This window comes from Cetobacterium sp. 2A, from assembly GCF_014250685.1.
Lineage (GTDB): Bacteria > Fusobacteriota > Fusobacteriia > Fusobacteriales > Fusobacteriaceae > Cetobacterium.
Genome location: NZ_JACFAJ010000005.1, coordinates 56,412 through 171,754, shown reverse-complemented (window position 1 = coordinate 171,754; position 115,343 = coordinate 56,412). Strand labels below are relative to the sequence as shown.

109 protein-coding genes, 1 pseudogene and 1 riboswitch (2 of these 111 cut by a window edge) are annotated in these 115,343 nt (G+C 29.2%); of the genes and pseudogenes, 40 read left to right on the top strand and 70 right to left on the bottom strand.

The window, feature by feature from the left end; all coding sequences use genetic code 11:
* The 4 genes from H3N56_RS03675 to H3N56_RS03660 all read right to left on the bottom strand — a co-directional run.
* Positions 1 to 16, bottom strand: the 5' end (the start) of a protein-coding gene (locus H3N56_RS03675) for a DUF1846 domain-containing protein (RefSeq protein ID WP_185879958.1). It extends 1,493 nt beyond the left edge of the window; the window shows 16 of its 1,509 coding nt (coding positions 1-16); the start codon lies at positions 14 to 16; its stop codon lies off the left edge, out of view.
* Positions 17 to 96: 80 nt separating this feature from the next.
* Positions 97 to 2,796, bottom strand: coding sequence for an AAA family ATPase (locus H3N56_RS03670; RefSeq protein WP_185879957.1), 2,700 nt, complete (start codon positions 2,794 to 2,796; stop codon positions 97 to 99).
* Positions 2,797 to 3,966 (bottom strand): exonuclease subunit SbcD, encoded by a 1,170-nt coding sequence (locus tag H3N56_RS03665; RefSeq protein WP_185879956.1) that lies wholly within the window; start codon positions 3,964 to 3,966, stop codon positions 2,797 to 2,799.
* 91 nt (positions 3,967 to 4,057) lie between these two features.
* On the bottom strand, positions 4,058 to 4,345 hold the full coding sequence (locus H3N56_RS03660; protein ID WP_185879955.1) for a hypothetical protein: 288 nt from the start codon (positions 4,343 to 4,345) through the stop codon (positions 4,058 to 4,060).
* A 170-nt stretch (positions 4,346 to 4,515) separates the two neighbouring features.
* On the opposite strand from H3N56_RS03660, the gene pepT reads away from it, so the two are divergent.
* Together pepT and H3N56_RS03650 are read left to right on the top strand one after the other, a co-directional pair.
* Positions 4,516 to 5,739 (top strand): peptidase T, encoded by a 1,224-nt coding sequence (gene pepT, locus H3N56_RS03655; RefSeq protein WP_185879954.1) that lies wholly within the window; start codon positions 4,516 to 4,518, stop codon positions 5,737 to 5,739.
* Positions 5,740 to 5,819: 80 nt separating this feature from the next.
* Entirely contained in the window at positions 5,820 to 6,188 is a 369-nt protein-coding gene (locus H3N56_RS03650; protein WP_185879953.1) for a hypothetical protein, read from the top strand.
* Positions 6,189 to 6,211: 23 nt separating this feature from the next.
* On the opposite strand, the gene H3N56_RS03645 is transcribed toward H3N56_RS03650, so the two are convergent.
* Positions 6,212 to 7,549, bottom strand: a complete 1,338-nt coding sequence (locus H3N56_RS03645; protein ID WP_185879952.1) for a Na+/H+ antiporter NhaC family protein — start codon at positions 7,547 to 7,549, stop codon at positions 6,212 to 6,214.
* A 133-nt stretch (positions 7,550 to 7,682) separates the two neighbouring features.
* Between H3N56_RS03645 and H3N56_RS03640 the strand changes: the two genes are divergently transcribed.
* Positions 7,683 to 9,077: an amino acid permease gene (locus tag H3N56_RS03640; RefSeq protein WP_185879951.1), complete on the top strand. Its 1,395-nt coding sequence runs from the start codon at positions 7,683 to 7,685 to the stop codon at positions 9,075 to 9,077.
* Positions 9,078 to 9,210: 133 nt separating this feature from the next.
* Here the strand turns inward: H3N56_RS03640 and galT are convergent, their stop codons facing one another.
* Entirely contained in the window at positions 9,211 to 10,728 is a 1,518-nt protein-coding gene (galT, locus tag H3N56_RS03635; RefSeq protein WP_185879950.1) for a UDP-glucose--hexose-1-phosphate uridylyltransferase, read from the bottom strand.
* Between the two features lie 2 nt (positions 10,729 to 10,730).
* Positions 10,731 to 11,912 (bottom strand): galactokinase, encoded by a 1,182-nt coding sequence (locus H3N56_RS03630; RefSeq protein ID WP_221893427.1) that lies wholly within the window; start codon positions 11,910 to 11,912, stop codon positions 10,731 to 10,733.
* A gap of 183 nt (positions 11,913 to 12,095) precedes the next feature.
* Here H3N56_RS03630 and H3N56_RS03625 point away from each other — a divergent pair, with 183 nt between their 5' ends.
* The 5 genes from H3N56_RS03625 (at position 12,096) to H3N56_RS03605 (ending at position 17,290) form a co-directional block, all read left to right on the top strand.
* On the top strand, positions 12,096 to 13,283 hold the full coding sequence (locus H3N56_RS03625) for an ROK family transcriptional regulator (RefSeq protein WP_185879949.1): 1,188 nt from the start codon (positions 12,096 to 12,098) through the stop codon (positions 13,281 to 13,283).
* Positions 13,267 to 14,310, top strand: a complete 1,044-nt coding sequence (locus tag H3N56_RS03620; RefSeq protein ID WP_185879948.1) for an aldose epimerase family protein — start codon at positions 13,267 to 13,269, stop codon at positions 14,308 to 14,310. The genes H3N56_RS03625 and H3N56_RS03620 overlap by 17 nt, the downstream gene beginning before the upstream one ends.
* Before the next feature lie 76 nt (positions 14,311 to 14,386).
* Entirely contained in the window at positions 14,387 to 14,818 is a 432-nt protein-coding gene (locus H3N56_RS03615; RefSeq protein WP_185879947.1) for an MOSC domain-containing protein, read from the top strand.
* A 222-nt stretch (positions 14,819 to 15,040) separates the two neighbouring features.
* Positions 15,041 to 16,654, top strand: coding sequence for an AbgT family transporter (locus H3N56_RS03610; protein ID WP_185879946.1), 1,614 nt, complete (start codon positions 15,041 to 15,043; stop codon positions 16,652 to 16,654).
* Positions 16,655 to 16,750: 96 nt separating this feature from the next.
* Complete coding sequence (locus H3N56_RS03605; RefSeq protein ID WP_185879945.1) at positions 16,751 to 17,290, top strand: hypothetical protein; 540 nt, start codon at positions 16,751 to 16,753, stop codon at positions 17,288 to 17,290.
* Here the strand turns inward: H3N56_RS03605 and H3N56_RS03600 are convergent.
* Genes H3N56_RS03600 through H3N56_RS03565 form a run of 8 tightly spaced genes read right to left on the bottom strand, consistent with a single transcriptional unit; the run spans position 17,287 to position 24,649 of the window.
* Positions 17,287 to 18,480: an ABC transporter permease gene (locus tag H3N56_RS03600; protein ID WP_185879944.1), complete on the bottom strand. Its 1,194-nt coding sequence runs from the start codon at positions 18,478 to 18,480 to the stop codon at positions 17,287 to 17,289. The genes H3N56_RS03605 and H3N56_RS03600 overlap by 4 nt on opposite strands.
* 21 nt (positions 18,481 to 18,501) lie before the next feature.
* On the bottom strand, positions 18,502 to 19,839 hold the full coding sequence (locus tag H3N56_RS03595; protein WP_185879943.1) for a BatD family protein: 1,338 nt from the start codon (positions 19,837 to 19,839) through the stop codon (positions 18,502 to 18,504).
* 9 nt (positions 19,840 to 19,848) lie between these two features.
* Positions 19,849 to 20,328: a hypothetical protein gene (locus tag H3N56_RS03590; protein ID WP_185879942.1), complete on the bottom strand. Its 480-nt coding sequence runs from the start codon at positions 20,326 to 20,328 to the stop codon at positions 19,849 to 19,851.
* A complete protein-coding gene (locus H3N56_RS03585; RefSeq protein WP_185879941.1) occupies positions 20,321 to 21,280 on the bottom strand; it encodes a VWA domain-containing protein in 960 nt (319 codons plus the stop codon). Before H3N56_RS03585 ends, H3N56_RS03590 begins: the two co-directional genes overlap by 8 nt.
* Before the next feature lie 9 nt (positions 21,281 to 21,289).
* Positions 21,290 to 22,204: a VWA domain-containing protein gene (locus H3N56_RS03580; protein ID WP_185879940.1), complete on the bottom strand. Its 915-nt coding sequence runs from the start codon at positions 22,202 to 22,204 to the stop codon at positions 21,290 to 21,292.
* Positions 22,197 to 22,901, bottom strand: a complete 705-nt coding sequence (locus H3N56_RS03575) for a hypothetical protein (protein ID WP_185879939.1) — start codon at positions 22,899 to 22,901, stop codon at positions 22,197 to 22,199. The genes H3N56_RS03580 and H3N56_RS03575 overlap by 8 nt, the downstream gene beginning before the upstream one ends.
* A gap of 2 nt (positions 22,902 to 22,903) precedes the next feature.
* Positions 22,904 to 23,710 carry a DUF58 domain-containing protein gene (locus H3N56_RS03570; protein ID WP_185879938.1) on the bottom strand — a complete coding sequence of 269 codons (807 nt, stop codon included), beginning with the start codon at positions 23,708 to 23,710 and terminating at the stop codon, positions 22,904 to 22,906.
* A 9-nt stretch (positions 23,711 to 23,719) separates the two neighbouring features.
* Entirely contained in the window at positions 23,720 to 24,649 is a 930-nt protein-coding gene (locus H3N56_RS03565) for a MoxR family ATPase (RefSeq protein ID WP_185879937.1), read from the bottom strand.
* An 87-nt stretch (positions 24,650 to 24,736) separates the two neighbouring features.
* Between H3N56_RS03565 and H3N56_RS03560 the strand changes: the two genes are divergently transcribed.
* From H3N56_RS03560 to H3N56_RS03540, 5 genes are all read left to right on the top strand, one after another.
* A complete protein-coding gene (locus H3N56_RS03560) occupies positions 24,737 to 25,435 on the top strand; it encodes a sulfite reductase subunit beta (hemoprotein) (protein WP_185879936.1) in 699 nt (232 codons plus the stop codon).
* Positions 25,436 to 25,578: 143 nt separating this feature from the next.
* The gene (gene gltS / locus H3N56_RS03555; RefSeq protein WP_185879935.1) at positions 25,579 to 26,775 is read left to right on the top strand and encodes a sodium/glutamate symporter; all 1,197 of its coding nucleotides are present in this window, start codon (positions 25,579 to 25,581) and stop codon (positions 26,773 to 26,775) included.
* Between the two features lie 100 nt (positions 26,776 to 26,875).
* Positions 26,876 to 28,078, top strand: coding sequence for a sodium/glutamate symporter (gene gltS / locus H3N56_RS03550; protein WP_185879934.1), 1,203 nt, complete (start codon positions 26,876 to 26,878; stop codon positions 28,076 to 28,078).
* A gap of 66 nt (positions 28,079 to 28,144) precedes the next feature.
* Positions 28,145 to 29,053 (top strand): N-acetylmuramic acid 6-phosphate etherase, encoded by a 909-nt coding sequence (gene murQ / locus H3N56_RS03545; protein WP_185879933.1) that lies wholly within the window; start codon positions 28,145 to 28,147, stop codon positions 29,051 to 29,053.
* A 19-nt stretch (positions 29,054 to 29,072) separates the two neighbouring features.
* On the top strand, positions 29,073 to 29,903 hold the full coding sequence (locus H3N56_RS03540; RefSeq protein WP_185879932.1) for an NAD(P)H-hydrate dehydratase: 831 nt from the start codon (positions 29,073 to 29,075) through the stop codon (positions 29,901 to 29,903).
* On the opposite strand, the gene H3N56_RS03535 is transcribed toward H3N56_RS03540, so the two are convergent.
* Both H3N56_RS03535 and gadC read right to left on the bottom strand, forming a co-directional pair.
* Positions 29,878 to 31,206 carry an MATE family efflux transporter gene (locus H3N56_RS03535; protein ID WP_185879931.1) on the bottom strand — a complete coding sequence of 443 codons (1,329 nt, stop codon included), beginning with the start codon at positions 31,204 to 31,206 and terminating at the stop codon, positions 29,878 to 29,880. The two genes, H3N56_RS03540 and H3N56_RS03535, sit on opposite strands and share 26 nt — an antisense overlap.
* A 104-nt stretch (positions 31,207 to 31,310) precedes the next feature.
* The gene (gene gadC / locus H3N56_RS03530) at positions 31,311 to 32,912 is read right to left on the bottom strand and encodes a glutamate:gamma-aminobutyrate antiporter (protein WP_185879930.1); all 1,602 of its coding nucleotides are present in this window, start codon (positions 32,910 to 32,912) and stop codon (positions 31,311 to 31,313) included.
* A 181-nt stretch (positions 32,913 to 33,093) separates the two neighbouring features.
* Between gadC and glsA the strand changes: the two genes are divergently transcribed.
* Positions 33,094 to 34,011 carry a glutaminase A gene (gene glsA / locus H3N56_RS03525; RefSeq protein WP_185879929.1) on the top strand — a complete coding sequence of 306 codons (918 nt, stop codon included), beginning with the start codon at positions 33,094 to 33,096 and terminating at the stop codon, positions 34,009 to 34,011.
* A gap of 28 nt (positions 34,012 to 34,039) precedes the next feature.
* Here the strand turns inward: glsA and H3N56_RS03520 are convergent, their stop codons facing one another.
* The 9 genes and pseudogenes from H3N56_RS03520 to H3N56_RS03475 all read right to left on the bottom strand — a co-directional run bounded on the left by H3N56_RS03520 (position 34,040) and on the right by H3N56_RS03475 (position 43,184).
* Positions 34,040 to 35,395 (bottom strand): cell wall metabolism sensor histidine kinase WalK, encoded by a 1,356-nt coding sequence (locus H3N56_RS03520; protein WP_185879928.1) that lies wholly within the window; start codon positions 35,393 to 35,395, stop codon positions 34,040 to 34,042.
* Positions 35,385 to 36,041: a response regulator transcription factor gene (locus H3N56_RS03515; RefSeq protein WP_221893426.1), complete on the bottom strand. Its 657-nt coding sequence runs from the start codon at positions 36,039 to 36,041 to the stop codon at positions 35,385 to 35,387. The genes H3N56_RS03520 and H3N56_RS03515 overlap by 11 nt, the downstream gene beginning before the upstream one ends.
* A gap of 73 nt (positions 36,042 to 36,114) precedes the next feature.
* Complete coding sequence (locus H3N56_RS03510; RefSeq protein ID WP_185879927.1) at positions 36,115 to 36,492, bottom strand: hypothetical protein; 378 nt, start codon at positions 36,490 to 36,492, stop codon at positions 36,115 to 36,117.
* 87 nt (positions 36,493 to 36,579) lie between these two features.
* Positions 36,580 to 37,482, bottom strand: coding sequence for an ROK family protein (locus H3N56_RS03505; RefSeq protein WP_185879926.1), 903 nt, complete (start codon positions 37,480 to 37,482; stop codon positions 36,580 to 36,582).
* An 11-nt stretch (positions 37,483 to 37,493) separates the two neighbouring features.
* Positions 37,494 to 38,360, bottom strand: a complete 867-nt coding sequence (locus H3N56_RS03500; protein ID WP_185879925.1) for an N-acetylneuraminate lyase — start codon at positions 38,358 to 38,360, stop codon at positions 37,494 to 37,496.
* Positions 38,361 to 38,385: 25 nt separating this feature from the next.
* Positions 38,386 to 39,330, bottom strand: a complete 945-nt coding sequence (locus tag H3N56_RS03495; protein WP_185879924.1) for an acetylxylan esterase — start codon at positions 39,328 to 39,330, stop codon at positions 38,386 to 38,388.
* 10 nt (positions 39,331 to 39,340) lie between these two features.
* Positions 39,341 to 41,158, bottom strand: a pseudogene (locus H3N56_RS03490) (TRAP transporter large permease subunit).
* 9 nt (positions 41,159 to 41,167) lie between these two features.
* On the bottom strand, positions 41,168 to 42,154 hold the full coding sequence (locus H3N56_RS03480) for a sialic acid TRAP transporter substrate-binding protein SiaP (RefSeq protein ID WP_185879921.1): 987 nt from the start codon (positions 42,152 to 42,154) through the stop codon (positions 41,168 to 41,170).
* Positions 42,155 to 42,182: 28 nt separating this feature from the next.
* Positions 42,183 to 43,184: a LacI family DNA-binding transcriptional regulator gene (locus tag H3N56_RS03475; protein ID WP_185879920.1), complete on the bottom strand. Its 1,002-nt coding sequence runs from the start codon at positions 43,182 to 43,184 to the stop codon at positions 42,183 to 42,185.
* A 153-nt stretch (positions 43,185 to 43,337) separates the two neighbouring features.
* On the opposite strand from H3N56_RS03475, the gene H3N56_RS03470 reads away from it, so the two are divergent.
* On the top strand, positions 43,338 to 44,561 hold the full coding sequence (locus H3N56_RS03470) for a GNAT family N-acetyltransferase (protein WP_185879919.1): 1,224 nt from the start codon (positions 43,338 to 43,340) through the stop codon (positions 44,559 to 44,561).
* A 58-nt stretch (positions 44,562 to 44,619) separates the two neighbouring features.
* On the opposite strand, the gene H3N56_RS03465 is transcribed toward H3N56_RS03470, so the two are convergent.
* Positions 44,620 to 44,988, bottom strand: coding sequence for a hypothetical protein (locus tag H3N56_RS03465; RefSeq protein WP_185879918.1), 369 nt, complete (start codon positions 44,986 to 44,988; stop codon positions 44,620 to 44,622).
* Between the two features lie 166 nt (positions 44,989 to 45,154).
* On the opposite strand from H3N56_RS03465, the gene H3N56_RS03460 reads away from it, so the two are divergent.
* The 4 genes from H3N56_RS03460 (at position 45,155) to H3N56_RS03445 (ending at position 50,405) form a co-directional block, all read left to right on the top strand.
* Positions 45,155 to 46,507, top strand: a complete 1,353-nt coding sequence (locus H3N56_RS03460; protein WP_185879917.1) for a M20 family metallopeptidase — start codon at positions 45,155 to 45,157, stop codon at positions 46,505 to 46,507.
* A 17-nt stretch (positions 46,508 to 46,524) separates the two neighbouring features.
* On the top strand, positions 46,525 to 48,009 hold the full coding sequence (locus H3N56_RS03455; protein ID WP_185879916.1) for a YfcC family protein: 1,485 nt from the start codon (positions 46,525 to 46,527) through the stop codon (positions 48,007 to 48,009).
* Between the two features lie 95 nt (positions 48,010 to 48,104).
* The gene (locus H3N56_RS03450; protein WP_185879915.1) at positions 48,105 to 49,427 is read left to right on the top strand and encodes an MATE family efflux transporter; all 1,323 of its coding nucleotides are present in this window, start codon (positions 48,105 to 48,107) and stop codon (positions 49,425 to 49,427) included.
* Positions 49,428 to 49,460: 33 nt separating this feature from the next.
* Positions 49,461 to 50,405, top strand: coding sequence for an ABC transporter substrate-binding protein (locus H3N56_RS03445; RefSeq protein ID WP_185879914.1), 945 nt, complete (start codon positions 49,461 to 49,463; stop codon positions 50,403 to 50,405).
* 33 nt (positions 50,406 to 50,438) lie between these two features.
* Here the strand turns inward: H3N56_RS03445 and H3N56_RS03440 are convergent, their stop codons facing one another.
* From H3N56_RS03440 to H3N56_RS03405, 8 genes are all read right to left on the bottom strand, one after another.
* The gene (locus H3N56_RS03440) at positions 50,439 to 50,840 is read right to left on the bottom strand and encodes a hypothetical protein (RefSeq protein ID WP_185879913.1); all 402 of its coding nucleotides are present in this window, start codon (positions 50,838 to 50,840) and stop codon (positions 50,439 to 50,441) included.
* Positions 50,841 to 50,918: 78 nt separating this feature from the next.
* Positions 50,919 to 51,638 (bottom strand): hypothetical protein, encoded by a 720-nt coding sequence (locus H3N56_RS03435; protein ID WP_185879912.1) that lies wholly within the window; start codon positions 51,636 to 51,638, stop codon positions 50,919 to 50,921.
* Positions 51,638 to 52,804 carry a DUF4402 domain-containing protein gene (locus tag H3N56_RS03430; RefSeq protein WP_185879911.1) on the bottom strand — a complete coding sequence of 389 codons (1,167 nt, stop codon included), beginning with the start codon at positions 52,802 to 52,804 and terminating at the stop codon, positions 51,638 to 51,640. Before H3N56_RS03430 ends, H3N56_RS03435 begins: the two co-directional genes overlap by 1 nt.
* Positions 52,805 to 52,808: 4 nt before the next feature.
* Complete coding sequence (locus H3N56_RS03425; protein ID WP_185879910.1) at positions 52,809 to 53,237, bottom strand: hypothetical protein; 429 nt, start codon at positions 53,235 to 53,237, stop codon at positions 52,809 to 52,811.
* On the bottom strand, positions 53,237 to 53,749 hold the full coding sequence (locus H3N56_RS03420) for a hypothetical protein (protein WP_185879909.1): 513 nt from the start codon (positions 53,747 to 53,749) through the stop codon (positions 53,237 to 53,239). Before H3N56_RS03420 ends, H3N56_RS03425 begins: the two co-directional genes overlap by 1 nt.
* Entirely contained in the window at positions 53,733 to 56,333 is a 2,601-nt protein-coding gene (locus H3N56_RS03415; RefSeq protein WP_185879908.1) for a carboxypeptidase-like regulatory domain-containing protein, read from the bottom strand. The genes H3N56_RS03420 and H3N56_RS03415 overlap by 17 nt, the downstream gene beginning before the upstream one ends.
* A gap of 18 nt (positions 56,334 to 56,351) precedes the next feature.
* Positions 56,352 to 57,047, bottom strand: coding sequence for a hypothetical protein (locus H3N56_RS03410; protein ID WP_185879907.1), 696 nt, complete (start codon positions 57,045 to 57,047; stop codon positions 56,352 to 56,354).
* Between the two features lie 71 nt (positions 57,048 to 57,118).
* Entirely contained in the window at positions 57,119 to 57,649 is a 531-nt protein-coding gene (locus H3N56_RS03405; protein WP_185879906.1) for a hypothetical protein, read from the bottom strand.
* A 151-nt stretch (positions 57,650 to 57,800) separates the two neighbouring features.
* Between H3N56_RS03405 and H3N56_RS03400 the strand changes: the two genes are divergently transcribed.
* On the top strand, positions 57,801 to 59,192 hold the full coding sequence (locus H3N56_RS03400) for a helix-turn-helix domain-containing protein (RefSeq protein WP_185879905.1): 1,392 nt from the start codon (positions 57,801 to 57,803) through the stop codon (positions 59,190 to 59,192).
* Positions 59,193 to 59,249: 57 nt separating this feature from the next.
* On the opposite strand, the gene H3N56_RS03395 is transcribed toward H3N56_RS03400, so the two are convergent.
* From H3N56_RS03395 to H3N56_RS03320, 16 genes are all read right to left on the bottom strand, one after another.
* Positions 59,250 to 61,568, bottom strand: a complete 2,319-nt coding sequence (locus tag H3N56_RS03395; RefSeq protein WP_185879904.1) for a patatin-like phospholipase family protein — start codon at positions 61,566 to 61,568, stop codon at positions 59,250 to 59,252.
* Between the two features lie 21 nt (positions 61,569 to 61,589).
* Positions 61,590 to 62,339, bottom strand: coding sequence for a MipA/OmpV family protein (locus H3N56_RS03390; RefSeq protein ID WP_185879903.1), 750 nt, complete (start codon positions 62,337 to 62,339; stop codon positions 61,590 to 61,592).
* 48 nt (positions 62,340 to 62,387) lie between these two features.
* Complete coding sequence (locus H3N56_RS03385) at positions 62,388 to 64,862, bottom strand: hypothetical protein (protein ID WP_185879902.1); 2,475 nt, start codon at positions 64,860 to 64,862, stop codon at positions 62,388 to 62,390.
* A 9-nt stretch (positions 64,863 to 64,871) separates the two neighbouring features.
* Positions 64,872 to 65,765 carry a hypothetical protein gene (locus tag H3N56_RS03380; RefSeq protein WP_185879901.1) on the bottom strand — a complete coding sequence of 298 codons (894 nt, stop codon included), beginning with the start codon at positions 65,763 to 65,765 and terminating at the stop codon, positions 64,872 to 64,874.
* 11 nt (positions 65,766 to 65,776) lie between these two features.
* Entirely contained in the window at positions 65,777 to 66,265 is a 489-nt protein-coding gene (locus tag H3N56_RS03375) for a hypothetical protein (protein ID WP_185879900.1), read from the bottom strand.
* Positions 66,266 to 66,309: 44 nt separating this feature from the next.
* Positions 66,310 to 66,741, bottom strand: a complete 432-nt coding sequence (locus H3N56_RS03370) for a hypothetical protein (protein ID WP_185879899.1) — start codon at positions 66,739 to 66,741, stop codon at positions 66,310 to 66,312.
* 33 nt (positions 66,742 to 66,774) lie between these two features.
* Positions 66,775 to 67,257: a hypothetical protein gene (locus H3N56_RS03365; protein WP_185879898.1), complete on the bottom strand. Its 483-nt coding sequence runs from the start codon at positions 67,255 to 67,257 to the stop codon at positions 66,775 to 66,777.
* 27 nt (positions 67,258 to 67,284) lie between these two features.
* A complete protein-coding gene (locus H3N56_RS03360; protein WP_185879897.1) occupies positions 67,285 to 67,773 on the bottom strand; it encodes a hypothetical protein in 489 nt (162 codons plus the stop codon).
* A 21-nt stretch (positions 67,774 to 67,794) separates the two neighbouring features.
* Positions 67,795 to 68,265, bottom strand: coding sequence for a hypothetical protein (locus H3N56_RS03355; RefSeq protein WP_185879896.1), 471 nt, complete (start codon positions 68,263 to 68,265; stop codon positions 67,795 to 67,797).
* Between the two features lie 33 nt (positions 68,266 to 68,298).
* Positions 68,299 to 69,039, bottom strand: a complete 741-nt coding sequence (locus H3N56_RS03350) for a fimbria/pilus periplasmic chaperone (RefSeq protein WP_185879895.1) — start codon at positions 69,037 to 69,039, stop codon at positions 68,299 to 68,301.
* A gap of 65 nt (positions 69,040 to 69,104) precedes the next feature.
* Positions 69,105 to 69,180, bottom strand: a riboswitch (cyclic di-GMP riboswitch).
* 70 nt (positions 69,181 to 69,250) lie between these two features.
* On the bottom strand, positions 69,251 to 70,495 hold the full coding sequence (locus H3N56_RS03345) for a sensor domain-containing diguanylate cyclase (protein ID WP_185879894.1): 1,245 nt from the start codon (positions 70,493 to 70,495) through the stop codon (positions 69,251 to 69,253).
* A 12-nt stretch (positions 70,496 to 70,507) separates the two neighbouring features.
* A complete protein-coding gene (locus tag H3N56_RS03340; protein ID WP_185879893.1) occupies positions 70,508 to 72,586 on the bottom strand; it encodes a transporter substrate-binding domain-containing protein in 2,079 nt (692 codons plus the stop codon).
* Positions 72,587 to 72,589: 3 nt separating this feature from the next.
* Entirely contained in the window at positions 72,590 to 73,459 is an 870-nt protein-coding gene (locus H3N56_RS03335; RefSeq protein WP_185879892.1) for a ParB N-terminal domain-containing protein, read from the bottom strand.
* A 13-nt stretch (positions 73,460 to 73,472) separates the two neighbouring features.
* Complete coding sequence (locus H3N56_RS03330; protein ID WP_185879891.1) at positions 73,473 to 74,222, bottom strand: ParA family protein; 750 nt, start codon at positions 74,220 to 74,222, stop codon at positions 73,473 to 73,475.
* A 67-nt stretch (positions 74,223 to 74,289) separates the two neighbouring features.
* Positions 74,290 to 76,146: a replication initiator protein A gene (locus tag H3N56_RS03325; protein ID WP_185879890.1), complete on the bottom strand. Its 1,857-nt coding sequence runs from the start codon at positions 76,144 to 76,146 to the stop codon at positions 74,290 to 74,292.
* A gap of 388 nt (positions 76,147 to 76,534) precedes the next feature.
* A complete protein-coding gene (locus H3N56_RS03320) occupies positions 76,535 to 76,855 on the bottom strand; it encodes a YMGG-like glycine zipper-containing protein (RefSeq protein WP_185879889.1) in 321 nt (106 codons plus the stop codon).
* A gap of 207 nt (positions 76,856 to 77,062) precedes the next feature.
* On the opposite strand from H3N56_RS03320, the gene H3N56_RS03315 reads away from it, so the two are divergent.
* Complete coding sequence (locus tag H3N56_RS03315) at positions 77,063 to 77,710, top strand: glucosaminidase domain-containing protein (RefSeq protein ID WP_185879888.1); 648 nt, start codon at positions 77,063 to 77,065, stop codon at positions 77,708 to 77,710.
* A 77-nt stretch (positions 77,711 to 77,787) separates the two neighbouring features.
* The gene (locus H3N56_RS03310) at positions 77,788 to 78,513 is read left to right on the top strand and encodes a hypothetical protein (RefSeq protein WP_185879887.1); all 726 of its coding nucleotides are present in this window, start codon (positions 77,788 to 77,790) and stop codon (positions 78,511 to 78,513) included.
* Positions 78,514 to 78,537: 24 nt separating this feature from the next.
* Here the strand turns inward: H3N56_RS03310 and H3N56_RS03305 are convergent, their stop codons facing one another.
* The 10 genes from H3N56_RS03305 to H3N56_RS03260 all read right to left on the bottom strand — a co-directional run bounded on the left by H3N56_RS03305 (position 78,538) and on the right by H3N56_RS03260 (position 89,819).
* A complete protein-coding gene (locus H3N56_RS03305) occupies positions 78,538 to 79,782 on the bottom strand; it encodes a dicarboxylate/amino acid:cation symporter (protein ID WP_185879886.1) in 1,245 nt (414 codons plus the stop codon).
* Positions 79,770 to 80,765 (bottom strand): D-cysteine desulfhydrase family protein, encoded by a 996-nt coding sequence (locus tag H3N56_RS03300; RefSeq protein WP_185879885.1) that lies wholly within the window; start codon positions 80,763 to 80,765, stop codon positions 79,770 to 79,772. The genes H3N56_RS03305 and H3N56_RS03300 overlap by 13 nt, the downstream gene beginning before the upstream one ends.
* Before the next feature lie 18 nt (positions 80,766 to 80,783).
* A complete protein-coding gene (gene hydF, locus H3N56_RS03295; protein WP_185879884.1) occupies positions 80,784 to 81,971 on the bottom strand; it encodes a [FeFe] hydrogenase H-cluster maturation GTPase HydF in 1,188 nt (395 codons plus the stop codon).
* A 15-nt stretch (positions 81,972 to 81,986) separates the two neighbouring features.
* Complete coding sequence (gene hydG, locus H3N56_RS03290) at positions 81,987 to 83,378, bottom strand: [FeFe] hydrogenase H-cluster radical SAM maturase HydG (RefSeq protein WP_185879883.1); 1,392 nt, start codon at positions 83,376 to 83,378, stop codon at positions 81,987 to 81,989.
* Positions 83,363 to 84,409, bottom strand: a complete 1,047-nt coding sequence (gene hydE / locus H3N56_RS03285) for a [FeFe] hydrogenase H-cluster radical SAM maturase HydE (RefSeq protein WP_185879882.1) — start codon at positions 84,407 to 84,409, stop codon at positions 83,363 to 83,365. Before hydE ends, hydG begins: the two co-directional genes overlap by 16 nt.
* Before the next feature lie 42 nt (positions 84,410 to 84,451).
* Entirely contained in the window at positions 84,452 to 85,204 is a 753-nt protein-coding gene (locus tag H3N56_RS03280) for a TSUP family transporter (RefSeq protein ID WP_185879881.1), read from the bottom strand.
* A gap of 77 nt (positions 85,205 to 85,281) precedes the next feature.
* Complete coding sequence (locus H3N56_RS03275) at positions 85,282 to 86,199, bottom strand: GTP pyrophosphokinase family protein (RefSeq protein WP_185879880.1); 918 nt, start codon at positions 86,197 to 86,199, stop codon at positions 85,282 to 85,284.
* A 94-nt stretch (positions 86,200 to 86,293) separates the two neighbouring features.
* Complete coding sequence (locus H3N56_RS03270) at positions 86,294 to 88,147, bottom strand: fructose-specific PTS transporter subunit EIIC (protein WP_185879879.1); 1,854 nt, start codon at positions 88,145 to 88,147, stop codon at positions 86,294 to 86,296.
* Positions 88,144 to 89,073: a 1-phosphofructokinase gene (pfkB, locus tag H3N56_RS03265; protein WP_185879878.1), complete on the bottom strand. Its 930-nt coding sequence runs from the start codon at positions 89,071 to 89,073 to the stop codon at positions 88,144 to 88,146. The genes H3N56_RS03270 and pfkB overlap by 4 nt, the downstream gene beginning before the upstream one ends.
* The gene (locus tag H3N56_RS03260; RefSeq protein ID WP_185879877.1) at positions 89,070 to 89,819 is read right to left on the bottom strand and encodes a DeoR/GlpR family DNA-binding transcription regulator; all 750 of its coding nucleotides are present in this window, start codon (positions 89,817 to 89,819) and stop codon (positions 89,070 to 89,072) included. Before H3N56_RS03260 ends, pfkB begins: the two co-directional genes overlap by 4 nt.
* Before the next feature lie 150 nt (positions 89,820 to 89,969).
* Between H3N56_RS03260 and H3N56_RS03255 the strand changes: the two genes are divergently transcribed.
* From H3N56_RS03255 to minE, 5 genes are all read left to right on the top strand, one after another.
* The gene (locus H3N56_RS03255; RefSeq protein WP_185879876.1) at positions 89,970 to 90,773 is read left to right on the top strand and encodes a Cof-type HAD-IIB family hydrolase; all 804 of its coding nucleotides are present in this window, start codon (positions 89,970 to 89,972) and stop codon (positions 90,771 to 90,773) included.
* A 64-nt stretch (positions 90,774 to 90,837) separates the two neighbouring features.
* Positions 90,838 to 91,791, top strand: coding sequence for a dipeptidase (locus tag H3N56_RS03250; RefSeq protein WP_185879875.1), 954 nt, complete (start codon positions 90,838 to 90,840; stop codon positions 91,789 to 91,791).
* 72 nt (positions 91,792 to 91,863) lie between these two features.
* Positions 91,864 to 92,538: a septum site-determining protein MinC gene (locus H3N56_RS03245; RefSeq protein ID WP_185879874.1), complete on the top strand. Its 675-nt coding sequence runs from the start codon at positions 91,864 to 91,866 to the stop codon at positions 92,536 to 92,538.
* 21 nt (positions 92,539 to 92,559) lie between these two features.
* Positions 92,560 to 93,351 carry a septum site-determining protein MinD gene (gene minD / locus H3N56_RS03240; RefSeq protein ID WP_185879873.1) on the top strand — a complete coding sequence of 264 codons (792 nt, stop codon included), beginning with the start codon at positions 92,560 to 92,562 and terminating at the stop codon, positions 93,349 to 93,351.
* Between the two features lie 15 nt (positions 93,352 to 93,366).
* A complete protein-coding gene (gene minE, locus H3N56_RS03235; protein WP_185879872.1) occupies positions 93,367 to 93,624 on the top strand; it encodes a cell division topological specificity factor MinE in 258 nt (85 codons plus the stop codon).
* 40 nt (positions 93,625 to 93,664) lie between these two features.
* On the opposite strand, the gene H3N56_RS03230 is transcribed toward minE, so the two are convergent.
* Positions 93,665 to 94,588, bottom strand: a complete 924-nt coding sequence (locus tag H3N56_RS03230) for a GNAT family N-acetyltransferase (protein WP_185879871.1) — start codon at positions 94,586 to 94,588, stop codon at positions 93,665 to 93,667.
* Positions 94,589 to 94,732: 144 nt separating this feature from the next.
* Here H3N56_RS03230 and H3N56_RS03225 point away from each other — a divergent pair, with 144 nt between their 5' ends.
* Together H3N56_RS03225 and H3N56_RS03220 are read left to right on the top strand one after the other, a co-directional pair.
* Entirely contained in the window at positions 94,733 to 95,419 is a 687-nt protein-coding gene (locus H3N56_RS03225) for a polysaccharide deacetylase family protein (RefSeq protein ID WP_185879870.1), read from the top strand.
* A gap of 64 nt (positions 95,420 to 95,483) precedes the next feature.
* The gene (locus tag H3N56_RS03220; RefSeq protein ID WP_185879869.1) at positions 95,484 to 96,296 is read left to right on the top strand and encodes a purine-nucleoside phosphorylase; all 813 of its coding nucleotides are present in this window, start codon (positions 95,484 to 95,486) and stop codon (positions 96,294 to 96,296) included.
* On the opposite strand, the gene H3N56_RS03215 is transcribed toward H3N56_RS03220, so the two are convergent.
* Entirely contained in the window at positions 96,297 to 96,947 is a 651-nt protein-coding gene (locus tag H3N56_RS03215) for a diphthine--ammonia ligase (protein WP_185879868.1), read from the bottom strand. It lies immediately after the preceding gene.
* Positions 96,948 to 97,083: 136 nt separating this feature from the next.
* On the opposite strand from H3N56_RS03215, the gene H3N56_RS03210 reads away from it, so the two are divergent.
* The 4 genes from H3N56_RS03210 to H3N56_RS03195 all read left to right on the top strand — a co-directional run bounded on the left by H3N56_RS03210 (position 97,084) and on the right by H3N56_RS03195 (position 102,958).
* On the top strand, positions 97,084 to 99,672 hold the full coding sequence (locus tag H3N56_RS03210) for a cation-translocating P-type ATPase (protein ID WP_185879867.1): 2,589 nt from the start codon (positions 97,084 to 97,086) through the stop codon (positions 99,670 to 99,672).
* On the top strand, positions 99,662 to 100,465 hold the full coding sequence (locus H3N56_RS03205; protein ID WP_185879866.1) for a Cof-type HAD-IIB family hydrolase: 804 nt from the start codon (positions 99,662 to 99,664) through the stop codon (positions 100,463 to 100,465). The genes H3N56_RS03210 and H3N56_RS03205 overlap by 11 nt, the downstream gene beginning before the upstream one ends.
* Before the next feature lie 71 nt (positions 100,466 to 100,536).
* Entirely contained in the window at positions 100,537 to 101,928 is a 1,392-nt protein-coding gene (locus H3N56_RS03200) for an L-cystine transporter (RefSeq protein WP_185879865.1), read from the top strand.
* A 4-nt stretch (positions 101,929 to 101,932) separates the two neighbouring features.
* Positions 101,933 to 102,958, top strand: coding sequence for an AEC family transporter (locus H3N56_RS03195; protein WP_221893425.1), 1,026 nt, complete (start codon positions 101,933 to 101,935; stop codon positions 102,956 to 102,958).
* Positions 102,959 to 102,973: 15 nt separating this feature from the next.
* On the opposite strand, the gene H3N56_RS03190 is transcribed toward H3N56_RS03195, so the two are convergent.
* Together H3N56_RS03190 and H3N56_RS03185 are read right to left on the bottom strand one after the other, a co-directional pair.
* Entirely contained in the window at positions 102,974 to 104,332 is a 1,359-nt protein-coding gene (locus H3N56_RS03190) for an MATE family efflux transporter (protein ID WP_185879864.1), read from the bottom strand.
* A 91-nt stretch (positions 104,333 to 104,423) separates the two neighbouring features.
* Positions 104,424 to 105,596 carry an iron-containing alcohol dehydrogenase gene (locus H3N56_RS03185; protein ID WP_185879863.1) on the bottom strand — a complete coding sequence of 391 codons (1,173 nt, stop codon included), beginning with the start codon at positions 105,594 to 105,596 and terminating at the stop codon, positions 104,424 to 104,426.
* Between the two features lie 161 nt (positions 105,597 to 105,757).
* Here H3N56_RS03185 and H3N56_RS03180 point away from each other — a divergent pair, with 161 nt between their 5' ends.
* From H3N56_RS03180 to H3N56_RS03170, 3 genes are read left to right on the top strand one after another with little or no spacing between them, the layout of a single operon-like run.
* Positions 105,758 to 107,071 (top strand): thymidine phosphorylase, encoded by a 1,314-nt coding sequence (locus H3N56_RS03180; protein ID WP_185879862.1) that lies wholly within the window; start codon positions 105,758 to 105,760, stop codon positions 107,069 to 107,071.
* 27 nt (positions 107,072 to 107,098) lie between these two features.
* Entirely contained in the window at positions 107,099 to 107,764 is a 666-nt protein-coding gene (deoC, locus tag H3N56_RS03175) for a deoxyribose-phosphate aldolase (protein ID WP_185879861.1), read from the top strand.
* Positions 107,765 to 107,782: 18 nt separating this feature from the next.
* Positions 107,783 to 108,193, top strand: coding sequence for a hypothetical protein (locus tag H3N56_RS03170; RefSeq protein ID WP_185879860.1), 411 nt, complete (start codon positions 107,783 to 107,785; stop codon positions 108,191 to 108,193).
* Between the two features lie 42 nt (positions 108,194 to 108,235).
* On the opposite strand, the gene H3N56_RS03165 is transcribed toward H3N56_RS03170, so the two are convergent.
* Positions 108,236 to 109,576, bottom strand: coding sequence for a TldD/PmbA family protein (locus H3N56_RS03165; RefSeq protein WP_185879859.1), 1,341 nt, complete (start codon positions 109,574 to 109,576; stop codon positions 108,236 to 108,238).
* A 126-nt stretch (positions 109,577 to 109,702) separates the two neighbouring features.
* Between H3N56_RS03165 and H3N56_RS03160 the strand changes: the two genes are divergently transcribed.
* A complete protein-coding gene (locus H3N56_RS03160) occupies positions 109,703 to 111,082 on the top strand; it encodes a TldD/PmbA family protein (RefSeq protein WP_185879858.1) in 1,380 nt (459 codons plus the stop codon).
* A gap of 77 nt (positions 111,083 to 111,159) precedes the next feature.
* Positions 111,160 to 111,327 carry a hypothetical protein gene (locus tag H3N56_RS13340; protein WP_255492141.1) on the top strand — a complete coding sequence of 56 codons (168 nt, stop codon included), beginning with the start codon at positions 111,160 to 111,162 and terminating at the stop codon, positions 111,325 to 111,327.
* Here the strand turns inward: H3N56_RS13340 and H3N56_RS03150 are convergent.
* Both H3N56_RS03150 and H3N56_RS03145 read right to left on the bottom strand, forming a co-directional pair.
* A complete protein-coding gene (locus H3N56_RS03150) occupies positions 111,317 to 111,646 on the bottom strand; it encodes a type II toxin-antitoxin system RnlB family antitoxin (RefSeq protein ID WP_185879857.1) in 330 nt (109 codons plus the stop codon). The two genes, H3N56_RS13340 and H3N56_RS03150, sit on opposite strands and share 11 nt — an antisense overlap.
* 23 nt (positions 111,647 to 111,669) lie before the next feature.
* A complete protein-coding gene (locus H3N56_RS03145; RefSeq protein WP_185879856.1) occupies positions 111,670 to 112,758 on the bottom strand; it encodes a type II toxin-antitoxin system RnlA family toxin in 1,089 nt (362 codons plus the stop codon).
* Positions 112,759 to 113,061: 303 nt separating this feature from the next.
* On the opposite strand from H3N56_RS03145, the gene H3N56_RS03140 reads away from it, so the two are divergent.
* Together H3N56_RS03140 and H3N56_RS03135 are read left to right on the top strand one after the other, a co-directional pair.
* Positions 113,062 to 114,177, top strand: coding sequence for a hypothetical protein (locus H3N56_RS03140; protein WP_185879855.1), 1,116 nt, complete (start codon positions 113,062 to 113,064; stop codon positions 114,175 to 114,177).
* A gap of 10 nt (positions 114,178 to 114,187) precedes the next feature.
* Positions 114,188 to 114,481 (top strand): hypothetical protein, encoded by a 294-nt coding sequence (locus H3N56_RS03135; RefSeq protein WP_185879854.1) that lies wholly within the window; start codon positions 114,188 to 114,190, stop codon positions 114,479 to 114,481.
* A gap of 66 nt (positions 114,482 to 114,547) precedes the next feature.
* Here H3N56_RS03135 and H3N56_RS03130 read toward each other — a convergent pair whose 3' ends face one another.
* Both H3N56_RS03130 and H3N56_RS03125 read right to left on the bottom strand, forming a co-directional pair.
* Positions 114,548 to 114,994 carry a hypothetical protein gene (locus H3N56_RS03130; protein ID WP_185879853.1) on the bottom strand — a complete coding sequence of 149 codons (447 nt, stop codon included), beginning with the start codon at positions 114,992 to 114,994 and terminating at the stop codon, positions 114,548 to 114,550.
* A gap of 2 nt (positions 114,995 to 114,996) precedes the next feature.
* Positions 114,997 to 115,343: the 3' portion of a phage holin family protein gene (locus tag H3N56_RS03125; RefSeq protein WP_185879852.1), read on the bottom strand. Its footprint extends 91 nt past the window's final position; 347 of the gene's 438 nt are visible here — the last part of the coding sequence; its start codon lies beyond the right edge, outside the window; its stop codon occupies positions 114,997 to 114,999.

Sequence of the window (115,343 nt, the reverse complement as noted above, 5' to 3'; positions counted from 1 at the left end):
CAAATCCTATTTTCATGACTTACCCCTCTTTATTATTTTTAATCGATTTTTGACTCTATATCGTAACATAGGTTTATAAAAAAATCTACTATTTTTTTATTCCATTTTAATGATACTACCGCTTATACCAGATATAGGTGAGAGAACTTCTAGCTTTCTAGGAACTCTTGTTTTGAGTTCTTCAACATGAGAAATTATGCCAACTTTAATCTTTTCATGTTCTTTTATGTGTTCTAAAGATTCAATTACTTTATCTAAAAGCTTAGTATCCAATGTTCCAAATCCTTCGTCTAAAAAGAAAAATTCCAGTTGAGTTTTACCCTTGAGTTGAATTTGATTTGAGAGTGCAAGAGCAAGGGCAAGCGAAACTAAAAATGTCTCTCCACCAGATAAAGTCGCAGCTCTTCTTTCTATTCCACCATTAAAATTATCCACAATTAAAAAATCAGTATTCTCATCAACAACAAGTCCATATTTTCCCTTTGTTATATTATTTAATCTTTTAGAGGCCATAAACACAATATTTTTAAGTTTATTAAGAGATAAAAATTTAATAAATTTTTTCCCTTTAAATAATCCAGATAAGCTTTCGTATTCATAATCTTTTTTCATTATTTTATCAAGATCTTTTTGTAGTTCTTGAGCTATATTTTTTGATTTTTCAGCTTCAATAATTTCTCTGTTTTTTAGTAAAATTTCATTTTTTAAACTTTCTAAATCATTTTCATTTTCGTTTTTTTGAGAAACTAATAAAAGATACTCTTCCTCTGTTACTTCTTCGCCTGACAATTTTTCTTCTAATGATTTAATTTTCAAGTTATTTTCAGTTACTCTTTCTGAAAAATCTTTTAACCAGTTTCTTACTCTTTCTTCTTCTGTCAAGGAAATTGAACATTGTACAGATTGATCATGAGAGATACTGTCTATTAGTTTTTCATCTTTTTCAATGATTACTTGAATTGTTGCAAGATCTAAATTATTTTGATTAATAACCTCCTTTATTTCATCTTTTTTTTCTGATACTTTTTTTAAGTTTATCTCTTCCAAAGAAATCTTTTTTTCAAGTTCAATTTTTTCTTTCTCAAAGCTTAAAAGTTCCAAATATTTTAGTTCAAGTTCTTCAAAAGAAATGGAATTATATTCAGATGGTAATTCTTTTAAATTTGAATTTAAATTCTTAGATTTTTCTAGCAAATATTCGTGGTTTTTCTCTTCAATTTCCTTTTTTTCTAATAAAAATTTCATCTTTTCTTCACACTGAGAAAGCAATATTTTATATTCTGAAAGTTTATTTTGTAGTATATTCTTATTCTTGTTGTTATTATTTAAATTTGTTTTTTCAATCTCTATATTTTCATTTGTTTTATCTAACTCTAATTTAATTGATAGCAATTTTTCATCAAATTCTTTTGATATTTCTTCTGATGGTGAAGGGTGATGATTTGAACCACAAACGGGACAAGCCTCTCCTTCTTTTAAATTTTGTGCTAATTCTTTAGTTATTTTACTTTTGTACTCTGTATTTTCATAATTTAATTTTAAAATTGAACTTTTTTCTCTTAAATTTTGTAATTCTTTATCATCATTTTTTTCTAAAATTTCTAATTTTTCATTTATTTTAGATATTTCTTCTTGGGTTTCTATTATTTTTAATTCTCCAGTTTTAATTCTACTGATTGTATCTGTAGTAGTTCTAAAAGAAGTCTCAATCTCCTTTGAAATTTGATTGATTTCTTTTTTTAAAATTTTAGATTTATTTAAAAGTTCTCTTTTTTCAGGATTTACAGTTATTAAATCCTTTTGATTTTGAAGAGAGATTTTTCTTTCATTTATATTTTTATAATTTGTTTCAATTTCATTAAGAAAATTAGTATTTTTTTTTAAAGAAAAAAAGAAATTATGTTCTTTATTTTTCTTTAGGGCGAATTCATGAATGTTAGTAATAGTTTCAAAATCCGAAATCAGTTTTTCATAATTATATTTTATAGGCTCTTCTTCTTTTATCTTTTCTCTAAGCTTATTCTCGGTATTTTTTTCTTTGCATAACTCATATATCTTCTTTTTTTTCTCATATATTTCTTCAAATTCTTTATTTCTTTGTTGAATTAGCTCTTTTTTCTTTTCTAGATCTTCTAGTTCTTGTTTCCTTGTCTCCAATTCTTCCTCTGTTATATTTCCATTTGAAGTTAGTTGTGTTTTTATAATTAAAATTTCATTACTCAATTGATCTCTTACTTTTTTTATTTTATTTAAAAGAATTTCTCCATATATTTCCATATTAAAAATTTTTTCCAGCATATCGGCCTTTGAAGCCCCTTTAAGTTTTAAAAATTCACTAAATTTACCTTGTGGCAGAACGACAGTTCTTGTAAAGTCAGCCATTTCTAATCCAAGAATTGACTTTACAACTTCTGTTACAGAACTAGCTTTATCTTCTATAATATCTTTATTTTTAATAATCTTAGCTTTTTGAACTCCTAATTCATTTTGATTACGTTTTTTAGGCATTGTTCTTTCTATTCTATAGAAATCTTCCCCAATCATAAATTCAAAAGCAACATAAATCTTTTCAGAATTTATATTCAATAAATGAAATAATTTGTCATCTCTTGATTCTAATATCCTAACTACATCTCCATAAAGAGCTAAAGTCATTGCATCTAGTATTGTAGACTTTCCACTTCCTGTTTCTCCAAATATTCCAAATATTCCATGTTCTATAAGTCTTTGAAAATCTATAACTTGTTTTTCTTGAAAGCTTTGCAGTCCCTCTATTTCTAATTTTATGGGTCTCATTTATTCATCCTCCCCAACAAGCTCTAAAAATATATCCATAATTTCTAATGGAGGCTCTATCCCCTTTTCCTCAATATAAAATCTTTCAAATGCTTTAGAAATACTTTCAGAAGTATAATCTATTTCTAACCCCTCTTTGTCTGAGGTAAAATTTATTTGCGGTATTATCTCTACAACATTCTTATTTTTCAATATCTCATGCACCTCATGACTCTCTAGTGCTCTTTCACTATTTATTATAAGATATATCCACTCATCTTTCTCTTCTAGCTCTTTTGATTTATTTAAAGCTTCATCTATACTTTTAACTATATATTTTTTGATTGGTTTATAATTATCAATTTCAATTTCTTTTATAGTTGTTTTATCTTTTGAAATCTCTGCAGTTAAAACCTTTTTAGAATATTTATTTTCTGTAAGTCTATACTCTATTGGAGAGCCAGAATATGCAATATTTCTATCTTTGAATATCATTGATCTATGGATATGCCCAAGAGCAGTATAACTTGCTTGTGGCATGTCATCTAAAGAAACAGCTAAACTTCCACCAAGTTCAATACTCCTCTCATCTCCATCCCCTTTAGAACCATTCACATAGATATGAGTCATAACTACTGAAGGTAAATCTTTGGTATTCATTTTAAGCCCCTCTGTAATTATTTCTCCTATTCTTTTGCTGTAACTTATATTATTATCATTAAATTCTTCGTTTAAACTTTTTTCACTTGGATATGGAAGAGCATATAAAAAAATCTTTTCTCCTGAAATTTCTAATTCTATTGATCCTTCATTTGATTCTAAAATATAAAGATCTCCATATTTTCCAATGTTTTTTCTTTCGAAAGGTTTTTCAAAGACTATGATTCCAAACTTTTGTAGAATCTCTTGACTCGCTATTAGTTTTTCTGGATTGTCATGATTTCCAGGAATTATTATTATTCCTCTTTTTCCATTATTTGACAATCTTTCCATGCTTGTATAAAATAATTTCTCAGCTTCAACTGGAGGATTTGGAACATCATAAATATCTCCTGAAATCAAAATTAAATCAATTTCTTCTCCGTTTACTATTAAATTTAATGAGTCCAAAAATTTTATTTGTTCATCTATTCTACTGTTACCCTCTAATTTTTTTCCAAGATGCCAATCTGAAGTATGAAGTATTTTCACTTCTCATCTCTCCTTTGATTTTTATTACAATTATACACTATTTAAAATAAAAAAAAAAACAGGAGCTAAAAAGCCCCCGTTTTCCATAATATTATAATGCTTGTTTAACTTCTTCTTTAACTTTTTCAGCCGCATTATCTACAGCTTTATTTATGTCTTCCATAGTTCCTTTATTTTCAGCTGGTTTAGCTTCTTCAGTTGGAGCTGGAGTTTCAGCTGGTTTAGCTTCTTCAGTTGGAGCTGGAGTCTCAGCTGGTTTAGCAGGTGCCTCAGCTGCTGGTTTTGTTTCAACTGGTTTTGTTTCTTCTTTTTTTCCACTACATGCGAATAATGATAATGCCACCAATAACATTCCTACCATTTTAAATTTGTTTTTCATAATTAAACCCTCCTTAGCTTTAAAAAAAATTATATGTACTATTGTAAGGAAAAAAAGTGCGATTTCCTTCTATATTTTTAAAAAAATTTTTATTTTTTTTAAAAATGTTGATTCATACTATGTTTTGGTGTAATATTTATTTAATAAAAAAATTTATTCGGGGGGATTTTATGAGTTTTTTAATTGAGAAGTTTCTTGAGTATGTAAAAGTCGATACAACATCAAATGCTAACAGCGCTTCATGTCCAAGTACTGAAATCCAATTTGATTTAGCAAATATTATTGTTAAAGATTTAGAATTATTAGGGTTAAAAGATATATCTTTAGATGAGAATGGGTATATCATGGCTACTCTTCCTAGTAACTGTAATGAAAATATTCCAACAATTGGTTTTATAGCACATATAGATACAGCCCCTTCATTTAATGGGACTTCTGTAAATCCAAGAATCATTGAAAATTATTCTGGAGAAGATATTGTTTTAAATTCTAAAGATAATATAATCATGTCTCTTAAGGATTTTCCAGAACTTTCTAGCTATGCAGGACAAAATCTTATTGTAACTGATGGGACAACACTTCTTGGTGCTGACGACAAAGCTGGTATTGTTGAAATTTTAACAGCTATTAAATATTTAAATGAACACCCAGAAATTAAGCACGGAACTATTAAAATCGGATTTACTCCAGATGAAGAGATTGGAAGAGGAGCAAACCATTTCGACGTAGAAAAATTTGGTGCTGAATTTGCTTATACAGTAGATGGTGGAGAATTAGGAGAATTAGAATATGAGAACTTCAATGCTGCCAGTGTAAAGGTAAAAATTACAGGAAGAAATATTCATCCTGGTTCATCTAAAAATAAAATGATTAACTCTATTTTAATTGGAATGGAATTAAACTCTTTACTTCCTGTTGATCAAAGACCTGAGTATACAGGGCATTACGAAGGTTTCTTCCTGTTGACAGATATCAAGGGAGATGTAGAACATACAGAGATGGAATATATAATCAGAGATCATTCTATGGAAAAATTTAATACTAAAAAAAATCTGATGACATCAAGTATTGAATTTTTAGAGAATAAGTACCCTGATGCTAGAATAAAAATAGAAATAAAAGATAGCTATTACAATATGAAAGAGAAAATTGAACCTGTTTATCATATTATTGAACTAGCTAAAAAATCAATGGAAGATGTAGGAGTTGTTCCAAAAATAAAACCTATTAGAGGTGGAACTGATGGTGCAAGACTTTCATTTAAAGGTCTTCCATGTCCAAATATTTTTACAGGTGGACACAATTTCCATGGGAAGTTTGAATATATTTCAGTTCAATCTATGGAAAAAGCTGTTCAAGTTATTGTGAAAATTATTCAAAACTTATCGAAATAATAAAGAGGATTTATATAGATATCTTCAAATACTATAGACATAGGTTATGATTCCTAAATAAAAAAAGGAAGTGATTAAAAGTGAAAAAAATAGTTATACTGCTGTCTCTATGTCTTTCTTTAACTGCTTTTGCTAGTAAAATGGAAAAACAATTAGAAAAAGAATTAGAATCTAAGTATGGAGCTTTAAATGATGGAAAAGTTACACTTCATATTCATGAGTATGATGTTGATTTAGAGCATAACAAAATTAAAGTTGAACTTGAGATTAAAGGAAAAGATGGACTAAAAACTTTTGATGAGATGGATAAAGCTAAATTTGACGAAGTAGCTGGAAATATTGCTAAATATGTTAAAGATCAAACTAAAAAAACTTTACCTGTAGAAGTTATAGTTAAAGTTGATGAAGATTTTGTGGAACATAAATATCCTTATAATAAAACTTTCTAAATTAAAAATAATCGAATTTCAAGTTATTCTTGAAATTCGATTATTTTATTTTTTGATTTAACCGCATATGTTACAAATGAAACCAATGGAATAAGATATAAATAAAAAGAATATCCAATATAAGAAAGTCCACTTAATCCCATCATAGTTGCAGGAATCATTCCAGCAATATTCCAAGGAATAAGCGCTGATACTACTATTCCAGTATTTTCTATATCTATAGCTAGTTCTTCTTTTGGAATTTCTTTTTTTTCATAAATTTTACCCATTATCTCATTTGTCATAACTACTGCAATAGATTGATTACATCCTAGAGCAGCTGTAACTAAACTAACAATCAACGTACTTAAAAAAATTTTTCCCCTGCTTTTAATACTCATGAGTACTTTATCAAAATTATTTAATATTTCTAATTTTTCTATTACCCCTGATAATGAGCAAGAAATAAAAACTATCAAACATGCCTTCCAAACTGAGATTAATCCTCCACCTTTTATAATTAAAGCTAAAGGAACGTCTCTATTTAAAGTAAATCCCAAAATTATAGACCTCATAAAATCTAGGAAACTATAATTTTGAATAAATTTTCCAATAATTATTGCCATTACAATACTAGCTAGCATAGAAATTTTTACGTTTATTTTAAATATTGCACAAATTAGAATTACCATAACAGGTAAAAAAACTAACGGAGTTATTGTAAAATTTTCTTGAATTTGTTGAATAAGGGGGTTTTCTTGTAGAATTACACTTTCTTTTTCAGCTAATAAATTATATAGAAAAGCCGTAAGTAAAAAGGGAATTGTCCCCGTCCTAAACATATTTTTTATGTTTGTATAAAGATTTGTTTCTGTTAAAGTAGCTATCAAATTAGCACTCGAAGAGACTGGAGAACATCTGTCACCAAAATAAACTCCTGAAAGAATAGCTCCTCCAGCTATATTAGGATCTACACCAATTCCTCTTCCAACTGCTATAATGGCTATTCCAATCGTTCCAGCTGTTCCTAAAGAACTTCCCAATAAAAATGAAGCTGCTGACGAAATAAAAAAAGCTAATACATAAAAATATGAGGGATTCATAAATTTTATTCCATAATAAACTATTCCTGGAATTGTTCCAGAATTTATCCAAAGAGACGATACTATTCCAACTAAAAAAAATATTTGAATAACTAAAAAAGATTTTTTACCTTTTAAATAAGCAATTTTAACAATTTCATCCAAAGAATTACCTTTTTTCATAGCTAATAATGAAGATATAATTAAAACTAAAGTAATTCCAATTCCAATATTAAACTCCCCATAATATGAGACTGCGAGTGCTATAAATACAACTAAAATTCCAAATAAATTTTTCATCCATCACCTCTTTAATATAATTCTTTTTACAAGTGTACTTCATAACTCCGAAATATAGAATAGGAATTTTTAAAAAAAAATTGTATAATAGTGGGCACATTTAAAATACTGTTTCAGAAGGAGATTCACATCAATGAACAAAAAAAAAATTAATCTTATTGGACTTATAATGATTATTTTTATAGGAGTTTTTGGTTTCGGTAATATCGCTAATAACTATAAAGTTATCGGTACACAATCTTCAACTATATTCATAGTAGGAGCAATTCTTTATTTTTTACCTATGGCACTTATTATGGCAGAGTTTGGTTCTTATGCGAAGGATAGAACGGGTGGAATATATGCTTGGATTGAAATTGGAATGGGTAAAAATTTCGCATATTTTGCTATTTGGTCATATTTTATTTCTAATATTTTTTATCTTCCAACTTTAGCTACTAGAGTTCCAACATATTTATCATTTTTCTTATATGGAGACTCTAGTATTTCTAACTACTGGATGGCATTTTTAGCAGCTATTACTTTATTGGTTGCTTTATTTATAGGAATTGTTTATGAATCTAAGCTTGAAAAATTATCTACTCCTGTTGGATATATCTCACTTGCAGTAGCAGCTATATTTCTAATTGGAGGAGCCTATCTATTCTTCATTGGAAGAGCTGAAACTGCCATAACACTTGATTCTTTTGTCGTAAAAATAAACGATCAAAATCAATTTGCATCTGTACTTAGTACTTTCGCTTGGGTTTTATTTGCATATGGTGGGTGTGAAATCTGTGGAACGTACGTTGATAAGATAGAACATCCTGAACGTAATTTTGTAAAGAGTGTTCTTGGTGCTGCTATCATAATTGGACTACTATATGTTTTTGGAATTTTATCTATTGCTGCCTATGGAACTCCTGATGAGTTTTCAAAAGTTTCTCTTGTTAACGCTGTCATAAGCGGATATAAATTTATGGGAGATAAGTTTGGATTTGGTTTATGGTTTGTTAGAATGATTGGATTTACGTATACGTTAATTACACTAGTGGCTCTTGTTCTTTGGTCTGTTGCACTATCTAGAGCTGTATTTAGTGAAGTTCCTCCAAAAACATTTCCTAATTGGTTAACTAAAAAAAATGAGAAAGGAATATTAAAAAATGCTTTAATTTTCCAAACTGTGCTATCATTTTTATTTATTGTAATTACAACTTTTGGTGGAAAATCAGCTGGAGATTTATATTATAAAATTTATGATATGTCTACAATGGCATTCCTTCTTCCATATTTAAGTTTAGGAATTGCTTATATAAATTTTAGAAAATCTGGAAAAATTGCAACATTCCAAGCTACTAAAAGTATGTTTGGAGCTTATGTTTTAGGTTCATTAGTGGCAACACTTGCAATTGTTTCTCTTATTTTTGCAGGTATAAATATATCACAGCCCCTGTCTAGTCAAATTGATACTATCATTCTTTATTATGGTGGTCTTCTTCTATTTTTATTTATTGGATTTATTATAAAAATAATAGATTTTAAAGAATAAAATTCAAAAAAAAATGAAGCTACTGATACCCTATCAGTAGCTTCCACTAAACCCCACGTCTAGTAATTTTAAAGAAACGCCCCCGTATCTTTAATCTATTATACCTAATGAATCGTATATGCTCCATGTAAAATTATTTATATTTTTTTAGTAAAACACTATACATGAACCTTTCAAATGCCAACTCTCCCTCTAAATCTCTTTTATAAACTCCTGCATGTTCTAAGACAGTTGAAAAAGTTTTTCCAATTTCTTCTCTTAAAAAATTTTCTTTATTACTAATTTCTTTATTTTTAGGTAAAATTTTAATTATCCATTCTAGATGTTTTTCTAATTCTCTATTGCCCAAAATTTGTCCCTTCCAATCGTTACTTTCAAGTGCTTTGACTATTTCTTTTATTTCACTTTCCAATCTGCCCGGTAAAACAGCAAGTCCCATTACTTCTATTAATCCAATATTTTCTTTTTTTATATTATGAACCTCACTGTGAGGATGAAAAATTCCCAATGGATGCTTCTCATCCGTTCTATTATTTCTTAAAACTAAATCTATTTCAAAACTTTCTTTTTTTCTTCTAGCAATTGGAGTTATAGTATTATGAGGAACTTCATTTGTATAGGCATAAATTCCAACAGATTCATCACTATAATCTCTCCAAGCAGTTAAAATCTCATCACTCAATTCTACAAGAGAATCTATATTATCGCTTGTTAATCTTATTACCGACATTGGCCATTTAACAATTCCAATTTCTACATCTGGATATTTATCAGATTTAAACCCTTTTTCTATAGGTGCTTTTGCCATTGGAAATTCATGGCTTCCAGCTTGATAATGATCATGGGAAAGTATAGATCCTCCAACGATAGGTAAATCTGCATTTGATCCAATAAAATAATGGGGATATTTTTCAACAAACTCTAATACTCTTTTAAAGGTATCTTTATTTATTTTCATTGGTCTATGTTCTACTGAAAAAATAATAGAGTGTTGATTATAATAAACATAAGGAGAATACTGGAAATACCATTCTTGATTTCCTAATATCAATGGAATTACTCTATGGTTTTGTCTTGCTGGATGATTTAATCTTCCTGCATATCCAATATTCTCTATACAAAGTAAACAACTTGGATAAGAAGTTTTTGGCATATTTCTTTCTCTTATAATATCTTTTGGATCTTTTTCTGGTTTTGCAAGATTTATAGTAATCTCTAAATCTCCATACTCAGTTTTAGATAGCCAATGTTGATTTTTATCAATTCTTTTCTTACGAATGTAGTTTGTATTTTTTGAAAATTCGTAAAAATTTTTGGTAGCTAATTCTGGAGATTTTTCATAATCTCTTTCAAATTTTGATATTACAACTGATTGACTCGGCGTTACAATTCCCATTAGTTTCGTATCCAATAGTTCTCTCTCAGCTAAACTATCTTCAATAACTTTATTCTGAATAGCCCAGTCACAAATCTCATCTAAAATGTCTTCAATATCACTAGAGTCATCCTTATAAGAATTTTCCTTCCAATCATCCAATCCCAAAGCATTTAAAATACCATTTCTTGCGACAATTTTATCATATTTTCCTATAAGAGAATTTTCTAAACTCTTATTTAATAATTTTTCTATACTTGAATATATATTTCCCATAATTATATCTCCTCTAATTTTCTTGCACCCTCTCCAGGATTAGCTATATAAAATGAAGCTTCCAATCCCGTTCTTTCTTTATATTTTTTACCAACATTTTTTATAAATTTTTCTATATGATTATTTTCAACTAAGCTAACTGTGCATCCTCCAAATCCAGCCCCTGTCATACGAGAACCTATAGTTCCCTCTTCTTCCCATGCAGCCTCAACTAATGCGTCTAATTCTAGCCCTGTAACCTCATAATCATCTCTCAAAGATATATGAGACTGATTCATAAGTTTTCCAAAACTTAATATATCTCCAGAATTTAATTTTTCCATAGCTTCTAATACTCTTTCGTTCTCTGTTATAGCATGTCTTGCTCTAATTAAAGATTCATTTGTTTTTATATTTTTTTTCACATTTTCAAAAGATTCAAAATCTAAATCACAAAGAGTTGTAATTTTAATTTCTGATTCCTGCAAATCCTTTAGAGCAGATTCACATGATGCTCTTCTTTCATTATATTTAGATTCTCCAAGCCCTCTTCTTTTATTTGTATTGGCTATAACTATTGAGATATTCTCTAAAACAAAAGGAGCATAAGTGTATGCTAAACTGTTACAATCTAAAAGAATTGCATTATTTTTTTTACCCATTCCAACCGCAAATTGATCCATAATTCCACAATTTACTCCAATAAATTTATTCTCTGCCTTCTGACTTAATTTTACCATATCTACCATGTCTATATTTAACTTGAAAATATCTTTCAATATCACAGAAGTTAAAACTTCAATTGAAGCTGAAGAAGATAATCCAGCCCCGTTTGGAATATTTCCATAAAATGCTATATCAAATCCTGAATCTATATTATATCCTTCTTCAATAAATGTTTTTATTACACCTTTTGGATAATTTGCCCAGTCATCATTTGAATCTAATACCAAAGAATTTAAGTTAAATTGAATTATTCCTAAATTTTCAAAATTTACAGAGTACATTCTAAAAATATTATCCTCTCTTTTTCTTACAACTGCATAAGTTCCAAAATCTAATGCGCATGGGAAAACTTTTCCACCATTATAATCAATATGTTCTCCAATAAGATTAACTCTTCCAGGAGAAAAGAAAGTTTCCAATCTTCCTTTCTCTCCAAACTCTTTTTTAAATTCTTTAATTAACATATTTAAATTTTCCATAATTTCCCCCTATGCTCTTCATTTTTATTGGATTATACATAACTTTTCATCACTTTCAAACCAAAACAAAGTATTCTTACTAAACTTTTTTTAGTAACTAAATAAAGTGGTACGAAATAAATTGACAGTTATACATTATTTTAGATATAAATATTATATACAATTATTTTTTAGGGAGATTTTATGATTATCAATGATACTCAAATGAAAATTTTAGAAATAGTAAAAAAAAGTAAATATATATCTAGAATTGATTTAGCCAAAAAATTAAACTTCACACCTGCTGCAATATCTAAAATAATAAAAGAATTTATTGAATTAGGAGTTTTAAAAGAAACAGATTATGGAAAGTCCACAGGTGGAAGAAGACCAATTTTTTTAACAATAAACGAACAAAATTTTGGTTGTATTTTAGGAATTTCTTTTGCCCCTTCTAAAATATTTTTTACTGTTGGAAATATAAAGGGAGATATTTTAGAAATTTTAAGTCACAGTATTTCGAAGAATGAAGATGTTTTATCTATAAGTACAAAAATCTCAGAAAAACTTTTAAAAAAATATATAAATATTTCTATCATTTCTCTTGTTTTAAATGGCCTTGTTAATTCAAAAGATGGCACCTCAATATTTTCTCCTCACTACAAATGGAAAAATATAAAAATAAAGGATATTTTTGAAAAAAAATTTAACCTTCCAGTTCTTATAGAAAATGATGTTAGAGCAATGACTCTTGCTGAAAAAATGTTTGGACACTGTGAAAAAAATCAAAACTTTGTTCTTCTAAATATAAGTGAAGGAATTGGAAGCAGCATTTTTTTAAATGACGATCTTTATTCTGGTCATGGGTTCATAGCCGGCGAAATTGGCCATATAATAATGGATAGAACTAGTATTCGAAAGTGTTCTTGTGGTAAACGTGGATGTCTAGAAGCTGAAGCGTCAAATTCAGCTATAATAAATAAAATAATATCTCAAATTAAACTTAACAATTATAGTTTTCTAAAGGAAACTCTTCATAAAAATGGAACAATAACCATTGAGGATGTTCTTGTTGCTGTAAAAGAAAGAGATTTTTTAAGCACAAAAGCTTCAATGGAAGCTGTAACTACCTTAGCTCATGCTATCGATATGATTATATCCTTTATTAATCCAGAAAAAATTGTTTTAGTTGGTAAGATTTTCGAAGAGAGTTTACTACTTAACACTTTAAATTTAGAATTAAAAAAAGTTATCTTAAAAGAGCAAAACTGTGAAATTGTTGTTTCTAAAATTTTTGATAAAATACATAATTACTCTTCTTTAGCAGTTGTAATTCATAGAATGTTTAAAGATAAATATATTGGAGGTGTTTTAATTGAACGTAAGTGTTAGTGATTTTGGGAAAACAAAAAAAGGTGAGATTGTTAAAAGTTATTTAATAAAAACTAATATTTTAGAAGTTGAAATATTATCTTATGGTGGAATTATTAGAAAGTTGCTTACTCCTGACAAATATGGGAACTGGGAAAATATAGTATTAGGTTTTAACACCATGGAAAAATATGAAAAAAATTCTGCGTATTTTGGATGTATTGTTGGTAGAAATGCTGGAAGAATTGGTGGTGCTAGTTTTGAAATCGAAAATCAAAAATATAATTTAGCACAAAATAGTGGTAAAAATAATATCCATGGTGGAATTAATGGTCTACACAATAGAGTTTGGGAGTCTACCTATGAGGTTTCTGATGAAATAGCTATTATAACTTTAAAAACATTCAGCCCGGATTTAGAAGAAGGTTTTCCAGGAAATATTCACTTCACAGTAAAATATATAATTAAAGATGGAGATATAACAATAGATTATGAAGGAATAACTGACAAAACAACATACTTAAATTTAACAAATCATACTTATTTTAACTTAAGTGGAAATTTGAAAAAAAATATTTTAAAACAAGAAATTTATTTAAATGCTAATGGATATTTAGAAGTTAACGATGAAACACTCCCTATTCAAATTGGTAAAGATGAAGCATTCTACTCTCCTGCTGAATCTGTTCTTTTTGAAGGAGCTTTAACTTCAAATCACGAACAAGTTAAAATTGTAAATGGTGGATATGATCATCCTTTTATACTATCAAAAGATAGAGAGATAGATGGGTGGATTTTTGATAAAGATAGTGGAAGAAAACTTGAATTTATAACTGATCAACCAATTGTTGTTATATATACTGGAAACTATTTAGATACCGTAGATACTATTTATGATAATTTTAAGGGAAGTAAACATTTAGGATTCTGTTTAGAAACCCAAGATATTCCGGACATATTTAACTATTCACCAGAAAATATCAAACTTTATACTCCCGAAATTCCTTATAGACAAAAAACAACTTTTAAATTTTCTGCATCTAAGTAATTTAATAAATTCTTCTGATAATAAAAATAAATGGTATAATAGCCCTATATCATTACAAAGGACTCAGGAGGACAATATGTGTAAAGTTTTAGCTGTTTGTATCAGCGAAAAAAAAGGAACAGGAAAAACACCAGTAGAATATGGAACTTTAATTGAAAATTTCGGTTTTAAAGACGATGCTCATGCCGGAGATTGGCATAGACAGATTAGTCTTTTAGCTGTAGAAAAAATAGATGATTTTAGAGATAGAGGTGGAAAAGTTAGTGATGGAGATTTTGGTGAAAATCTTATAATTCAAGGAATAGACCTTTCAAAGTTACCTGTTGGAACTAAACTTTCAATAAATGATTCTATTTTAGAAATTACTCAGATAGGAAAAGAGTGTCATACTCGTTGTAATATTTTTTATACAGTTGGAGATTGTATAATGCCTAGAGAAGGAATTTTTGCTCGTGTTTTAAAAGGTGGAGTAATAACTGCTGGCAATAATGTAAATTTAATTCCTTAAAATGAACTCTGAAGAAGAATTAATTATTCTTCTTCTTTTTTTATTTATAAAATGAATGCTAACTATATATTGTATGTATTTCAGAACAAAAAATCCATTTTTTTAACATTTTTATTGATTTTTTTTACCTTTTATAGTATAGTTTAGGCTAAGTTCAATGTAATAATTATGTATTATTTACAGACTAAACATCTCATTACACAATATTAAAGGGGGATTCAAATGTCATCAAATGTTAAAACTACTGAGAAACAAGGATTTTTTGCTAAATTCTTAAACTTTGTAGAGGTTGCTGGAAATAAATTACCACATCCTGTTGCAATGTTCTTTGGTTTCTTTGTAATTACAATTATTCTTTCAGGAATTTTATCTCAAATGGGGGTTTCAGTTTCATATCAAGAAATTTCTAGATCAACAGGTGGAGTTATTCAAAAAACTACTGTTGTTCAAAATCTTTTAACAAGATCTGGAATGAGAGGAATTCTTTCAACTGTTGTTAAAAACTTTACTGGACATGCTGCTCTTGGTTCAATAGTTGTTGCTATGCTTGGTGTAGGACTGGCAGAGGGAACAGGACTTATGAATGCTCTAATAAAAAAATTAGTACTTTCTACTCCTAAACAATTAGTTTCTGCTATTGTTGTTTTCGCCGGTGTTATGTCAAACGTTGCATCTGATGCTGGTTACGTTGTATTAATTCCTTTAGGAGCTGTTATATTTGCTTCATTTGGAAGACATCCATTAGCTGGTATTGCGGCTGCATTTGCTGGAGTATCTGGTGGATTCTCAGCTAACTTATTAATCGGAACAACTGATCCTTTACTTGGTGGAATTACTACTACTGCAGCACAAATAGTTTTACCTGGATATTCAGTAGATCCAACTGCTAACTTCTTCTTTATGTTTGCATCTACATTCTTAATTACAATAGTTGGAGCTTACTTAACTGATAAAATTGTTGAACCAAGACTAGGAGCTTATACTGGTCCTAAACTTGAAGTTGACTTAAATTCTCAAATGAACCAAAATGAAAGATTTGGATTAAGAGTTACTGGTGTTGTAACTGTTATGTTCATCTGTTTAGTTCTTGCTATGGTTTTACCTGATAATGCAATATTAAAGCTTACAGAAGCTGAAGTTGCAAAATTCGTAGCTGATAATAACAGACAACCTGGAACAATGGAATTATTAAAACCTTTCTTTGGAGATTCAATTGTATTTATACTAATGCTTTCATTCTTCATACCAGGTCTTGCTTATGGTATCGCTGCTAAGACTGTTAAAACACACAAAGATGTTATAAAATCTTTAACTTCTGCTATGGCTTCTTGTGGTCAAGTATTCGTTATAATCTTCATCTCAGCTCAATTCGTTTATGTATTTACAAAATCTAATATTGGTATTGTAATTGCGGTTAAACTTGCTGATGTTATGAAAGGTTTTGGAATTTCTGGAATTTGGGCTGCTGTAGGATTAATCTTCTTAACAGCTTTTGTTAACCTATTTATTGGTGGAGCTTCATCAAAATGGTTAATGTTATCTCCTGTATTTGTTCCGATGTTCGTTGAACTTGGACTTTCTCCAGAATATACACAATTAGCTTATAGAATTGGAGATTCAACTACAAATATAATTTCTCCTCTTATGTCATATTTCCCAATCATAGTTGGATTTGCGGCTAAATATGCTAAGAATGAAGAAGATATGGGAATTGGAACTATTATAGCAATGATGCTTCCATACTCAATCATGTTCTTAATTGGTTGGACTATAATGTTCGTAGCTTGGACTTACCTTGGATTACCAATTGGTCCTGGAGTTTCAATGTTCTTATAGTGCTAATAATAAAAAGTCCCTCTTGAAAAATTTCAAGAGGGATTTTTTTATTATTGTTGTATATTAACTTATAAGAAATTAAATCGAGGTGGAATCATGAAATGGAAAATCCCAAAAAGTTATAATAACTCTGCTCTAATGTGTTATTTATATATCTTTGTCGTTATATTGAGCTTCTTAGCAGCTAAAAATAAGCCTATTTTTTCAGCCGTTACATTAACTGGAACAATAATTTCCATAAGTATATTATTGGATTTAAAAAAAATACTTAATCAAAAATTTCTATATCATAAGGTTGATTTTTATTTAATTATTTTTGTTATTATTAAATCAATCACTACTTTTTTTGATATATTATTTCATAATGAATTTTTAGACTTTATATCAAATTATGGACATATATTTTTTGGCATTACTGGAATTTTACAAATTATCTATTCTTTTATGCTTATAATAACTAAATTTAGAGGACTAGAAAAAATTAAAACTTATGGTCTTTTTTCATTTTTATCTGGAATGATGTCTTTAACAACATCTTATTCAATATTCCAATTATTTTTTTCATTGATTTCTGTCTATGTTTTAGCAAACGTTTTCTTTGAATCTGAAGAAATAGCAAATAGAGAACATTCTTAACTTTTTATAACCTCTATTGGACTAAGCTTCATACATCGAAGTGCTGGAATAATTCCAGATAAAATCCCAACTATTGTAGAAATAATCAAAATTATTACTATTTTTTCATTACTCACCAAAATAACAAACGTTGGTTTTGCAAAATAGGTATAAGAGGAAATTACTAATTTTCCAAAAATAATTCCTAATACTGATCCAAAAAAACCAATTAGTCCACCTTGAATTAAAAATATCATTCCAGTAGATTTATCTTTTGCTCCCATAGCTTTTAAAATTCCAATTTCTTTGATCTTTTGTAAAACTGTCACAATAAGTACACTTGAAATACTCATAGCGGTAGCAAGCATTACAACTGATTGAATAACAATACTGGAATCGGTTTGTGATCGGAGTGCTTTTAATAAAGCTGCTCCATCTTGCGTCCAAGATGTTACTTCCAACTCGGGATAAATATCCTTTATATTACTTGATACACTATCAGCTTTAAAAACATCTTTAGTTTGAATATTTATATCTGTAACATAACCAACTTTTCCAAAAATGATTTTTGCCCTATCTATATCCATGACAACCATACTTTTATTAACCCCTTGATTTTCTAAATCAAATATCCCAACTACTCTTACCACTTCCTTTTGGCTATTTGGAAGAGTTAAAGTGATTTGATCTCCTAAATCAACTCTAAAATCTCTGGAGAATTTAACCCCTATTAAAACATTATTTGAATATATATTACTGTTCCCTTCTATAATTCTATCCTTTATATTATAAAGAGGATCCCCATTTTTCAAGTCCATTCCTACTACATTTAAATTTGCATTTTTTCCGGTTGTTTTATATATTGCACTTCCTTCTACAGTTGGAACTATAAGTTTAATTTCATCATTTTCAGAAAGAACTTCCATAATTTTTTCATAATTTGGTATTCTATCCCTATCTAAAGATATATTCCCATAATTTCCAAGTATATTTTGCTTAGCTCTTAACTCGTCTCTAGTATCTCCACTATTAATAGTTATGTGAGGAGTTGTCCCTAAAATCCTGTATATCAAGGACACCTGTAGTGATGAAACAAGACTAGATATAAAAATTTGAACAGCAACTCCTAATGCGATAGCCGATACTATAAATATCGTTTGACCCTTACTGTATCTTAAAAATTCAAGTGCTATTTTAATTTCATATCTCAATATTTTCACCACCAATTATTATTATTTTTTAGTTTTCCAAAACTTCATTACTATTATTACTAAAAATTCTAAAAGACATACAATTCCTAAAATAAAACTTAGTAACTTATATGGATTAGGATTACTTTGTTTTTCTACCTCTAATAACTTTAATTCAACTTTTTCTAATTTATTATTAGATTCAGCTTCTTGAGGTTCTATAACTTTTTGCATATTTGGAGTTCCAGATATATTTACTTCTTTTCCCTTAATCACTAACTCTTCATACGTTTTACTTTCAGTATTAAAATAATTTATCTTGATGTCTGGGATTTTAACTTTTCCCGTAAGTTTTGGAATAAAAGCAACTTCGTATGTTTTTTCATTATAAAATTTCCCATCAACTATTGATTCTTTATACTCTTTAACACTATCATAAATTGTAAATTTAGGATCAGCTAATGCTACTATCTTATCTAATTGCTCTAAATTTCCCACTCCTGAAAGTTTTAAATTAAGAGTTACAGCCTCTCCATAAGAAATTGAATCTGAACTCCAAGAACTTTCTGATTTAATTTTTCCAACAATATTTTTAAAATTGGATGGTTGTCCTTCCGGTAGAGGTAAAACATTTATTTTAATATTTTTATCTCCTAAGTAAACGGGTGTAGTAGTAGAAAAAAATGAAGGATACTGACCATCACTTTCAACAACCATAACTTGTCCACCTTCTATATTTTTTTCTCCGCTGGAATTAGCCTCTAATATTCCTTCAAATAAAACTATTTCAACAGCCTCTCTACCATTTATCATCACTCTTTTTTGTGGATAACTTCCTCTTGCATCCATTTTAGTGATTTCTTTTACTGAAATCTCATTAAAATTTGGTCTTTTAATGTATTCGAATCTTTCTATTCCTACGGTACTTGTAAATTTTTCTTCAAATGCTATTTTTTCTCCAAAATAAAAATTTCTAGATTCTATTATATCTTCTAAATTAAATTTTGGATTTAATATACTATTATTACTATTTTCATTTTCTAAAATATCCATGGATATAACATTTGATTTTTCTTTTTTAGAAACTACTTGTAGTGTTGTTTTTCCTATACTTTTAGCTTTTAGAATATAAGTATCAGACTTTTTAATGGTCAAATCTCCATTTATCATATTATAACTAGATTGTGATCCTTTAGAAATAATATGGAAATTTTCTATCCCATCTATTTTATAATCATCTTTATCTGAATTTATAAATTCTATATTCATTCTAAAACTTTCATTTATTGAAGGCTTTTCATTATTTACGCTTAGAAATATTTCAGAAAAACTTGATTGAAATATTAAAAGAAAAATTAAAATTATATATTTATTCTTCATTTGATCTCCCTACCATCTATTTTCTAATTTTTTTTCTTCATTATTGGATTGAACTCTTTCATTATTTTTTAAAGCTTGTTTTTCATTTCCTTCTAATCTTTGTAAAATAGCTTTTAATTCCTCTTCTTTTCTATTTTGTTTTTGATTTTGGTTTTGGTTACTATTTTGTTCTTGCTCATTTTTTTGTTCCTGTTCATTTTTCTGCTCTTTATTTTCCTTTTGTTCTTGGTTCTCTTTTTGTTCTTGATTTTCTTTCTTCCTAAGAACTATTTCATAATTTTTTTTTATATTCAAATCAGTAGATGTCTTCATGGCCTCTTTGTATTTCTCCAAAGATTCTTCTATCTTTTGTTCTTTTACAAGTTTGTTCCCCTCTAAAAAATTAATATATCCTAAACTTTTTAAAGGATTTAACCAATTTTTCATTAAAATAAATCCAAATATTAAAGATAAAACTGTTATTACTATTAAAATTATTTTTTTAATCATACTTTTCCTCTCTTATTTTCCCTCTGGTAAAATAACCTATTAAAATAAAGATTATCCCAATAATAAGTGGATACTGATAATATTTTTCATAAATTTTAATTTCTTCTTCACGAGTATTTCTTCTACTTAACCCTTTGATATCTTTTAAAAAATCTGATACTCCATCTTTTAAATTATTTACCTCATGATAAGTTCCACCTGTTGATTCTGATAATTTTTTCAAAAAATTTCCATTCAACTTACTTATTACTACATTTCCATTTTCATCTTTAATAAATCCATTTGTACCTGGAATTACAGATCCTTCTTCTGTCCCAACTCCTAAGGCATATACCTTTATCCCATTATCTTTTGAAAATTTAATAACTTGCTCACTATATTCACCACCATCAGAAACTATAAGAACATTTTTTTCTTTTATACCGCTTTCTTCAAATGATTTTTCGGCAAGTTGAAGCCCTTCTAAGAGTTCTGTTCCTCCTCCTGAAATTAGCTCTCCGTCTATTACATCGACATAACTATTTGCCATAAAATAATCATCTGTCAGTGGCATTTGAATATAAGCGCTATCAGAAAAAGGAATAAATCCTATTCTATCTCCTTTCAAACCAATTAATATTTCTTTGATAGAACGTTTAGCCCCCTCTAACCTATTCGGATAGTTATCTTTGGCCATCATAGAACGAGAAATATCTATAAGTACATATAAATTAGCTCCTTCAACTTCTATCTTCTCAGATTCTTTTAATTTTTGAGGAGATAGTAGAGAAATTACTACAAATAAAGATCCTAAACTCATTCCAAGTATCTTTATTATTTTAACCCACTTTTTTTCTATAAATCCCAATTTTCTCAATATGTTTTTACGTTTATTCATTCCATATCCCATTAGAAAAAGAATAAGAAATGGAATAATAACATAAATTTTACTACTTAAATTTCCAAACTCCATTTCTCCTCCTTAAGGTATTATTATGTAAATGAAATATTGAAATAAAACTCCAATTACTAAAAATATTAGTGCTAATTTTAACAACGGTTCATATAGCTCACGTATATCATAAAAATTTCTACTCTCTATACTACTTTTTTCTAGTCTATCAATCTCATTAAAGATTTCTGAAAATTCTCTTTGATTTCTAGCTCTAAAATATCTTCCGTTACTCTCATCAGCCATAGTTTGTAATAAATTTTCATCTATCTCATTTTCTCTTGCTCCTATTCCAACCGTATAAACTTTAATTCCCATTTCTTTGGCCATTTGAGTTGCTCCCAGAGGACTCATTTCACCAGAATTATTTTCACCATCTGTCATAAGTATCACAACTTTAGATTTTGAATTTGAGTTTTTAAGTCTGTTTAAGGCGACTCCTAATCCCATCCCTATGGCCGTTCTATTGTTGCTTGTTATATCATTTACACTAATTTTTGACGTTATATCTTTCACTACAGAATGGTCAAAAGTAAGTGGAACTTTTGTATATGCATCTCCACCAAAAACAACTAACGATATTCTGTCATTACCTCTTTTATTTATAAATTGTTGTAAAATTTCCTTTGCTTTTTCTAGTCTATTTGGAGAAAAATCTTGTTGTAACATAGAACGAGAAAGATCTAAAGAAATTACTATATCTATTCCATTTTTTTTAATTTGTTTATTTTCAGTTTGTTCTTGTGGTCTAGCTAAAGCAATAGTCATAAAAACTAAAGATAAAAAAATAAAAAATTTTCCTATCCAATGTTTTTTTGTATTTTTTCCATATTTTTTTATATTATCTATCCCCGGAACTTTTATCGCTCCATTATTTTTTCTTAAAAATAAATATACTAAAACAGGAAGAAGTAGTAGAAATTCAATATTTGCAAATTTAAACATTCCCCTTTCTCTCCTTTTCTAATTTTATTTTTTCAAATATTCTCATTGTTCTTTCTTTATAATCTTCATAATTTCCATCTTTATTTGGAGAAAACTTTAAATAATCTAACTCATTCAAAAAATTTAATTCCTCTTCTGAAACCCCACCCACGACTTCGTAATTTCCACTTAAAAAATGAGTATTATAAACTCCATCTATATAACTTCTTAATAATAAACTTAAATTTTGTTTCCAGTTTATCTCATTTACTTTGGACATTCCCTTTAAAAATTTTACATCCGGTTTTTTATTTCTTTCACTAATTACTCCATATATAAGTGTTCCAAATGAAGTGAGTGCCACAAGTATAAAAAATATAGCTAAATAGGGAATTTCTCTTTGATAAAATTTATTTTCACTATCTTGAAAATCTGGATAAATCTCCACTTCCTCTGGAGTAGTAGTTGGGCTTAGTTCTATGATTAACCTCTTATCTCCTAAAATAATCTCATTTTCTCCTAAATTATAACCTCTAAAACTTATTGTCGTATATCCATCTTTCGTTTCTACTTTTTCTACATCCCAATCTTTAAAAGATTCTGCTAATTTATCTTCACCAAGACCTTTAACTTTTAGGTCTATTTTGTCTCCAATATTATAAGTTTTACCTACAAGAAAAAGAGACATGTATAAAAATAAAATAATTATTCTAATCATGCTTATCTCCTTCTTTTAAAAAATTTTGAAAGTTCTTTCACATAATCACCATCGGTATATACCTCTACGGAATTTTTTAATTTGCTTTGACATATTTCTATATCTTTAGAATAATTTTCTATAACTATTCTCTCTCCTGTTTCTGAGTCTTCAAGTGTAAAAATAGCACCACTTGGAAGTTGCTCATAGTTTTTATCACTAATTTTTATGGGTATAATTTCATGATGATTCCCCAATATCTTCAAATCTTTTTCATAATCTTTATCTAAAAAATCAGATATTAAAAACACTACAGATCTTCTTTTAAAAATTTTTCCAAAATATTTTAAAGCTAAAGATATATTTGTTTGTTTACCAGATGGAACAAACGTTAAAATATTTTCAAGTATTGATAGAGTATGTTTTTTCCCTTTTTTTAAAGGGATTAACTTTTCTATTCTATCGGTGAAAAAAAGAGCTCCCACTCTATCTCCATTTTTATTAGCACTAAAAGCCAAACTAGCACTTAATTCTGTTATAAGATTTTTTTTATTTTCAAATTGATTTGAAAGAGACATATCAATTAATAAAAAAATTGCTAGCTCTCTTTCTTCAACAAATTCTTTCACATAAGCTTTTCTCTGTCTTGCAGTTACTTTCCAATCTATTTTTTTTACATCATCTCCAGGTGAATATCTTCTTATATCAGAAAACTCAATCCCATTCCCCTTTAAACAAGAATGATACTGGCCCGAAAAAATACTATTAGCAAGCATAGTAGATTTAATCTCTATCTCTTTAATTTTTTTTAATAGTTCTTTTTTTTCCATAATTCACTCCTAAGGAAGATTTACTGAATCTAAAATCTCATCAATTATATTTTCTACTGTTTTTTCTTCTGCTTCAGCTTCATAAGTTAGAATTATTCTATGACGCAGTACATCATAAATAATCCTCTTAATATCTTCTGGCATAACGAAATCTCTACCATTTAGGAATGCATTGGCTTTTGCTGCTATTACAAGAGCTATACTCGCTCTAGGAGAGGCACCACATGAAATATAGTTAGATTTTTCTCTTGATTTAAAAACTATATCTAAAATATAATTGCAAAGTTTTTCATCAATATATACTTCCTTAACTTTTTTTCTTAACTCTTCTAAATTTTCTTTATTTAAAACACTTTCAACTTTTAAATCTGAATAATCTATTGTTCCTGTTAATAAATCCAATATCTTCTTCTCTTCTTCACGAGTTGGATAATCTATTTTTACTTTCATCAAAAATCTATCTTGCTGAGCTTCTGGTAGTTGATAAGTTCCATCTTGCTCAATTGGATTTTGTGTAGCTAAAACTATGAAAGGTTTATCTAAAATGAATGTTTCATTTGCTATGGTAACTTGTTTCTCTTGCATAGCTTCTAAAAGTGCTGATTGAACTTTTGCAGGTGCTCTATTTATTTCATCTGCCAAAATAATATTAGCAAATATTGGCCCCTTTTTCACATGAAACTCACCTGTTTTTTCATTGTAAATCTCGGTTCCTATTATGTCACTAGGTAATAAATCTGGTGTAAACTGTATTCTTGAAAAATCCAGTCCCAATGTTTCTGCAAGCGTATTTACAGTTAAAGACTTCGCAAGACCTGGAAGTCCTTCTAAAAGAATATGATTCCCGGTTAAGATTCCTATAAGTATTTTGTCTACCATTTCATTTTGTCCAATAACTTTTTTAGAAACTTCTTCTTTTAGAGTTTTAATTCTTTTCATCTTTTCCTCCTGATTTTAAACTTGATTTCTAGAGATAACATAGTATACTCCTACTACATTTATTTTTGCAAGTGGGAGGAAAAAATTATGGAAATAACTAGAGAATTAAAAAGAACACTCAGAGAACAAGGGTTTATACCTCTAAGAGACAATATAAATTTTGCTGTTAGAATAATAGTTCCTTGTGGAATTTTAACTACAGAAACTTCAAACAAAATAACAGAATTAGCAGAAAAATACGGAAGAGGGAAGTTTTATTTAACACAAAGGCTAGGAATTGAAATTCCGTTTATCAAATATGAAAATTTAGAGATTGTAAAAAAAGAACTTGCCGATGTCGGTTTAGACATTGGAGGAACTGGTAAAAAAGTTCGTGCTATTTTAACATGTAAAGGTTCAATTTGTAGATCAGGGCTTTATGATTCTGAAGCTCTTACAGAACATTTTAATAAAAAGTTTTATATCGGATATCACTATACTGAACTTCCAAATAAATTTAAAATAGTTGTAGGGGGTTGTAAAAATAATTGCTCTAGACCCACTGTTGCCGATGTTGGATTAACAGGTGTTGAATTGGGTAGGGTCGAAATAAGAATCGGTGGACTTAGTGGAAAAAGTCAAATATTTGGTAAACTTCTTCCAAAGACTTATTCACTTTCTGAAGCTGAAGAGGTTATTGAAAAGTGTTTAAATTACTATATTGACAATGGTATTAGTGGCGAACGGTTCGGAAACATGATAGAAAGAATAGGATACGAACATATTTTAGAACATATCTGTAATTAATAGCTTTTTTAAACTGTATTTACGAAATATATAATGCCCATATTTATTTTGAATTGTTCATTTTCATTACATTGAGCTAATATATATTATAACAATAATTGTTATGAAATACACTTTAACAACTCATAAGGGAGGAACAAAATATGTTCGAGTACAAATTTAATATGGCTGAGACTTTAGCCATCGCTGTTGTTTTACTTCTTGTAGGTAGATTCATTAAAAGCAAAATCTCATTCTTTGAAAAATTCTTTATCCCGGCGCCAGTTATTGGTGGAGTAATCTTTTCTATAATCACTCTAATCGGGTATAACACTCAAAGTTTTATGTTTGGTTTTGACGGTTCTTTAAAAGATTTACTTATGATTGCATTCTTTACTACTATCGGTTTTGCTGCAAGTTTAAGTATGTTGAAAAAAGGTGGAGTTCAAGTATTCATTTTCTTACTAGTTGCTACCGGATTGGTTATAATTCAAAACCTTGCAGGTGTTGGAATGGCTAAATTCTTTGGTCTTCATCCACTTCTTGGAATAGCTGCTGGATCTGTTCCTCTAACTGGTGGACATGGTACTTCTGGAGCTTTCGGACCTGTTCTTGAAGCTGCTGGAGCGACTGGAGCTATGTCAGTTTCAATTGCCGCTGCTACTTTCGGTCTTGTTGCTGGTTGTGTAATTGGTGGTCCAATTGCTAAAAAACTTATGCAAAGAAATAAGTTAGTTGGAAATGAAGAAGAAGCTATTGTTTATTCAGATGAAGCTTTAGTAGATGATGGAAAAAATGATTTAAATGAAGGAGTTCTATTTGAAGCTCTTGTTTATATAATCTTATCTATGGGTATCGGTGGATTTATAGGTCCTGTATTTAAAAATTTAGGAATAACTTTACCTGCGTATATTGGTCCAATGCTAGTTGCTGCTGTTATCAGAAATATTTCTGATATTAAAAAGACACCTTTACCTATGCATTCAATAAACGTTGTTGGAAATATCTCGCTACAACTTTTCCTAGCTATGGCTCTTATGAGTATGAGACTATGGGATCTTGCAGCTCTAGCATTACCTCTAATAGTTATGCTACTTGTTCAAACTGCTATAATGGGTATTTATGCTTACTTCATAACATTTAATATCATGGGTAGAGATTATGACGCTTCTGTAATGTCAGCTGGACATTGTGGATTTGGAATGGGTGCTACACCTAATGCTATGGCAAATATGGAATCTTTCTCAACTGCCAATGGTCCATCTCCAAGAGCATTCTTTGTTCTTCCACTTGTTGGAGCACTGTTCATAGATTTTACAAATGCTACTATAATCACTTTCTTTATAAATATTTTCGGATAATAATAAAATTAAAAAGGATTTTTATTCTTAATAAGAATTATATATCTAGAGGCCTACCATACCGGTGTGTCTCTAGATTTTTTTTTAGGGAGGGATTTTTATGTTTGAATACAAATTTAATATGGCTGAGACTCTGGCAATCGCGGTAATTTTACTCCTATTAGGTAGATACATTAAAAGTAAAGTTCCAGTTTTTGAGAAATACTTTATTCCTACACCGGTTATAGGAGGAGTAATCTTTTCTCTTTTAGCTCTAGTTGGTTATGTTACTCAGTCATTTATGTTTGGTTTTGACGGTTCTTTAAAAGATTTACTTATGGTTGCGTTCTTTACAACTATCGGTTTTGCGGCCAGTTTGAGTATGCTAAAAAAAGGAGGAATTCAGGTATTCATATTTCTTTTAGTTGCTACTGGACTTGTTATTGTACAAAATCTTGCAGGTGTTGGAATGGCTAAATTCTTTGGTTTAAATCCTCTTATTGGAATTGCTGCTGGTTCCGTTCCATTAACTGGTGGACATGGTACCTCAGGAGCTTTCGGACCTGTTCTTGAAGCCGCTGGTGCGACTGGTGCGACTTCAGTTGCTATCGCTGCAGCTACCTTTGGACTTGTTGCTGGATGTATGATTGGTGGTCCCGTTGCTAAAAGACTTATGCAAAAGAATCATTTAGTTGGAAATAAAGAGGAAGAGTTCGACTTCTCAGATGAAAATCTTTTAAATAATGAAGCTAAACATAATGAATTAAATGAAGGAATTTTATTTGAATCATTAGTTTATATCATTATTTCTATGGGTATTGGTGGATTTATAGGTCCTGTATTTAAATATATCGGTATAACTTTACCTGCCTATATTGGTCCAATGCTAGTTGCTGCTGTTATTAGAAATATTGCTGATACTAATCAAAAGAAACTTCCTATGCATGGAATTAACGTTATTGGAAATATTTCATTACAATTCTTCTTAGCAATGGCTCTTATGAGTATGAAATTATGGGAACTTGCAGCTCTTGCACTACCTCTAATAGTTATGCTACTTGTTCAAACTGTAATAATGGCTATCTATGCTTACTATGTAACATTTAATGTAATGGGTAGAGATTATGATGCCTCTGTTATCTCAACTGGTCACTGCGGATTTGGAATGGGTGCTACACCTAATGCCATGGCAAATATGGAATCTTTTACTACTGTTAATGGTCCATCTCCAAGAGCATTCTTTGTTCTTCCACTTGTTGGAGCACTATTTATAGATTTTACAAATGCTACCATAATTACTTTATTTATTAATTTCTTTGCATAATATTGACTTTTCGTTTTTTTCATAGTAGTTTATAAGAAAATTAAAAGAGCTCACTATGGAGGAACAATGAAAATTGATTTAAATATCTTAGCTACTGAAACTAGAAATGAAAATAGTACAAATATCGATAATATTTCAACTTTAGAAATGGCTAAGATTATGAATAACGAGGATAAAAAAATTGCAAGTGCTATTGAAGTAGAATTACCTAACATAGCATTAGCAGTCGAAGAAATATCTAAATCTTTTATGAATAACGGAAGACTAATTTATATAGGAGCCGGAACTAGTGGAAGACTTGGAATCCTTGATGCTAGTGAATGCCCTCCGACATACGGAACTTGCCCTGAAATGGTGGTAGGAATAATTGCTGGAGGCGATTATGCAATTAAAAATGCAGTTGAAGGAGCAGAGGATAACAGAGAGCTTGGAATTGAAGATTTAAAAGCGATAAAATTTAGTGAAAAAGATATATTAGTAGGGATTGCTGCATCTGGTAGAACTCCCTATGTCTTATCAGCACTAGAATACGCAAATTCAATTGGGTCTATAACAGTTTCAGTTAGCTGTAATCCCTGTTCTGAGATTGCTAAAATTTCTAAAATTGCAATCAATCCAATCGTTGGACCTGAAATTATAACTGGATCAACAAGATTAAAATCTGGAACAGCTCAAAAATTAATTTTAAATATGCTTTCAACACTTTCTATGATTAAAATTGGAAAAACTTTTGGTAATCTTATGGTTGATGTTCAAGCTACAAATAATAAATTAGTTCAAAGACAAAAACAAATTGTTATGGAAGCTACTGGGGTTTCTGAAGAAGAGGCTACATATGCTTTAGAACAGTGTGATAACAATTGTAAAACTGCTATTTTTATGATTCTTTCAGGATTTTCTCCTCAGGAATCAATGGCAATTTTATCACTACATAAGGGATTTATAAGAGAGGCTTTAAAAAGTACTAAAAAGTAATTTTTAAGGATGTGATTTTATGATTGAAATCGATGAAAATTTCATAAAAAAAATTTATATTCCAAGAGCTCCTGAAGGTTATAAAGGTGACTATGGTCATACCTTTATAGTTGCAGGAAGTAAAGGTTTTACTGGTGCAGCATATTTTTCAGCGCTCGGAGCAGTAAGATCAGGTTCAGGATTAGTGACTTTAGCAACTCCTAATGAAGTTTTTGACGTTTTGAGCACTAAACTAAATGAGGCTATGATTATATCAATTGAAGATTGTTTAAATTTTAAAAATTTATTAAAAAAATGTAGTTGCTTAGTCTTCGGTCCTGGAATGGGTGCAACTCCAAAGACTAAATTGCTTCTTGATTATATTATAGAAAGCATTGAAACTCCATTAATAATAGATGCTGATGGTTTAAATGTTCTAAAAAAATCGCTCCTAAAATTTAAAGAAAAAAAATCTGTGATTCTAACTCCACATTTTGGAGAATTTTCTAGACTCACAGATTTTTCTATTGAATACTTAAAAAAAAATAAAGTAGATATCGCAATACAATTTGCAAAAGAAAACAATGTAATTCTTATTCTAAAAGATCATAGAACAATTATTACAGATGGAAATAATATTTTTATAAACTCCACAGGAAATAGCAGTATGGCCAATGGAGGAATGGGTGATATTTTGTCTGGTATAATTGGCTCTTTCATTTCTCAGGGCTATTCTCCCCTTTATGCCTCTATCCTAGCAGTCTATTTCCACGGTCTAACTGGGGATGTTTTATCTAAATCAATGTTTTGTGTGAATCCGACTCATATTTTAGAGAGTTTCCCATTTATAATGAAAGATTTTTTTTCTTAAAAAATTTTTTATAATATACAGTTGCCAAAATAAAAGTTAATACTTCACATACAAGATAAGCAGACCATATTCCAATAACACCAAAAAGTTTCGGTAAAATTAGAAGTCCTAAAGCGATTAGAACAAATCCCCTCATAATATTTATTATAGAAGCTATTTTTCCATTTCCTATCGATTGAAAAAAACCTCCCAAAGCCAAATTTAATCCAGTAAAAATTGACCCTAAGAAAAATATAGGAAACCCTACTTTTGTTATTTCTAATATTGCTGGATTATTTCTTGTAAATAATAGAATTACAGGGTCTCTAAAAATAAGAAGACTTATATAAAAAAATATTCCACAAACTAAACTTACTTTTATTCCTAGTCTCAATGTTTCTCTAACTCTCGTGTAAAGACCAGCACCATAATTTATACTCAGTATTGGTTGAGCACCCTGTGATATCCCAGAAAATACTAAATATATTAATAAATTTATATTTAATATTATTCCGTAGGAAGCTATTCCATTCTCTCCTAAATATTTATTAAACATGTAGTTAAAAAGAAAAATAATTGTTCCCATTGCTATCTCATTTATAAAACTTGATCCTCCTATTGTTATTATTCTTTTAATAATTGTAAAATCTATCTTAGTTTTTACATATTTCAATGTATTTTGAGGCATTTTAAAATGTGTCAATAATGTCATAAGTCCCATAAACTGAGCTATTCCTGTAGCAAGAGCTGCTCCTGACATTCCCCACTTAAATACAAAAATAAATAGATAATCCAATATTATATTAAAAAATGCACATACCAGAAGATTTATCATTGTTAATTTTGGATTTTTATCATTTCTTATAAAACTACTAATAACGTGTGGCATTATATATAAGATTAAAGTTTTTGTAATAACATTTAAGTAATCATATGTTAATTCATAGGTTTCTCCCTCAGCACCTAAAATTCGACATATCCACTCCAAATTGAGACTTAAAATTATAGATAGTACAATGCTTAATGCTATCCCTAGAAATACGGATAAAGAAAATGTCTGATTCCTTTTTTCAAAATCTCCTTTTCCTTGATCTATAGATGCTGCTGTAGCTCCTCCCATACCAAGCATCATTCCAAAGGCCACCAAAGTATATACAGGAAGTGATAAATTAAGTGCTGCTAATCCTAAACTTCCAATTCCTCTTCCAATAAAAACAGTATCAATAAATATAAGAACGCCATAAGCTAATGTTCCACCCACCGATGGAATCAAATATTTAAAAAAAAGTGCCGCTATATTATCTGATTTTAAATTCCCTTTCATAACCCCCCCTATTTTATTTGAATATTATATCATAAATTATTACAAAAAATATAAGAAGTGAACTTTTAAGTTCACTTCTTATGTTATATTTATTCAATTTTTATTTATGATTTTGGAGTTGTGTCATCTACTTTAGTTGATGGTACTGATGTTGGAGGTGTATCATCTTGTTGTAGTACATCCTCTGGTTTTTGTGGAGTTACATGGAACTCTCCTCTAGCTTTCGGATGTGTAAAGAAATGATTCTCAGGAGCATTTTCAGTTGTTATTCTAACTGGCTCAATTCCTGTCGCATTCTTTTTGTCACGAAGTTCATAAATTATAAATGGTAAAACTGCTACTACTAAAAATCCAACTGTTAATATAGTTTCATATTCTCCTGTATTTCCACCAGGTATATTTGATGGTGGGAAGAAAGAAATAATGAAGGCAAATATTGAAACAATTAATCCAATTGCAGCAACTACAGACTTAACAACTACTCCACCAGGAATTTCATATCCAGCTTGGGCATCTGTAGATTTTCTTTTCAATACCAATACGATGTATCCAATAAATAGTAGGAAGTAAGTCATCAAGTAAATAACAACTGTTAATGACATAGAAGTCATGAAGGACATGTTATTTCCTCCACCACCAAGTGTTAAAATAATTGCCCAAATTGTTACTATTACTCCTTGGAACATTACTAATGGAACTGGAACATCATTTTTATTAACTTTTTTAAATATTGGAGGTAATATACCTTTTTGAGCTGCAACATATATTGATCTTGAAGGTCCAACTATCCAAGCACTTATTTCTGCTAACACTCCAAGTCCAATGAATGCAGCAATTATTCTAACTATCCAATTTAAACCTGAACCATAATGATTAATTAATGCCGCAAAAGTTTGATTTACACCTGAGCTTAAATTCAATTCTGAATTAGGTATTACTGCAGCGATAGAAAGACCTCCTGCCGCACTTAAAACAATCGCAACTATAACTAATACAAATATAGCAATTGGATATTCTCTTCTAGGATTAGCCATCTCATTCGCATGAGAAGCCGAAGCCTCAACACCCATATAACTTAATATAAATGAAACTAGAATAACTAATGAGTTAATTTTTGTAAAATCAGGGAAGAAAGCTTTCCAACTAACATCCATATACACTGGATTTCCACCTAAAATATAAGCAAGTGCTAATCCAATAAGTATAAGAGCAGGAATAACAATACCAAAAATAAATCCAACTTTAGCAATTTTTGCTGTATACTTAGTTCCACCTAATTGTGAGAAAGTTAAAATCCAGAATACAACTAAAATCACAGCCAATTTTATATGAGGATTCGTATTAAGTTCTGGCCAATCGAGAACATATGATAGCGATCCATTGATGAAATAAAGCATTGGAATATATCCTACTGTTATTTCAAAAAATTGATAAAATATTGCCGCAAATCCCCATCTTTCACCTAAAGATCCAGAAACCCATGTGAAAACTCCTCCAGTTTGCCAACCAGGAATTGTAGCCATCTCTGCAGCACATAAGGCAACTGGAATAAACCAGAAAAATCCACCAAATAATAAGAAGAAAAGCAATGAGAATCCTGAAGTTGCAAATGATGGATATTCATAAACAGCCATAACCATTGAAGCCGTTATCGTAAAAAATCCAAATAATGTAAGTTGCTTTTTAACTTTTGTAGCACTTTCCATAAAAACTCCTCCTTAAAAATATTTCGAGTCGTCCCGTCCCAAGCGACCCATTTAATTTCACATATTGTATTCACTACAAAGTATTTTTTTCCTCTTAAAAAAGAAAAAAAAATTTAAAAAGGAATTCAAAATTTTATCTAGTAAAAATATTCATCTATAAATTTACAAGGAGGTTTTATAAATGACTCAAATTGAACTTGATAAAATTATCGAAAAAAATCGTGTATATACAAAGGAAGGTAGAGTTGCAACTTACATTCCTGGATTAGCATCTGCTAATCCAAATAATTTAGGAGTTGTAATCGTATCTGAAGATGGTACTATTATGAAATCTGGAGACTGCGACGTAAGATTTGCGATAGAAAGTATTTCTAAAACTATTGTTCTGGCTTTAGCTCTATTGGATAATGGACCTGAAGGTGTTTTTAGAAAAATAGGTCAAGAACCGACTGGTGATGCATTTAATTCAATTAAAAGATTAGAAACTGGTCCACTACATAGACCTTCTAATCCATATATAAATGCTGGTGCTATTGCAACTGCATCTCTTATTAAAGGAAATGATCCAGTTGAAAAATTTAATAGAGTATTAGATTTTATGAAAAAAATAAGTGAAGACGATAGTCTTTATTTAGATTCTGATATATATTTAAGCGAAAAAGAAACTGGAGATACAAACAGGGCTCTTGCATATTATATGAAATCATATGGAGATATTGAAGGAAATGTAGATGCTATTCTAGATGTATATTTTAAACAATGTTCTATCAGCGTAACTGCTGAAACTCTTGCTAAAATTGGAATGTTCTTTGCCAGAGACGGTGTTTTATCAACTGGAGAAAGAGTAATGCCAGAAGGATATGCAAAAATTATTACTGGTCTTATGATAACTTGTGGACTTTATAATGAAAGTGGAGAATACCTTGTTGAAGTTGGAGTTGCTACAAAATCAGGAGTTGGTGGTGGATTACTAGCTACTGTTCCTGGAAAATATGGAATAGGAACTTTTTCTCCTCCACTTGATCCAAAAGGAAATAGTACTGCAGGTATAAAAGTTATGAAAGACGTTGTTGAAATTTTAGGAGTATCAATTCTATAAAAAAAGTAGAACCTCGTTAAACGGGGTTCTACTTTTTTTGTTTAAACCATATTTCAAAACTTTCATTATCAACTTCAATTCCAAAATCCATATTATTTAGCTCCAAAGCTCTTTTAACAATAGATAATCCCAATCCTGTTCCGTCTACTCCCGATTCAAAAGCATTTTGTCCTCTTGCAAATGGTTCCCAAATCTTTTCAATATCTATTGGCATCATGTTTTGCAAACTATTTCTAAAACTAAATTTTCCATCAATTTCTATTATTTCAAATTTCCCTTCATACGGTGAATATTTTAATCCATTTAATACAATATTATCAATAGCCAATTTTAAAATATTTCTATCCACTATTAAGTTTTTATCTTTTATTTTTATAATAACTTGTATATCATTTTCAAGTTCTATAAATTCATATTTTTCTAAAGATTGTTTTATTAATTTTTCTATGTCTACATCATCTTCATCCAAAACATAGTCTAATGAATTTATTCTAGATATAGTTAATAAATTGGAGATTAATTCGCCCATTTCATAACTAGTTCTTAATATTGTTTCATAATAATCTTTTCTTTCAGATTCTTCTACAACACTCTTTTTTAATAATCCTTGAGCATGTGTACTTATAATTGCTATAGGTGTTTTTAACTCATGTGATGCATTAGAAACAAAATTTTTCATAGATTCCATAGAGATATTTAATTTTTTAGACATTGTTTCAATATTTCTAGATAATTCGCCAATTTCATCGTCTCTATCTATTCCAATATTATCTATGAATTTTAAATCTGCAATATCGTAAGCTGCTAGATTTAGTTTTTCTATATCTGAAGTTATTTTTTTAGAAAAAACTTTTCCTAAGTATGCAGTGAGAATAAGAGTTATTATACTTGTGATAATACTAAACAAATACATCTCATATTTGTATGTATCCACGGATAGCAATGAAGCTCTTAGAGATATCCAAGTTCCATCAGGCAATTTGTCATTGTATATTAAAATTCTTCCAGAAGATGGTGAAGGTGCTGATACAAAGAAAAATCTTTGTTGTAACTCTCCGTTCAGTTCCATCATTCTCATATCTAAAGCTTTTCTCATCATTCTTTTATGCATACCAGTTCCAATTTCTCGTCCATGTTTATCTAAAAAAACAACTACCATAGATTCTCTTTGCTTTAGTTCTTCTAAATAATCCTCTAATTCTTCAGGTTTATTTCTTATTTTTTTTACTTCTGCAACTATTTTTTTCATATTTTCTTTTTTTCTATATATATAAAATTGGTCAAGAAATAAAAAATTCAAAATATAACAAATCGAAAGAGTCATTACAACTATTCCTATCGAATATATAAATATCTTCTTAAAAAAATTTATCTTAATCTTCATTAAATATATATCCAACTCCTCTTATCGTCTTTATATTCTCGCTATATTGACCAAGTTTTTTTCTAAGTCTTTTTATTAAAGTATCAACTGCTCTATCTTCACAATAAAAATCAAATCCCCAAATTTCATTTAATAATTTTTCTCTGTTTAGTACTATTCCTTTATTACGTATAAAATATTCAAAAAGCTGTGCTTCTCTCCCTGAAAGTTCAATCTTTTCATCTTCTATAATAATCTCTAATGTTTTAAAATTAAAAATTAAATTTTTATATCTATATATATTATTTCCTTCTATTTTTAATATCTTTTTTATTCTAGCTTCTAGAATTTTTAAACTAAACGGTTTTGTGATATAGTCGTCTGCACCTATTTTTAAACCTGTAAGTTCATCATTTTCAGTATCTCTAGCCGTCATCATAACAATGGGTACAGCTGAGTTTTCTCTTATTTCTTTGCAAACTTTCCATCCATCTTTTTTTGGAAGATTTATATCTAAAAGAATTAAATCTGGCTTTGTTTCAAAAAATAATTTTATTCCACTTTCTCCATCAAATGCTTTCATCACTAGAAATCCATCTGCTACTAGTGAATCTCCTATAGATTTAGCTAAATCTTTTTCATCTTCGATTATCAATATTTTTTTCATAATTATTAACCCTCTTTCAAATTTATAAAAATTGAAAAAAAGGAGTCTCTTCGACTCCCCTCAATCTTTATTTTTAGTTTCCTTGAGCTACTGGCATTGGATTTGCCATTGCAGTATTTCTTATCTTCATCATTTCAGTTCTTTGTTTTGCCTGTAATATAGCGATATCTTTATTTACGTTTTCAACTTTTGTCCAATCTACTTTTTCATTTAATAAAAGTTTTTTTACTTGTAGTTTTTTCTCTTGGATAGCAATTGAATTTTCTGAACGTAATTTTTGTTGTTCAGGTGTTAAAATCATTCTAGAATGTCCTTTTCCCATACCACTCATTCCTTGCATATTGCAAGCAGTAGTCATAGTTCCCATGTTTCTACCACCCATATCTCCGTGTCCTTTTGCAAAAGTTAGTGCTGATAAAACTAAAGTTCCTACTATTAACATTTTTTTCATTTTGTTGCCTCCCTGTATCTTGTTGTTTTTTCTTTACAAGGAGATTCTATTATTTTATTGTGTCACCAATATGTCATCTTAAAATAATTAAATAATTTTTTGTAGTAAAAGATATGTTGCCCCTAAAAGTCCAGCATCATTTCCTCTATCTGCCATTTTAATTTTTAAAATTTCATTATAATTTTTACCTATTTTTTCTTTTAAACTTCTATTTATATAAGTTTCTAGAAGATCTCTCTGGATAGATATTCCCCCACCTATAACTATAAGTCTTGGATTAAAAATATATACCAAAGTTGATAATCCATCGGTTAGGTAATCACACCACTTCTCTAAAATACTCTCATATATTCCACCGATAGATGTAACATTTGAAAAAAATTCTTTTCCATTTAATGTTTCTCCAGTTTTTTCTTTTATCAATTCTAATAGTGCAGTTGTTGAAGCATACTGTTGATAGCATCCTTTTTTTCCACAACCACAATTTTTTCCACCTTTTTCTATTTGAATATGTCCAAATTCTCCAGCTACAAAACCTTCACCTCTAAATAATTCCCCATTTAAAACTATTCCACCACCAATTCCAGTTCCAACCGTTAGACAAATAAAGTTATCTGAATTTTTTGCAGCACCTAACCAAAATTCTCCAAGAGCTGCACAGTTCACATCATTTTCTAAAACAACTGGTAATGAATATTTTTTTTGAAGGATATCTACTAAATTGGTTCCAATCCATCCAGGAATAAGTTCTGTTCCACCAACAACCTTTCCCTTCATAGCGTCAATTTGTCCTGTTGCTGATACAGCTATTCCTTTTATTTTATCATTAAATAAGTATTTTTCAACTATAAAATAAATTTTTTCTAAAAGTTGTTCCACTCCTTTTTCAGCATCAGTATCCTCTGAATCAGTCTTTAAAATCTCACCATTTTCGTTGACAACTCCATATTTAATACTTGTTCCGCCAATATCAATTGCAACTATATTCATAAATTCTCTCCCTATAGATATTGTTTCCCAATTTCTAATGCAGATTTAACTTTTAAATCTGAAAGTTTCTTCATAGGAAGTCTGCAATATCCAGCTTCAACTCCTTTAGATTGAAGAATAATTTTTATAGTTTGATAAAGTCCATTTCCTAGAAGTTTCTCAATTATATCATTTAAATGTGTCTGACTTTTTCTAGCTGCTGCTAAATTCCCATTAAGAGTATACTCATAAACTTCTCTTGCAATTTTTCCTGTAATATTGTAAGTACTTCCAATAGCTCCGTCTACTCCTAATGCTACAGCTGGAAGTAACATTTCATCAAATCCTGCATATATTAACTTATTAGGGAATGCATTTCTAACTCTTTCAAGTAAATAGAAATCTCCGGCTGTAAATTTAACTCCAATTATTTTGTCATTTTCAAAAAGTTCTGCAAATTGTGATAAACTCATATTTACACCAGTTAAAAATGGTATAGAGTATATTATCATATTATTTTGAGTTTCATTTACTATAGTTAAGTAATAATTTTTTATCTCTTCAAAATCAAATTTATAATAAAATGGAGTAACTGCTGACAACGAATCATACCCTAACTCAGTTGCATATTTTCCTAACTCCACTGCTTCAAATAAATTTATAGACCCAACTTGTGCAATAAGTTTAACAGAATCTTTTGCTTCATCTTTAACAACTTCAAATATTCTTTTTTTCATTTCAGTAGGAATCATAAAGTTCTCTCCAGTACTTCCTCCTACATAAAGTCCATCGACTTTCATAACATCTATATTGTATCTAACTATTTCTCTAGTTCCCTTTTCATTTAAATTTCCATTCTCGTCAAAAGCTACAAGTAGCGCTGTAAATAAACCTTTCATTTTCTTCCTCCGTTTTTTTATTAATTTATATTGTTAATATCCATTGAAAAACTTTATCACTTAATCCAACTATATCCTCATGACCAAAGTCTGGGTATACAAGCATATTCTTTTTAGACATTATTTTATTATACATAGCAAACTGGGTTGAGGCAGGACAAATTTTATCCATTAAACCAGTAACTACAGTGACTTCTCCTTTTATTTCAGGAGCAAGATATTGAACATCTATATATCCTAATGTTGTAAAAATATAACTCTCTTTTTCATGAAGAGGATCTTTATATTTAAAATAATCTCTTAGCTCTTCATAAGGCGATTCTCCTAAGTCCATTTCCCAAACTCTCTTATAATCACAAAGAAATGGATATATTGAAAATACCTTTTTTACTTTTGGTTCAAGAGAAGCCGCAACTAAAGCAAGAGCTCCACCTTGTGAAAGTCCTAGAGTCGCAACTCTGTTTTCATCAATATTTTCCATACTCATAACAATTTTTACAAGTTTTGCTGCATCTAGAAAAAGTTTTTTATAATAAAGATTTTCTGCACCTAAATCTAGTCCCCTTATTAAATTTCCTCTTCTAAAATGCTCGCTATCAGTATTTCCAAATTGATCTCTACAATCCATTGAAAAAACTGCCACCCCTGCCGCTACAAATGATAATTTTGTACTCCAATCTCTACTGTTCCCCCCATAGCCATGATATTCCACAACTGCTGGAACAGGTGCTATAATATTTTTGGGAAGAAGTAGTTTAGCATAAATTTTCTTTTCATCTACGCCTTTAAAAACAAGATCATAACATTCCGCATAAGGCGCTTTAAAATTTGATTCTGTCATAGAAATACTCATATCTGAATTCTCTAATTCGTTCAAAGCTTTTTTCCAATACTGATTAAAATCTGATGGTTTAGGATTTGTTCCATAATAATCTCTAAGATTATCTAAAGGTAAATCTACACTTGGCATATTTATTCTCCTATCCTGCTACTCCTAAGATTAAATTCGGTAAAAAAAGTACTAAATTTGGAAATATAATTAAAATTATCAAAGTTATTAGTATGGGGATTAAAAATGGAATTACCCCCTTGGTTATCGTACTGACGGATATATTTCCAACTCTAGATACAACAAATAAAGCCATTCCCATTGGTGGGGTTAAAATTCCAATCATTAAATTTAAAGTACTTATAACTCCAAAGAATACTGGATCTATTCCAAATTGAATTATTACAGGTATTAACATAGGTAAAACTAAAACTTGCAAAGCTAAAGCTTCTATAAATGTTCCTAAAAAAATTAAAAGTAAGTTTATCATCACTAAAACTAGCAATGGAGATTTACCAAATGTTAAGAAAACTTCTGCTATTTTCATAGATATTTGCTCTCTCGCTATTACTTGTCCAAAAAAAGTTACTCCCATTATCATAAGGACAGTTACTCCACTTACTTTTATAGCTTCAATTACATCTCTTATAAATCCTTGTACTGTAAGTTCTTTATATACAAAGAATCCTAACGCCATTGAGTAACAAGTAGCTATTACAGCTGCTTCTGTAGGCGTAAAGAACCCAGAAAAAATTCCACCAATTATTATTAAAGGTGTTAAGAGTGCCCAAAATGATTCCTTAAAAGCTATTAGTCTCTCTCTATTACTAGCTTTTGGAGCCCTTCTATATCCTCTTTTTTTACAAATAAAATAGTTCATAATCATAAGAGCTATTGTAAGTATAACTCCAGGAATAAATCCTGCTAGAAATAATCTTGCGATAGACTGATCGGCAATTACTCCGTAAATTATCATACTGATGCTTGGTGGAACTAATGGTCCGATTATACAAGACGCAGCTGTTAATCCACCACATATATCATCATCATATCCTTCGTCTTTCATAGCCTTTATTTCTAGTTGTCCAAGACCTCCGGCGTCCGCTAATGCCGATCCAGACATCCCAGAAAATATAAGACTTGCAAATATATTTACATGTCCCATACCACCGATATAGTGCCCTAGTAAAGATTTAGCAAAACGAAATATTCTTTCAGTTATTCCAGAACTATTCATAAGTATTCCAGTTAAGATGAAGAAAGGAACACTCAATAAACTAAAGCTGTCTAAACTGTCAACTAAAGTTGCTCCAACAAAATATATGACATTCCAACCTGTTAAACTAAAAAATATAACTGTTGCAAATATCAATGAAAATCCAACTGGAACCCCCATAAAGATCATTCCAAACCAAGCTGCAAAAGTTGAAAGTGTTAACATTTATTCTCCCTCCCCTTGTCCTGAGTAATATTCATTTTCAATAAGTATCATAGGTGAGAATACGAATTTCCCTTCCTTGTGCTCTTGGAAGCAAACATTTATAAATCTGTATAACATCAGTGTTCCAACCAGAGGAAGAGAAGCATACATCCATCCAGCTGATATTTTTAAAGCAATAAGTTCAAATATTAATTTTCTTTGGAAAAGTTTTATTCCAATAAAAATTATTATCAATAAAGAAATTAATACAATTGCTTGAATAACTGTATGAGCAATTCTAGTTCCTCGTACTGAGAATTTTTTATATAAAAAATCTATCATTACATGCTGTCTATACTTTATTCCCATGCTTACACCTAGCATTCCAATATAGACATATAAGAGAATTGCCAGTTCTTCACTCCATACCAAAGGAGCATCAAATACCTGCCTAGATACAATTTGAGCAACAAGAACTGCAAACATTATTACAAATAATATTGTTCCAACTATCTCTTCAAAATTATCAAAAAATTTTTTGAGTTTCATTTTTATCTCCTATTTTATTGACGTTATCTCTTCTAAAGCTTTCTTTCCAACTGATCCATTCTTTTTAACATATACATCATAAAATGGTTGCATAGCAGCTGAGAACTTTGTTAAATCAGGAGTTGTTACAGTTACCCCTTGAGTTTTAAAGAAATTTATAACTTCAGCTTCTTCATTTACAAATAGTTGAGTATGGTAATTTGCAGCTACTGCAGCTTCATCTTCAACTATTTTTTTCAAATCTGCTGGAAGTTTTTTTAGAGTTTCATTACTCACTAAGTACACTTGGTCATTTAAAATATGGTTTGTCATAGCTAAATATGACTGAACTTCATAAAATTTTTGTGCTCTGATAGCTGATAGTGGATTTTCTTGTCCATCTACAGCATTTGTTTGAAGTGCTAAATAAACTTCTGAAAATGCCATAGGTGTAGGAGATGCTCCTGTATTTTTTGCATACTCTAGATTTGCTTCAGCCTTAGGAACTCTTAATTTCATTCCCTTCATATCTTCTAGAGAATTTATTGCTCTATTAGATGTTGTTTGTCTTGTTCCGTTGTATGCTTGAGATAAAATTGTGATATTCAAATTTTTATCAATTTTATTTTTTAAAGATTTTCCAATTTCAGTATCGCTTGTAGCTTTTTGCATATGATTAAAGTCTTTTATTACGTATGGTAATGAGTAAACTTGAGCTTCTGGAAAGAAAATATTAAATCTTCCAATTTCAGCAAATCCAAAATCTAAAACTCCTGCTGATAATTGTTCAATCATTGTTCTGTCGTCTCCCAATTGTGATCCTGGATAAAGTTCTAACAAGATTTGTCCATTTGTCTTTTCTTTTAAATTATTTGCAAAGTGCTCTGCTGCTTTATATTCGTTTGAACTATTATTTGCTACTAGTCCCATTTTTAATTTATAAACTTTCCCATTTGCACCAAAAGCTACCATTCCAAATAACATTGTCATTCCTGCCACTTTTAAAAATCTACTCATTTTGTACCCCCTTGATTTTTATTTTAAATTAAAAATTATCTATATTTTCTTTAAAAACAATTCTAATTTTTACTACATAATTATGAGGTTTTTCTTGCAATGACTTATAAATCAAGTCAAATATATGTTTTCCTGCAATATATCCCTGTTCAAATATCTCTTCAATTACGGTAGCTGTTATAATTTCATCTTTTATAAATTCTTTTATTTTATTATTAAATCCATTGGTTACAATTTTTAATTTTCTATCTTCTTTTTGAATATAATCAATCACTTCTGCGGGATATCTATTACAATAAAAGCCTTTCACATCATCGGTTAAATAATCGGATATTTTTTCTAAGTTATCTGATAGATTTTCAATATATATAGGTCCTATGATATTTTTATTCTTTGTATTAACTCTGGTAAAAAAACCATCTAAATAAAGTTTTGATGATAAATTGTCATCTCCACCATCGATTACTAAAAGTTTCTCATTTTCTCCTAAAATATTTTCCATTATTCCACCAGAAATTTCTCCAGCTCTGTAATAGTTTGCCTCTACATAGAAGATACTATCAGTTATTTTTTTTCCTATAGAAACAACTTTCACTTTATCCATGTATGGAGCAATTACTTCTAATACTCTTTTTTCATCCAAAGGAGTTATTATAACCCCGTCCAAATCTTTAGTTTTTAAAACCTTTTCTAATGTTTCCAACTGTTCCCAAGGATTATTTATATCAGTCTCTATTATCTCTATTTTAAAATTATATTCCTTTAACTCTTTTTGAGCAGCTTTTAACCCTCTATTTATCTCATCGGTATATCTTTGACTCCTCGACTTAGCTACAAAAGCATAAACAACCTTCTTACTTCTTAAAGCTAATGAACTTCCAAGATAATTTTTTATATAACCCATCTCTTTAGCCAAAGCTATAACTTTTTCTTTTGTTTCAGGTCTTATATTCTCGCTTCCATTCAATGCTCTTGCCACGGTAGTCCTTGTTATACCTAAAATTTTTGCCATTTTTTCTTGAGTTACCATATATTTCTCCTACGTTACTTTGTTCTCGTGAACATTTTGTGCTAATTTATTACCTCCAAAATTAGAGCTTGTCAATAGTTTTAAAAATATTTTATTTTTTATGACATTTCGGTTATAATGTATAAATACACTAAAATATTGATGGAGGATTTCATGTATAAGATCTATACTTCCCAAGAAATTGAGAAAAATATAAAAAAATTTAAAGAGTTCAATGAAAATTTTATACTTGATAAACATTCGTTTTACTGCGTTTTAGAAAATAAAAATGGGTTGATTGGATATGCAGATTTGGAAAAAAATGACCATGAGTATATTTTAAAAAATATATTTATTAGACAAGAAGACCGTTATAAATCTCACGGAACAAAAATTATATCTTTTTTAATAAATAATAAAGTAAAAAAAGGAACACTTGTTGTTAAAAACTTTGAATCTATGGAGACATTTTTTAAAAAATTAGGATTTAAAAAAGAAAATAACCAATATATTTTAACAGATTTAGCCGGTAGAGATGAAAGACAAAAAGAAGGCAAAAAAACAGTCTATTATTCCATCTTTTGGAATATAGTATTAGCAGTAACAAAAATTTCAGCAGGAATTTTTGGTAAATCTCGTGCCCTTTTAACAGATGGTTTTAACTCACTTTCAGATGTTGCAACTTCAACTGGAATCCTACTTGGAATTCATTTTAGCAATATGCCTGAAGATGAAGATCACCCATTTGGGCATGAAAAAATAGAGAGTATCATAGGGGTTGGATTAGGAATTTTTATGATTATTACAGCTTTTGAACTTGGAAAGGGCAGTATAGAAATTTTAATATCTAATCAAGACCACACAATTCCCAAAATAACTACAATCTTTTGGGCTGGATTTTCATCAGTTGTAAAATTCTTTATGTATAGACAAAAGATGAGAGTTGGAATAAAGACAGGAAATAGTGCTCTTATAGCTGATGCAAAAGACAGTAGAAATGATGTTTTCTCATCTCTTGGTGTAATTTTAGGTATCTTATTATCTATCTATATTTCGCCAGTATTTGATATTATTATCAGTATTTTAGTAGCACTTTTAATATTCAAAGAGGGAGTTTCTGTAATTTTAGAAACAACTGATGTTATTTTAGATAAACAAGATTTTGATTTTTTAAAATCTATAGAAGATTATATTTATGAAAACACCAATATATCAAATGTCCATGATATGGTTATGAGAAAATCAGGAGATAAAATATTCTTATCCCTACATGTTAGAGTTTCAGGAGATATGTCGGTCTATGAATCACATAAAATTGCAGATAATTTAGAACAATCAATCACTATAGATTTCCCCTCTGTAAAAAGTGTAATAGTCCATATGGACCACCTATTATAAAATAAAAAAGGAAGTTATAAGTACATTTAAAACGTACTCAATAACTTCCTTTTTTATTTTATCTCTTTACTTTATCTAATTCTTTTTCAGTTACAAACATAGAGATGTTTCCAACTTCTAACCAAAGTCCGTCGTTCTTTCTTCTTAAGAATACAACTAACTTTCTATCGCTTTTAACTATTCCATTTCTTTCTAATTCTCCGATAGTTTTTGTTTCTCTACCAGATGGGCTAAGCATAGCTTTTATGATATCTTTCTTTCTAACTCTGATTGATACTTTTGGAAAACTTGCTTTAAATCTAATGTGATCATTTTTATCTTGAGTTTCAATTTTTGTTAAATAATCTTTCCCGTTATCTTTAACAATACCTGCGTAAGAAACAACAGATCCCACTAATAAGCATGCTGCTAATATTAATTTCTTCATTTTATTTTTTCTCCTTTTAACTCCCAAAAAAATTATGACCATATAGTCATTTTGGTCCTTGGATAGTTTATCACATTTTAACTAATATATCAACTTGTATTTTGTAACTTTATGAGCTATTATTAAAATATTCAAACTATATTTAACCATTCACAAGGAGGATTACATGAATACTGAAATTATAAAGCAATACGAAACTCTAAAAGATGAAATTATAGATAAAATTGGAAAGTTAGTATCCATTCCGAGTGTTATCGATGAAAGCACTAATAACTTAAATACATCTCATCCTTTTGGAGTTGAAATTGAAAAAGCTTTAGATGAAACATTAGAACTTTGTAAAGATTTAGGTTTCAAAACTTTTAAAGATTCTGAAGGATATTATGGATATGCCGAAATTGGTGAAGGAAAAGAAATGATAGCAGTTTTAGGGCATCTAGATGTTGTCCCAGCTGGAAATTTAGAAATGTGGAATTCTGATCCATTTAAAGCTATTTTAAAAGATAATAAACTTTATGGAAGAGGAACTCAAGATGATAAGGGTCCTACTGTAATTGCTCTATATGCTGCAAAAGCTCTTATGAACCTTAAAAATAAATTTAATAAAAGAGTTCGTTTCATTTTTGGAACTGATGAAGAGAACCTTTGGAGATGTATCAATAAATATATGCAAAACGAAGAAGTTCCGTCTATGGGATTTACACCAGATTCTAAATTTCCTATGATTTATGCTGAAAAAGGTCTTCTTCAATTCAACCTAATTGGAAAAGGTGAAGATATTGAAATAAATGTAGATTCTGCATATAACGCTGTTCCTGACAAAGCACAGTACTCTGGTAAAAATTTAGATTCTCTTGTAGCTGCTCTAGATAAACTTAATTATACTTATGAAATAAAGGATAACGAAGTAACAGTTCTTGGAAAATCTGTTCATGCTGCTGCTGGCGAAGATGGAATCAACGCTATAAAACATCTCGTTATAGCCCTTAAAGAAACAGGATACAGTTCTCCTTCTATAGACTTTATTGCAAATGAAATTGGTAATGATCCTTATGCTGAAAAAATATTTGGTGTTGTAGAAGATGAAGATTCTGGTAAACTTAAATTTAATGTTGGAAAGTTAATAATAACTAAAGATAAATCACAAATTGGTATAGATATTAGAATACCTGTAACTGCAAATAAAGATATTATCGTTGAAACTATCAAAACAGTTTCAAAAAAATATGGTTTTGAATATGAAGAAAGAGATTTTTTAAGATCTTTATATGTCCCAAAAGATCATATTTTAATTAAGACCCTTCGTAAAATCTATGAGGAGGAAACAGGATTCGATTCAACTCCCATTTCTTCAGGTGGAGCAACATATGCTAGATCTATGGATAATTGTGTTGCCTTTGGAATGGTCTTTCCAGATGGAGAAAAAACAGAGCACCAACCTAACGAATACATTTCTTTAAAGGATATGGAGAGAGCTTTTGGAATATATGCTAAAGCAATTCAAGAGCTTTCAAAATAATCTAGGAGGAAATATTTATGAGTAAAAAATTTAAAATGCCAAGTGCCTATACTATTCTGATTTGTTTAATTGCTGTTGTTGCAATCTTAACATGGATAGTTCCAGCAGGAATTTACGACTACGTTGACCCTACATCATCAAATCTGCAACCTATTCCAGGAACATATAAAGCAATTTCTTCGAATCCTCAGGGACTATGGGAAATTGTTAATGCCCCTATTATTGGTTTTTCTCAAGCACAAGATATAGCTCTATTTATTATAGTTATTGGAGGATTTCTTGGAGTTGTTATGAAAACTGGAGCGATTGATGCAGGAGTACAATCTGTTATTAAAAATTTCAAAGGTAAAGAAACTCATTTAATTCCTATTCTAATGGTTCTTTTTTCTTTAGGAGGAACTACTTTTGGAATGGCAGAAGAAACTGTAGCTTTCTATCCAATTATTATACCTGTTTTCATAGCTGCGGGATTTGATACAATCACTGCTATGGCAACGATTCTTCTTGGAACTGGAATTGGCGTTTTAAATTCAACTGTTAATCCCTTCGCTACTGGTGTAGCCTCTGGATTTGCAGGTATCTCTATAGGTGATGGTTTATTTCTAAGAGTTATTTTACTTATTATACAACTTGCTATCGTTGCTAAAATTCTTATGCATTATGCCAATAAAATTTTGAAAAATCCAGAGTCATCATATGTTTATTCTACAAAATTAGATGACGAAGAGCATTTTTTCAATATGAGAAATAGCAATGTGGTTATTGAGTTCACAAAAAAGAAAAAATTGATTCTGTTTATTTTTGGAATGACTTTTATAGTAATGATTTTAGCCGTTATTCCTTGGGCTAGAAAGTTTAATATAACTTTTTTTGAATCTCTTTCGACCACTTTAAAAGAGTTGCCAGCTATCGGTGTTCTCCTTGGAGATATAGTTCCATTAGGAGATTGGTGGTTTGGTGAAATGACTGTTTTATTCCTTATCTCATCTGTATTAATTGGAATTGTAGATGGAATGAATGAAAAAGAAATTCTAGAAAACTTTTTAAATGGTGCTAAAGATTTACTAGGTGTTGCCCTGATTGTTGGAATATCAAGAGGAATAACTGTTGTTATGAATGCTGGTGGAATGACTTATACAATCTTAAATTGGGGTGAAACTCACCTAGCGGGACTTGGAAAAATTCCATTCATTATTTTTACATATTTGTTTTATATTCCTATGTCGTTTTTAATTCCTTCAACATCTGGTCTTGCAACTCTTACTATGCCTATTATGGCTCCTTTAGGTGAGTTTTCAGGTGTTGCTAAGAATATTGTTGTAACAGCATATCAATCTGCTTCAGGACTTGTAAATCTCGTTACTCCAACTTCTGCTGTTGTTATGGGAGGACTTGCTATTTCAAGAATTGGTTATGGAACTTGGATAAAATTTGTTCTTAAAATATTAGCTGTTTTGTTCTTTACTACACTGATTGGATTAATTATAGCTTCATTTGTTTGAAAATAATTTATCTTTATGGAGAGAACCTATTTTCTCTCCTTTTTTTGTGGTATAATATCCTAAATTTCACAATAAATTTAATGAGAGGATATTGTATGAAAGTCACAAAAAAATCTTTACTTGCACTCACTATTCCAATTTTCTTAGAGCTATTATTAGTTACTGTCGTTGGAAATGTTGATACTATAATGCTAGGAAGATATAGCGATAGCGCTGTCGCAACCGTAGGTGGAATCAGTCAGGTTCTAGGAATACAAAATGTTATTTTAAGTTTTATCTGTCTAGGAACTAGTATTTTAACTGCTCAATATCTTGGAAGTCAAAACTCAAAAGGTATACGAGAAGTTATCTGCGTTTCTCTTATTATGAATCTTGTTTTAGGGACAGCTCTAGGACTTCTTTACTTTTTTGGTTGGGAATGGATTTTGGTACAAATCAAGCTCCCAAAACACTTAATTTCTCTTGGAGAAGGATACTTTAAATTAGTTGGTGGACTTTGTATATTCCAAGCTATTACACTAACTTGTGGTGCTGCTATGAAAAGTTTTGGAAATACAAAACAGATGCTTTATGTAAATGTTGGTGTCAACCTTCTAAATATTTTAGGTAATGGTATGTTTATTTTTGGTTGGTTTGGATCTCCTATTCTTGGAGTTACCGGTGTTGGTTTATCAACTGTAGTTTCAAGATCTTTAGGTTCCATAGTATCAGTTATAGTTATGATGAAATATTGTAACTTTAAACTTATTCATTTTAAAGAATTTTCAACTAAAATTTTAAAAAATATTCTTTCTATAGGAATTCCAACTGCTGGTGAACACTTAAGTTGGTCAATTGCCCAGTTAATAATTCTATCAATGGTAAATACTATGGGAAGTATAAATATTACAGCTAGAACATATCTAACTTTAGTTTCATCATTTATTATGATATTTTCTATTTCTCTTGGACACGGCACCGCAATACAGGTAGGTCAATTAGTGGGGGCTAATGATAAAGATCTTGCCTATGTTCAATGTCTAAAAAGTACAAAAATATCATTTATTGCTGCTGGTATTGTATCAGTAATTGTAGTACTCGCTAAAGTTCAAATAATGAAATTCTTTACTACGGATATCTCTGTTTTAAATGCCGCTTATAAAGTTTTTATTTGGATGATTTTACTAGAGACAGGAAGAACTTTTAATATTGTTATAATCAACTCACTACATGCTGCTGGAGATATAAAATTTCCAATGTTTATAGGTATTTTTTCTATGTTTGGAATAGCCGTTCCTCTATCTTGGTTATTTGGAATTCAAATGGAACTTGGACTCGTTGGAATTTGGTTAGGAAATGCTGCCGATGAATGGTTGAGAGGTATTGCTATGCTTTGGAGATGGAATAGTAAAAAGTGGACAAAGAAAAGCTTTGTATAAATCATGAAATAATAATTTCGGGGGAGATTTGTTATGAAAAAAATGAACTTTTTAACGTTAAGTTTAAATCTTATATTTTTTATTTTTACAGGTTGTTCTCAAAATTCTGATGATAATATATCTGATAATAAAATAAAAGAAATTCGTGTAGCTTTTGAAAGTTTAACAGACAATCATTTAGCAAGACTTGAAAAAGTTATAAAAAAATTTGAAGAAAAAAATGAAAATATTTCAATAAAACTTGATATAAAAAAGACAGATTATTTAAAAGAATTAAATGACGACTTTGAAACAAATAATCCACCAGATGTTTTCATATCTGGTTCAAGTTTTTCAAAAATTAATATCAAAAAAAATAGAATTTTAGATTTAACTAAAAAATATGAAGAATATGAAAAAAATGAGATGATTTATAAACAAACTATGAAACACTTCTCAGAAAATGATAAAATTTATGCATACCCAACTGGATTTTATTCTTCAATCATTTTTTACAACAAAGAAATTCTCAAAAAATACAAAATAGAGAAACCCCAAAACTTTGAGGATTTTAAAAATGTCTTAGTTAAATTAAAAAATAATAATGTTATCCCTCTAGGAAAAAATTTAATATATACTAATCTTAAAGATACAATCAACAAACTAGGTTTAGAAAATGATAAGCGTCTAAATTTTTATTTGAAAATGGAAGAAGAAAAACTATTTGTTTCTATAAATGAACTTGGTTTTAAAAATAAATATGAAGCATTTGCTAGTGGAAATGTAGCTTTTATAATTGGTATTGCTGCAGATATTGAAGAAATCAAATTTTATAAACCAAATTTTGGAATACTTGAAACTTTTTCAAATGAATCTGAATTTTTCATTTCACTTGGATACTGTATCAGTCAAAATTCTAAATATCCAGAAGAAAGTTTTGAATTCGTCAAATTTTTACATGATTTAACTGTAGAAGGAGCTTGGGATTTAAAAATATAAAAAAGGTCATGCTTTAAAAAGCATGACCTTTTTTTACTGCTCTTCTTTTTCCCAAGTAATTGATAAATTAGATACTTTAGAAGAGTTGGATTTTTTTAAAATTGAATTCCCTATTTTTGTTATTCCATTTTCTGTGGTTAAACTACTGCTTTTTACTTCTAAATCTGGATTTTCAAGATTCATATCTAAACGCCCTTTAGATACGTTCAAAACTGGTCCTGCGGCTCCTCTTTGAATATAAAAATTTTCACTATCATCTTCTAAATCGAATGAACTTTTTTGATTTCCTGTTTCGTCTAATACGACTAATTGCTGACTCGGTTCAACTACAGTCACCTTAATATTTATCGGGATTCTAGCCGAATCTACAGAGTTATATGTTTGAGTACAAAAGACAGTAAGAGAAATTGAAAAAAACAATAACAATCTTTTCATTTTAATCACTTCTTTTTCTTTTATTTCCCCTTGTTTTCAAACATATACTAAAGAGAGTTTAAAAATCCTCTCTCTATTTTATAATTTTATAGTCTGTATTAAATTTCTATCTAAAGTTTCTCTCACTTCTATTTTCCATACATCACTTTTTTTCTTAAATTGTGGAATTTCTACATCAAATTCATTAGTTTTCTTAGCAGGTAAAACTCCCCCTAAGAGTGTTGCTTTTTCTCCACGGTTCCCGATTACCTCAATCATATAACGTACAAATCTTTTTTCAGTATGGTTGTTTACAAATCCTTTAAACATTACTTTTCCATCTTTCTCATAGATCTCATATTTTTCTAATTTTAGTTTTGCTGGTAAATCTCCAACCCAACCTAACATTTCAATATTCATATTTATACCAACTGTTGTTCCAGCTACTACAGATTCTTTTTTTTCATCTAATACTCCTGGAACTGTTACAGAATTAACTGCTAAATAAAAATTATAATCTCCTTCTTTAGCCCCTTCTGGAGATTTTGCATATAATTTTAATTTCTTACTCTCACCTTCCTTTATTGTCATATATTTAGGTTCAAACTCTATCCATTTGTCCATCGATTTTTCAGGATTTTTTCCAGGCAATACAGCAAATTTATATCTTATAGTTTTTCCAGTCATATTTTTAAAAGTATATTCTTGAAATCCCTCATCATTATCTATTCTTTTTCCAAATCCATCAGGACTTATATGAAACCCAAAAGATATAATTGAAATCAGTAATATAAAAATTGATAATATTATTTTTCTCATTAAAATTTCCCTCCCTTTATATCTGACAAAGTCAGTTCTGTATATAAAACACCACTATAATTCCCATCAAGTGCATTACTTGGTACGTTTGCAATTCCAGATATTTCATATTCATATATATTATTTGTTGGAGCCGATTCACCTTCTACCGTAAATGAATTAACAGTTATTTTCGAACTTTCTTCCATACCATCACGACCTAACTCTATAGAAGTATCCACAACTTTAAAGGAAAGTACTGTCCCAATTGTACTTTTTACCTTTATATTTGCTTTTGTAATTGGACTATTATTTACTGTTCCTTTTTGTAAAGTCCCAAAGTCCATATCTGATATACTTAATATTTCAAATTTAGATGGTAAAAAATTAATTATATCCTCATATATTTCAAGTCTACCATGAGAGTACTCTATTGAAATTGAAACTCCACTTTCTAAACCTTCAGATGATTTTATTTTTAAAGTTCTGACAGATTCTCCCCATGAACCACTGATATCAATACTAAATTCGAACCTATTTGATGTTGTATATTTCTGACCGCTAAGTGATAATTCTTTTTTTTCTCCATTTACAATTTCACTAACTTTCTTAATTCCAGGTACAAAAAACATTCCATTTAACATTCCTGAAACTACTTGGAAATATCCAGAATTATAATTAATACTTCTGTCTGCGTGAATACTAATTTCTTGATTAGTTACATCTGAATTAAGGACTCTCATATTTATTGTTCTTGAAATCCAAGCAAAAGGAGATATTCCTTCTGCACGATCCATTAAATTCCCTTTGTATATATTTTTTATACTCTCGTTTTCAATAATCCACAAATAAATTTCACTTGGTTCATTTTCATAGTCTATTACAAGAATTTTTTTACCATTATATTCTAAAATTTCATATTCCAACTCAGAAACTATTTTTTTATTTTTTCTCTCTAAAGAAGTTGTAATATAAAGATTTTTTTTTGTTGTTCTTTCCTTGATATCTTCAAACTCTTTATAAATTTTCTTATTAACTTTATCAATATACATATCTGTCGATTTTGTCTTTATTTTAGTTACTTCTATATTCATTTCTGCCGGCTTATACATTTTAGGGGCTGATATAAAATCTTTAGAAAATAAAATATTAATTACAGTTATAAAAACTAAAAATATTTTCTTCATAGCCTCACATCTCTTTACTATAAACTGAATAATTTATTGGAAGATACCCTATATACTTCCCCTCAGCTATATCAGCATTTTTATTTTTTGAAATTTCTTTTTTATCTAAAAATCCATAAACTTTTATCAGATGTTTATTACTAGATAAAATAATCTCTTTAGTATTTTTTTCAAAAACAATCTTAGATATCTTTAACCAGCATTTTTTATTTGTAACCATTCCATAGGGAGGTATTTCAAAAGAAATCAATTTCCCTATATCTTCATCTTCTCCTACAATTTCAATTATTCCTTCAGCTATTGCAACATTTTCATAAGATATTTCACCAGATCTCATTTCTTTAAAACTTAAAGGTTCACGTAAAGTTACTTTAACCTCAGATAAAGAGGTTAGAGAAATTACAAATAGGAAACATGTTATAATTTTTTTCATTATTCTCTCACCTCTACAGTTATATAAACTCTTTTTTTATGGGTTCCCTCTTTAGAAATATTTTTTCCTGTAATTTTAACATAATTATCTTTTGTAACTCTTTCATTCACAAATTTTGGAGAAAAAATTTCAGTATCTATAATACCATCATCATCAATATCTAACTGAGTACTCGAAAAATTCAATGAATAATAATTTTTTATATCTGGTTTTTTATTAAATTCAATATCAAACGGAATCTCTAAATTTTCATCGTCTATTACTAAAGCTTTTATATCGACATCTGAAATTATTTCCATCGGAACTATGATATCTGCTTCCATTTTCCCCATTATAGTTGAAACCTTTTCCAAAACTCTTTTTTTATTTGTAATATCATCAACTTTTTCATTAGGAGTTGCTGGAATCATTGGGACCATCGGAATCATTGGAACTTCTGAAGAATTTTCTTGAGTATACAGACTTGAAAAAACAATTAACAACATCCCAAATATTTTAGTTTTTAGTCTCATTCTTTTCCCCCGCTAATAAAACAATTTTATTTCCAATAAATTTTGAGTTTATTACCATTATATTCTTTTGTCCTTTTACATATTTAACCTCTATTGGAGTTTGAACCAATAATGATTCTTCATTTCCAAAAGATGATATCTCAAATATATATTTTCCTGCTCTTAAACCACTTATATCATAGCTTCCAAACTCATCAGGGACCGTTCCAGAAACAGTTTCATTATTATCATCCTTTATTTTTATTACTACCTTTTCATAAATATCTGTCCTTGTAGAATCCTCTAGTAAAAGATTTCCAGAAATTGTAAACAGAGGCTTTATTGGAATATAAGCTTCAATATTTCCACCATGTTTACCTTTTAATGAAAATTTACTATTGATTGTGTCATAACCAGGCTTTCTAACTTTAGGTTCAAAGCTATATAAAATATCATTTGGAACTCCGTAGAAGTAAGTTGGTTTATTTTGCTTAGTCAATTTTGTCTCTTGGTTTATTTTCACTTCAACATTTCCAATAAAATCTTCATTGTCATCAAATTTATTGTTGTTATTTTCATCTAAGAAAGTTATAACTTTTACTCTTGAACTATCCATACTTTCAAGTGGCTTAGTTATATTTTTAAGATCTACAATTCTATCAAGACCAACTGAAACGTCATAGTTTCCTTTATCTCCAGCAAACATATCGAAATTAAACCAGTTATCGTAGTCTATACTAACTTTAAATACAAATTTTTCTTTTTGAAGTTCACTGTATGACAGCTCAAAAGAATAGTCTAGCCCATTTCTAGTTGCTCTATTATATAGTTCTATAGTAGATTCAAAATCTCCACCTGCCTCAGTTATTGAGTTATTCCATCTCATAGAATAGTCTCTATATCCTGTGTAGTAAAGATTTATAGAATATCGTTTTTCGTCCTCTATATTTTTTTCAAATTGGAAAGTAGTTAAAATTCTTTTAAAATTTTTTGTAAATTCAATGTCTATTTCTGCTCCATTTTCTTTTTCACCATTATATTTTTCTAATCTTTGATATGAATAATCCAATCTTAAGAAATTCCAAGGAGTATACTGAACAGTGAATCCTTCAGATTTTTTACTATCATAATATTCACTATAATATCCATTTTCATAACGAAGTTTTAAATCATTAATTTTTATTTGGAAAAGTCCTTCAAAAGTTGTAGTTTCATCAAAAATATCAGGACTTAATATTTCTTCGCCACCTAAAACTAAAGTATACGGATAAGTACGTAAAAAGTTACTGTAAACAATTTCTCCTTTTGCACGTTCTACATATATATATTTATCATCAATCAGTTCTGGAGTTTTATAGTAATCTCCTCCAACTGTTAGATTTTCTGTAACTCCATAAAAAGTTCCTATTTCTAATATATTTTTACTAGATTCTTTGTCTTCAGAAGCAAAAAGCTTATACTGAAATTCTCCTTTGTTTTGTTGATTAAAATCGTCACTTGTTTGAATTATCCGAGTGAATATTTGTCCATCTTTTGCATGAATTCTTAACATATACTCTCTATCGCTTTTTATTTCACTATTACTAAATTCTACAATACCATTTTCTTCATTAGCTATAGCTATCGTTGCTCCCATATAAACTAACTCAACTCTACTGCCAATTGGAACATTTTCTTTGATTATAAATTTTTTACCATCTTCAAAATATCCCTTATCTTTTTCAAAAATAATTGATTTTTCCCAATAATCATTATCTATATTAGTTCCTCTTAGTTCTAAATAATGATTGTTAGGTAAATTAGGATAATAAAGATTAGCTCCTGTTAATAATGATTCTCTAACATCATAAGTGGTTGTCAATTCTCCATATAACATCGGTCCTTGGTATTCTAATAACCCTGACCAATCATTGTCTTTAATTCCATCACTCTTTGTAAAAGTTTTATCAAAATTAAACCTCATATATCCTATATCAAATAACTCTCTAGAGTTGGTATAATAAAAATCATCCATTGAATTTTCATTCTCTATTTTTTCTTCAGATGATTTTAAACCATTTCTTATATCTTTAGGTATTAAATATGTTGTAGACATACTAATTTTCATTCTACTATCATTTATATCTAAACCGTCCAAAAATATATCTCTAAATAAATCTGATTCTAAAAAATAGTCTCCATTTTCTATAAAATACTCATCTTGCTTTAAAACTGTTTTTTCTAATCCAACAATTTTACCTTTATTAAAATCAATAACAACATTTTTTAATCTTTTTCCTAAAAACATATTTAAACTATTATTTTCAAGTCTATAATTTTTAAATTCTATCCCTTCAAAATATTTCAATAATGAAAAATAATATCTGTCATTCATACGAATAATCGGATATTTTGTAGTTATAGAAGATCTATTTACAATTAAGTCATAGTAATTTTTTTCCTGTAACTTACCATCCAATTCAGCTTTTAAAAAATTATAATCCTCTTCCGATATAATATTTTTCTTTCTAAGCTCTTCAACTCTTTCTATTGTTAAATTTTCATCGGCATAAGTCGAGAAGAAAAGAGAAAATATAAAAAATATTCCCCATATTTTTTTCATCATAACTTCCCCCATATTTCTTTAAAGTTTTATTCTCCCAACCTCTTTTTTAGTTTCATAATCTTTCAGAATCAAATTTTTAGGTATCTTAAATGCCTTATCTTTTGAATAAATAAATCCTAACTTATCAAGATTTAAATTTTCATTTGAAAGAACCTTAAGATTCCCAAGATAATACTCGTCCAAATAAAGCTCAAATTTCCCTTTTCTTTTTCCTAAATTACTAACTTCCCCAGCTATAGATATATCATTTTCTAGATTTTTTAAACTTAGATTTTTAAATTTAAGTTTTGGATTTATATTTCCAACATATCCAGATATAATTAATCTGAAATTTGTAAAAATACTTACTCCAGCTCCATTTTCTTTAGCCACTTTCTCAAAAACAGGAAGTTCTTTAACTCCAAGAACTGCGAAATATTCGCCAGATTTTACATTAGATGGAGATTTAATATGGACTTGGATTTTCCCAGTCTCTCCAGGTTTTAAAATAATAGAACGTGGATAAAATTCAATCCATTTATACATTTCATCTGGATTCATTTTGTCCTCCTCAGTATAAATCTTATACATTACGGGTTCATTTTTTTTATTGTAAAGTGTATATTCTTGATAACTTCCATCCTCATCAATTCTTTTATCAAAATAAGTTGGATGAATGTTTATATATGAAAATGTTACTTTAAATAAAACTAAAAAAATTAAAATTCCTTTCATATTTGCCCCCCCCTAATAAATATTTTTGAAGAGGAAAGTGACATAGTCACTTTCTACTTTAAAGACATTTATTAAGGAGTAGGAGGAGTAATTGTTTTATCATAAGTAACTGTTAAATTAGATGGTGCTCCCGTATATGTTTTAGCTTCAATTATGCTACCTTCAATTATTTGAGATATAGTACTTACTAGTGATATTGCTTCTGTTCTACTTATATCTGTAGTTATATCCAATGATTCAGGTATGGTAAGTTCAGATTCTAATACTCCTTCTAAACTTACTTTTTTTGCTGATAATGCAAAATTTAATTTCCCTTTTCCTATTACAACTGTTCCTGGGGTTCCTCTACTTACTTTAAATTTTGATGTTTCAACAAGATTGGCTGCTGTTGTAATTATACCTTGGTCATCTACAGTTAGCTCATGAGTTATATCTATCCTATTTATTACTGCGGTTCCACCCTCATCAACAATAACAAGTTGAGTTGCTGGGCTTCCAGAAACAATTGCAGACACATTTACAGGTACAGTTGCCGTGTCTACTGGTTCTGCTCCAAAACTTAGAGCTGAAAGGGCAAATAGTGCAAAAATAATTTTTTTCATAAAATTTCCTCCTAATTTTTTTATTTTCTTTCAAGTAGAAAGGAATTCCCCGTATACTAAGTATAATTCTTAGTAGTCATCTAGTAAATTTGAAAATAATTATAGTTTTTTAATAATTTTTTTCAATAGTATAAACCGGGGGGTTATATTGATGTATATTAACAGTAGACACTTAAGGATAGTAAAAATGATAGTTAAATATAAAATAACTGATTTAGAAATTATAGCTGAAATTTTTAATATAAGTGTTTCAGCAGTAACGACTTATATTAAAGATATTGGAAGCTTAATAGCAGAAGATGAGAATATAAAACCTTTAAAAAAGCTTGATAAAATAATCGAATTGATTAAAAAAAAGAAAGGACTTGTTTATCTCTTAAAAAGTAATCAAGAATTTAGAAAAAAGGAAAAAATTGACTATTTAATTTTTATTCTTCTTACAAAAAAAGAAATTCACTTAAATGATATTGCAGATAATTTAGGAATAACTAGAAGAATTTTAAACTATCATCTGACTGATATTAAGGAGATCTTAAAAGCTAAAAATTTATCTTTAGAAAGCACCACTAAAGGTATTAAATTAATTGGAGAAGATTCTAATATAAAAAGAATGCTATTTGGTTATTTTTATAAATTTTTAATTGAAAGACACGAACTTCCAAAATCTTTAAGAAAAATTTATATTGATTATATCGAACTAACTTCAATCAATAAAATTCTAAAAGATATATATAAGCTAAATAAAATTACTAAAACACCTCACTCTCACTACTCTTATATTTCATATTTTTCATTTTTGGCTATTCATATAAGAAAAGATCCTTCCCCCAAAATGGAATCAATCAAAACGTTCTCTGATTTTTTAAAAATTGCACCAAGTGATATAGATTGTGAAACTTTAAAAAAAATATACCATTTCTTCAAAGAAACTATTTTCAATCAAATTCCTGTAAATCACTTGTATGATTTTTTCTTTATTTTTCAAAAAAGTCATACAGAATATTATAAATATGATGAAGATATGTCAAATTTAATTTTGTCATATAAATCTCAAGTTCAAAATTTTACTTCTTTTAAAATTTCATCTGATATAGAGTATATACATCTTGCTACCCAATGGTTTACATTTGCATTTTTTAAAGAACTTTATAACATTACAGATTTAACATTTTTTGAAATGAGTAATATGACTCTCGATACAAATATAGTAAAGTTTTTTATAAATATGAAAACTATTCTTCCAAAATTTGGACTCTATGAAAGTGCCCTTTTTTATTTAGGATTAAGTAAGCTTTCAAAAACTATTCCTGATAATAATGAAAATATATTCATATATAAAAGTATCCCTGATTACATAATTACAGAAGTTAAAAACTATATCGAAAAATCTTATTCATTAAAATTTAAAGAGATTATTAATATTTATGATTTACCTGATTATTTAAAAGAAAATAAAGTTGATTGTGTCGTAGCTGTAGAAAGCTTTAAATTTAACAAAGAAAATATTAAAATGTTAAAATTTCCTTTTCCAAGTTTAAATTAATCAAAAAAAGAGTGGCTTCTTAAGAGACCACTCTTTTTCATTTAAAAATATTATATTTTAGAATGTATATCCAATATTAACTTGGTATAAAACTCCACTTCCATCTATGTTGTTTGAAAGAACAAAGTCCATAGGTCCTAAGAAAGTATCCCATCCTAATCCAACTCCATATCCTTGAGCTGAATCTTCCCAAATATTTCTTTTTTCCTCGGCTATTGCCTGACTGTTGTAAGTTCCAATATTATATTTTGCCAATAGATTTAAACTATCAAATATAGAATACTGAATTCCAAAACCACCTATTAAGAAGTCATTTGTATAAACAGACCCCAATGGTAATCCATAAAACTCATATTTTCTTTTTACTCCGTTATTTCTAAGTCCACCAAGTGAGAAAAGTTCACTTAAAGGAGCTTCGTCAGAATTTAAAATCTTTCCACCAATTACATTTGTATTTATGGATAATTTTGATGTAAGCATTATATGAGCTAGACCTGAATATCCGTATCCTTGATAATTGTCCTCACTATCCACAGATGTCCCAGAGAATCCTTGTCCAAAGATTTGTATTCCTTCTGACGGATATGATGATTTGTTCAAAGTATCTGTATAAAGAGTAATAGCATTTACTACATATGATCCACTTCTTTTAAATTTCTTTAATTTATTTAGTCTTACTCCAGAATCATAATCACTATCAATACTCTTGAATCCTAGACTATATCCAATTATTGCTTTATCGAATAAAGTAGTTCCAAAAGATAAATTAGTGACAAATTCTTTCGTATTATAAGTTGAAATATTATTTCCATTTGAATAAATAAATAATGGATTTAAACCGTATGATATATCTCCCGATACAATAAAATTAGTTCTTAAAAACTCATACTGAGTTATATCTCTTAAAGCTAACTTAGGATATTTTGATAGTTCAGCTTTTACTGTATATTTTTTCTTAGTAAGCCCTAGAATAGGTATCTCGGCCATAACTTCCAGCGCTCCACCATATTCTGAAACATATGAAATTCCAGCACCTATTTTACTGTCAGTTTTTTCCCTAACTATAAACTCTGCTGTGTCACCAGTAACATGATAGAAAACTCTATCTACATAATTTAAAGCATATATTTTTTCAGCCCATAAATTTAATTCATTTACACCCATCTTTTGCTTTTCAGGCTTCAACTTCATAACTGTTTTCTCTGTTAAAATTTCACTTCCGTAAATTTTTACATTCTTTATCTCTCTTGGTTTATCTACCAGTTTTTCACCTTTTGCTCTTATTTCATTATAAGCAACCTCATCAGACAGATTCTTTAAAATATAATCCAGTTCTTCTGCTGCTGCTGCACCTTCTTGAACTAGTGAATCTAGATTATCAAAATCTAAAGTGCTATGAGTTTTTACTCCTGGAGTAATTAAAATATCAGCAAGTTTTTTTTGCTTTTCTGTACTTGTATTTCCATTGTATGTTGAAAGTTTATCTAAAACTGCTATTATATTAGAACTATCAGTTATGTTTATAGTTTCAGCTGAAATATCTATAGCAATAACTATATCAGCACCCATGTTAATAGCCTCTAATACAGGAAAATTATCTACAACTCCACCATCAACATAATAATTATCTCCGTCTCTTATCGGATCTAAAAATGTTGGAATTGCCATACTTTTTAATGTAGCTAAAGCTAAATCTCCTTCTCCAATAGCAACAGACTGACCTGTTTGTAAATTTGTAGTCATAGCTCTAAATGGAATAGGCAGTTCATCAAAATTTTCAACCGATTCCGCTTTTGCAAATATCTCTTTTAGTTGTAAGTAAACAAATTCTCCAGTTAAAACTCCCATAGGTAATGATAATTCGAAATCTTTAGTAATTGAAAGTGTTAAAGGATACTTATTTGAAGATGCTTTATCAACAATATTTTTTAAAGTTCTATCTGAAGAATTTGATAATAATTTATTAAACTTCAGAGTAACTACTGTTTTTTCAATTTCATCCGGAGTATAACCAGCAGAATACATAGCTGCTATAATACTTCCAGCACTAGTTCCTACAACATAATCTATAGGAATCTTATATTTCTCTAAAACTTTTAATACACCTATATGAGCAGCCCCTTTAGCCCCACCTCCGCTCAATACAAGTCCTACTTTGGGTCTGTTTTTCACTGGTAAAGGTGCGTTTAAATTAAACTCTTCATCAGTAAATTGTTTTTTTAATTTTTCTAAACTTTCTTTTTTCAACATAAGCTCATTTATTTGCTGATCAATTGCAGCCAATTTATCAGCTTTAGTGTTTACACGATTAGGATCTAAAGAATATGCTGTTAAAGAAAGCAGTATAAAACTTAGTGCCCATTTAAATTTTCTCATCAAATTCCCCCAAAATTATAATTAAAAGAAATACTTGGCTCCCACTCCTGCTACTAAAACATAGTTTTTGTCAACAATTGGAGAATCAGTAATTTCATCTGAAAACTTTTCTATAGATGCGAAACTCATCAAACTAACTTTAGCTGTCAATTTTTTCTCTAGAGCAAATCCAAGACCCAAAGAATATCCAGAATTTGGTGAGTAACTTCTATCTATATGTTTATTTTTTATAGCCTCATCAGTTGTAACTCCGAAATAATAATCTACAAAATCTGCTGAATAGAAATTAGCATGTATTCCTGGAACTATCACTAAAGTTGGATCAATTACAATTGGTCTCAATAAAGATAATTTACTCTTTGCTCCGTTCTCTCCACCCATTACTGAAGCTCTTACAATCGCTCCCTCAAATCTAGGATCATAGTTGACTGCTAATCCAACCATAACCTGTGGTTTTCTCTCATCTATATTATCATACCCTTTTCCTAGATCATTTCCTTTAACTCCATATCCAGCTAATGGATCTAAAAATACATCTAAACTAATAGGAGTATTTTCATAAAATCTATATCCAATCTCAATTCCTTTGATATAAAAATCATTATAATCAACATCTAGCATTGGAACTGGATAAGCTTTAGTTTCTGCCCCTTTATAAAGAGAACTTCCTAATCCCAGTCCTAATCCTAAACCATATCTACCATTTTCTGCTCCAAGTGCCATTGTTGACATAGTCAACCCAGCTATTAAAGTAAGTACTTCTTTTTTCATTTAATTCTCTCCCTCAAACTATAGTTATTTTTGCGCGGAGTAATTATATCACAATTCTGAGGGAGCTCCAATCATTTTGTGATGGAAATCAAAGCCTTCTATGTAATCCCCGTCTTCTTTTGGCTCTATAATGACCGTATAGTCACTGTTTCCAACTAAATTTATATTTTCAAAATTTTCTTTATGATTTATTTTAACTGTATAAGTTCCTGGTGCAACATCTTCTATATAATAGTATCCATCAAACTCTGGATATATTCTTTTTAGAACAGTTCCATCTTTTATTAAGTGAATTTCAGTTTTTCCAAGTAGTTTAAAAAAGTCTGATTCTTTGAATCCTTCTCCCTTAATTTCACCCGTTATAACTGAAATAGGAGATATAGGAATATCTATAACCATTCCTGAAGACGAAGCCCCCTTTAATACAACTCTATCTTTTTCTGGCCTCATCATAGCATCTAAAGTCTCTCCATTTACTTCTAGGACATGTATAGAAGAACTCGAAAGATTTCCAATTATATATTTCCCAGCTCTATCGGTGAATCTACTTTCTGTTCCAATTCTTATTTCGATCTCTGGTAGTGCATCCTCGTCCTCATCTTTTATTCCATTTCCATTTTTGTCCAAGAAAACTACTCCTTCAACCCAAATATCATCCATATTTTTAGTATTTATATTTGAAAAAGGTTTTTCTAACAATATAGATTTTTCAACTTTTAATCCTGGTCTTAATTCATTATCGTCCATATTAAATGGAGTTTCAACATAAATCAAATCAGAATCCAAATACCATGTGAAATCAATTCCAAAATAAAACTTTTCCGAATCTGAATAGTTAAGATTAAATCCAAAATCTATATTACTAAATTTTGAATCTCTTCTTACTTTCCTAGTAACCCGAATGCTATAAGAATTTTCAATTTTATTATCTTCGTCAAAATTATGATCTGATTCAAGAATAGTATAAAAATCTTCAAATCCTGAATAACTAACCTTAAATCCTAGGTCGTATTCTCCAGCTTCTCCTTTCGGAGTTTCAAAATCATTATACATATACAATCCAAAATTTCTAAATCCATTATATTCTAGATCCAAATAAGAGGTATCTGTGTAATCTTCCTCTAAAATTTCTCTTTCATTTCCAAGTGAAACTGTCAAATTTCCAAAACCTCGGCTTAAATTAACATTCCAATATTTATCATACCCTTCACTTTCCACAAAAGATCCCGAAAATTGCTGATATTCTAAAAATAAAGTTGTTTGTAAAAACCTTTGATTAATATTAGTCAAATAACTAATATTATTACTATCTAAACTTTGAACAATTTTTCCTTCAATTACTGTTGGTATTACTTTTAAAGGTGTTCTATAAATTCCACCAAACTCAAAACTATTAGTTTTTTCACCATCTTCATTTACTCCTGAAACATATGCAGTTCCTAGAGTTAAATCATTTAATAGTCCATATGAATAGTTATAATACTGCTGAAGTTTTTTCGCATCTATACTTTGACCAACTTGTAAACTATAATCCGATTCTCCTTTAGATAGCAATCTATTACTACTTAAAATTCCAACTTCTCTAACTTCAATTCTTCCATCATCATAATAGATTTTAACTGTATAATTATTAAAATTTGAGATATTTGTTACAATAAATTCAAATTTATTACTTCCATTCAATCTTTTATAATCTATTAGATTTTGCCCTTGAAAAAGTTCAACTAAATTAGCGCCAAATACTTGTCCAGAAATAACAGTTTCATTATTTTTTCTAAAAGAAAAAATATCATTTTTACTTATACTAACCCCTCTTATTGAACGGTCAATATCATAAAATCCATCCGCTGAAATATAGGAATCTCCAAACACCAAACTATTTCCATCTTTTAAAAAATTATCATACTCTAAAGTTACATAATCTAACTCTAAATCTGGCTCTATATTTTGAGAAATTTTAAAATCTCCATAGAATAACTGAGTTCCATATTCAATTCCAAAGTTGTATTCACTACTTCTTAAATCCCAGTTACTATACTCAAACTTCAAAATTCCAGGAGATATTAGTTTCTTCTCTCCAATTACATCAACATACTCTTCATTGCTTCCTTTTTGATTTTCAAACTTCTTTATTCTGTGTTCTGCTTCTTTTCTAATTTCAGAAGAAAGTTTAAAATTTGGTTCCAAAACTAATTTTAGAGCATCAGGGTCCCAAGTATAATCTTTAATATCTATAAGGTTTTTTAATTGAGTAATTGGAATATATGTATCATCCTCAAGTTCAAGTTTTTCAGGTATATCTATTTTTTTTCTATCAATATTTAAATCTTTTATCTCTAAAAAATCTGTAAGTGAATCAATTCCTAAATACGGAATATCTTGTTCATAGTCATAATAAATCATATAAAAATTGTTATTTAGATCTTTTGCTTTTATTTCAATGTATGCCTCTTCGGGTGTAACACCAAAAACTGAATTAAAAAACAACAAAAATAATATGAGTTTTTTTAAAAATTTCCTCATAATTTTCTCCTACTTAGTATATGTTACTCGCAGCTTAATACTCCCATTATATTCGCCACTTTCTTGTTCATTGGGAATATCAACTTTTCCAATTAATTCTAAGTACTGTTTTCTTTTCCCATTTATTTCTCTAGTTATATCATAAACCCCTGGTTCAAGCATTCTTCCACCATCCATGGTAACAGATACAGGTATAGGATTTCCAATTCCATTCTTAGGAGTTAGACTTACCTTACTGTCATACTTTATAGTGATATCTTTTGGAGTCTCTTTACCTGTCACTTCTATTTCAATCGGTACGCTTGTACTATTTTTTCCGAATTTAATTTCACCAAAATCTAAACTTTTTCCAGTAATATTTACAGAAAGAGATGGAGTTAAATTTTCTAAATTTATATTTAGCACATTTGTTCTATCATCAATATTTTTTAAATTTTGATTATGATCAATAACTGCAATAAATTTAATATTACTATTTGTTTTCTCACTATTTACAATTATTTTCAAATAATAATCAAAACTTAGAATTTCTTCATCATTTTCTTCAAAATTTATCTCATTTGTATGTAATTCTCTATTCTTAAATCTTACATTACTTATTGTAAGCTCAATACTCATCTCTGAAAATTCATTAAAAGTATATCTTCCTTTTTTTAATGGAATCAGTTTATCCTTATTTATATTTCCACTTCTACTAAATCCAATACCTAAATAAGCTGTATCTTTCTTTGTTTCAGCTTCTACTTCTAACCTTGAGGTCCCTCTTAACTCTTTTACTCTTCCACCAATCGTGCTACTATCAATATCCTTAAATGATGGATTTAATGATTCAATTGAAAATTTATCTTGAGAAGAAAGACATATATTAAATATTATAAAAAAAAGTGCCAGTATTTTTTTCATATTCACATCTCCTAATTCAAAGTAGCTCTAACATAAAAAGTCCCGTTATAAATACCACTAGACTTATCCACCGTGTCTTTACCATCCAAATTTAAAGTTATTTCTACAATAGCTGAATCATCAGATATGCTCTTAGAAACTTCTTTTATCTGTGTAATCTCTATATCAATCTTATCAGAAGGATTATTTTCATTTTTAAGAGGAATAATATTTGTTTTTTCTTGATTTACATAAGTCGCAATCGAAATCTCTTTATTCCCAAACCCTTTTACTATAAATTTTTTGTGAGTTATGGCATTTTCACCCATCACAACATTTCCAAAATCAATATTTTCATCATCTTTATATTCTAAAGATAATACCTTTGGAACAACTAGTCTTACTGGAATTTCAACTCCTTCCAACTCACACACTCCATTCACACAAATTTCGGTTTGAGTTGAAAAAGATTTACTAAAAAATCCAAAAATAAAAATGAATGTTAATAAAAATCTTTTCATTGCTAACCTCCTTAGAAAAAAATTAGGGATAACGCTTGTCATCCCTAATTATAGCATATTCTAACTGTTATATCGCCTGTATATTTCCCAGAACTTAATTTTGCATTATTAGCATATTCTGCTAATCCTTTCAATTTAAATTCTTCTGGTTTGTCTGTAAAAATTCCTCTTGCTTCTTTAAAAGATAATTTAACTGGAATTATGCTATCAGAATTATTTTCAGATACTAATTGAGCTTCTTTTCCCTCATTGATAGTAATCTTATAACCCTGACCTTCATTTCCTGTTGCAACTATAAGAGCTTCCTTTTCAACAGACATTCCTTTTTTTAAAACTCCAAAATCCATTGTTTTATCAACCCTCAATAATAAAGGACTCAATAAATTAAGTTTTACTTTAAATTCTAAATTTTCATTAGAAAAAATCGAAGTACTAAATATTAAAAATATTAATAAAAATAATTTTTTGTACCTCATATCCCCCCCAAAATTTAAATTTATAAAGTATTATTATTTATCATACTCGGTTCTAATAGTAAAACTACCACTATATGAACCAGTTGCATATTCATTTAGATTTATTTGTCTTAATGTTTCTTGTGGAATAAATGCAAAGAATGGTACCTCAGCTCTTCCATTTTTAAATGAAATCTGATTTTTAAGAGATTGGTGCCAACCAGTTCCATCAGTAGAAACAAATACCTCTATTTTAGTTTTCTTACCAGAACTTTTAACATTGTTTTCTAAGAATGTATCAGTTGGTAAAATAATTTTTGCTCTTGTTGCATCTGTAGCTTGCAGATCTTCAAGGGTTACAGTAAATGGTTTTTTTAAATCTCCAGACTGTCCTCTTAAATTTCCAAAATCTATTGAATTAGTTGAAACTGAAATATCCAGTGAACTTTCTATAGATGCACTCATATTTATTACGTCTTCATTTTTTGCGTAAGCTGCACAATAAAACAGCATTAATCCTAGTAGTAGTTTTTTCATGTAATTTATTTTCTCCTAACCTTTTCCTTAAATCTCGTAAGTTGCTTTTATGTTAAAATTTCCTGAATAAGTTCCAGGAGTTATATTTGCTACATCTCCATCCACTCTTCCAGTTACCTCATACTCTCTTCCGGTTTTACTAACAGTAACTTTTGCATCTTTAAAACTCGCTCCTGGTAAAACACCCGCTCCATCAACTAACGATAAATTTATAGTATATTGACTTTCTGGATGTTTTGTATTCTGTAGTGTTGCAGTTTCATCAATACTTATTTTAGCTATCGATGTTTCATTATCCGAAAGTGTACTATCTTTTATCTTAATAACAGAATACGCAGGTTTTTCTAAAGTATGTTTTCTTAAATCTCCAAATTCCATATGTTTTTCTACAGATATTTCTAACTCTCCATATACGAATCCAGACATATTAATTGTTGCTGAATCACCTGTTTCATCTTGGTTAGAATAAGCTGTCATACTCAGTAAAACCATTAATCCCAATAAAGTTTTTTTCATAATTGAACCTCCATCCTACAATTAAATATCGTATGAAGCTGTTACAGTAAATGAACCTGTGTATTGTCCAGCTGGAGCAGCATTAGCTAAAGCTTTATCAAGTGTTACTGGGATATCTATTTTTGTTGGTGCTGAACCTTTTACTAAAGCTAATTCTGGAACTACTGGAGTTACTGTAATATTATAGTCAGCATCAGTATCGATATTCTTAGTTAAAGATAACCCTGTATTTTCACTTAATTTAAGTTTTACACTAGCTGTTTGGTTTCCTTTAAAATCCGAAGTTCTAACCATTAAAGAAGCTTTTTTTTCTCCTCCATTATATGCTTTTAGATTTCCAAAATCTATCTCTGAAGTTGTTGTTGTAACTTGTAATTCTCCAGCCGAATATGCTGTTAAATTTATTGTTGCTGAATCTGAATCTCCCTGTCCTGGTGCTGCAAAAGCTGTCATCCCTGCTAATATCATTATTCCTAGTACTAATTTTTTCATAATTTTTACCTCCCAATTTTAGTTAAATCTATTTTATAATTTTATTACTTTAGTGCCAATCATCTTTCCATCATTTAAAATATCTACTTTTACCGAAACTGTTCCAGCAGGAATATTCTTTAATTCAGCAAAAACTTTATTTTTTCCTACTTTTAAAGTTCTTGACATTACTCCCTCATCTAAACCTAATTTCTTCCCTGATCCATCAGTATAAACCACTTTAAAGTTTGGTCTAATTGTAGTATTTCCAGTAGATTCAATTTCTGCACTTATATTTCTAGTATTTTCATTTTTAACTATCTTTATATCTTTTACAGTTCCTTTATACTCAAGCTTTCCTTTTTCTCCATAAACTGGAATTGAAACTTCCGAATACATTGCCATATTCACTGCAATATCTCCTTGTTTTTGCATAATCATTGTAGGATTATCAGGAATCTCTTTAAATAATATTAATGCTTTATATTGACCATCCGGTAAATCCTTTGGAGTTTTTATAGAAAATCTAATTGTTTTTGTTGAATTTCCACTCATAGTTAAAACCTTTGGATAAATTTTTGAATACTGAGCCAATGAATCTGCATCGCTATAATCATCAGGCTTCTCTATAGAGATTTCTACTCTCATATTTTCATTTGAATTATTTGTTAAAGTTAGCTCTCTATTTGCACCCTTATGTATTGGTATAAAAAATCCAGTTGGTGATATTGATAAATTAAATCCGTACACTGTAAATATATTCAGTAAAAAAATTATTCCCAATATTTTTTTCATATTTAATTCTCCTAGTAAATAAATTTAGAATAAAAAAAAGTTACATCAAATCTATTTTCATAGATTAATGTAACTGGCTACCATTTTACAGGCCCTATAGCTTTGCGTCATAGAATTTCTCCTACTTTGCCATTTGTTATTAATTAATTGTTTGTTAATTAATAATACTACTTAAATACCAATTTAGTCAAGTTTTTTTGAGAAATTTTTTTTAATATAATGTAATTTTTCCTTTTCCCAATTTTTTGGATTCATACAAAGCAAAATCTGCCTTTTTTACAACAAAAGCTAAGTTCTCAGAATGAGATACTTTATTTGAAATTCCAAAGCTTAAAGATATTTTAAATTCATTCGGAACAATACAGTTATTATGTTTTTCAATTTCATTCTCTATTCTTTTTGATATTTTTTTTATACTTTCTAATCCACTATTAGTTATAATTAAAAACTCATCTCCGCCTATTCTAATAGGAAAATCTATATCTCTGATTGATTGTTTTATAATCTTAGAAACTATCTTAATGACTCTATCCCCTTCTTGATGGCCATAACTATCATTTATATTCTTAAAATTATCAATATCAATTAAAGTTACAGCAAAATTATCACTAAATTCTGCATCATATTCATTTAGTACTTCTTCATAAAAATTTCTATTAAAAAGACCAGAAAGAGAATCGTAATATATTTTTTCCTGATTTTTTTTAACTTCTGTTATATCTCTTAAAATCCCATATATTTTTGTTGAAGTCCCTTTATATAAAAATTTAATCTTATTATTTTTATAATATTTCCCATCTTTAAAAACTTCAATAGAACTTACCGATTCAGTAGTCGCTTCTATACTTTGTTTCTCAAATATACTTCCCAATTCGTTTCCAAATACCTCTAAAGAGTTCTTCCCTAATATTTCTCGTCTAGATTTCCCAACTAATTTACAAAATGCATCATTGATGAAAGTATATCTCAAATCAACATTTTTACAAAATATAGCTTCATCAATATTATTTAATATTGTTTTAAATAATACATTTTCTTTTGTTTTTTTTCTTATATCAGCTTTTAAATCCTTTTCTTTTTGTACATTCTCAACTTCTAAATATACATAGTTTAATGTTCCTATAGTTGCTTTTTTTGCAGATATTCTATATGTTATTTTTTCTAAATTAGTATTTCTTAAAACTTCTCTTCCACCAGTTATAAATCCCCCATTATCTAAAAGATCATTAATTTTAAGTTTTGTATTACATTGTTCACAATTATATTCTTCTTTGCCAACAACCTCTTGGTTTGTATATGTCCAACATCTTTTATCCCTACAAATATCGGAAAGATATTCATTATAATCCTCTTTTTCTCCCCAATAATTAATTATACTTTTATTAACATACAAAACCTGATAATCCATATTTAAAATTAAAATCCCAATAGATAAATTATTTATAATATCTATCAATATCTTTATCACCTACTTGTTTAAATTATATATTTCTTCAAATGTGCTCTGAGATTCTAAAAATAATCTTACAATTCTTGGATCAAAGCTTATTCCAATCTCTTCTACTATAATCTTTAAAGCTTCTTCATGAGATTTTGCTACTTTATAACTTCTTTCTTGTCTAAGAGCATCATAGACATCTGCTACAGCAACTATTCTTGCTTCAATTGGTATTGCCTCATGAGCTAATCCTGTAGGATATCCATTTCCATTCCACTTTTCATGATGGTATAAAGCTATATTTTCAGCTACTTTTCCTAAAGATGATTTTTGTAGAATTTGAAATCCTATTTTAGTATGATTTTTCATAACTTCAAATTCTTGATTGGTAAGTTTTCCAGGTTTTCTCAAAATGTTGTGATCAATTCCAATTTTTCCAATATCATGTAAGGATGCAAAATTTCCTATTTCTTCTACATTTTTTGAACTAAGTCCCAATTTCATAGCCAAGTACTTTGAATAAAGACACACTCTTCGAATGTGTTCACCAGTATCTTCATCATTATATGAACTAGCCGCCTCTAAAGATCCAACAAGAGACATAGTTAAGTCATAATATCTTCTTTCTGATTTTTTAAGTTTATAATTTCTAAATAAAACCATAATAATAATTCCAATTAAAAATATTAAAAATAGAGTACTATAATTTTTATCCTCTTTATGGTTTTTATTTAAATAAAGATTAACTGCTAAATTTCCATTTAAAAAACTTTCTGAAATTTCCTGGATTGCATTATAAAGCAAAGGATTATTTTTATTTATTCCAAATCCTATTTCAATTTTTTTATTTGTATTTCCAGCTATTTTAATTTTATTATTTTTTAAATTAAATGCCTTATTAATTATTGCTTTTTCATCTCCAAGCCCAAAGTCTGCTTCTCCTGTTACAACTTTTTCCAAGGCTTCTTGTAAATTATCAACAACTAAATAATCAATATCCATATTACTCTTTAAAGTCGATTTTTCATAACTTTCACTTTTACTAACCACAACTCTTTTTCCATATAACTCTTCTACTTCACTTATAAATCCATCTTCCATTTTATTGAAGACTGATACAGTAAAATTATAGTAACTATTTGAAAAATTAAATTTTTCTTTCGTTAAATCTGTCTCTCTATTTACTAGAGTCATATCGATATCATCAAAATTCTTAGAGATGTCTTCCAAAACAACATAGTCTATTTTTATTTTTAATATTTTCTCTATATCCCTTAAATAATTTATACCAATTCCATCACCCACATCATTATTTTTATAATAAAGGGGATAATAATCATTTCCACTGGGAAGAAGAACTCTTAATTTCTTGCCTTCTAAATCCTTATATTTATCTTTAAATTTGTATTGATAATAATTTACTCTAGCATCATTTATCAATTTTTTTAAATCTTCATGAGGAATTTTTGTTATATAATCTTTTAAAATATAATACAATTTCTCATTGCTTTTAGGAATTGCTAAATTTGTACTTACAGTTGGAATTCTCGTTAAATCAAGACTCTCAGTTTTAATTTCCATCCCATACTGATTATCAGCCACAAATGCGTCTATTTTCCCATCTTTTAATAGCTCAATTCCTTCTTGTCTACTTTTTATCTGAACAGGAATATAGTCAATATGTGTATATTTTTCTTTAAATTCTTTAGTTATATAATAATTTTCCAGTAATCCAACTTTTCTATGTTTGAAATTATCTATTGATTTTATGCTTTTATCTAAAAAATAAATTTTAGAATTTAATTTAAAAAATGTAGGAATAAAGTTAAATTTTTTCTCTCTTTCTTCTGTTTCAATCAAATCCATAATTATATTTTTATCATTTTTTTCAAAATCTAAAATAATTTGAGGATTTAAAGGTAAAAGATCCAAACCTATATTCGTATCTTCCCCTATTTTCTTAAAAAGTTCAGAATAAAATCCCTTACTCTCATTATTTTCTCTGTAAAATAAAAAACTCGTTTCATTTTCTACATAAATTTTAAAATCTTCACCATATGAAAATAAAGAAATAAAAAGTAATAAAATTTGAATTAATAATATTCTCATAGTTTATTTTCCAACTTCTATAATTTGAATAATTTTCTCTAAAATCTCAGGATTTAATTGTTTATTTATTGTTATAATTGTATTTTTATCTGTTCTTTTAATCTTACAGTTTTTAAACTTTTGAATTCCAATTTTTTTTGTTGAAATTTTAAAATTATCTAAAATTTCTTTTAATTCATCTCTAGTTTTATTAGAATAATCCTGTACATCTATTATTTTATCTTCTTTTTTACATAATTTTACAATTTTATTTATAAGATCTCCCTTAACGGCTCCAACTATCTCTAAAATTGACTTTACTTCTGGCTCAAACTCAATAGCTTTTTTTATTGCATGAAACTGACTCTTTCCAATTTTAAATTTCTCTAAACACTCCTCTATAGAAAGATTCCCATCTTCCGAGAGCCTATTAAATTTATATGAAAGTTCTAAAAGAGATAAATTTTTTCTTTTTGTATTTTCATCAATTGAAATTCCCTCTAATATCTCTAAAGGAGTATTTTCTTTTAAAATAATTGCTCTTTCTTGAAAAGTTTTTTCTCTACATTCTTTAAAAATTTCAGATAACGCTAAACTTCTTCTCCATCCTGATATTACTATATACTTCTCATTTTTTTCAAATAAATAGATTGGATTTATAAGTCCAACTCCCCTAATACTTTCAATTAGTCCAAGGAAATTCTCATCATTTTTTATTTGATTAATTTCGTCTAATCTATTCACAAAAGTTCTATCTTCCAAATCTATTTTTTCAAATATTTTTATATTGATATTTCTTACTTCTCCGTATCTTTCAATTGTTGTTTTTTCAATTTTTGGTTTAAGCTCAAAAGTTACTTCTCTACGAGCTAAAGGATTATTACTTAAATCCACACTTCTTCCTCCCTTAATTTCTAATAATTATCTCTTCAACCAATAAACTATAATCTTTAGCACCGTTGGATTCTTTATCATACTCTAAAACACTTTTGTGAGACTGATTTGCTTCTGCCACTTTTATATTATCTCTTATAACAGTTTTAAACATAGCTTCTCCAAAATAGTTATCTAAAACTCCTTTAAACCCCTTGTGAAGATTTGTATTGCTTTTAAATCTAGTTATAACAACTCCGCATATTTTTAATGCTTCATTGTCGTCTCTTACTTCTTCTATAGTGTCCATTAAATCGGAAATTCCTTCTAATGAATTTTCCTCCGCTTGAAGAGTTACTATGATTTCTGTTGCTGCATTTAGAGCATTATACGTACTAAAATCTAGAGCTGGTGGACAATCCATGATTATATAATCATATTTTTTATCTAATTCTTTTAAAGATTTTCTTAAAAGTCTAGCCCAATTTGGATGCCCTGCAAACTGCATATTCGCTTTTGCCATTTTTATATTATTTGGAATAATTGAAAGATTTTCAGTTTTTTCTATTATTACATCATTTATATCCACTTCTCTATTAAAAACATCAAATAATGTTTTGACCTCTCTTTTGTTTATATCAAAATTAGTTGTCAAATTTCCTTGTGGATCCATATCTATAACTAAAGTTTTTAATCCCTTTAAAGCTAATATTTCAGATATATTTCTACTTGTAGTTGTTTTTGCTTCCCCACCCTTTTGATTAATTATTACTAACTTTCTCATTATCTCCTCTCCCAATTTAAATTTAGTATACGGTAATGTATATATTTAACATAGTATACAATAACGATTATTTTTTCTTTATAAGTATTCTACTTTTTTGTCCCTCATTAAACATTAAAAATATTGTATATTCATCCATTGTTGAATTAAATTCCTTCTCAAAGTTTAAAAAATCTAAAATCATTTTTAATTTTTCCATTTCAATTTTTTCTTGTAAAATTTGGAAAATTTTAAATTTATAAGATGAGAATGTTTCGAATTTTGCGAATATATCTGCTATAATTTCCTCTGATTCAATCTCTTCAATCTCTGGTTCAATCTCTTCAATAATAGTTTCTATAATTTTGGGGTTCATCTCAAAATATTTGCTAGTTATCAAATAATCAATAATTATACTTTCTTTCCCTAACTTGAAAGCTCTCTTTTGAGCACTTGTTTCTGCACCACACTTCTTTATGTACTCTATGTAAGCGATTTTTTCAATATCTTCTTTTTCTTTTTCACTGAGAACTATATATTTTTCTTTAGTTTCATTTTTTAATTGAGTATGAATTAAATCACTCTCTGACTCAATAAATAAAGGAACTTGTACAACTTTTTTTCTCTCTTCATTTTTTCTTTTAGCAATATATTCATCAGCCCAACCATTTTCTAAAGCTTGAGTGAAATAACTTCTAATATTTCCAACTTTATGAATTTTCATATATTCTGCTACAAATTTTACATGTTGGAAACCATGCGTTTTAATTGCATCTCTTATAAGATTTGGAATTGTTTTTAAATCTCTAGCTTTTATTGGCATACTATTTAAAACAGTTTCTATCATTTCAGGCGTTGGAGTATTTTCCTCAAGTTCTTTTTTTATCTCCTGAAGTGGTGATAAACTCTGCTCTTCCGTATGACTTATCAGTAAAGAAGCATCATAATTATTAAGAACTTCTCCAAAATCTTTCTTATCGGCATAAAAATGTTTTTGTTTTATATTATTGTGAACATCCTCAAAGAAAAACTCAATCTCAGATTCTTCCCATTTTTTATTTTTTATAATATTGTATCTTGTGATAAGTTTTTTTTCTAATAATTCTTTACAGCATCTTTCCAAAGATTTGACTGTTCTACTTATCGTAACTTTATTAAATTTTAATGGAATTCTTTTTATTAAATAAAGCGACGGAACCTTCAAATATAGATTTTGAAATCTCAATTTACTGATTAACATATAAACGGTTCTAGTCGTTGAATTTTCAATTCCTAATAAAGTATTTGAATCGTAAACTAAGTAACCTTTTCTTATGATATTATCATAAAAATATTTTGAGATTGTTATCTCATAAATCTCTTTAATCCTGTTATCATTATATAATTCTTCTCTTAATTTTTTGTCATTCACTAGACTAATTGTTCTTATAGTCATAATATTCGTGTTGACCGTATCTTCTATATTTCTCTTTATTTTACTCAAGTATAAAGTATTTTTAAAAACATAAGATGTCTCTGCAAGCCTTGTTATAGATTGTTTTATTCTTTTATAATAGGCCTTGTTTGTCAATCCAAACTCATCTAAAAGTTCTGTTGCTGAAACGTAAAAAGTTTGTTGAAATCCTCTCTTCTTCATTATTTTTAATAAAGCAATAAAAACTCTTTCTTCAAAATCTCCAGGAATATAATCACCAGATATAGGCTTAACCATAATAAAAACATCTTTGTCATTATTAAAAAAATATTTTATACTCTGGTTTACTTTTCTATGATTATTTTTGCTAAATAACGGATATTCAATTATATTCATATCCATTCTTATTAAAGATGGATTTTCCAAATTCAAATCCTCAACTGACAGGTTTTCTTCTAAAGTTTCTGCCTGTTCAGAGCTATCAATCTCTTCCCATAATAAAAAATCTTTATTTATAAGGTTATTGCTCATCCTTTTTCTCCCTCAACGTTATTGTATACTTTTTATGTATTTTAACACTATAAAATACAAAATACAAGCTTAAAAGTATACGCTAATGTAGAAGTTTGTGAAAAAACATCCTTGGTATACAGTAACGTCAAAACTAGTATACGATAACGTCAAAACTAGTATACGATAACGTTGAGGAATAGTATACGATAACGTTGAATAATAGTATACGATAACGTTGAGGTTTTTTTGATGGTTTTTTCAATCTAGCCCTTGATTTTATTGGCCTACTTTAATTTTCGTTTTTTGCCCTAATATTTATAACATTATATAACAATATATAACAAACTAAACAATATATAAATAGCATAAAAAAAAGACCCCTAAAAGGGTCTTCATTTTGATAATTTTAATAACCTGAACGAGGAGTAGCATATTGACTATTGTAATATGGAGTATACTGTGGTTGATTATTATAATAATTAGGAGTTGATCTGTTATTATTTTCTATAGCTTGAGTTTGATCTTGAACCGAACCAACTAAGGCACCAGCAGCAGCACCAATTCCAGCACCTAGTAAAGTAGCTTTACTATCATGACCAATAGCTTGACCTAATAAAGCACCAGCACCAGCTCCTACAGTAGTAGATCCAATAGTATTAGACCCAACATTAGAACATCCAATCAGCATAGTACCCATAAAAAGTAACATGGTAATTTTCTTTTTCATTTTTATCTCCTTTCTTATTGCTATAAATTATAAAAGTATACGGTAAAGTATAAATTTAACCTTCTGTAATATCATACAAAATTTCTACGTTGTTGTATAGTATGTCAAAAAAAATCAAAAAGTTCACAAGAATGTCACAAAAATATTATATACTTAGTCAAACGGAAATAAATATTTCTAAAAATAATAAATACGGAGGAAGTTAACTTGAGAAAAATAATTATATTCACATTGACAGCATTTCTTTTTATCAGTAGCTTCTCAGCAACTGCTGCAGATTTAAAAAAAGGTTCTAATAGTTTTATTAAAACAATGCTACCAATAATAACGGAAGTACAAAATGATATAAAACAAGATAAAGAGAAAGTAACTAATATTTTAAATAAGTCAAAAATAACAAAAGCGGAAAAAGAATTTTTAAATGAAGTTTATTCAACTTACAGAGTGAGAGTTGGAGATAAAAAAACATTGATGGATAAAATGATAATACCACCAACTTCATTAATACTAGCTCAAGCATCTCTTGAAAGCGCATGGGGTAAATCAAGAGTGGCACAAAAAAGTAATAATCTTTTTGGAATGAAATCTTTCAATTCTAGTGAACCAAGATTGAAAGCTGCTCAAAATTCTAGAGTTTATTATAGAAAATACGAAACAATAGAAGAATCAGTTAAAGATTATGTTATAAATCTTTCAAGACATGAAGCATATCAACCCCTTAGAAAGAGTATAAGAAATGGAGAATCAACACCTTCTTTAATTAAACATTTAGTGGTTTATGGTGGAAGTAAAAATTACCCATCTGAACTTTCAAAAGTTATAAAAGGAAATAATTTAACTAAATATGATATATAAATAAGGATTTTTAAATAATTCTGCGTAAATACCCTCAAAATAATAAATTTTATTTATTTTGTTTGAGGAGGATATTCATGGAGCTAATGATTTTTATATTTGTTTTGTTTATTTATACAGGATTAAAAATCTTTAAATATTTTAAACTTTCAAAAGATCATAAAAAAGAACACAACTCTTTAAGAATTCCTATTAAAATTTTAAAGAAAGAAGAAGCTATTTTAGATTTGGGATTTAAAAATGTTAAAATATATTTTGGGAATGAAAATTTCTTAAATTTTTATGATCCAATGATTTTAATTATAAACGATTTAAATGCCCTAGGAAGGGATTGCTTCATTGCAGACGAGGAAAGTGTCGTAAAAGTTTATATAGACCCTTTAACGGCAAAATACGCAGCCTCAGACATATCTGCGACGCAATATTCAAACTTCGAAATAAGAATGAGTGAAGAACAGAGATATTCTATGAATAAATTCAAAAAAAAATATTATTATAAATTACATAATCCTGTTACTAAAAAAGAGACTGAACTTATGGGAGCAGTTCTCACATATTTGTTTTTTTCTCAATTTAAAAATTGGGAAGCTTATCCAGAAATAAAAAGAGAATTTGAAGACGAGTTAATTTATTGGAAAAAACACGAAAGAGAATTTTCAGAAATAGTTATAGAGTTTGATAATCTTTATGAAACATTATTTACTGGAGTGAATAGATATCATTTACTTTACTCAGCAATAGAAAAATTAAAAATAACTTCTCAAGAAGAAGATTTAATAGAATTAGAAAAGCAGTGGAGCTAAAAATAACGACCTAAGTGATATCACTTAGGTCGTTATTTTTGCTTTCATCCAATCTTTACCTTCTACCATTCTTGTTACTAGCATAGCTGCTACAGTGTCTCCACTTGCATTTATCATAGTTGCTGGAGGATCTACCAAATATCCTATCGTTGCAATTATTGGAAATGCCTCTGGAGGGAATCCGTACATTGTAACAATTAACATTTCTCCAATTAATCCACCGCCAGGAACTCCTGACATTACAACTCCACCGACTAAAGATAAAAGAAGTGCGCTCGCATAAGTTCCAACACCTTCGAAAGGAATTCCAAAAATTCCAAACAAAAATGAGATCTTTAAAATTGTACTAATACAAGTTCCATCCATATGAGCTGTAGCTCCAATAGGTAGAACAATTTCTCTTATATCTTTAGGAACTCCTATCTCTTCACACGCATCTAAATTGACAGGAAGGGTTGCAATACTACTCTGGGTAGCTAAAGATGTTATAGCTGGAGAAAGTAAGTGTTTTAGGGATTTTACTCCTTCTTTTCCAGCAGCTATATAAGCATATATTGGAAAAGCTGTAAAAAAATATACAATACAAAGAGGATAATAAATCAACATGGCTCTTGCATACGATCCTAAAAGTTCCTTTCCATACTCTCCAATAAGTGACGCAAAATAAGCTCCAAGTCCAATTGGCGCATAATACATCAAAAGATTTATCATTTTTAAGAAAACTTCAGATAAAGCATCCAAACCTTTTGCTACAACTTTTCCTTTTTCTCCTGTCATATTTATACAAAGACCAAAAATAATGGAAAAAATAATCAAAGGTAACATATTTTTTCTAGAAATTAATTCTGGAAAATCCTTAACTGTTAGAGCTGAAACTATTTGATCTCCAGTTTGGAAAGGTTTTAATGCTTCAGTAGTTTGAAGATGTAAATTTACACCCTCAGCTGGAGGGAAAAAAGTAACTACAACAATTATAAGCAGTGCTGCAACTAATCCAGTAGACACAAAGACTATTACTAAGCTTTTTAAAATATTTTTTAATCTTTTCATATCATTCATGCTAGCAATAGAGCTACTAATTGTAACAAGAACTAGAGGAACTACTATTGTGAACATAGCATTTATAAAAAGATCTCCAAAAGGTTTAAACATCATTGCTTTTGGTCCCATTATAATTCCAACAATACTTCCTAAGATAATTGCTCCAATTAATACTAGTGAAAATTTATAGGCATCCCAAATATGGTTTGGTTTTTTCAAATTTTCCATTGAATATCCTCCTCATAATCTTTAAATAGGCCAAAAATCCCACCTGTATGAATGAATAAAATATTTTTACATGTATCAAGATTTTTATTTTTAGACTCATTGTATAGTCCGTAAAGAGCTTTGCCTGTATAGACTGGATCGAGTATAACACCTTCAGTACGACCTATTTTTTTTATGAAATCAATTTCTTCTTTTCTACTCAAAGAATAACCTCTTCCGACATATCCATCTATAATTTCAATTTCGTCTTTTGAAAAATCTAATTTTTTTCCAAGGATATCTAAAGTTTCTTGCACTATTTCAGAAATTTTATTTTTAAAAAATTCTGCATCATCACAAACATTGATTCCAATAATTCTTTTTTTGGAATTTAATAATTTATTAGCTAAAAATAACCCCGCATAAGTTCCACCAGATCCTACTGGAACTAATATCGTATCAAATGATTTATTCATAAGTTTTTCTTGTTCTAAAATTTCTTTAAAGCAGTTAAAATATCCAAATGTTCCTATGCCGTTTGAAGCTCCTTCAGGAATTATATAGGCCTTATCACCTTGTGAATCCACTTCTTTTTTAATACTTTCCATTATTTCTTCTCTAGAATCTCTATACTGATCTGATGTTATAATCCTTACTTCAGATCCTAAAATTTCATCCAGTAGATAATTTCCATCTATTTTGGGAGTCTCATTAGACCTTAAAACTAAAATAGATTTTAATCCCAATCTAGCTGCTACAGCAGCAGTCGCTCTAGCATGATTAGACTGAATTCCACCACAGGTTATCAAAGTATTACATCCTTTATCTATGGCATCTTTCACTGAGTATTCAAGTTTTCTTACTTTATTTCCAGAAACTTCACATCCAGTAAAATCATCCCGTTTAATAAAAATATTCTTTTGTAATTCTTCAGAAAGTCCCTTCAGATTTTCAATTCTGGTTGGTAAATTAGCAATTGAAATAGAATTTGGTATTTTAATCATGTTTCCTCCAATTTTTACTTAAGAAAAAATTTCTATAGATTTGTCTAAAATACCAGTTAAATAGGCAATGACAATTCCATAGTTAGTTATAGGTACCCCATTTTCGTGAGATTCCTTTATTCTATTTTGCATTATTTTCTTATTTAACATACAAGAACCACAATGAATGATTAAGTCATATTCATCTAAATTTTCAGGAAAATCCTTTCCCATTTTAAAATCAAAATTTATCTGCTTTGCTGTATACTTTTTTATTAAATTTGGAATCTTAACTTTTCCAATATCTTCATGTGAAGTATTGTGAGTACAAGATTCTGATATTAAAATTTTCGATCCATCAACTAAATTATCTAAAGTTTTCACACCTTCAACAAAAGCATCTAAATCTCCCTTTTGGCGTGCAAAAAGAATTGAGAAACTTGTTAATTTGGTTCTATTATTTAAAATGGAATCAACTTTTTTAAAAGCTTGAGAATCAGTTATAACCAAGTCTATATTTTTTAAATCTTCTAAGGCAGATTCAAGTTCGGTATCTCTTACAACATAACTTTTAATTCCATTATCTAAACAATCACGAATTACTTGTACTTGAGGTAAAATTAATCTGCCTTTTGGGGCTTCAGAATCGACAGGAACTACCATTACAATAGTTCCGTTGTATGGAACCAAGCCTTTTATAAGAGAGGGTTCCTCCTCTGTTATTTGAAGATTTTTAATAAGAGTTTCTTTTAAGAGTAATATACTTTCCCTATTATTTACAGAGGTCATAATTGCATTAGGAAATTTTTCTTTTAAAGTTTGAACTTGTTCATGAGTGCAAGTATCAATTTTATTAAATACTAAAATATAGGGAATATTATATTTTTTAAATATATTTATTTGCTTGTTATAAAAATCTAAATCTAAACTATTACTATCCATAACAAAAATAGCAAAATCAGTTCTTTTAAATTCTTTTAGAGTATTATTAACTCTTAATTTTCCAAGGGCACTATCATCATCTAATCCAGCAGTATCAATAAAAAGAACAGGACCAAATGGAATCAATTCCATAGCTTTAGTCACGGAATCAGTTGTTGTACCAGGAATATCTGAAACAATTGCGATATCTTGCTCTGTAATGGCATTTAAAAGTGAAGATTTTCCAGCATTTGTTTTTCCAAAAATTCCAATATGTTTCCTGTTACTATTAGGTGTGTTATTCATAAAAATCCTCCCAAATTAGATGTAAAGATCTCTTTTACCTTGTTTTATAAGTTCGATATTTTTCAATGTTAGAGTTTTTATATCTTCTCTTTTTATTTTTGGTATTTCTCTACTGATAACTTTTTCTACTTTTTCAATAATCTCTTTATCTCCATAATCTAGAGCATATTCCATAAGAGTCATAAGAGCATTTGGTCCGCAAACATTTTGAATATTCCCAGATTTTGCAAGCTCCATAAATCTATCTCCAGTTCTTCCCATTCTATAGCACGCCGTACAGTAGCTAGGAACATAATCTTCATCTAGAAGCTCTTTTAGAATTTCAAGAGGAGTACGATGGTCTGCTAATTGGAACTGGTTTGCTGTTTTCCCTTCTTCTCTTTCAGAGTATCCACCAACATCTGCAGATGATCCAGCACTTATTTGAGAAACTCCATACTTAATAACTTCTCTTCTTAATTCAGCACTCTCTCTTGTTGATAAAATAATACCTGTAAATGGAACTGCTAATCTTATAGTTGCAATAATTTTACGGAAGTCATCATCGTCAATTAGATTTGGAAATTGCTCTAGAGACATTCCCTCAGCTTTCTTCATTCTAGGAACAGAAATAGTGTGGAATCCAACTCCTTTTGTTTTTTCCAAATATTCATTATGAAGCATAAGAGCTATAACTTCGAATTTATAATCAGATAGACCAAATAAAACCCCAGCTCCTACATCATCTATTCCAGCTTCCATAGCTCTTGAAAAAGCATTTAAATGATACTCATAGTTTCCTTTTAAAGATTTTGGATGCATAGCTTCATATGTTGGCTTATGATATGTTTCTTGGAAAAGAATGTATGTTCCAATATCTGCATCTTTTAATTTCTTATAATTCTCTACAGTTGTAGCAGCAATATTTACATTTATTCTTCTGATTGCTCCATTTTCAAATTTTGTTGAATATACGGCATCAATTGCATCTAAAATATAATCAATTCCACAATTAACAGGATCTTCACCAGCTTCTAAGGCAATTCTTTTATGACCCATTTTTTCTAAAAGTCTAACTTCATTTTGTATGGCTTCACGAGTTAATTTTTTTCTAGGAAATTCATTATCTCTTTTATAACCACAGTAAACACAGTTGTTTACACAGTAGTCACTAACATAAAGTGGAGCAAAAACAACGATTCTATTTCCGTAAATATCTTCTTTTAACTTATGTGCAATGCTATAAAGTCTTTCTTTTTGGGTATTATCTTTAATTTCAAATAATACGGCAACCTCTTCATGAGAAAGACCAGAATGATTTTCTGCTTTATCTAAAATTAATTCAATATCAGTATGTGTAGCTTGTTTAGCTTTTTCAATAACAGAATAAATGTAATCGTGATCAATAAAGTTTAAATTCTTTTCCATGTAATGTTGTCCCCCCTAGATAAAACAGGTTCGAAGCCTGCTTCTTTAATTTTAGTTTCAATTTTCTTTTTTTCTTCAGCACTTTCAGTATCTGTAAAAACTTTTCCATCATAAAGAGCATATTTTTTTCTACACTCAAAGGGTGATAAATTTGGCATAATTACATTAGCTCCGGCTTTAAAAGCTTTTTCTCTTCCTGATGAATCAATTGTACCAAGAGCAGTTGTAGCTGGAAGTAAAACATTTGGAAGTAAAAGTCTAATTATAGCCAGTAGAGTAATGGTAGTATGTGAATCTCCACCTTTTTCATCTCTTAAAGGAGTATTTTTTTGTGGAATGAAAGGTCCAATTCCTACCATGTGAGGTTCTAATTCCTTTAAGAAAATTAAATCATTAACGATATCTCGATTTGTTTGATTTGGTAATCCAATTAAGAATCCAGCTCCAACTTGAAGTCCAACCTTCTTAATATCTTTTAAGCATTCAATTCTATTCTCAAAGCTCATATTTGGATGGATGGATTCATACAAAGATTTTGTAGCTGTTTCATGTCTTAAAAGATATCTATCAGCCCCAGCATCATATAAAGCTTTATATGAACTCTCACTTTTTTCTCCTAAGGAGAGAGTTACTGCTGCTTCAGGACATTTACTTTTTATAGAAGAAATTATTTTAATAAGTTTTTCATCAGTAAAATAGGCATCTTCACCGCCTTGTAAAACAAAAGTTCTATACCCAAGTTCAAAGCCATTGATACAAGCTTGAAGAATTTCTTCTTCGGTAAGTCTATATCTTTGAGCAGAACTATTTGAAGCTCTTATTCCACAATAACAACAATCTCTTTTGCAATAATTAGTAATTTCAATGAGACCTCTTAAAAAAACGGTATTTCCATAAGTTCTTAATCTAGTTTCGTATGCTTTTGAAATTAAATAATCTCTATCTGATTCGGTAAGATTATCTAAAAGAAATATTAATTCTTCTTTAGTTAGTGAGTTATTAATAAATAATTTATCAATTAAATGTATCAAATTTACCTCCTAAAAAATTCAAAACTCCGACGGTCGGAGTTTCTAATTAAATATATTCATTCCCATTTTAATTGTAACTATAGTTGTAATAATTAGAAAAACAGGTCTTATAAATTTTGTTCCTTTAGATACTGCAAATTTTGCTCCAACAGAAGCTCCTATAAGCATAATAACACCGATACTTAAAGCATAAAAATAAGCAATTTTTCCATAGTACATGAAAGTTAAAACACTAGATACATTACTAGCTAGATTTAAAACTTTAGCGTTTCCACTTGCCCTCATAAAATCGAATTTAAAGATTTTAATTAAAGCAAAGATAATAAATGAACCAGTTCCAGGACCAAAGAAACCGTCATAAAAACCTAGAACGAAAGCTACTATGAAACCAAAAAACATATTTTCTTTTGTAGGACCTTCAAATGAATCTATATTTCCCATCTTTTTATTATATAAAGTGTATATTAATACGAAGACAAGCAATAAAAAAGCAATTGGATAAAGATATTTTTGGTCAATAAGTAAAACTGTTTTTACCCCTAATATAGCACCGATAAATGAAAATGAAGCTATTTTTAAAGATATATTCCAGTTTATTTTTCCGGATCTGGCAAAACCTATAGTACTTCCAACAGTTGAAAAAAATGCTGCCAGCTTATTAGTTCCTAAAGCTAAGTGTGGATTTAAACCAGCGGCAATGAAGGCTGGAAAGCTTATCAGTCCACCTCCACCAGCGATAGAATCAATAAATGCAGCGGCAAAACAAGCAGTTGCTAAAAATAAAAAATTTTCCATAGTTACTCCCCCTATTATTGTATACTTTCTAAGATATTTAGATTATACAATAAATCTACCTTATCCAATACAAATAATTAATCTTTTTGATCATTTTTTTTAGCAGATAATAAGTGACGAATCATAAGGTCATAACTAGATGGTCCTTTTTTATTTCTTTGTTCTAAATATTTTTTAATAATTTCTGTATTTTCAATTTCTGAAAAATCTTTTAGATTTTTTATTTCATTTTCATTAAGTAGTTTAATAGTCTTTTGGCTTATAGATTGCGCTATAAAAATTCCAAGTTTTTCATTTAAATATTTTCCTAAAGATGTTGAATTTATTCCAATTTCTTGAAGTTTATTATCAGCTATCTCTTCAGATACTTTTTTCTCATATTCAGTTATCTCTTTTGAAATATTTTCAAATTCTCTATCAGCTATTTCTAAAAATCCAGCTAATAACTTAAATCTTCTTTTTATATCGGGTGGTAATTGACCACTAAATTTATAATTTTTATCATGTTCTACTTCTGCCCAAGCATGCTGTAAAATTGTTCTAACTTGAATTTCAAACTTTAAATTTTTAAATCTTTCAAATTCTTGCATTTTAAGCATTGATTCTGGTAATGTAGCAACTAGGTGAATTGATTTGTATCCAACTTTATCTTCCCCTAAATTTTCACTTTTATCTTCACTTCTCATTTCGTCTATTAAAAATATTTTTCTTAATACACTTTCTACGATTTTAGTTTCACTTTCTAGAAATGTGATAACTCTTATACCGCAGAGATCCGTTGCTGATTCAAGTGAGCTATATTCTTTTCTTTCAACTTTTTTAGAAAAACTTTCACTACTTTTAGCCCGACTAGCTATGGAATGGTATGTTACTTTTTCTTTTTCGAAAATGAGCTTTAAAAATTTTTCTAATCTTTTTCCCATTTTTCTATAATTCTCTCTGTTTTCTTTATAATATTTTATAAGTTCAATTTGCTTGATATCTTTTTTATACATATTATAACTCTCCCTTTATCAAAAGTAATTATTAAGATAATTATACCATATATTTAAAATAAAAAAAAACTCCGACTGTCGGAGTTTTTTAATTTTATTGTTTATTTGGTTTTGTAACACCAATTATAATAGCACTTAAAATAGAACCTAAAGTTACTGCAAATAGATACATAATTGGATGTCCGATTATTGGAAGAACAAATAATCCACCATGAGGAGCTGGAAGAGTACATCCAAAGAACATACTTAAACCACCAGCAAGAGCAGAACCAAGTATACAGGCAGGGATAACTCTTATAGGATCTGCAGCTGCGAAAGGAATAGCCCCTTCTGTTATAAATGATGCACCCATGATATAGTTAATTTTTCCAGCATCTCTTTCATCCTCGTCAAATTTATTTTTGAAGAATGTAGTTGCTAAAGCAATAGCTAAAGGTGGTACCATTCCACCAGCCATTACAGCAGCATGAGGATAATAGTTATTAGATGCTATTGTAGCTATACCAAAAGTAAAGGCAGCTTTATTAACTGGTCCACCCATATCAACAGCCATCATTCCACCTAAAATAATACCAAGTAAAACAAGGTTTCCAGTTCCTAATCCATTTAGGAAGTTAGTTACTCCTGTATTCATAGCAGCAACGGGATCAATAACAACAGCGTACATTAAGAATCCAGTTATTAAAATACCAAATAGCGGATAAAGTAAAACTGGTTTTATCCCTTCTAATTTTTCCGGTAAAACAGAGAAAGCTTTTTTAAGCCCAACTACAATATATCCACCAAGAAAACCTCCAACTATTGCTCCAAGGAATCCACCGCCGTTATTGGCTGAAATTAATCCTCCTACCATCGCGGGAGCAAAACCAGGTCTATCTGCTATACTCATTCCAATAAAACCAGCTAAAACAGGAATCATTAAGAAGAAAGCATTTCCTCCACCAATATCCATAAGTAACTTTGCAATTGGACTATAAGATGGGTCAGCAGGATTTGAAGCATTGATACCAAAAATAAATGAAATTGCTATTAATATTCCTCCACCTACTACAAATGGTAACATATTAGAAACACCACTCATAAGATGCTTATAAAAACCAGATCTTTCATTTTTAGAAGAAGATTTTGCAGAACCTCCAGAACTCTTACTTGAATAGATTGGAGCTTTACCTTCTAGAGCTACTTCAATAAGCTCTTTAGGTCTTTTAATACCATCTTTAACTGGAACTATTTCAACATTTTTTCCATTAAATCTTTCCATATCAACATTTTTATCAGCTGCTACGATTATTCCTTTAGCATTTTTAATATCTTCGTCAGTTAAAAGATTTTTTACACCAGTTGATCCATTTGTTTCTACTTTTATTTTAATTCCCATATTTTTAGCAGCCTTATTTAGAGCTTCAGCAGCCATATAAGTGTGGGCAATACCTGTTGGACAAGCTGTAACAGCTAAAACATCATAACCTGTATCTTCACTTTTAGGATTAATTTCTTTTTGAACATCAAGATTTAAAATTTCAAAAATTTCATCATCAGTTGTAGCATTTAAAAGATTTTCTCTAACATCATCGTCCATTAATAAAGTTGTTAATTGAGAAAGAGTTTCAATATGAGAGTCAGTTGCGTTTTCAGGAGCTGCAATCATAAAGAAAAGTGTAGAAGGTTCTCCATCTAATGAGTTGAAATCGATACCCGCTTTACTTCTTCCAAAAGCTATACTTGGAACTTTAACAGCAGCAGATTTACCATGAGGAATAGCTATTCCCTCTTCTAAACCAGTTGAACTTTGTGCTTCTCTTGCAAGAATAGCTTTTTTAAATTCTTCTTTATCATTTAGTTTTCCAGCATTATAAAGAACAGTTACTAGCTCTTCTATAACACCATCTTTAGTTGTAGCTTTTAAATTTAAGTCTATACAGTCTTTTGATAACATCTTTTTTATCATGATTTTCCCACCTCAATATTTTTTATTATAATATCGCTCAATAAACTATTTGTTTTTTCATAAGTTGCAAGTCCTTTTGAAAATGCAGTGGCACTTCCAGATGCAATAGAAAATTTATAAGTTTCTTCTAAAGGAAAGTTTTTAACAAGTCCATATATAAAGCCAGCAATCATAGAGTCACCAGCACCTACAGAACTAATAAGATTACCCTTAGGAATTCCACCCTTATATATTTTATCTTCACTAATAAAAATTGAACCTTCTTTTCCCAGAGAAATAATAACATTTTTAGCACCTAAACTTTGTAGTTCTTTCCCACCATTTATTAAATCATCAATTGTATTGAAATCTCTCTTAAAATATTCTCTTAATTCATCTTTATTTGGTTTTACTAAGAATACACCTTTTTTTAAAGCAGAATCAAATGCAGAACCTCTTGTATCTAAAATGACTCTAACAGATTTTGGAAGGACTTCAATTATTTGTGCATATGCATCTTCAGGTATGGATGAAGGAACACTTCCAGATAAAACTATAATATCATTTTCCTTGAGCTGAGATTTAATATGTTGAATTAAATCCAAATAATTTTTAGAAGTAATTTTGGGAGCTATTCCTGCAATTTCAGATTCTAAACCATTATTGTTTATTTTTATATTTATTCTTGTATCATCTTTAACTCTTATAAAGCTTGAGAAAACACCATATTCTTTCAGTTTTGTATCGATAAATTCTCCTGTAAATCCTCCTAAAAATCCAAAACATGTTGAATCCACGTTATAGTTTTTTAAAACTTTTGAAACGTTAATACCTTTTCCGCCTGGAAGTTTGTAGTCATTGGTTGGAAAATTTAATTCTCCTTGATTAAATTTATCAAAAGATAAATAGTAATCTACAGCTGGATTGAAATTAATTGTATATATCATTTAGTCACCTCTATTTTAGCTAAATTAAAATACTCTTTTGGTGGAGCTTTATCTATGATAAGAGTTCCAGAATTTAATTTGGCAAAATTTATAAAACTATTTTTTTTAATTTTACTACTATCACATAAAAAATAAACAAATTCACCTAGTTTAACAGCAGCGTTTTTAACACAAGCTTCTTCGGGGTCAGGAGTCGAGTAACCTTTTAAATCAAAAGCGTTTGCTCCAAGAAAAACTGAATCAAATCTGTAGTTATTTAAAGATTCAACAGCTAGATAGCCAACTGTACAACTAGTTTTAGATTTAATTTTTCCACCTAGAAGATACGATTCTAGATTATATTTTTCTAATTCTTGTATAAGACTTAAACCGTTAGTTACAACTTTAATTTTTTTTTCCTTTAAATATTTTATCATTTGGAAAGTTGTTGTCCCTGCATCTAGATAAATACTACTTCCATCTTTTACAAAATTTGCAGCAGTTTTTGCAATTTTATCCTTTTCTTCGAAAGAAATATTAGATCTTGATAAGATGTCATCATCTTCTAAGACTACTCTTTTTTTACTTTCAATTAACATCGCGCCACCATGGACTCTTTTAATTTTGCTTTGTTTTTCCAAAATATTCAAGTCTCTTCTAAGCGTCGATTCAGATATGTCTAGTTTTTCTAGAAATTCTTGATTGCTAATGTTTGATTTTAAACTTAAAAGTTCTAATATAAAATTATGTCTTTCAATAGTTAACATTTTTTTCACCTTTTAATCTTTTTTTTAATAATACCATCATTTTCATTAAAATTCAATCATTTTATTTCAAAAAACATTCAAAAACAATCAATAACATTTAAAAAAATTAAATTTGTGGTATACTAAAAAAAAGAATTAGGGGGAATTAACTTGAAAATAAAGGCAGTAGCTTTGGATTTGGATGGAACTCTTTTATCTTCCGATAAAACAATATCTTTAGAAAATTTAGAGGTATTAGAGGAGCTAGAAAAAAGAGGGATTTTAATATTTATATCAACTGGGAGACCTTATATTTCTGCCAAAAAAATTGCTGATGAAATTGGTTTAAAAAGTGTGATTATAACATATAATGGCGCAAAGGTTATTAATCCTATAACTGGTGAAGTATTATATGAACAAGTTTTAGAAGAAAAATATGTAAAAAAATTAATAGAGTTTTCAAGAGAATTTGGAATTCATTTAAATCTTTATCAAAATGAAGAGTGGTTTGTTGAAAACGATAGTAATGAAGAGACAATCGCTTACAAGAAATTAACAAAACTTACACCTATAAAAAAAGATTTTGATACTTTTGAGCTATACACAATGACAAAAACACTTTTTATAGGTGAAAATCATATCTTGAAAGAATTGGAGAAAAAAATTAAAAATTTTGCAGGAGAAAATGTTCATGTGACTTTCTCACAATCAAGATTTTTAGAGATACTAAATAAAAATGTAAATAAGGGTGCTGCGCTCTTAGCAGTTTTAGAGAAAAAAAATATAAAGCCTGAAGAATGTATGGCTTTTGGAGATGCGAGTAATGATCTTGAAATGCTAAAAGTTGTTGGCTATGGGGTTGCAATGGGGAATGCAACAGATGAAGTAAAAGCGGAAACTTCGTATATTACAGATAGCAATGATGACAACGGAGTTGCAAATTTTATAAAAAAAAATATTTTTAAAATTATTTAAAAAGGAAATAAAGATAAAAGTTGAAGTTGCAGGTATAGGATAAATTTTTAATTGAGGAGAAATCATGATTTTTGATGCACATGCAGATATATGGACCGACATAACTAAGAAGTTGGAAAGTGGTAAAGAGGGTGGTTTTAGGAAATATCATTATAATTCTTTAATAAAAGGGAAAATATGGGGTGGAATATTTGTGATTTGGAATGATAAACCCTATCCTAATTTTGCTAAAGAAAGAATGGATATTATTTTAAAAAATATGGAGCTGGAAATCGAAAAAACAAAAGATATATTAAAAGTAGTTAGAAAATTCCAAGATATTGAACTTGCGATTTCAGAGAACAAAATATTTACAATCTTAGGGATAGAAGGTCTTGCCGGAATAGAAAAAAATATTCAAGATATAGAAAAACTTTATGAGTTAGGGATAAGACATGGAAATTTAACTTGGAATGAAGAAAATGAATTAGGGACTGGTGTAAAAGGAAATTCAGAAAGGGGGATAACTGAAAAAGGAAGAAAACTTTTAAAGAAAATGGAAGATCTTGGAATGATTATAGATGTTTCCCATGCAAACGAAAAAAGTTTTTGGGATATTTTAGAATCAACTAAAACTCCAATTATAGCCTCACATTCTAATGCTCAAACACTTTGCAACGTTGCAAGAAATTTGAGTGATGAGCAACTGAGAGCTATCGCGAAAAGAAGAGGAGTAGTTGGTATAAATAGCTATAAAAATTTTATAGATGTTTCAGAAGAGAATCAGACGCTTGAAAGATTGGTAGATCATATAGATTATATGGTGAAAATTATGGGAATTGATTATGTAGGACTAGGTTTTGATTTTGGGGAATATTTTGATCCAGATGGGAAATTATATGGCCCAAAAGGATTAGAAAAACCAGAGGAAGCTAAAAATATTCTAAATGTTTTAGGGAGTAGAGGGTACTCTAAAGAAGATATAGAGAAAATAGCTTTTAAAAATTTCTTTAGAGTTATAAAAGAAATACTAAATTAAAAATCCCTAATGTTGATAGAAAAGGACTAGTTATGGTATACTTAGACTAAGAATGGGATAAAGGGGAAAGTAATGAGTAATTATGTTATTTTAAAAGGAAAAAGAGATAGATTATCAGTTTATCTTGATCCAGATGTAGACTTTTTCATTCTGAAAGAGGAATTAATAAAAAAAGCAAAAGAAGCTGAGACTTATATTGGAGATTCACACACAGCTATTGAATTTTCAAATAGAGAGATTTCGGAAGAGGAAGAGGATGTATTATTAAATTCAATACAAAGACATACTCAAATCAAAATTTCTTATGTATTTTCAAAAAAGGAATCTGAAAATCAGGAGATGGCACCATTTTTAGGAGCTTTAACTGAAGAAGGTATTACAAAATTTTATAAAGGAACGTTGCGTTCTGGAAATAATTTACAGTTCGATGGAAATATAGTTGTTATGGGAGATGTAAATCCAGGTGCTTACATAAGAGCTAAAGGAAATGTTATAGTGCTAGGACATTTAAATGGAACAGTATTTGCTGGTACTGATAGGGAGAGTGAAGCTTTTATTGGTGCTCTTTCAATGAATCCAATACAAGTGCGTATAGGACAATTCATCGCAAAAAATCCAAACCAAGAAATACTGGATACGAATAGAATTAAAAAAAGTACAGAGTTTGAAATAGCCTATGCAAAAGATGGGAGAATTTTTATAGAGAGCTTCAATAAAAAAACTCTTGAAAGCATGATGAAAATATAGAAAATTAGGGAGTGAAGTACAATGGGAAAAGTATTAGTTATAACGTCTGGAAAGGGTGGAGTAGGGAAAACTACTACTACGGCTAATCTTGGTGCAGCACTTGCTTTACAGGGGCAAAAAGTATTGTTAATAGATACGGATATTGGTCTTAGAAACTTAGATGTTGTTATGGGGCTTGAAAATAGAATAGTTTATGATTTGGTTGATGTCATTGATGGTCATTGTAGAGCAAAACAAGCTCTTATAAAAGACAAGAGAAGTGACAATCTTTATCTTTTACCAGCAGCTCAAACAAAAGATAAAAATGATGTAACACCTGAGCAGGTAAAAGAGTTAATCGATAGCTTAAGACCAGATTTTGACTATATAATTATAGATTGTCCAGCTGGAATCGAACAAGGATTTAGAAATGCAATAATTGCAGCCGACGAAGCTTATGTTGTTACGACACCTGAAATTTCAGCTGTTAGAGATGCCGATAGAATTGTTGGACTATTGGAAGCTAATGAAATAAGAAATCCAAAACTAATAGTTAATCGTATTAGAATGAGCATGGTTAAAGAAGGAAATATGCTAAGTGTTGATGATATAGTTGATATTTTAGCAATAGATGTAATTGGGATAATTCCAGATGATGAAAATATAGTTATCTCTACAAATAAAGGAGAACCACTTACATATAAAGGTGAGTCTTTGGCAGCTAAAGCTTATAGAAATATAGCTGAGAGATCATTGGGAAGTAACGTGGAGTTTCTAAATTTAGAAATAAAAACAGGATTTTTAGACAGAATAAAAGATATTTTTAAGAGATAAGGTAGGTGAATTTAAGTGGGATTATTTAGTTTTTTTGGAAAAGAAAAATCTGGAAATATTGCTAAGGACAGATTAAAATTGGTTTTGATTCATGATAGATGTATGTTATCTCCAAGAATAATTGAGGATATGAGAGATGAAATAATTGCTGTTATTTCAAAATATGTTGAAATTGATCGTGAGGCTCTTAATATAGAGATTTCTCAAAATCAAGAAAATGAAAGAAGAACAACTTTGGTTGCTAATATTCCAATAAGAGTTTCAAAAAAATAAGAGCATAAAAAATGGATCCCTAAAATTTGGGGTCCATTTTTTATAATAACTCGCAGTATTTGTGAGTACTTCCCTCTAGTATTGGATAAAAATTATGTTTACGATATAAAGACTCTGCAATAATATTATTTTTATTGTAATTTACTTTGATGGAAGATAGAGAATCGGAGTTTTTAATTATTTCTATAATAGCTTTTAGAGCTTTTCCACCAAGTTTTTTATTCTGAAATGACTTATCAATCATAAAAGGGTTAATCCAATTAGAATTATCATCTTCTTCATTTATATAGCCAATTATTCCAACTGGGTATCCATCTATTTCAACAGAAAAAATAGTTGGAGTGGTGTCATTTGTACTATTGATAGTCAACCACGATAAATTTGAGATTGGGTATAATTTTTTCTGTTCAGGTTTTACGGTTAAGTTAGAAAGTGGTTTCCAATTATAAGAATCAATAGGAGACAGATTAACTTCCGGATAAAAATTGAAAAGGTTTATTTTTAAATTAATTTTTTTGTTATGTTGTTCTACAAGCCTAGCCCCTTGAGACAGAAAAAATTTTATGCAGGCTTCGGAATTATCTGAAGAAAGATAGATTTTTTTTGCACCCCAACATCTTGCTTGTATTTTACAAAATGACAGTAATTTTGTTCCTATACCTTTATTTCTATAATTTACATCTATAAAAATAGCTTGAAGTTTTGAATCTTTTTCTAGAGCAGCAAATCCAATTAACCGACCAGAATCAAATGCTCCAAATATTTTGCCATGAGTGGACAAAATATTTTCTAAAATACTAACATATCTTTGTTCGCTACCTTCCCAATCAAAAATTTCAAAGTGTTCATATTTTAAAATCCACTTTCCATCCTCAATAGACCAAGTACTAAAAATTGACTCTCTTCTATCAATATCTGATATAAGTTTACATTCTTTTAAATCCAACAATCTATAATTTATCATAATTTAACCTCAACTTTAATTTTTTCAGATTTATGCCATAATATTACCATATTATTTAAAAATAACAATATGTCTTTTTGAAGAAAAATCTAAAGAGGAATTATTAAAAACTTCAGAATATTAAGTTCAGGGTGGTGATATATTATGAAAAAAATGCTCATTTTATTTTGTTTTTTTTCTATATTAATTTTTGGTGAAGATAATTATAAAAAGAAAATTATTTATTCTGGAGTTTCATCAGAAAAAGCAATTGCATTAACTTTTGATGACGGACCGGATTCAACAAATACAGTTAAAGTTTTAGACATCTTGAAAAAAAATGATGTGAAAGCAACATTCTTTTTGCTTGGTCAAAATATAAATCAAACAACGTCAGCTTTAGTTCAAAGAATATATGACGAAGGACATGTCATTGGAAACCACTCTTATACTCATGGATTATTCTATAATAAAGGTGAAGATGCAGTAAGTAGAGAGATAACTAAAACTCAAGAGGTTATAAAAAAAGTTATAGGAAAAGAACCAGCCCTGTTTAGACCTCCATATGGAGCAGTGAGTAAAACTATGGTTGATTATTGTAGTAGTCAAAGTATAAAAGTTATAAATTGGAATGTTGACACAAACGATTGGAGAAAGACTATAAGTAGCGATGATATGGTAAAAACAATAACTTCGGGAGCTTCATCAAACAGAATAGTTTTAATGCATACGATGAGACATCTATCGAAAACACCAGACGCATTAGAGGTTGTAATACCAATTTTAAAGAATCAAGGATTTTCAATAATAACTTTGGATAAGCTTCTTGGAGTGGAACCATATAAAAATTAAATGGAAAAATTTGGCTAAAGATGATATTATTCTTATTACTAATCAGAATTTTAGGAGTGATATTATGTTTGAGAAAGTTTTAGAAACAAATAATTATTTACAAAAAAAAGTTGAAAATAGACCTAAAATCGCAATTATTTTAGGATCGGGTCTTGGAGACTTGGTAAATTTTGTTGAAAATAAAAAAGTAATTCCTTACGAAGAAATACCAAACTTTCCAGTTTCAACAGTAGCTGGACATGCCGGTGAATTGGTTTTTGGACAAATTAATGGCGTAGAAGTTTTAGTGATGAAAGGAAGATTCCATTTCTACGAAGGTTACAATATGAAGCAGGTTACATATCCTCTTTATGTATTTAAACAGTTTGGGATAGAAAAAATAGTTGTAAGTAATGCAGCTGGTGGAATAAATAAGACATTTAATCCAGGAACATTAATGCTAATAAATGATCATATAAATCTTTTTGGAACTAATCCTTTAATTGGGAAAAATGATGAAAGATTTGGACCAAGATTCCCAGATATGACAGAACCATACAACAAGGATTTAATGAATAAGGCTAAAGCAGTTGCTGAAAGACTTGGAATTGAATATAGAGAAGGAGTTTACGCTGGAATGACTGGACCTACATATGAAACAGCAGCAGAGATAAAAATGCTTAGCATAATGGATGCCTCAGCAGTTGGTATGTCAACAGTACCCGAAACAATTGTGGCAAACTATTTAGGAATAAAAGTTTTAGGAATCTCTTGTATAACAAATATGGCTACTGGAATTGCTACAAAACCTCATGCTCATGAAGATGTAGTAGACATAGCTAAAAAGACAGGAGAAAGCTTCTGCAAATGGATTGCAGAAACAATCTCTGTAATGTAATTATTTAATATTTAAAAATCCATAATCATTATGTTGGGCTGTTTCAATGACTTCAAATTGAATTGGGACATTGAATAGCGGCCCATCATATACAAAAGTATGATATTCTCCATTTTCACCACAAGGATCTGAGCCTGTAGCTTTTATATCTTTTACAATATCTCTATCTAATGTTTTTCCTAAAAACTCTTGAGAAAGATGGTTTAAATTAACTACTTTAATTACTGCTTTGAATCCAGTATCAATAAATTCGTGTACTAAATCCTCTCTACCTTCTTGCCAAAGTGGAAAGACTGCATCTAACTTAGCAGAATCACATCTATCTTGGCACCATTTTCTATGAGCATCTATATCTATGTCCCCAAACACACAACAATCTGCACCATTATTTTTAAAAACTTCAAGAGCTTCAACGAAAGAGTTTTCGTAATTGCTACCTTCACACTCTATTAACATAAGGGGTATATCTAAAGATTTAGCTACCTCTTTTATATGATTTTTTGAAATACTGTGAAACCAAGAATTCTCTCTATCTTTATCAATTGTAATAATTAAAGCCATTGGATTATGTCCAGCTTTTATCATTCTATGTAGTGCTAAAGTACTATCTTTACCACCACTGAACGACATTATAAAATTTTTCTTTTTCATTAAAACTCCCTCCGAGAAATTATTATATTTTAATGTTATCATGTGATATAAAAAAAATCAAACATTTAAAGGAGGTTGTGTTATAATCTGGTAGAATATTTAACATATAAAACATGAATGAGTGAGGAGTGAGAAAATGTATTATAAAAAAGAGGTTGAAACAATATTAGAAGAGTTACGTACGTCTTTTAATGGTCTTTCAAAAAGTGATGCGGCCATTAGATTAAAGGAGTTTGGTTTCAATGAATTAAAAGAGAAACAAAAAACACCAGTTTGGAAACTCTTTTTAGAAACATTCAAAGACCCTTTGGTTATAATTTTATTAATTGCAGCAGCATTACAACTATTTTTAGGAGAAGTTGTAGACTCTATTATTATTTTAATTGTTTTAATTTTAAATGGAATTCTAGGAGTAGTTCAAACTAAAAAAGCAGAAGGATCACTTGAGGCCTTAAAAGGACTATCAGCTCCTAATGCAAAAGTAATAAGAGATAAACAAAAGATATCTATTCCAGCAAAAGAATTAGTTCCTGGTGATATTATATCTTTAGAAGCTGGAGACTATATCCCAGCAGATGGAAGAATTATAGAATCTCAAAGTTTAAAAGTTATGGAGGGAATGTTAACTGGAGAATCGGAAGCTGTTACAAAAGAATCTATGACACTAGATACCAATGTGGCTTTAGGTGACCAAAAAAATATGATATTCAGTGGAGCTTTAGTGGTTTACGGTAGAGGAACAGCTGTTATAACTGGAACTGGAATGAATACTGAGATAGGGAAGATTGCCGGACTTCTTGAGAATACAGTATCTGAGCAGACACCACTTCAAAAAAAATTAGATATTTTTAGTAAGTGGTTAGGAGTAGGAATTGCAATTTTATCAGGGCTTATTCTTTTAATTTTAGTTTTAAGAGAGGGAAAATTTACGGTATCAGCATTTATGTTCGCTGTAGCAGTGGCAGTAGCAGCAATACCGGAGGCACTATCATCAATAGTTACAATAGTTCTAGCGGTTGGAACAAACATAATGGCTAAAAAGAATGCTATTATAAGAAAGCTTCCAGCAGTAGAAACTCTTGGTTCAACAGGAATAATTTGTACTGATAAAACTGGTACTTTAACACAAAATAAAATGACAGTGGTAGATTACTCTTTAGGAAGTTTTAAAGGAAATGGATTTAGCACTGATTTAGATAAACTTTCATTACAGGAGAAATACTTTATATTATCTTCAGTACTATCAAATGATTCTTCTATAACACCTGATGGAAAAGAAATTGGAGATCCAACAGAAGTTGCATTAATAAATTATTCAAATAAGTGTAAGTATAATTTTAATGAAATTAGAAAAAATTGTAAAAGAGTTTGGGAACTTCCATTTGATTCTGATAGAAAACTTATGTCAACTTTAAATGATATAGACGGAAAGAATGTAATGTTTTCTAAAGGTGCGCCAGATGTTATCTTCTCAAGATGTTCTAAAATTTTAGTTGGGGACGAGATAGTACCTGCAACACCAGAATTAATTAATAACTATAGAAATGTTAATGAAAATTTTTCAAAAGAAGCTTTGAGAGTTTTAGCTTTTGCTTATAAAGATATGGATAAAGATTCTATAGATTTAGATGATGAAAAAAATTATATACTAGTAGGACTAGTAGCGATGATTGACCCTCCAAGAGAAGAGGTTAAGGATGCTATTGTAGAAGCTAAAAAGGCTGGAATTAAGCCAATTATGATAACAGGAGATCATAAAACAACGGCTGCGGCTATAGCAAGAAACATTGGAATTATGGAATCTGGAGATTTAGCATTTACTGGACAAGAGATAGATGAATTTACGGATGATGAACTAATGGAAAAATTAGAAAAAATCACAGTGTATGCAAGAGTTTCTCCAGAAAATAAGATTAGAATAGTAAGAGCTTGGCAACAAAAAGGAAAAATAACTGCGATGACAGGAGATGGAGTAAATGACGCTCCAGCACTTAAACAAGCGGATATTGGTATAGCAATGGGAACAGGAACAGACGTAGCTAAAGATGCATCAGCAATGATATTAACAGATGATAACTTTGCAAGTATAGTTCATGCAATTGAAGTAGGGCGTTCAGTATACTCTAACATAAAAAAAGCTGTTGGATATCTTTTTGCTGGAAACTTAGGAGCTATTATTGCAATAATATTTGCTTTATTAATTGGTTGGGAAAGTCCATTTACGGCTCTTCAACTTCTATTTATAAACTTAGTAAATGACTCACTTCCTGCTATTGCTTTAGGTCTTGAAAAACCAGAGCCAAATATAATGTTAAAAGCTCCAAGAGATCCTAAAGAGCCTTTATTTGCTGGAAGTAATTTAGTAGGAATAATATTTAGAGGGTCTATGATAGGAATAGCTGTTATAATCGCTCAGTATATTGGTGGAGTTTCAATGGCATTTACAACTGTAATATTTGCAAGAATACTTCAAACACTTCCTGCAAGAAGTACAGATTTTACTACACTTAAAATCGGAGTATTTTCAAATAAGTATGTTGTAATGGCTATGGCAGCTTGTTTTATGATTTACTCGGTAACTTTAATCCCTATATTAAGACCTATATTTAAGATTCCTATGAATTTTGGAATCAAAGAGATTGGAATATGTTTAGGATTAGCTTTTGCTGCAATGATACTTATGGAATTAGAGAAAGTATTTGGGAGAAATGAAAATGAAATATAAAATGATAGTTACTGATCTTGATGATACTTTGTTAAATGAGAAGGGTGAAATTTCTCTAAGAGATAAAGAAGCAATAATGAAAGCTCAAAAGATGGGAGTAAAATTTGTACTTGCATCGGGAAGACCAACTTTTGCTATGAAGCATTTAGCTGAAGAATTAGAACTTTCAAAATATGGAAGTTTTATACTTTCTTATAATGGAGCTATAATTACTGAATGTAGTACTGGAAAAGAATTTTTAAAGGAATCTTTAACAAAAGATGAGATTCATGAATTACATAATTTTAGTAAAGAGCATAAAGTTCACATAATAACTTATTTAGATGATTCTATAATTTCTGAAACAGAAAGTGAATACATAGATGTAGAGAAAAATTTAACTGGAATGCCTCATAAAAAAGTTCCAAGTTTTAAAGAATATGTAAATAGAGAAGCTGTGAAGTGTATTATGCTTGAAGAACCAAAGTATTTAAAACTTGTTGAAGAAAAATTAAAAAATAAGTTTGGGGATAGATATAGTATAGCTATATCTAAACCCTTTTTCTTGGAAGTTACAAAGCTAGGTATAGATAAAGGAAACTCTCTTATTAAATTGATTAAGCACTTAAATATTTCTGCCGATGAAGTAATTGTTGCTGGAGATTCTTATAATGATATTTCTATGTTGAAAGTTGCTGGATTATCTGTAGCAGTTTCAAATGCGAAACCTGAAATAAAAGAGATGGTGGATTTTATAACTTCATCTAATGTTGATGGTGGAATGGAAACAATTATAAATAAATATATATTTTAGATATGATTATTGGACAAAACAATCAAAATCCAGTACAATATCGTATAGAAATTATTTAAGGAGGAACAAGAATGTTATTTGAGTTGTTAAATGTACTAGTATTTTTAGTACTGATAGGAATTTTATATGTTATGCAAAAAAAATACGTTGCTTTTTCAAAGAGAGTATTTTTAGCTCTTGGAATGGGTATTGTTTTAGGAGCAATTTTCCAATTTATTTATGGACCATCAAACACTATAACTATTAGAACGATTGAATGGATAAATATTGTTGGAGAAGGTTATGTTAGATTACTTAAGATGATTGTTATGCCTTTAATTGCAATCTCGATTCTTTCTGCTATTATAAATCTAAAAGATGGTGGAAAATCACTTGGTAAAATAGGTGGACTTGTAATACTAGTTTTAGTTGGAACAGCGGCAATAGCAGCTGTAGTAGGAGCTTTAGTAGCTAATGGATTTGGTCTTACAGCAGACGGAATTGAAATGGGTGCAAAAGAGGCTGCAAGAGCTGGATATCTACAAGGAAAACTTGGAGATGTACAAAATATTTCATTCACTAAAAAGATAATTGAATTTATTCCTGTAAATCCATTCCAAGATTTAACTGGAGCTAGAGATATGTCAACTATAGCAACAGTATTCTTCTCAGGATTCTTAGGAATATCAGCATTAGGTATGGCTAAAAAGAAACCAAAATCTTTTGAAGTTTTCAAAGATATGACTAACTCTTTCCATGATGCTATCATGAGAATGGTTACTTTAGTTTTAAGACTTACTCCATTTGGAGTTTTAGCTCTAATAACTAAGGTAGTAGCGGGAAGTAATATTGGAGATATATTAAATCTTGGTAAGTTTGTAGTTGCATCATATGTTGCACTTATAGCTATGTTTATAGTGCATTTAATCATAATTGCTATGATTGGATTAAACCCAATCATATATGTTAAAAAATCACTACCAGTTCTAACATTTGCATTTACATCTAGAACAAGTGCTGGAGCTATTCCAATGAATATTGAAACTCAAACTGAAAAATTAGGTGTTCAAGAAGGAGTTGCAAACCTTGCAGCGTCATTTGGATCTTCTATTGGGCAAAATGGATGTGCAGCAATATATCCAGCAATGCTTGCAGTTATGATTGCTCCAGTTGTAGGAATAAACCCTATGAGTTTTGAATTCTTAGTAAAATTAGTTGCTATCATTGCAGTTAGTTCATTTGGAGTTGCAGGAGTTGGAGGAGGAGCTACATTTGCTGCTCTAATAGTTCTTTCTTCTCTTAATTTCCCAGTTGCCCTTGTAGGATTATTAATCTCTATAGAGCCATTAATTGATATGGGAAGAACAGCTTTAAATGTAAGTGGATCAATGGTTTCTGGACTAGTTACTGCAAAAGTTGTAGGAGACTTAGACAGTTCTATCTATAATTCAAGTGAAGATAATGATGTAGAGGATAAAGAATAGTCGAATGAATATATTAGAAACGCTAAAAGGTATTTTTTCAAATAATAATATAGTCGGAGTTGTAGCATCATCCATTTTAATAATTTTACTAGGGATAATAATAGGCAGAAAAAAACTTTTGGATAAAGATGCTTCAAAATCTTTAACAGATGTAGTTTTATTTGTTTCAATACCAGCGCTATCTTTCACAGCTTTTATGAAAGATTTCAATGAAGAGATATTTATCGAAGGATTAAATATTTTTATTTGGAGCTTTGGTATTCATCTTCTCTTTATGATTACTTCAGGTCTATTTTATTTTAAATGTAAAAAAGATGAAAAGGTGACACTTGAAATACTTACAACTTTTGGAGGCGTAACTGCTTTTGGAATACCAATAGTTCAGGCTCTATATGGAGATATCGGAATTATATATGCTTCAATATTTTCGATTCCATATAGAATATTTCTATATTCTTATGGATTTATAAAAATGTCTGGAATGAAAATGAGTTTAAGAAATTTCAAAACTATTTTCTTAAATCCGGTAATATTAGCAACATTTTTAGGACTGACAATTTGGTTAGGTCAAAATCATTTGCCACAAGTAGCAGTAGATGGAAAAGAGTATGCGATTTTGAGAATAGACAAGACTATGTATTGGCTATATAAACCGATGGTATATTTGTCGAATCTATGTTCACCTTTGGCGTGGTTAGCTGCAGGTCTTAAACTCTCAGAAGTATCATTTAAAGATGCTTTAAAGATAAAAGAAGCTTGGTATTATTCTTTAATAAAAGTTATTATATTTCCTTTGGTAACATTGTTTTTAATAAAAATATGTAATTATTTAGGAATTTTTTATCTTTCACCATTGCCAGCAGGAATAGTTACATTGATGATGGCTACTCCAACGGCTTCTGTTACGATAGCATATGCTATAAAGTACAATAAAGGAGCTATACTAGCTTCTAGTTGTTCATTATTATCCACAGTATCTAGTATTTTATGTTTACCAATTATAATTGTGATTTTATATATTGTAATTTAAAAAGAGAGCAGTCCATTAAGGATTGCTCTCTTCTTTATCTAAAATTTTAATGTCTCTTCTAACTAAAATAAAAGTGATAATAACGGATAGTAAATCGGCACAAGGAACAGCAGCCCAAATTCCACTCACTCCCCAAATTCTTGAAAATACTAGAAGGAAAGGGATAAGAAATAAAACTTGTCTACAAAGACTTAAAAACATAGTCAATTTTGGTTTACCTATAGCTTGGAAATAAATTGAACTTACAATTTGGAAACCTAAAAATGGTAACATAAGAGTAAATATTTTAAGTCCAGTTGCAGCAGTTGCCACAAGGAGTTCATTAGTTGTAAAAATATAGATAAAATATTTTGATAGAAATTGAATACATAAAAATCCAGTTGTTGAGATTATAGTTGCTCCAAGGATAGCTTTTAAAAGAGCTTCTTTTACCCTTTTATAAAGCTTTGCTCCATAGTTGTAACCAGCAATAGGCTGTAATCCCTGATTGATACCAAAAATAGGCATCATAACAAATGTAACTATACCATTGATAATAGTCATTGCACCTACTGCGATATCACCACCGTAAAATTTAAGAAGGTTATTTGCTACTAAAGTAACAACACTAGAACCTAGTTGTAATATAAAAGGACCAGTTCCAATTAAAATAATATTTTTTATTTTATCAAATTGTAGTTTTAAATTGTGGAAATGTAATTTTAAACCACTATTTTTAGATCTAAAGTATAATATTGTCCAAACTGCAGAAACGAACTGAGAGATAATAGTGGCAAGAGCTGCTCCTTTAACTCCCATATCTAAATAAAATATAAAGATTGGATCTAAAATTATATTTATAAGTGCTCCTATTAAAAGAGTAATCATAGAAAATTTAGGATTTCCATCTGATCGGATAGCAGCGTTAGCAATATATCCAACTGTAGCAAAAGGAAATCCAAGGGCAACGATTCTTAGGTAATCTATCGAATATTGAACTGTCGATGCACTAGCACCCAGTTGCATGATATAAGATTTCATATAAAAAATAGTTAAGAAAGATATCAGGCAACCAACTAAAGTTCCTAAACAAATTCCATTTCCTAAATAAAGTTCTGCCAAAGGTTTGTTTTTTCTTCCCAACGATAGTGAAATATTTGTTGCTCCCCCGAGCCCAATCATAATTGAAAAAGCAAAAGAGAAAATCATAATAGGAAATACAACTCCAACTCCAGCTATGGAAAGAGCTCCAATACCTTTAATATTTCCTATATAGATTCTGTCAACAATATTGTAAAGGGCATTTACAATCATTCCAATCATAGCTGGAAAAGAAAATTGAAACAATAGTTTTGTAATTTTTTCTTGTCCCATCAGTTCATGTTTTTTATTCATACTTCTCCCCCAATTTTTTGTTTTATTCATTATAGAATAACATAAAAAAAGTAAAGGGACTAGATAAAATCTAAGTTGTATTCTGGTAATTTCACAGTGCTTTTCTTAAGATTTCAAGAACATCCTCTTTTTGCAATTTTTTCATAGTTCCAAGAGGTCCGTAAACAGTAGCGCTTTCAGCCATTTCTACTAATTTTGAGCTATCTATACCAACTTCGCTAAGAGTTTCTGGAATTCCTAAAGAACTAAAAAATTCTCTTGTAATTTCAATAGATTTTCTAGCTACATCCATAGCATCTGTACCAGGAATTTTCCAAACAGCTTTTCCATAATCTACAAATCTATGAACATTTTCAGGACTAAGAACATACTCCATCCAATAAGGAGTAAGTATTCCAAGACCAACTCCATGTGTGATATCATATTTAGCACTAAGTTCATGCTCTATTCCATGAGTTGCCCAATCAGTACTAACCTTACCATATGATGGAAGACCATTTAGAGCCAAAGAACCTGCCCACATTATATTTGCTCTAGCTTCATAATCTTCTGGGAATTCATATGCTTTAGGTGCGAAATGTATAACTGTTTTTAAAAGACTTTCAATCAATCTAGATTGTAAGTATCCATTTTTATCTGGAGAGAAATATTGTTCAAAAAGATGACTTATAATATCTACAGCTCCAGCTGCAGTTTGATATTTATTAACACTAAAAGTATAAGTTGGATCTAAAACAGAAACAACTGGTCTTAGGAGATTACTGCTAATTGATAATTTTTTATCTGTTTCAGGGTTTGAAATCACACTATTTCCATTCATTTCACTTCCAGTGGCAGCTAGAGTTAAAACTGTAGCAACAGGAAGAGCTGAAGTCAATTTATTTAATTTTTTATCTACATATAAATCTTGCCAAACGTCACCATCATATTTTGCTTGCGCAGCAATGGCCTTAGCACAATCAATTGTACTTCCACCACCAACAGCTAAAACTAAATCTAAATTATGCTCTCTGCAAAGCTCTGCTCCTCTTTTTACAGTTTCGATTCTTGGATTTGGATCAACACCAGAAAGTTCGACAAAACTTATATTGTGTGCGGCCAACGAATTAACAACATCATCATATACTCCATTTTTCTTTATACTATTTTTCCCATATAAAAAAAGTACTTTTTTTCCATAGCTTGAAATTTCTTTTCCTAGTTTTTCAGTTTGATTTTTACCAAATAAAATCTTTGTAGGGATATAATAAGTAAAATTCTCCATAAAAACCTCCTTTAGTGTGTATATTACAGAATATTAACTATACTAAAGTCTACCCTATAATATTATTTTTTCAAGTATAATTATTGCTATTGTTGACATATTTCATTAAATTTTATATTATATAAAATAGAGAGCATTGTGAAGAAAAGGAGGAGCTATTAATGAGAGTTGTAGATATAATCCAAAAGAAAAGAGACAACGAAGTATTAACTTCGGAGGAGATAGGATTTATTTTAGATGGCTACCTAAAGGAAGAGATACCTGATTACCAAATCTCAGCATTTTTGATGGCTATTTATTTTAATGGAATGACTAAGGACGAATTAAAAGTTTTCACAAGCAAAATGATGCATAGTGGAGATTTAATAAAATTCGAAGGAATACATAAATTTTTAATAGATAAACATTCAACAGGTGGAGTAGGTGATAAAACAACTATAGCACTAGCTGGACTATTTGCAGCTTTTGATATAGGGACAGCTAAGCTCTCAGGAAGAGGACTAGGACACACTGGTGGAACTATTGATAAATTTGAGGCGATTCCAGGATTCCATTTCCCACAAACTAGAGATGAACTAGTTAAAATGGTGAATACAACAGGAACTGGAATTATGGGTTATTCTAATAAGATAGTTCCTTTAGATGGGAAATTATATTCATTGAGAGATGTAACAGCTACAGTATCAAGTATTCCACTTATTGCTAGCTCAATTATGAGTAAAAAACTTGCTGTATATGCTGATGGAATAATCCTTGATGTTAAGGTAGGTTCTGGAGCGTTCATGAAAGATTTAAATCAAGCTAGAGAACTTGCAAAAACTATGTTAGATATCGGAGAATCTTTTGATAGAAAAGTAGTTACTGTTTTAACAGATATGGATCAACCTTTAGGTTATGCAGTTGGAAATACCAATGAAATTATAGAGGCAATAGAAACTCTAAAAGGAAATGGACCTGAGGATTTCACTGAGTTAGTTGAAACTTTAGTTGCAGTTGCACTTCAAATAAAAGGAGATGCTAAAACTTTAGAAGATGGAAAGTCTATGGTTAAAGAGGTTATAAAAAACGGAACAGCTTTAATTCATTTGAAGGAGTTTTTATCTGCATCAGGAGCAAATCCAAATCTTGTTGATGACTATTCACTTCTTCCTCAGTTTAAAAATGAGTTTGAAGTTAAATCAAAGAAATCAGGATGGATTTCAAAGATAGAAGCTGAAGAAGTTGGAAAAGCAGCTATGGTTTTAGGTGCCGGAAGAGAAACTAAAGAGGATGTAATAGATCACTCTGTTGGAGTTCTATTAAAGAAAAAAGTAGGAGATTATGTTGAAGAGGGAGAAACTTTAGCGATTATTCAATATAATGAGAGAAATTTACAAAGTTCAATTAAACTTTTAGAGTCAGCATATACAATAATTGATGAAAAAGTAAATAAAAATAATGTTATACTAGAGATTCATGCAGTAAATGTGTTATAATATAAGGTAAAATCGGAGGAGTTTATAATGAAGTTAAATAAATATATTGATCATACAGTTTTAAAAGCAACAACAGAGCCAAAAGACATAATAAAACTTTGTGCTGAAGCAAGAGAATATGATTTTTATGCAGTTTGTGTAAATGGATGTTATGTAAAATTATCTAAGCAAGAATTAGAAGGGACAAATGTAAAGGTTTGTGCTGTAATTGGATTCCCTCTTGGAGCTATGGATACAGAATCTAAAATTTTCGAAGCAAAACAATGTATAAAAAATGGTGCTTCAGAAATCGATATGGTTATAAATGTTGGAATGCTAAAAGCTGGTGAGTTCCAATATGTAGAAGATGAAATTAGAGGAATCAAAGAAGCTATCGGAGAAAATACTCTTAAAGTAATTATTGAAAATTGCTATTTAACAGATGCAGAAAAAAGAAAAGCCACAGAACTTTGTCTAAATGCTAAAGCTGACTTTGTAAAAACATCAACAGGATTTGGAACAGGTGGAGCTACTTTTGAGGATATAGCTCTTATGAAGTCGATAGTTGGAGATATGGCACAACTTAAAGCGGCAGGTGGAGTAAGAGATTTAGAAACTGCAATGAAATATATAGAACTAGGTGTTACGAGATTAGGAACAAGTTCAGGGGTAGAACTTGTGACAATTGGAACAGCTGATCCAAACAAATATTAATTACCCTTGGAGGATTAAATGGAAGTTATAAGTAAAGATAAAGCAAAAGGAAAAGCTCACGGAACTGAGAAAAGAATAAAAAAAGCAGCAAGATTAGTTAAAGAAAAAGATGACAAAAGAAGAACAGAACATAAAAGACAAAATGCAGAAGCAAGAAAAGAAAGAGCAATAGAAACTGCTTATAATGAAAAAGTTGCAGATGTTGAAATTTTAGGATTCACAAAAGGAATTTTAACTCTTCTAATTGAAGGAAAACAGGAAAAGAGATCACTTTCATATGGAAGAAGAAATGCAGATATAGCTGACTTTGTAGATGCTATAGCTGATTTTGAATTAAAATTATACGGAGATATGGTAAAACTTAAATATCTTAAGAATTTTAAAGAGATGAAAGATACACTAGTTTGGGCTATCTCAGCTAGGGCTTAATAAAAATTATCCCACAGATAAATTAGTATCTGTGGGATTTTTTTATGCAGAAATATTTAAATTTTTAACAAGAACAGCTGGTGACCCAACTCCAGAAAGATTAAATTTTAAATCGCTACCTATCTCTTCAATATCTTCTAAGAGAGTGAAAAAATTTCCGGATAGAGTTATTTGATTTAAAGGTTTAGAAATTTGTCCATTTTCAATTAGGAATCCCTCTGCAGCTAGAGAGAAATCTCCAGAAATAGAGTTAAGTCCTGAATGAAGGCCAGAGAAATTTGTAATCAGTACTCCATTTTTTAGTTTATTATAAAGTTCACTTTCAGTTAAAGTTCCATTTTTTATATAAAAATTAAAAGGAGAAATTCCAAGTGTACCTTTGTATCCATTTTTAGAAGCATTTCCAGTTGATTTGATTCCATCTTTAGTTGCTGTTTTAGTATTATGTAGATAAGTTTGTAAAATTCCATTTTCTATAATAGTTTTACATTTAGTTGGAACTCCTTCTGAGTCAAAAGAAGAACTGTTATAACCATCTTCCAAATGAGGATCATCTACCAAAGTTATAATTTCTGAAGATATTTGAGTGTTTAACTTATTTTTTAATTTTGAAATTCCCTTTTGAACATTTTCAGCAGAAAAAATTCCTGACATAGCTTCAAGAAGGTCAGAAAAGGCCTCATTATTTATAATTACTTTTCCAGAATGTGAAGTTGCATCAATAGAGTTTAGTTTTGAAATAGCTTTACTTACCGCTTCTTTAGCTAATTTTGTAGCATCAAAATCTTTAAAATCTTTTGAAACTATGTATGCAGAATCATTTTTAATAATTCCATTCTCTTCAACAACTACAGCTAAATATACATAGGCTGAATTACTCTTTTGTGATAAATCCAATCCTTTAGAATTTTTTATTATACACTCAGATGTACCCATTCCAAAAAGACAATAATTTACATTTTTTACTCTTGAATCTAAGCTAAAAGCAATCTTTTCAGCTTCAATTAAAAAATTTATTCTATCTTGAACATCAATGTTTTCTATGGCATTTGAATAAGATTTCACGGGAGTATATGTTGATTGTTCACCGTAAATTTCGATAAGGTCATCACTTTCTATAATCTTACCGTTGGAGATTGCATTTTCTATTAGTGGAGTAATGTCTTCTAATTCTAAAGATTCAGTATAAGAATATCCCATTTTATCCCCAACTTTGGTTCTAAAAGAAATACCTCCATTTTGATTATCAGAATATGAGTCCACAGCTCCTTTAAAAACTTTAAGAGAACTGCTTTCAGATGAAACAAAGAAGATTTCAAAGTCTTCTAATTTTAGTTCATTAGCTTTTTTAAAAACTTCATCAATAAATTTTTTATTTGTCATATAATCATCCATCCCTTTTAAATTTCCGTTGAAAGGATTATATCTCAAATATTAAATTAAGGCAATAATTAATGAAAAAACTACAAGTTTCTGATATAATTAGGAAAATACTTAAGGAGGAAAGAAATGCTGGGAAAAAATAAAATTGAAGATATTTTAAATGAAGCTCTTTCAACTGGTGGAGATTTTGCCGAAGTTTTTATTGAAGATAAAATTGGGGACTCACTTTTTATGATAGATGGAAAAATACAAAGTGCTATTTCTGGGAAAGAGCATGGAATAGGGATAAGAATATTTAAAGATTTATTTTCTGTTTACGCATATACAAATGATATGAGTTTTGAAAATCTAATTCAGACAGCAAGAAGAGCAGCTAAGGCTATTTCTGGAACCAAAGAAGACATTGTAATCAATCTTATAAAAAGAGAAATAGAAAATAGAAATAAGATAATTTTACCTCCTGATACGATTTCAAAAGATCAAAAGATTTTAATCATGAAAGAGGCTAATAGCGCTGCTAAGAATTATGATGAAGTGATATCACAGGTTAGAGTATCGTATGGTGATTCAATTCAAAATATTTTGGTAGCAAATAGTGAAGGGGTATTTGTTGAAGATACAAGAGTTAGAACAAGAATTGGAATAGAGAGCGTTGCTAGTAAAGGAAGTGAGATGCAAATTGGTTCATATAGACCAGGAGCATCAAAAGGATTTGAACTATTTAATGAGATAGATGTAAAAAAGTACGCTAAAGAAGCATCAAGAATAGCTAAAACAATGCTAAATGCAGATTATGCACCTTCTGGAAAAATGCCAGTTATTATAGATAATCAGTTTGGAGGAGTTATTTTCCATGAAGCTTGTGGGCATGGTTTAGAAGCTACAAGTGTTGCCAAAGGAACTTCTGTTTTCTCAGGAAAGTTAGGAGAAAAAATAGCAAGTGATGTAGTTTCAGCAGTGGATGATGGAACTTTAGCAAATGAATGGGGATCGTCAAATATAGACGATGAGGGAACTCCAACTAGAAGAAATGTTTTAATAGAAAATGGAATCTTAAAAGGATATATGATAGATAAATTAAACGGTAGAAGAATGGGAATGGAATCTACAGGAAGTTCTAGAAGAGAATCGTATAAATATGCCCCGACATCTAGAATGACTAATACTTTTATATTGGCTGGGAAATCAAAGAAAGAAGATATGATTAAAAATACTGAAAGAGGAATTTATGCTAAATATATGGGTGGTGGATCAGTAAATCCATCAACTGGAGATTTTAATTTTTCAGTAATGGAAGGGTATATCATTGAAAATGGAGAAATTAAAAATCCAATAAGAGGTGCGACTTTAATTGGAAACGGACCAGATATTTTAAAGAAAATAGAAATGGTAGGAGATAATTTAGAACACGGTCAAGGAATGTGTGGGTCAGTATCAGGAAGTATTCCTGCAAACGTGGGACAACCTACGATACTTCTAAAGGAGATAATTGTGGGCGGAAGATAAATACTTCATAATTTATTCTTAAGATTGTATTTAACCAAATTAAATCATATTATAATCATTAAAAATGAGGTGTTGGTATGAATAATAAATTAGAGAAAATTTATGAGTTGAAAAATGGGTTAGATCATAAAAACCCTCTTAACCAAGGTGAAATAAAAAGAATAAAAGAAAATTTCATAATAACTTTAATTCTAATTTTCAAACAAAAAAAGAACCTTAAGTCCAAGGTTCTTTTTACAATGTAAATATACTGTTTTTCTTGTCTAATAAAGCTTTATTTTTATAATAAAATTTTAAACTTTCATTTTGTATATATATATCTGTATCTTTCTTTACTTTAATTCCCTTTATATTTTCATTTTCTATATATAATTCCATAAATCTATTAAAATTATTCCCTTTGGATAATAATAAATCTACAAGAACATATCCCTTTAACGAAAACTGTTTTATTAATTTTAGTAGCGAACTTCTATCTGTTACAGAACTTTCATAAGATGTTGAATAAAGAATATATTTATATTTTGAATTATTCACTAATTTAGTGCATATAAATTTTTCCACCTTACTCTCCCTTCTTTATTTTACTACTTTACCAAATCTGATATTAATTTTATTGCTTTTTCACTTATTTCTTCAGCTTCTGAATAATTTGAAATAACTCTACTACTAGCCCACTCTTCTCCATGGAACAAACCGTGTCTATTATTATTAAAATGTATATATAAATCTTGTATCGCATCCTTTATATATGTTGTATTTACTACTATTCGAGATGTTATTTCCTTTTTTTCATTAAATATAACTATTTGATGTTTTTCATCATTTATTAAAACAAATTTTCTACTATTCAACTCGTATCCTACTGGAATCGTTATATTTTCTATAAGTGCTTTTCTCAAAACTGCTTCCGAAACTCTCAATGGATAAAAACATAAAAATGAATAATCTCCCAATACTTTCTCTTTAAAAATTTCTCTTAAATTTATATATGTATTTATCATTATTTTACAATCTTCTTGTAAATTTTCTATACAAGAAATTCTATTTATATCCTTTTTTTCACCTGTATATTTTGGCATTATATCTAAAGATCTTAAAATTATATTTTCTTCTTCTTTTACTGTAATTAATTCCAATTTTATTAATAATTTAAAAATAGACCAATAACAATGTGCTGGTTTCCCCTGCACTAATAGAGTTTTAGTGGGATAATATGTCATTGTTATTTGCATTTTATCTATTTTCGATTCTATTTTTATTCTATTCATCTCTAAATTTTCTTCTTTTATTTCAAAGTTTTCTTCCTCTTCTTTTAACAAGCATATAAGAGTTTCAAAAATTTCCTTTTCTATATTTTTCAATGTAAAGTGATTTTCTTTAATGTCATAAGAACAATTTATCTCTAACCATTCTTTCAAAGGAATTAAGTATTTTTCTACGTCCTCATTTGTTACACCATATTTAGTAAAGTCCAATGTTGTCCCTTTTGAAGTACAATAAACAGTAAAATATATTTTTTTTAAATTTATTTTTTGCGTAACTGTTATTTTAGTTCCTGTTTTTTTTTCTTCTCTCTCTATTATTACTTCGTCTCCTGTAATAGTAGTAAAAAAATCTTCAACGCGTTGGTCAAAGTTTTCCATGTTTAACATTAATTTTTTAAAACTTCTCATTATTTTCCCCCATATTTTTAATAAAATTAATTTTTCAACTTCATCATTATACTTTATTTTTACTATTACCACAACTATCTTTTACCACTTTCCATTATTGATTAAAACCAAATCATACGATATAAATCCTGTGAAATTCTCTATTTTAAAAACATAAATTTTAAAAACTCTAAAAAAATTTATAAAACCTTATAAAACCTTATAGTCAAGATATTGTAATAAGTGTTAAAAATAAAAAAATTATATTGCCGATTCTATATTTTTTTAGATAAAATATAGAAAAACAAACTTAGGAGTCTCGGTATGAAAAATAAGACTATTGAAATTTATAATTATGAAGATGAGACCGCAAAAACACAAATAACAATCAATTCACTTTTTAAAAATGATACAATTTCATTTGAACAAATAGACATAGAAGATATTAAGATATTTTTAAAGCATGGAATTTTTGCTATAAAAGGATATATTCGACATGCGGATGATATAAACGGTGAAAATATATTAAAATTAAATAAATGGTGCAGAACGAATGGGGATAAAATAGAATGGTTAAAAAGAATTAATATAAAAATTGTCAGAAGTGGCCATGTTATTAGAGAATATATATTTAACGGATTTGTAGCTGATTATATAGAGTTTTTTAATAAGGGAAAACATATGTTCTATGTAGTTATAAGACAATATAAATTACAACCTTTAGATGGTAGAGGAGAAACAGGAGCCGATAGTTTAAGTTCTTATGTTGGAAATATTGAAATTAAAGATGTATCTAACGAATTAATTATTTTATCTATGGACTGGAGTAAAACTCTAATGAGTACCAGTAACTTAGCGGCAACAATTGGAATTAGTCAAACTATAAAACATAATCCTCTATCAGTATCGTTTATACTGATAGCACATACGACAGGTATGATAACTGAGTTTATAGCAGATGTTTATTTTGTAGCTAAAGGCACCCCAGATAAGATGGGAAGTTTTAACATGACCAGAGATTGGTTTTATAAACCACTTGGAAAAATAATTTCTGAAAGTATAAATAGAAAATATCCAACTGTTCAACTAAATAAAAATTTAGGAGAAGATATATATAACATTGGAAATCTTGTATTTTCTGTTTTTGATTTAGGTGGAAAAGTTATAAACGGATATAAAGCATTAAAAAATATAAAAGGAGAAGGAATTTTATTTACGATTAAAATTAAAAATGTAAAAGTTAGTCACTTTGGTAGAGAATTGCAACCAACAAAATATATAGGATTAACACCATTAAAAGCAACAGTGCAATTTACTAAAGATATGGGGCTTGATATATATGCAACAAAAGAGGGGTTTAAATCTGAATTAGAAAAAAGAGAAAAAAGCTATCCTAAAATAAATAATATCATAATGCCAAAAAATACAGATATAAAGTAAGGAGGTTTTAATGAAAGTTGATTTTAAAAAAATATTTATAAAATACTTTTTACCACCATTTATTTTTATAGGTATTTTAACTTTAAAAACATATTTAGAAATAGATTACATTGCTCCTTTTGATTCTGATCATGTAATTATATATCTTGCTTTTCTTATGGGAACTTGGATGTTTTGGGCTTTACTAGATTATTTTCAACATGTTACAGGTATATTGATGGCTGAAACATGGGTAAGTAGAATAATTTTTATTATAGTAGCTTTAGCATTATTTTATATCTATAGAATTAACGGAAGAATATAAATATTAATTGTAATTTTTCATAATACAAAAAGACTCCTCAGTTTTATTGAGGAGCCTTTTATTTTTTTAAGGTTTAAAAATATATATTCCATTTTTGTCTGTATGCATATCATCTACATGGATATATCCTTTTTTTAGAGTCACTTCTGGATCCTCGATTCTTGTAATCATATGATATTTTTCTTGATTGTTAATAATTCTCTCGTAAACCTTTTTCATATCCATATTTGGAACTTCAAAGTCTACACCTCTCCCCAGCACATGGGCACTTAAATATAATTTGTTTGATTTTACTTTATCTATTACAATGCTATCTAAAGTTGTTCTAAGCCCTCTTTGTGTTATCCCATGACTTGGTCTATTAACTAATACAGGAACCCCTAAATCTTCTCTTAAGGTATCCAGGAACAACCAGATATTGTCGCTTATATATTTTCTAGCATCGTCTCCAAGCTTTTCATATACTTGTGGAGATACTAATTCTTTAACTTTAAAATATTTGCTCTTGTACATTTTTAATCTCCTTCTATACTTTCTTTATGTTTTACTGAAGCTAAAATATTTTTAATTGGAGTAGGGATAGGAAAACCTAGATTTTCTAAGTTTTCCAAGATTGAAATACCCTCCATTATGATGCACGCATTTATTAACATTTCTCTCAGGGAAAATCCGAGGTCTTTTAATGCTCCTGATTTGTCAATTTGATACATTACAGTTATTGCAATATATATTGAAGGTTTCTTAAAAATAAATCCTTTATACATGGTACGAGAGAAAACATTTCCATTTTTAATTCCTTTTAAAATACCTGTTATGACATCTAACACTGTTAGAATAAACAGAGATTCTAAAGCGTTATCAA

What these genes read in the sequence shown, in the direction of transcription:
- H3N56_RS03670 (WP_185879957.1), bottom strand. Translation starts at nt 2,796, where the DNA reads ATGAGACCCATAAAATTAGAAATAGAGGGACTGCAAAGCTTTCAAGAA.
- H3N56_RS03660 (WP_185879955.1), bottom strand. Translation starts at nt 4,345, where the DNA reads ATGAAAAACAAATTTAAAATGGTAGGAATGTTATTGGTGGCATTATCA.
- pepT (WP_185879954.1), top strand. Translation starts at nt 4,516, where the DNA reads ATGAGTTTTTTAATTGAGAAGTTTCTTGAGTATGTAAAAGTCGATACA.
- H3N56_RS03645 (WP_185879952.1), bottom strand. Translation starts at nt 7,549, where the DNA reads ATGAAAAATTTATTTGGAATTTTAGTTGTATTTATAGCACTCGCAGTC.
- H3N56_RS03640 (WP_185879951.1), top strand. Translation starts at nt 7,683, where the DNA reads ATGAACAAAAAAAAAATTAATCTTATTGGACTTATAATGATTATTTTT.
- galT (WP_185879950.1), bottom strand. Translation starts at nt 10,728, where the DNA reads ATGGGAAATATATATTCAAGTATAGAAAAATTATTAAATAAGAGTTTA.
- H3N56_RS03630 (WP_221893427.1), bottom strand. Translation starts at nt 11,912, where the DNA reads ATGGAAAATTTAAATATGTTAATTAAAGAATTTAAAAAAGAGTTTGGA.
- H3N56_RS03625 (WP_185879949.1), top strand. Translation starts at nt 12,096, where the DNA reads ATGATTATCAATGATACTCAAATGAAAATTTTAGAAATAGTAAAAAAA.
- H3N56_RS03615 (WP_185879947.1), top strand. Translation starts at nt 14,387, where the DNA reads ATGTGTAAAGTTTTAGCTGTTTGTATCAGCGAAAAAAAAGGAACAGGA.
- H3N56_RS03610 (WP_185879946.1), top strand. Translation starts at nt 15,041, where the DNA reads ATGTCATCAAATGTTAAAACTACTGAGAAACAAGGATTTTTTGCTAAA.
- H3N56_RS03605 (WP_185879945.1), top strand. Translation starts at nt 16,751, where the DNA reads ATGAAATGGAAAATCCCAAAAAGTTATAATAACTCTGCTCTAATGTGT.
- H3N56_RS03595 (WP_185879943.1), bottom strand. Translation starts at nt 19,839, where the DNA reads ATGAAGAATAAATATATAATTTTAATTTTTCTTTTAATATTTCAATCA.
- H3N56_RS03590 (WP_185879942.1), bottom strand. Translation starts at nt 20,328, where the DNA reads ATGATTAAAAAAATAATTTTAATAGTAATAACAGTTTTATCTTTAATA.
- H3N56_RS03585 (WP_185879941.1), bottom strand. Translation starts at nt 21,280, where the DNA reads ATGGAGTTTGGAAATTTAAGTAGTAAAATTTATGTTATTATTCCATTT.
- H3N56_RS03580 (WP_185879940.1), bottom strand. Translation starts at nt 22,204, where the DNA reads ATGTTTAAATTTGCAAATATTGAATTTCTACTACTTCTTCCTGTTTTA.
- H3N56_RS03575 (WP_185879939.1), bottom strand. Translation starts at nt 22,901, where the DNA reads ATGATTAGAATAATTATTTTATTTTTATACATGTCTCTTTTTCTTGTA.
- H3N56_RS03570 (WP_185879938.1), bottom strand. Translation starts at nt 23,710, where the DNA reads ATGGAAAAAAAAGAACTATTAAAAAAAATTAAAGAGATAGAGATTAAA.
- H3N56_RS03565 (WP_185879937.1), bottom strand. Translation starts at nt 24,649, where the DNA reads ATGAAAAGAATTAAAACTCTAAAAGAAGAAGTTTCTAAAAAAGTTATT.
- H3N56_RS03560 (WP_185879936.1), top strand. Translation starts at nt 24,737, where the DNA reads ATGGAAATAACTAGAGAATTAAAAAGAACACTCAGAGAACAAGGGTTT.
- gltS (WP_185879935.1), top strand. Translation starts at nt 25,579, where the DNA reads ATGTTCGAGTACAAATTTAATATGGCTGAGACTTTAGCCATCGCTGTT.
- gltS (WP_185879934.1), top strand. Translation starts at nt 26,876, where the DNA reads ATGTTTGAATACAAATTTAATATGGCTGAGACTCTGGCAATCGCGGTA.
- murQ (WP_185879933.1), top strand. Translation starts at nt 28,145, where the DNA reads ATGAAAATTGATTTAAATATCTTAGCTACTGAAACTAGAAATGAAAAT.
- H3N56_RS03540 (WP_185879932.1), top strand. Translation starts at nt 29,073, where the DNA reads ATGATTGAAATCGATGAAAATTTCATAAAAAAAATTTATATTCCAAGA.
- H3N56_RS03535 (WP_185879931.1), bottom strand. Translation starts at nt 31,206, where the DNA reads ATGAAAGGGAATTTAAAATCAGATAATATAGCGGCACTTTTTTTTAAA.
- gadC (WP_185879930.1), bottom strand. Translation starts at nt 32,912, where the DNA reads ATGGAAAGTGCTACAAAAGTTAAAAAGCAACTTACATTATTTGGATTT.
- glsA (WP_185879929.1), top strand. Translation starts at nt 33,094, where the DNA reads ATGACTCAAATTGAACTTGATAAAATTATCGAAAAAAATCGTGTATAT.
- H3N56_RS03520 (WP_185879928.1), bottom strand. Translation starts at nt 35,395, where the DNA reads ATGAAGATTAAGATAAATTTTTTTAAGAAGATATTTATATATTCGATA.
- H3N56_RS03515 (WP_221893426.1), bottom strand. Translation starts at nt 36,041, where the DNA reads ATGAAAAAAATATTGATAATCGAAGATGAAAAAGATTTAGCTAAATCT.
- H3N56_RS03510 (WP_185879927.1), bottom strand. Translation starts at nt 36,492, where the DNA reads ATGAAAAAAATGTTAATAGTAGGAACTTTAGTTTTATCAGCACTAACT.
- H3N56_RS03505 (WP_185879926.1), bottom strand. Translation starts at nt 37,482, where the DNA reads ATGAATATAGTTGCAATTGATATTGGCGGAACAAGTATTAAATATGGA.
- H3N56_RS03500 (WP_185879925.1), bottom strand. Translation starts at nt 38,360, where the DNA reads ATGAAAGGTTTATTTACAGCGCTACTTGTAGCTTTTGACGAGAATGGA.
- H3N56_RS03495 (WP_185879924.1), bottom strand. Translation starts at nt 39,330, where the DNA reads ATGCCAAGTGTAGATTTACCTTTAGATAATCTTAGAGATTATTATGGA.
- H3N56_RS03480 (WP_185879921.1), bottom strand. Translation starts at nt 42,154, where the DNA reads ATGAGTAGATTTTTAAAAGTGGCAGGAATGACAATGTTATTTGGAATG.
- H3N56_RS03475 (WP_185879920.1), bottom strand. Translation starts at nt 43,184, where the DNA reads ATGGTAACTCAAGAAAAAATGGCAAAAATTTTAGGTATAACAAGGACT.
- H3N56_RS03470 (WP_185879919.1), top strand. Translation starts at nt 43,338, where the DNA reads ATGTATAAGATCTATACTTCCCAAGAAATTGAGAAAAATATAAAAAAA.
- H3N56_RS03465 (WP_185879918.1), bottom strand. Translation starts at nt 44,988, where the DNA reads ATGAAGAAATTAATATTAGCAGCATGCTTATTAGTGGGATCTGTTGTT.
- H3N56_RS03460 (WP_185879917.1), top strand. Translation starts at nt 45,155, where the DNA reads ATGAATACTGAAATTATAAAGCAATACGAAACTCTAAAAGATGAAATT.
- H3N56_RS03455 (WP_185879916.1), top strand. Translation starts at nt 46,525, where the DNA reads ATGAGTAAAAAATTTAAAATGCCAAGTGCCTATACTATTCTGATTTGT.
- H3N56_RS03450 (WP_185879915.1), top strand. Translation starts at nt 48,105, where the DNA reads ATGAAAGTCACAAAAAAATCTTTACTTGCACTCACTATTCCAATTTTC.
- H3N56_RS03445 (WP_185879914.1), top strand. Translation starts at nt 49,461, where the DNA reads ATGAAAAAAATGAACTTTTTAACGTTAAGTTTAAATCTTATATTTTTT.
- H3N56_RS03440 (WP_185879913.1), bottom strand. Translation starts at nt 50,840, where the DNA reads ATGAAAAGATTGTTATTGTTTTTTTCAATTTCTCTTACTGTCTTTTGT.
- H3N56_RS03435 (WP_185879912.1), bottom strand. Translation starts at nt 51,638, where the DNA reads ATGAGAAAAATAATATTATCAATTTTTATATTACTGATTTCAATTATA.
- H3N56_RS03430 (WP_185879911.1), bottom strand. Translation starts at nt 52,804, where the DNA reads ATGAAGAAAATATTTTTAGTTTTTATAACTGTAATTAATATTTTATTT.
- H3N56_RS03425 (WP_185879910.1), bottom strand. Translation starts at nt 53,237, where the DNA reads ATGAAAAAAATTATAACATGTTTCCTATTTGTAATTTCTCTAACCTCT.
- H3N56_RS03420 (WP_185879909.1), bottom strand. Translation starts at nt 53,749, where the DNA reads ATGAGACTAAAAACTAAAATATTTGGGATGTTGTTAATTGTTTTTTCA.
- H3N56_RS03415 (WP_185879908.1), bottom strand. Translation starts at nt 56,333, where the DNA reads ATGATGAAAAAAATATGGGGAATATTTTTTATATTTTCTCTTTTCTTC.
- H3N56_RS03410 (WP_185879907.1), bottom strand. Translation starts at nt 57,047, where the DNA reads ATGAAAGGAATTTTAATTTTTTTAGTTTTATTTAAAGTAACATTTTCA.
- H3N56_RS03405 (WP_185879906.1), bottom strand. Translation starts at nt 57,649, where the DNA reads ATGAAAAAAATTATTTTTGCACTATTTGCCCTTTCAGCTCTAAGTTTT.
- H3N56_RS03400 (WP_185879905.1), top strand. Translation starts at nt 57,801, where the DNA reads ATGTATATTAACAGTAGACACTTAAGGATAGTAAAAATGATAGTTAAA.
- H3N56_RS03395 (WP_185879904.1), bottom strand. Translation starts at nt 61,568, where the DNA reads ATGAGAAAATTTAAATGGGCACTAAGTTTTATACTGCTTTCTTTAACA.
- H3N56_RS03390 (WP_185879903.1), bottom strand. Translation starts at nt 62,339, where the DNA reads ATGAAAAAAGAAGTACTTACTTTAATAGCTGGGTTGACTATGTCAACA.
- H3N56_RS03385 (WP_185879902.1), bottom strand. Translation starts at nt 64,862, where the DNA reads ATGAGGAAATTTTTAAAAAAACTCATATTATTTTTGTTGTTTTTTAAT.
- H3N56_RS03380 (WP_185879901.1), bottom strand. Translation starts at nt 65,765, where the DNA reads ATGAAAAAAATACTGGCACTTTTTTTTATAATATTTAATATATGTCTT.
- H3N56_RS03375 (WP_185879900.1), bottom strand. Translation starts at nt 66,265, where the DNA reads ATGAAAAGATTTTTATTAACATTCATTTTTATTTTTGGATTTTTTAGT.
- H3N56_RS03370 (WP_185879899.1), bottom strand. Translation starts at nt 66,741, where the DNA reads ATGAGGTACAAAAAATTATTTTTATTAATATTTTTAATATTTAGTACT.
- H3N56_RS03365 (WP_185879898.1), bottom strand. Translation starts at nt 67,257, where the DNA reads ATGAAAAAACTACTACTAGGATTAATGCTGTTTTATTGTGCAGCTTAC.
- H3N56_RS03360 (WP_185879897.1), bottom strand. Translation starts at nt 67,773, where the DNA reads ATGAAAAAAACTTTATTGGGATTAATGGTTTTACTGAGTATGACAGCT.
- H3N56_RS03355 (WP_185879896.1), bottom strand. Translation starts at nt 68,265, where the DNA reads ATGAAAAAATTAGTACTAGGAATAATGATATTAGCAGGGATGACAGCT.
- H3N56_RS03350 (WP_185879895.1), bottom strand. Translation starts at nt 69,039, where the DNA reads ATGAAAAAAATATTGGGAATAATTTTTTTACTGAATATATTTACAGTG.
- H3N56_RS03340 (WP_185879893.1), bottom strand. Translation starts at nt 72,586, where the DNA reads ATGAGAATATTATTAATTCAAATTTTATTACTTTTTATTTCTTTATTT.
- H3N56_RS03330 (WP_185879891.1), bottom strand. Translation starts at nt 74,222, where the DNA reads ATGAGAAAGTTAGTAATAATTAATCAAAAGGGTGGGGAAGCAAAAACA.
- H3N56_RS03325 (WP_185879890.1), bottom strand. Translation starts at nt 76,146, where the DNA reads ATGAGCAATAACCTTATAAATAAAGATTTTTTATTATGGGAAGAGATT.
- H3N56_RS03320 (WP_185879889.1), bottom strand. Translation starts at nt 76,855, where the DNA reads ATGAAAAAGAAAATTACCATGTTACTTTTTATGGGTACTATGCTGATT.
- H3N56_RS03310 (WP_185879887.1), top strand. Translation starts at nt 77,788, where the DNA reads ATGGAGCTAATGATTTTTATATTTGTTTTGTTTATTTATACAGGATTA.
- H3N56_RS03305 (WP_185879886.1), bottom strand. Translation starts at nt 79,782, where the DNA reads ATGGAAAATTTGAAAAAACCAAACCATATTTGGGATGCCTATAAATTT.
- H3N56_RS03300 (WP_185879885.1), bottom strand. Translation starts at nt 80,765, where the DNA reads ATGATTAAAATACCAAATTCTATTTCAATTGCTAATTTACCAACCAGA.
- hydF (WP_185879884.1), bottom strand. Translation starts at nt 81,971, where the DNA reads ATGAATAACACACCTAATAGTAACAGGAAACATATTGGAATTTTTGGA.
- hydG (WP_185879883.1), bottom strand. Translation starts at nt 83,378, where the DNA reads ATGGAAAAGAATTTAAACTTTATTGATCACGATTACATTTATTCTGTT.
- H3N56_RS03280 (WP_185879881.1), bottom strand. Translation starts at nt 85,204, where the DNA reads ATGGAAAATTTTTTATTTTTAGCAACTGCTTGTTTTGCCGCTGCATTT.
- H3N56_RS03275 (WP_185879880.1), bottom strand. Translation starts at nt 86,199, where the DNA reads ATGTATAAAAAAGATATCAAGCAAATTGAACTTATAAAATATTATAAA.
- H3N56_RS03270 (WP_185879879.1), bottom strand. Translation starts at nt 88,147, where the DNA reads ATGATAAAAAAGATGTTATCAAAAGACTGTATAGACTTAAATTTAAAA.
- pfkB (WP_185879878.1), bottom strand. Translation starts at nt 89,073, where the DNA reads ATGATATATACAATTAATTTCAATCCAGCTGTAGATTACTATTTATCT.
- H3N56_RS03260 (WP_185879877.1), bottom strand. Translation starts at nt 89,819, where the DNA reads ATGTTAACTATTGAAAGACATAATTTTATATTAGAACTTTTAAGTTTA.
- H3N56_RS03250 (WP_185879875.1), top strand. Translation starts at nt 90,838, where the DNA reads ATGATTTTTGATGCACATGCAGATATATGGACCGACATAACTAAGAAG.
- H3N56_RS03245 (WP_185879874.1), top strand. Translation starts at nt 91,864, where the DNA reads ATGAGTAATTATGTTATTTTAAAAGGAAAAAGAGATAGATTATCAGTT.
- minD (WP_185879873.1), top strand. Translation starts at nt 92,560, where the DNA reads ATGGGAAAAGTATTAGTTATAACGTCTGGAAAGGGTGGAGTAGGGAAA.
- H3N56_RS03230 (WP_185879871.1), bottom strand. Translation starts at nt 94,588, where the DNA reads ATGATAAATTATAGATTGTTGGATTTAAAAGAATGTAAACTTATATCA.
- H3N56_RS03225 (WP_185879870.1), top strand. Translation starts at nt 94,733, where the DNA reads ATGAAAAAAATGCTCATTTTATTTTGTTTTTTTTCTATATTAATTTTT.
- H3N56_RS03220 (WP_185879869.1), top strand. Translation starts at nt 95,484, where the DNA reads ATGTTTGAGAAAGTTTTAGAAACAAATAATTATTTACAAAAAAAAGTT.
- H3N56_RS03215 (WP_185879868.1), bottom strand. Translation starts at nt 96,947, where the DNA reads ATGAAAAAGAAAAATTTTATAATGTCGTTCAGTGGTGGTAAAGATAGT.
- H3N56_RS03210 (WP_185879867.1), top strand. Translation starts at nt 97,084, where the DNA reads ATGTATTATAAAAAAGAGGTTGAAACAATATTAGAAGAGTTACGTACG.
- H3N56_RS03205 (WP_185879866.1), top strand. Translation starts at nt 99,662, where the DNA reads ATGAAATATAAAATGATAGTTACTGATCTTGATGATACTTTGTTAAAT.
- H3N56_RS03200 (WP_185879865.1), top strand. Translation starts at nt 100,537, where the DNA reads ATGTTATTTGAGTTGTTAAATGTACTAGTATTTTTAGTACTGATAGGA.
- H3N56_RS03195 (WP_221893425.1), top strand. Translation starts at nt 101,933, where the DNA reads ATGAATATATTAGAAACGCTAAAAGGTATTTTTTCAAATAATAATATA.
- H3N56_RS03190 (WP_185879864.1), bottom strand. Translation starts at nt 104,332, where the DNA reads ATGAATAAAAAACATGAACTGATGGGACAAGAAAAAATTACAAAACTA.
- H3N56_RS03185 (WP_185879863.1), bottom strand. Translation starts at nt 105,596, where the DNA reads ATGGAGAATTTTACTTATTATATCCCTACAAAGATTTTATTTGGTAAA.
- H3N56_RS03180 (WP_185879862.1), top strand. Translation starts at nt 105,758, where the DNA reads ATGAGAGTTGTAGATATAATCCAAAAGAAAAGAGACAACGAAGTATTA.
- deoC (WP_185879861.1), top strand. Translation starts at nt 107,099, where the DNA reads ATGAAGTTAAATAAATATATTGATCATACAGTTTTAAAAGCAACAACA.
- H3N56_RS03170 (WP_185879860.1), top strand. Translation starts at nt 107,783, where the DNA reads ATGGAAGTTATAAGTAAAGATAAAGCAAAAGGAAAAGCTCACGGAACT.
- H3N56_RS03165 (WP_185879859.1), bottom strand. Translation starts at nt 109,576, where the DNA reads ATGACAAATAAAAAATTTATTGATGAAGTTTTTAAAAAAGCTAATGAA.
- H3N56_RS03160 (WP_185879858.1), top strand. Translation starts at nt 109,703, where the DNA reads ATGCTGGGAAAAAATAAAATTGAAGATATTTTAAATGAAGCTCTTTCA.
- H3N56_RS13340 (WP_255492141.1), top strand. Translation starts at nt 111,160, where the DNA reads ATGAATAATAAATTAGAGAAAATTTATGAGTTGAAAAATGGGTTAGAT.
- H3N56_RS03145 (WP_185879856.1), bottom strand. Translation starts at nt 112,758, where the DNA reads ATGAGAAGTTTTAAAAAATTAATGTTAAACATGGAAAACTTTGACCAA.
- H3N56_RS03140 (WP_185879855.1), top strand. Translation starts at nt 113,062, where the DNA reads ATGAAAAATAAGACTATTGAAATTTATAATTATGAAGATGAGACCGCA.
- H3N56_RS03135 (WP_185879854.1), top strand. Translation starts at nt 114,188, where the DNA reads ATGAAAGTTGATTTTAAAAAAATATTTATAAAATACTTTTTACCACCA.
- H3N56_RS03130 (WP_185879853.1), bottom strand. Translation starts at nt 114,994, where the DNA reads ATGTACAAGAGCAAATATTTTAAAGTTAAAGAATTAGTATCTCCACAA.